Genomic DNA, 112,114 nt, shown 5'->3' on the forward strand with positions numbered 1-112,114 from the left:
GATGCCAACGCCGGGCGCGCAGCGTCGTACAGCGAGTCCTGGGAGCTTCACCGCGCCGCCGAGATGATCCACCAGGTTGCCGAATGCGTGGACCGGGCGCACGAGGTCGAGGCGACGATCGCCTACAGCATCGACGATTACCCGTCGCTCGCACCGGTCCAGCGCTCAAAGGGTCAGCCCGGGTTGTCGCTGTGACTGGGTGGCAGGACGGGCGCATGCATTCAGCTGTCCTTGTCTCGCCGGGCCGGGAGCGGCGGCACGATCGGAAGCTGCGCAAGGCAGCCGCGCGAGGGCTCTTGTCCGCCGACCGGGAGGCCCGGCGTACAGAGGCGAAGCGCAAGGCCGAGCAGCTCTCCGCTGAGAAGCGGGCCGCCGTGACGCTCCCCCGCGCCGGCGAATCGGGTCCGGCCGCCCTCCGGACTCCCGGGCGATTCCGCATCCCGCGCCATCAGGACACCTCGGCGACCCTGGCGGGCGCGTACCCGTTCCTTGCCGAGGGCGGCCTGGGCAGTGAGGGCGTCTTCGTCGGCCAAGATCTGTACTCGGGCAGCTCATTCGTCTACGACCCCTGGATCCTCTACGCCCGCGGTCTCATCACGGCACCGAACCTCGTCCTCGCCGGCATCGTCGGCTCCGGAAAGTCCTGCCTCGCCAAGAGTCTCTACACCCGATCCATCCCGTTTGGTCGCCGGGTATACGTGCCCGGCGACCCCAAGGGCGAACACACCGCGGTCGCCGAGGCCGTGGGTGGCCGGGCGATCGCGCTCGGACACGGGATGTCCAACCGGCTCAACCCGCTCGACGAGGGCCACCGTCCATCGGGTCTCGACGACGTGCAATGGGCCAGCCAGATCGCCTCTCGCCGCCGCGACCTCGTCGGCGCACTGGCCGAGACCGTGCTCGACCGGCGCCTCAGCCCGCTGGAACACACTGCGGTCGACATCGCTATCGACCGCACGGTGGGGAGCGCCGACGTGCCGGTCCTCCCGATGGTCGTCGACAGGCTGCTCTCACCCGACCGCACCGATGATCAGGATGGACGACTCGCCGAGGACGGGCGACTCGTCGGGCACGCCCTCCGTCGGCTCGTCGCCGGCGACCTCGCGGGACTCTTCGACGGGCCGTCCACGGTCACCTTCGACCCGACGCTCCCGATGATCTCCCTCGACCTCTCCCGCGTCACCGAGAATGCGACCCTCGTCTCGGTCCTCATGACCTGCGCCTCGGCATGGATGGAATCAGCACTCCTCGACCCCGCCGGGGGCCAGCGCTGGGTCGTGTACGACGAGGCCTGGCGGCTCATGTCGCACCCCGCCCTGCTGCGACGAATGGACGCACACTGGCGACTCGCGCGCCACTACGGCATTGCCAACATACTGATCTTCCACAAGCTCACCGACCTCGACAACGTCGGCGACCAAGGCTCCGCGATGCGTGCGCTCGCCTCCTCCCTGCTGGCCAACGCCGAGACACGCATCGTTTACCGCCAGGAGTCCGACCAGCTCGGCGCCACCTCAGCCGCGCTCGGTCTCACCGGCACCGAACAGTCCCTCATCCCCACGCTCGGCACGGGCCAAGGCCTGTGGCGGATCAAGCACCGATCGTTCGTCGTACAGCACCAGATGCATCCCGCCGAGCTCGAGCTCTTCGACACGACCGGACGAATGACAGGAGGGCCGTCGTCGTGACCACGCAGGCCGGCGCCCGAGCAACCCGGGAGGCCAAGCTCGAGGCGCTCCAACAGCAGTTGTCGGAATCGGTTGCCGCATTGGTCACCGGCGAAGACTGGAAGCGAGCGCTCACCTTCGCCGCGCAGTTCCGGTCTCGCAGCTTCAACAACACCATGCTGATCTACGCCCAGCACTTCTCGGCTTTCAACGAGGGGCGCGTTCCGGAACCGACCCCGACGTACGTCGCCGGGTTCCACCAGTGGCTCTCCCTCGGGCGCCACGTCCTGAAGGGCCAGCAGGGGTACGGGATCCTCGCGCCCGTAACGACAAGGTTCGCCTCGACGAACCCAGCCGATGCCACTTCGTGGCGCCGGCTTGCCCGCGGCGAGAAGCCCGGACACGGCGAGATCGCGAAGTCGAAACTCGTCGGTCTGAAGCCCGCTCATGTCTGGGACGTGTCTCAAACCGCAGGAGACCCGGTGCCGGAACTCCCGCGCCCGGACCTGCTCCAGGGCGAGGCTCCAGCAGGTCTGTGGGACGGCCTCGCCGATCAGATCACCGCGCTTGGGTTCGAGCTTCGATTGGTCTCGTTTGCTGCGGTGATCGGCGGTGCGAACGGCGTGACCGACTTCCTCGCCCGCGAGGTCTCGGTGCGAATGGACATGGACGACGCCGCCCAGGTCAAAACCCTCGCCCACGAGCTCGGACACGTTCTTCTCCACACTCCGCGGGACAACGTGATCTCGACGGACCTGGCCGCCGACGCAACCTTGCACCGCGGCATCGCGGAGGTGGAAGCGGAGTCGATCGCCCTGATGGTTGGCGCGGCGCACGGGCTCGACACCTCCTCCTACACCGTTCCCTACGTCTCGACGTGGGCGGCGAGCGTCCCCGGCAAGACGCCGATCGAGGTCGTCCAGTCGACGGCCGAGCGGGTGAGGACCACTGCACTCGGGATCCTCGACAAGCTCGACACCCAGAAGGTCGGCGACGGCAACCCGTCCGGTCTCGATCGAGAGGCACTCAGCCACCGAGCTGGCGTGGCGCCTGTCATCACCGGCACGCGTCGCGACGGACCGGTCATCGGGCTATGAAGGTCCCAGTCTTCCTCACCACCGTCCGATTCGATGTCGGCACGGATGGCCGACTCAAGGTCAGCGTCGACGGGCAGCCCTTTGCCAGGGATCGGAACCTGTCTCGCGATGAGCTCCGCTCGGTCCTCAACGAGATAACTGCGAACCTCGGCACCGCCGTACGTGTCGAAGTCCATGAGGCTGACGGCACGACGTACTCAGACATCGAGACTCCCACGGAGAACGCGGCTCCCGAAGCCGCGGTGCCCGAGCCGGAGACAGCAACACCGGCACTTGCCGGCGCCGGCTTCCGCCCAGGCGAACAGGTCGCTCTCGCCTACGTCGTGGCACGCCAGGAAGCCGATGGCAACGGGAATGCCGCGATCAACCTCCCACCGGCGCTGTTGACGGCAACACGCCACGGGCTGGTTCTCCTCGGTCTGACCTCGCTAACGGTCGCGCCAGTCGTGGCGCAGACATGAACCCGAGTCCTCGCAGCGCGAACGACGAGCTGGTCAACCTTGCTCTGATGGGCCTTATCGCGCTCTTCGGCTTCGGGCTTGCCCTCGGAGTCGCCGGAGAGATCGCCGCGTTCCTGGCCGGTGAGCCGGCCCCCCACGGAGGGATGGCCAGCGGGGTTCGAGTTCTCAGTGACCCGGGGCACCCCGGTACGGCGCTCGGCACGCCCGGCCTGTCGGCCTCGACATACTGGCTCGTCGTCGCAGCCATGCTCACGCTGGTCACGATCGCTGTTTGGATCGCATGGACCGTGGTTGCCCGACTGCGTCACCACAGCAAGCACGATCCCCACAAGATCGAGGGCATCGCCACCCGCCGCGACATCGACCTGGTGGCGTCGAAGGGGGCACTCGTCCGTAGAGGCGAGACCCTCCGCCCCTCGATCAGCCGCGCGCGGCCCGAGGATGTCGGCTACCTGCTCGGGCGCAGCTGCGGCCGGGAGATCTGGGCCTCGGTTGAGGACTCGATCCTGGTGATCGGACCGCCCCGGTCCGGCAAGGGCTTGCACCTCGTCATTAACGCGATCCTCGACGCGCCCGGTGCAGTGGTCACTACGTCTACCCGACCGGACAACATCGCCGCCACGATCCTCGCCCGGCAGGAACGCGGACCCGTAGCGGTGTTCGACCCGCAGCATCTGACGGCAGGACTCCCCACCATCGAGGGGAACGGGGTTCGTTGGTCCCCAATCCGAGGATGCGAACAACCGCTCACCGCGATGATCCGAGCAGCCGCCTTGGCATCGACGACCGGGCTCTCTTCCGGCGGGGTGGAGTCCGGTGGCTTCTGGGAGGGCAAAGCCCGGTCAGCACTCCAGTCGCTGCTCCACGCGGCCGCGATCGAACGGTTACCCACCCGCGTACTCTTCGAGTGGTCACTGTCGCCTTCGGCCGCGACCGATGCGGTCGGCATCCTTGCCAGTCGCCCACAAGCAGCCGCCGGCTGGGCCGACGCGCTCGACGGCATGATCAACTCCGATCCCAGGACGCGTGATTCCATCTGGATGGCGGTCAGCCAAGCCCTCGCGTCGCTCGCCGATCCAGCCGTTCTTGAAGCTGTGAGTCCGCAGGCAGGCGAGTCGTTCGACCCCGCCGCGTTTCTGTCGGAAAGCGGCACCCTCTACCTTCTCGCCACCGGCGCCGGAGCGGGCGCCTCCTGGCCCTTGGTCGCGGCCTTCCTTGAGGACCTGACCGAGGTCGCGCGCCATCAGGCGGCATCATCTATCGGTGCGCGCCTGGACCCGCCGATCCTCTTGGCACTCGACGAGATCGGGAACCTGGCACCCCTCCCCTCACTGCCAGTGCTTATGGCCGAGGGCGGCGGTACCGGGATCACCACGATGCCCGTCCTCCAGTCGCTCTCGCAGGCACGGAACAAGTGGGGAGACCACGCAGCCAGCACGATCTGGGACGCCTCGATTGTCAAGGTCATCCTCGGTGGAGCGTCGGCTTCCAAGGACCTCCAGGAACTCTCCGTACTCATCGGCGAGCGCGACGAGCGCTCCGACACTGTCACGATCAGCGACTACGGCGCACGCTCCCTCCAGCGGTCGGTCCGGCGCACGCGCGTGATGCCTCCAGAGCGAATCCGCACGCTGCCGTTCGGCACCGGTCTGGTCCTGTTGCGGAACGCACCGCCCATCGTGACCGAACTCCGCCGGTGGACGAGTCGGCATCGGGCCGCATGCCCCGCCCCGTTCCGTCCAGTACCACGCAGTTGTGGGGATCGCGAGATCGCGAGGCGACCGGGCGATCACATCAGTGGCACGCGTCCATGGAGGGGGTCTGCTGCAATTTCGGCGCCCGATGAGTGACGGCGTAGGCATCTTCGACATCTTCTGGCAAGATGATTCCGAAGTTACAGATGCGGGGGGCGGCCAGCGCCGTAGGAAGCCGAAGCCGCCCCCGCCCAGATCTCCCAGAAGGAGACCCGTCCCATGATGGCAGTCAGTCTGCGGCGCTCGATGCCCCGCTTACTCGACCAGGTGCGGCTCGGCATCCCCGACGACGTGTTGCTGGAGCAGATTCAGCGCGACACGGCGGGCGAGTGGAGCGGCATCAGCAGCGCGGCGTTCGAGAAGTTCGGCCAGTTCGTGGTCGGCGTCCACGGCGGCCGCATCGCCTCGATGTACGACATCACCGGCTACGGCCCCGGAGAGGAGGCCGGCCGGATCAGGTTCGACGTGACCCCCGCGTACGGCTTCGAGGACCTCATCGGCCAGCCCGTCCCCGGTGGCGCCTGGAAGCGCGGCGAGGCGCGGCCGGTCCGCTACGTCGACACGTCGGCGTTCCTTCAGCACTTCCACGAGCGCGGGCTGCTCGACGGCGGTGCCAGTCCCGAGGACGAGATCGAGCGCAAGATCGTCGAGTTCGTCCGTGCCGAGGCGGCCGTCGACGCCGGGATGCCCAGCGCGGCGGCGAGCGGCGCCGCCTTGCTGGCCGACGTCGAGGTCGCCCCCGACACGCGCGGCGGCATCCGGGTCACCGTCCCGATGGGCACCCGGGTGACGATCGTGCAGCGCACGAGCTGACCGGCCGCACGTCCGACGAGGGCCCGCACCGAAACGGTGCGGGCCCTGGTCGTTCCGGAACTGGCTTGACGACGGGGAGACGATTTGTGGGTGAGTTCAACCCCGGCACACGAGCCGCCGTTCGCCCTGGACGGCGCTGTCACCGACGCCAAGGTCATGGAGCTCATCGCCGTGCAGACCGAGCTCAAGTGGCTCGACTACAAGCGCGAGTGCAACCTCGGCGAGACCTACGAGCACGTCGAGTTCGCCAAAGACTCCGGAGCGATGGCCCTCGCCGGCGGCTACCGCCTGATCGGCGTCGACAACGACGGCACCGTCGTCGGCCTCGCTGCCAGCGCGGAGAAGCACTTCGACGAGGCGCAGCTCCGCGGCAAGCTCGACAAGTACCTGGGCCAGGGGTACGACGTCCGGTCCGCGGTGCACACCATCGACGTTGGCAACGGCCCGGTCAAGGTGGCGATCGTCTGGATCGCCCCGCACCCCGACGGCTTCAATGTGTTCCGCACCAGCGGCGACTACTCCGACGCCAACGGCAAGCAGAAGCAGGCCTTCCGCGCCGGCGACGTGTACGCCCGGCACGGCAGCAAGAGCGAGCCGTGGAACCAGGCCGACCTCGCCGAGGCCAACCGCAACCGCGACGCCCGGGCGCGCGAGCAGTGGCGCGCCGAGAACGCCGAGGAGTTCCGCAAGGCGCTCCACGCCGCGACAACCGCCAGCTCGGTCATCTCGGACCCAGCCGGCACGTACAACTGGCAGCTCGACGCTGCCGGCTTCGACGCCGCGACCGTCGAACTGATGCGGCGCAACGACGACATCCCCATTCGGACGATGCTGCGCTCCGCGCAGGCCGAGGTCCGGCGCCTGGTCAGCGACCCGCTCGGACGGGTTGGTGTCGTGGTCGCCGACCCGTCCTCGGCTGTCGCGGCGGCGGACGACGACCTGAAGGTCGTGCTGGACCGGCTCACCGCGGTCGCAGCGCTCGCCCTCGACCTCGAGCGGCCGCAGTACTTCACGATGACCTGCAAGGTGTTCGCCGAGCTATACGCCTGGACCGTTCAGGACTTGACCGTCCAGACATCAGACCACGGCCTCGTCCCGATCCTGTGGCTCCGGATCGCCGAGCGCCTCTACGCGCTCGGCGGGCTCGCCGTGCGGCTTCGGCGGTGGGACGTCGTACGCGAGCTCGCTCTCCTCGAGGTCCCGGGGCTCGACGAGCGCAGCCGGCGTACCTGGCACCGCGACGCTCTCACCCAGTCCAGCCGTGCTGGCCTGTTCAACCTCATCCGGCCCGACGGGACCAAGTACGAGGCGTCCTTGCCGATGCTTGCCCGCGGCATCACCGCAGCCCTGCCGGTGCTCCACCCGGACCTGCCGGACCCCGCCGACCAGGTGACCGAGCACGACCCGCTCCTGGTCAGCATCTGCTCTTTCGACCTCCTCATCGCCCTGGTCGCCGCGACGAATCTCAACGCGATCTCCGAGCGCGACGTGCTTGACGTCAGCTACCCGAACTTCTCGCGGTTCAGCGGTCGCAGCGACGTCGTCGTCACCCGCATGCTGGATGACCCCCAGATGCGCAAGACCCTGGTGAACGACGCCTCCAACGCCACGGTGGCTCGCGTCCTCAACCTGATCGACGGCATCGCCGCGAAGGAAGGCCAGCGCTTTTGGGGCTGGGAGGGTTTCCGCGACCAGGCGGTCAAGACCTTCATCTCCAACCATCAGCCCTGAGCCGGCCAGTCGGAGTTGAGCGAGCCTCCGAATCTGTATGGGCATACACACGATCGACTGACTGCATGCCGAGCCTGATCGCCGCGGAGAACTTCCGCCGACATGGCTGTCGGCCGGGTTCAAGACGGCCCTGGCCAAAGGAGGTCAAGCGGGTCGAGGGGGCTGGCTGACCCTACAGCCACCGCCGGAGTGGTCGGCGAACTGATTGACCCCCTGAACGATCAGGTGGACGCCGCTGCTTCGAGGGGGGCGATGACCGACCGGGCACGTGAAGCGCTCCCAGCCGCCATCACGGCGATGCGCAACCAGGGCATGTCCTACGCCGCGAACAGAGGCAACCGGTCTAAGCGAGCCAATCGTCGCCCAGTTGGCCAGGCTGGCCAACCGGGTCGCCGCCGGGCACGACGGCGAGCCCCTTCCTCCTGAGCCGGAAGAGGCTCGCCATCGGCTTCGCGCCCTCCGCTAGTCGGTTCAGGCGGTTGCGGGTACCAAGCCCCACTGCCGCGCGGACCTGCCGTCAACGAAGCGCCACTCTGCGCGGCACTTGTCGCAGTCGAGCCACACGTTGTGCTCTCGGAAGCCCGGGACGTTCTCGTGCTCCTCGATGATGGCGCCATCGCCACAGGGGCACCGGAACTCGTCCCGCTCGACCGTACCTGCGCCAGCGCCCCATCCGGCGACATCGTGCGAGTCGCTCCGGAGGCGGTCCGTCCGGATCGGGGCCGCCAGCGGCGACGTGCTCATCCAGTCAGCGATCGCTCTGACCGCGGCGTCGTAAGCCTCAGGCGAATGTGAGACGTCGTAGAGGATGGACAGCAGCTCGTCCGGGGTGCGGGCGGCGCGGTGGTCGCTGTCGTGTACGCCAGCCGTGTAGTCGACAGCGAAGTCACCAATGGGGTCGTTGCGCGAGGACTGCAGGACCAGCCAGTCGTGGAAGTGTGCAGCCTCCCGAACCGGGGTCCGTTGGACCCAGCGGCTGTCGATGAACTCGCCCGCCGCCGCGCAGTCGAGCGCCGAAGTGAGGTAGATGAACGCTTCGGGCCGGAAGTGGTGTGCTTGCGGCCTCCGGTGCCCGTCTCGGACCGTCCGGCTGACGTAGTCGTGCTCCCGCTCGGCGACGCCGATGAGCAGGTTCAGGCTGCCGCCGTCCGGCTCGACCATCGGGAGGTCCAGTGCGGCTGCTGCCCAGATCATGCGACCGTTGGACACGTAGGTGCAGTGCGGAGCGAGGAAGCTCTCCGCGGTGTGCTTCAGGGTGTAGCTGCTCACCTCCGGCTCCTCGCCGGGTGGTGTGGGTGTGAACATGCGCAGCATGTCGATGATCATGGCCAGCTCGATGTAATCGGTCTTGCCGTTGAAGACCCAAGGCTCGTCCGCGTAGAAGCCGTTATCGCTGAGAAGAGGCCCGTCATCGTCGGCCCCGACCAGCGGGTGGTCCTCGAGCACGGCAATCAGGTCCCGTGCGCCGACCCGGGCGCCGAGAAACCCCTGAGCGAGCGGGGAGGTCATCTGCCGCAGCGCGGCGGTGTAGTTGGTGTCGGTGAAGCGCGCCCAGGCGCGGGCATCTTGCTGGAGGTCGCGGCGGTACTCGTGGTTGTTGGTGGACATCTCATCTCTTGTTCCGGGCTTCGCAACCCACGCCTGCCAGCCCTGACTTGAGACGGGTCTCCTCCAGGTACTGCGCTACTGGATCGGCATCCGTTGTCCTCGGCGTCTTCGTCGCGTGGGGACTCAGACTTGGAGAGAGGCAGTCCAGCCCGCCTCGCGACAATGATAGCCGCGGTGACCCCGAGGTCCGGCGCGCCCGAACGACGGCCAGCTGGGCGAGGGGCGGACTCTGGCGTCGGCCGGAAAGCCCAATCTCACCGGAAGCACGCCAAAGTCCGTGGTGATTGCCTCTTATCCGAAGGACACAACGGCAGTCTGCTGTCGCGGCCAGCACACCTATCTCCTGAACGCGGCGCGATCGGCGCCGCCGGCATCAGGAGTCCCCATGTCCATCCCGACCCAGATGAGCCTGGTCGGCTTCATCGCCTCAGCACCCGAGCTGCACTTCACCAAGGCCGGCGCCGAGTGCTGCCGCATGCGCGTCGGCATCGAGCAGTGGCGCAAGGAGGTCGACGGCAGCTTCACGAAGCTCGACCCGACCTTCCACGACATGGTCGCCTTCGAGAGCACAGCCCGCGAGACCTACGCCCGCTTCCGCAAGGGCGACTCGTTCGTGGCCAGCGGCTACGTCCACGAGTACGAGGTGGACGGCCGCGAGGGCAGTGTCATCAAGGAAGAGTTCGTCGCACGCAAGATCGGCCACAACGTCAACAAGACCGACTACGTTGTCCAGCGCGGCCGGCACGCCGCGGAGCGGTCGCTGACCGCGGTCCCGCAGCCTCCCGCCGTCGGCCTCTGATGGCTTGCGGCGATGAGTCCGTATCCGGACCAGCCCGACGACCCTGACGGCTACCGCAGCGTGACTGAACTCCTGGAACGACCGCCAGTTCCGATCAACTGGAACCTTTTGGACGCGGAGCAGGCCGAGATCGAGTGGCACGACCTCGACTTGTGGGTCAAGTGGCTCAAGAACACGTTCGGGCTCCCGCCAAACATCGTGCCCCCGTACTGGCACCGCCACGACGAACTCGTCTGGGAACTCTCGGCGCTGCACTGCCACTGGCTCAGCTGCTACCACGAGTCCGCCTCTCCCTCTGCACCGATCAGCTGGACGCGGGAGTTCGCCGAAGCCCGAAGCCGGCTGCGGGACTGGGTCTCGATCTGCGGTACCCGGCTCGACCGCGACCGCCCAACCAGGCAGACCACCTGGCCCGGCGAACTCCCCGTTGACGCCGGCGGAGAGATCGAGATCCGAGACCGCAACAAGGACTTCGCCGACTTCGTCCGCGAAGACGTTATGCGCCGACGCCGGATCGAGGCAATCGCGAACCAGCAGCTCATTGGGTGAGCCGGATGCGGGCCATGGCCGAGTCGCACGAACTGTCGTCCACAGCATCCGCGACGCCACAGGCCGGACCGCAATCACCGGCGCACGGTCGATACCCGACCCCCGAAGGAGGGAACATGCTTCTCCCCCACGCACAGACGCTCGCGCAAGCCAGGTCGTACGTCGCCGCCCTCGCCGACCGCGCGCTGACCATCGATGCGTCGTCCGCGTACGAGCGGGTGCTGCTAGAACTCGACCGCGTACACGGCGACGATTGCCCGGCACTCGACACCGAGGACCTCACAGGCGACCGCGACATCCTGCTCGCAGCCGCGAGCAACGCCGTGGAGCAACTCGAGAACTACGAAGTCGACCCCCTGTCGGTCGAGCTCATCCTGGCGATGCTCGTCGACGCGCACGATCTGGACATCGGCTGATGTACGGCGAGAACGGTGCCCAGATGCGCACGGAGTTGGCTGCGCTCCTGCGCCAACACCGGGTGATGCACCGTCTCGCCGCAGACTCGTCACCCGAGCGGGCCAAGGTCGGGCAACAGATCCTTCGCTTCAGGCGCACGCTCGTCGTCTGGTGCGCGCAAGCCATTCGTGTGGCACAGCCGCTCACATTCCCGAACATCCCGCAGAAGCCGGCGGACCCCTTCCGCGCCACGAACGAGCATGGCGCAGCAGTGAGCGAGCTGGCCCGCGCCCTGGAACTCGCACGCGATCAGGCAACGACGCCGACCGCGTCCAGCAGGGAGATCGCGACGCCGAACTTGAACGACGTTGTCGAACACTGGCGCTTGGCGGCACGGGCTGCGGCACTGGCCGAGCACGACACCGCGCCCGACCTGGCCGTTCACCTCACGGCAGCCCAGGCCCGAACCATCGCAGGCGACGTCGCGGCGATCAGTCAAGCACTGGTCGTGCTCGATCGTCGCTACCGGAACACACCCGACTGGGAACCGCTCGCCGGCTGCGATCGACTCGGGTGGGCGGCACTCGCTACGGCGCTCGACGTCAGTCTCGGGCAGCCCGACTACAGCGTCGACCAAACCGGATGGCGCCCGCGCACCAAGCCCATCCGTGGCCCGGCCAAGCCTGGAGTCCTCGGAGTGCTCCAGGCCGAGCACAACCTCCTGGTCCGACTGAAGTCGATCCCGAACGCCATGAACCTGCGCCTTATCGTCGACTCTCAGCGCCTGCTCACCTCTCAACTCATTCCGTACGCAGAGCGGGTCGATCCCGAGCTGGCCGAGCAATGGCGAACCCGCACCGCGACGTACTCACGGATCCAGCGCGAGCTCCGCAACGTCGGGGGAAGACTCGGCAATGGCGCCGGCGCCACAGCAGAGGCCGCGAACGCGGTCAGCCGAATGAAGGTATTGCCGTCCGCGACCGTGATCGAGCCGCGGATGCTCGGCGGCTTCCAGACACTCTTCCGCCGCATCGACGAACGCATCAGCGATGTCCTCGAATCCGGTGTCGAGCGCCGGGCATTCGTCCAGCGCGTAAGGGTCCCCCGACCGGTGAGCGGCGAGGGACGGATGGTCCACCCGGTTCGCGAGCGCTTCGTGCCAGTCGCCCGCGCGGCCGACCTCGAGGTCATCAGGACCGCACGTGAGCATCTGCGGCCTCGGGCAGAGCCTGCCGCGGCGTCGCCGGGCGCGAGCCGGGTCGATCTTCATGCCGCCCTCATCCACCGTCCGCCCGAGAAGGGAGCACAGTTCGATGTCCCAGGTCTCTAGCGCGAAGGCGTCCGTTCCGCGGCCACGGCAGAACATCCTTCTCAGGTCGCCCATTCGGGGATCGGTCCGCGCGGTCCTTCGACGCACCGTCGACCAGCAGCTATTCGCGACTCCAAGCCACTTCGACGCGATCATGCCTCGCCCACCTGTCGTGGGGCCAGCGCCTCGAGGATCTCGGCGGTAACCGGATCCACCGTCTCGTCCGGCTCGATGTAGTGCTGCTTGGTGATCTTTGACGAGGTGTGGCCGAGCATCTCGGCAGCCAGGTCTGCTCCACCGGCCCGATCAAGAACGGTCGCGACCGTGCGGCGGAACGAGTGCGGGGTGACGCCTTCGATGCCCGCTTCGTGAAAGACCGCGCGTAGCCGTCGGCGGATGTTATTGGTCGTCAACGGGGTGCCGTTGCGAGTGAAGAAGATCAGATGGTCCGGCTCCTCGGACGCGATCATCACCAGCCGCGCCCGGAGCACCTCGGCCGTGAAAGACGGCACCGACACCGTCCTGGTCGACTTCATCGACTTGGGATGGGGCTGCCGATGTGTCGGCTTCCCGGCCGGCGACACGATCGTCCCGCAGAGCCGGGCCGTGGCCGGGGTCGTGGTGACGTCGACGTCGCACTTGCGGATCGCGAGCACCTCGCCGATCCGGGCCGACGTGCCGAGCATGACCTCGATGATCTGCTCGAGCTGCCCGTCCGGTGGCGGGCCCGGCACGCCGGGGCCGCGGCGCCAACCGCGGACCGCTCTACGGATCTGTTCGACCTGCTCGACGGTGAGCGACATCGCCTGCGCGGTCGGCTTGCGGAGACGAGCGGTGTCGCGGACGGGGTTCTCCCGGATCGCGTCGTAGCGGACGGCGAGCGCGAAGGCGAGGCTCAGGACGGTGCGGGCCTGCTTCGCCATGCTGTAGCTCTTGGTCTTGGCGAGCGTCTTGATGAATTGGTCGACCTTGCGGACGCTGATCTCGCGCAGTGCGTAGTGCTCGAAGGCGGGCACGACGAGCTGGCGCATGTTGCGCTCGTAGAGAGCTCGGGTGCTGGGCGCGAGTGCATCCTCGAGGTCGAGGTCGGCGAGCCACACGTCGACGAGATGTAGGAAGGAGCTGCCCGCGGTGAGCTCGCCATGTCCGACGTTCTGTTCGTTGCGCTCGGCGAGCATCTCCTTGAGCTTGCGCTCGGCGGCCTTCGGGGAGTCCGCTGTCGCCTGGACGCGGCGCAGTTGGCCGTCGAAGTCCCGGAATCGGGTCAGCGCGCGTGCTCGGCCGCCGTGGGTCTTCTCGAAGTAGATCTCGCCGAAGGTGCCGATCGGCGTGCGCGGCCTAGCCACGGTCGTTCACCCGCCGCTCGGCCCATGCCCCGGCTCGGTCTCCCGCTGGCGGAGCAGCCAGGCCATGACGTCGGAGGTGGCGAAGCGGACGCGACCGCCGACCTTGATCGCGCACGGCCCCTTGCCGTCGGTGCGCCAGTCGCGGATCGTCGTGACCGGCACGTCGAGGTACTCGGCGAGATCCTCGATGCTCAGCAGCGGCTCGAGGGCGCTCAGCGTGCTGTTGTTGGTCTCCATGACCGTGAGGTGAGCGTCGAGTCCCAGATGGTCCCGCGAGGCTCCATGACATCCCATGCCGATGCTGGCGGATGCGGCTCGGAGGGGTCTCGCGACAGGGTTTCTGGCTGGTTTCTGGCTGTCGGATCAAATCTCAAATGCTTTCAGGCTCGGAGATCGGCGATCTCCGAGCCTGAAACTCGTAGCGGGGGCAGGATTTGAACCTGCGACCTCTGGGTTATGAGCCCAGCGAGCTACCGAGCTGCTCCACCCCGCGTCGGTGAGCGCAACGTTACTCGCTGGGCCGTATCGACCCAAATCGAGGTCGGGCCGTCAGCCGATGGCCTTGACGACCTCGTAGAGGGTGGGCTCGCTCGGGAACTCGGCCCATCCCGGTGCGGTGACGACGCGGCGGAACTCGTCGGTGCTGTGCGCCCGGCGGTAGTCCTCCTCCCGCTCCCAGACGGCGACGTTGACGAAGCGGTACGGCGCGTCCTCGCTCACCGCGCGATGTAGGCGCAGGGAGACGAAGCCCGGCTGGGCGATGAAGTACCGGCTCGTCGTCTCCCACAGGGCGCGGAACTCATCGTCGCGGCCGGCGGGCACGGCGAACCGGTTGATGAGGGTCACTCCCCCTTCGACGAGGCCGACGGTGGCGGGTGCGGTGCGGTCCTCGGGCGTGATATCCGTGGTCATGGTTACCTCCTAAGTGCACAGGTGTGTAGTTACTACACACATGGTTACTCCGTCCAGCCGCCGTTGTCAAGGATCAGGCGAGAGCGGCCCGGACGAGGGTGCGCGCGGTGCGGATCGTGAGGTCGCGCGCGTCGGCCGGCGCGAGGCCGCGGACGTCGGCCAGCGCGATGAACGACTCCCAGCCGATGACCAGCGCCAGCGCCGACACCAGGTCGTCGAACGCCGCGGTCGACAGGGTCGCCTGGCAGGGCTGGACCGCCCACTCGATCCAGCGGATCCGGCGGTGACCACGTCGTGGCTCACCCGGCGCCGGCGGTTCCGCGTCGACGGTGAGCTTGATCAGCTTGCGTCCCAGGGGAAGTGACTGTTCGACCGTCCCGTAGAGCGCGTCGACCAGCGCCTCGATGCGCACCTCGGGGTCGGTCGAGGTGACCGCGTCCAACGCGGCGTCCACGTCGGCGTTCAGGGTGCCGAGGGTGGCGTCGAGGACCAGCTGGTCGAGGGTCGGGTAGTGCAGGTACACCGTGCGCCGCGACACCTCGGCCGCCGCCGCGATCTCGTTGATGGTCGGGTCGACGCCGCGCTGCAGCAGGTCCGCCGTCGCCTCGAGGATCGCCCGTCGGGTACGTCGTCGCTGGGCGCTCCGGGGTTGGGTCATGCCCCGAGGCTAGGGGAATCCGCGCCGCGTTGCACGGGTGTGCACCGAACGGCGTGCCGTCACCCGCTCGGGGTGATGGTGGGTTCGTCGGTGGGTGACTCGGTCGGCGAGGTGGTCGGCGAGTCCGTCGGGGTGTCCGTCGGGGTGTCCGTCGGGGTGTCGCTCGGCTGCCCGCCGCTGCCCTTCTCGTTGAGGATCGCGATGGCTTGGTCGACCTTCTTGCGGCCGGCCTCGATGAGCGTCGCCCACTTGCCGACCTCACCGGCCTTGAAGGCCTCGTCGGCGGCGTCGAAGTCCTGCTGGGCCTGGGCCAGCAGCGCGCGGACGCGGGCGGGGATCTTGCCGTTGTCGGTCGGCGGGTTGTCGGTGCCTCCGTCGCCGGGCTCGGTCGGGGTCGCGGTGCCGCCGAGGACGTCGATGATGGCGCTCTCGAGCGTGCTGCCGATGCCGACCTTGTCGCCGTAGGAGACCAGGACGTACCGCAGGATCGGGTAGCTGGCCGTCGAGTTGGTCCGCGTGGCGTAGACGGGCTGGACGTACATCAGGCCACCGGTGACCGGCAGGGTCAGCAGGTTGCCGTACCTGATCTGGGACGCGCCCTGGGTCAGCGAGAACAGGCGCGTAGTGACCTTGTCGTCGGACTGCATCTCGTTGGCGATGTTGCCGGGGCCGGGCGTGTTCTCGTTGGGCAGCTGGAGCACCTGGATCTGCCCGTAGGTCTTCGAGTTCGCGTCGGAGTCCACCGACACGAAGGCCGCCAGGTTGTTCTTCTTGTACGGCACGTACACCGACGTCAGGGAGAACTGGTCCTGGCCGCTGTCGGCGTCCTGGACGAACATCCGGTACGGCGGCTGCAGCTTGCCCCGCTGCTCGGGGTCCGGCGGGACCTCCCAGCGGGCGCTGTTGTTGTAGAACGCGCTGGCGTCGGTCACGTGGTACCGCGCGAACTGGTAGCGCTGCACCTTGAAGAGGTCCTCGGGGTACCTCACGTGGTCGAGCAGCTCCTGCGGCATCTCGGTCCTCGGCAGGACGGTGCCGGGGAACGCGCTGCTCCACGCCTTGAGCATCGGGTCGGTGTCGTCCCAGGCGTACAGCCTGACCGTGCCGTCGTAGGCGTCGACCGTGGCCTTGACCGCGTTGCGCATGTAGTTGATCTGGTCGGTCGGCACGATCGGCAGGTTGTTGGCCTGGGTGAGGGAGTCGTCGGTCATCGTCTGGATCGACTCCTTCTCCGCCAGCGGGTAGCGGTCGGTGGTCGTGTAGCCGTCGACGATCCAGAGGATGCGACCGTCCACCACGGCGGGGTACGGGTCGGAGTCGACGGTCAGCCAGGGCGCGACCTTCTGCACGCGCTGCCGCGGGTTGCGGATGTAGAGGACCTTGCTGTTCTCGTTCACCCGCTCCGACAGCAGGAAGTTCGGGTCACCGAACTTGATGGCGTACAGCAGCTTGCGGAACGTGCTGCCGACCTGGACGCCGCCCTTGCCGTCGTATGTCGTGGTGTCGCTGCTGTCGGTCTCCCCGCCGAGGTTGAGCTCGACGTCGGGCGCGCCCTGCAGCTTGCCGACGATCGAGTAGTCGGGGCTCTGCTCGCCGTAGTAGACGCGGCTCTCGTAGCCGCCGGTCGCCTCGGACAGGGCGTTCTGGTTGACCTGCTGGCCCTCGGCCCACTCGATCTCGGTGGCCTCCGTGGAGTCGTCGACCGGCCGCTGGTTGGCGAAGGCCGCGATGATCCCGTTGCCGTGGGTGTAGACGGTGTGGATGTTCGACCAGTTCTTGGCGTCGTCGGAGAGGCCGCTCTGGTCCAGCTCGCGCACGCCGAGCACGAGCGCCCGGTCGGTGCCGTCGATGTCGTAGCGGTCGACGTCGAGGACGTCGGCGACCGAGTAGTAGGACCGCACCTGCTGGATCTGCTCGAACGCCGAGTGCACCAGCTGCGGGTCGACCAGCGGCACCGAGGCGGTGTCGTCGAGCACGGCCTGCTCGTTCTCGGTGCCCGACAGGGACTGGTCGGTGAAGTCCTCCACCGCGACGTCCTGGATCTGGTAGGCCATCCGGGTCGCGGCGATGTTGGCCGAGATGTACGTCGCCTCCTTGTCCGGCTCCGTCGGCCGGACCTGGAAGGCCTGCACGATGCCGGGCCAGATCATCCCGAGCAGGATCGCCGACAGCACCAGCAGCGCGAGGCCGACCGACGGCAGCGTCCAGGTGCGGCGCCAGATGTTGAGGAAGAACAGCACCGCACAGATGACCGCGATGCCGAGCAGGATGTTCTTGGCCGGCAGCACGGCGTGGTCGTCGGTGTAGGTGATGCCGTCGATGAGCTTGCCGGACGCGCTGACCAGGTCGTAGCGGTCGAGCCAGTAGTCGGCGGCCTTCGCCAGCACGAACAGTCCGAGCAGCACGGAGAACTGCACCTGGGCGGCGCCGGTGAGCCGGTCGCCCGGCGTCTGCAGCCGGATGCCGCCGTACAGGTAGTGCACGGTGGCGGCGGCCAGCAGCGAGATCACCAGCGCGGCCATGGTGAAGTTCACGAGGTAGTGCAGCCACGGCAGCTCGAAGACGTACCAGCCGATGTCCTTACCGAAGAACGAGTCGGCCCGGCCGAACGACGTGCGGTTGGCCCACAGCAGGTAGGAGCGCCACTCCCCCGCGCCCGCGGTGCCGGCGAACAGGCCGATCACGACCGAGACGCCGGCGACCAGCCAGCCGCGCACGGGCAGCACGGCGTCGCGGTACCGCTCGAGGCCGGCCTGCTCCGGGGAGTCCGGCCGGAAGAAGGGGCGGAAGCGGTGCGCGAGGTACATGTTCGCGCCCACCGACGCCGCCATCAGCAGCCCGAACACCAGGAAGAGCCCGGTGCGCGTCCAGAACAGCTTGGAGAAGACCTCGCCGTAGCCCTCGGCGCTGTACCAGAGCCGGTCGGTGTAGATGGAGGCGAACGTCGTCAGGGCGAAGAACGCCAGCACCAGCACCAGGCCGGTGATCAGCAGGGCGCGCGAGCGGCTCGGCGGCCGCGCAGCGGGGGCCGCCTCCTCGGGCAGGTCGTCGTCGAACCGGTCGCTCACGGGAGGTCCTCTCCGGGGGCATGCTCGTCGTCCTCGAGAGTCTCGCGCAGCAGCGCGAGCAGGCCGGGCACCAGGTCGGCGCCGGTCAGCACGGACTGGTCGTCGTCGGCGCCCCGCAGCCGCAGGGCGCAGTACGTCGCGCCGGCGCGCGTCGCGCCGGCGACGATGCGCACGTCCTGCCGGTCCGGGTGCTGACGGGCGTACGCCGCGGCGCTGTCCGGGTCGTCGAGGACGGCCTGCTCCGCCTCGGGCGGCAGCACGAGCCGCTCCACCACCGCGGCGCAGCCGGCGACGCCGGGCGGCCAGGCGATGGTGGCGAGCTGGCGCTCGAGGTCGGCGTCGGCGATGGAGTCCTGCTCGACCGGGGTGAAGGAGCCCTCCTCGGCCGCCTCGTCGAGCCCCATGGCGTGGGCCAGCGCGGGCTCGCGCTCGACCAGCTCGGCGGTGGGCACCAGCGCGTAGAGACGCGCCGGCTGGTCCCAGCCGCCGGTGGCGATGTGGCTCTCGATCTCGAGCACGGCGGCGGCGAGCGCAGGGTCGACGCCGTCGAGGGACTCCTCCAGGTGTCCAGCGCTGCTCATCCCTCGGCCTTCCGGTCGGTGGTCGCACGGCACGTCGGCAGGTCGGCGTCCGGGTTCTTCACCCACGACTCGATCGCCTTGACCGCTGCATGCATGGTGACGGCCTTCACCAAACGCATGTCGCCGTTGCGGGCCTGGAGGGCCTCGTCGCAGTTGTCGGGAGGGACCAGGAACAGCTGCGCGCCGTCGTTCCGGGCCCCCACGATCTTCTGCATGATGCCGCCGATCGGGCCCACGGTGCCGCCCTCGTCCATCGTCCCCGTGCCGGCGATCGCGTGGTCGCCGGTCAGCGAGCCGGGCGTCAGGGTGTCGTAGATCCCCAGCGAGAACATCAGCCCCGCGCTCGGGCCGCCGATGTTCGGGTTGATCCGTACCTTGACGTCGAACGGGTGGTCGAAGTCCACGCCGATCTTGATGCCGACGACCTGGTTGCCGTCGAGGATGGTCGGGGTGATGGACGTCGTGACGTCCTGGCCGCCGCGCCGCACCACGAAGTCCAGCGGCTGGTCGGCCGGAGCGCCCGTGATCGCGTTCTGCACGTCGGCGCGGGAGTGGACCGGCTGCCCGCCGATGCTGACCAGCTCGTCACCCTTCTCCAGGTGCCCCTGCGCCGGCATCCCCCGTGTGACGCTGCGGACCATCACGTGCACGACGTCGTAGCCGAGCTCCTCCTCGGCCACGGCGGTGGCCGCCTGCTGGGAGTCGACCATCTCGGCCTGGCCCTGCTGGCGGTGCTCGTCGTCGGACTCGTTCGGCGCGTACACCGCGGCGTACGGGTAGAGGTCGTCCTCGGGGTCGAACCAGTCGTACATCAGCGTGAACAGGTCCAGCCGCGCGCCGGGCGTGGACACGAGCACCGTGGTCATCCGCAGCTGGCCGTCGTCGCGATAGCTCTTGTGCCCGGTGACCTGGATGATCTCCTTGCCGTCGGACTTCCCGAGCACGTCGATCGAGCCGCCCGGCTCGTAGGTGACGTACGGCATCGGGCGGAAGACCACGAAGGCCGCGAGCGCGCCCAGGAGCACCACGGCCACCAGGCCGGCCAGGGTGCGCTGCGTCATGCGGAGAAGCCTCTCACCCCCACGTCAGGAGGCGCGGCGGGTGGTGCTCCGCTCGGAGGACGGCTCCGAGGACGGGCGCGAGGACGGGCGTACGGCGATCCCGGTGCTGCGGTCGCGGACCATGACCGGTCGCGCGTACCTGGCCCCGGGATGGTCCTTGCCCAGGGCCGTGCCCATCCGGCGCACGGCCTCGTCGCGGTCGACCTCGCCGCGTCCCTCCCGGCCGAGCCACGAGACCCACGCCATCGCGAGCAGCGTCACGACCGCGGGCGGCACCAGCCAGAGGAGGATCTCCACCGCCTCAGGGTAGGGACGCTCCCCCGGTGGTCGAGGAAGGCGCGCTACGGCGAGCCGACCCACTCCTCGGTGCCGTCGGCGAAGGTCTGGTGCTTCCAGATCGGCACCTCGGCCTTCAGCGTGTCGATCAGCGCGCGGGTCGCGTCGAACGCCTCGCCGCGGTGCCCGGTCGCCGTCGCGCAGATGACGGCGATGTCGCCGATGGCCAGCGTGCCGGTGCGGTGCACGGCGGCGAGCGCGGTGACGTCGTACGCCGACGCGACCTGCGCGCAGACGTCGCGCAGCGTGTCGAGGGCGCTGGGGTGGGCGGAGTACTCGAGTCCGGTGACACCCTGACCGCCGTCGTGGTCACGCACGCGGCCGACGAACACGGTGACGCCGCCCGAGGAGTCGTCGTCGAGCGCCGCCATCACCTCGTCGACGTCGAGCGGGGTGTCCCGGATGTCGACCAGGCGCAGCACGTCCACGGGTCCACCCTAGGAGGTTCCGCTCTCGGCGAACGTTGGTCCCGACGCCGTACCGTTGGGGGCATGACGAACACCCCGGGTGACGACGGCTCTGGCGACGACCAGGGCCGCGACGAGAACCCGTTCAAGGGCACGCCCTTCGAGCAGTTCTTCCAGAACATGCAGGGCGGGTTCGGCGCGCTCTTCGGGCCCGGCGGACAGCTGGGCGGGGCCGGCGGCGGCATGCCCGACCTCAGCGCCCTGTTCGGCCAGATCCAGGCGATGATGCAGCCGTACGACGGCCCGCTGAACTGGGACGCCGCCACCGACATGGCGCGGCGTGCGGTCGCCGTCGGCAAGGACCCCTCCCCGAGCGACAAGCAGCAGTCGCAGGTCGCCGACGCCGTCCGGCTGGCCGACCTCTGGCTCGACGAGACCACCGAGTTCCCCTCGGGCGTGCACTCGACCGCGGCCTGGAGCCGCGCCGAGTGGATCGTCGGCACCCTCGAGCGCTGGAAGCGGCTCGTCGAGCCGATCGCCGAGTCCTCGGTGTCCTCGCTGGGCAGCGCGCTGCCGGCCGAGGCGCAGGCGATGACCGGCCCGATCGTCGGCATGCTCGGCAAGGCGGTCGGCGCGATGCTGGCCAGCCAGGTCGGCGAGGGACTCGGCGCGCTCGCGGGTGAGGTGCTCAGTGCCTCCGACGTCGGGCTGCCGCTGGGCGAGCCCGGGAAGGCCGCGCTGGTCGTCGAGAACGTCAAGGAGTTCGCCTCCGGACTCGACGTGAGCGAGGAGGACGTCGTCCTGTACCTCGCGCTCCGCGAGGCCGCGCACCAGCGCCTCTTCGCGCACGTGCCGTGGCTGCGAGAGCACCTGCTCGGCGCCGTCGCCGACTACGCGAAGGGCATCGAGGTCAACACCGCGAACCTCCAGAGCTCCATCGAGGAGAAGATGCGGGGCATCGACATGACGAACCCCGACTCCATGCGCGAGCTCATGGAGGGCGGCATGTTCGAGATGGAGAAGTCGCCGGGCCAGCAGGCCGCTCTCGAACGGCTCGAGGTCACCCTCGCCCTCGTCGAGGGGTGGGTGGACGAGGTCGTCGGCCAGGCCACCGCCGAGCGGATGCCCAACGCGACCAAGCTCCAGGAGGCCGTACGCCGCCGCCGCGCGGCCGGCGGTCCGGCCGAGGAGACCTTCGCCGCCCTCGTCGGTCTCGAGCTGCGGCCGCGCCGGCTGCGCGACGCCTCGACCCTGTGGGGCTCGCTGCGCACGCGCCAGGGCACCGAGGCCCGCGACGGCGTCTGGATGAGCCCGGCCCTGCTGCCGACCGCCGCCGACCTCGACGACCCGCTCGGCTTCCGCGAGGGCGCGTCCGCGCCCGGCGAGATGTCCGAGGAGGACTTCGACGCCGCGCTGCAGAAGATGCTCGACGGCGGGACCGACGAGGGCACCGGCGACGACGGGGACGGCGGGCACGTCGGCTCCGACGAGTGACGCTCCACGCCGACGCGCTGGCGACGCTGCGCGGCTGGAGCGCGCCGTCGGCCGACCAGGAGGCGTTGCGGGCCAGGTACGTCGCCCACCTCGAGGCCCACGACGACGGCGTGTGGCGCGACTGCTTCCCCGACCACCTGACCGCCGGGACGCTGGTGGTGTCCGCCGACGGCGACGCCGTCCTCCTGAACCTGCACAGGAAGGCGCGGCGCTGGTTCGCCTTCGGCGGTCACTGCGAGCCGGGCGACGCGACCCTGGCCGGCGCCGCGCTGCGCGAGGCGTCGGAGGAGTCGGGCCTGTCGGAGCTCGCGCTGCACCCCGAGCCCGTCCACCTCGACGAGCACGCGGTCGGGTTCTGCGACACCCGCGGGACGGTGCACCACCTCGACGTGCGGTACGCCGCCGTCGCACCGAGCGGCGCTCGGCACCAGGTCAGCGACGAGTCGCTCGACGTCCGCTGGTGGCCGGTCGACGCGCTGCCCGACGACCTCGAGGACGAGATGCGCGTGCTCGTCAGCCGCGCCCGGGCCCTGCTGCTCTGAGGGCTCCTCGTCAGTCGACGTCCCCGCCGGGCAGGTCCTCGACCCGCGCCGCAGCGGACCAGCCGAGCAGGTAGCCCTTGGCCTTCTCGGCGTGGGGGTACCGGTCGACCCAGGCCCAGAACGCCGCGTCGTGGCCGGGCGCCAGCAGGTGGGCGAGCTCGTGGACGAGCACGTAGTCGACGACCCACGACGGCATGCCCTGCAGCCGCGCGGACAGCCGAATGGTCTTGTCGCCGGGAGTGCACGAGCCCCACCGCGACCGCTGGTTGTCGACCCACCGGACGGACACCGGCTGGGCCAGGCCGCCGAGGTACTCGTCGCTGAGCGCCACCGCGCGTTCGTGGAGGTCGTCGTCGGTCGGTCGCTTGCGGCGCTCGGACTTCTCGATGCGCGCGACCATCGTCTCGACCCACTCCGCTTCCTGACGCCTCGTCAGCGATGCGGGGATCAGCACGATGATCCGGTCCCCTTCGCGGTACGCCGAGACGGTGCGGCGGCGGCGCTTGGAGCGGCGTACCTCCACCTCGGAGTCCGGGGGCATGGGGCTCACGTTATCCCCGTCGGCCCAACCTCGTCAGCGACCTGGGTTGGCCCATTCGAGGAGCTTCTCCTTGGGCCAGGTGTTGACGATCCGGGCGGGGTCGATGCCCGCGTCGTGGGCGCGCTCGGCGCCGTACTGCAGGAAGTCGAGCTGACCCGGCGCGTGCGCATCGCTGTCGATGGAGAAGAGGCACCCCATGTCGCGGGCGAGCTCGAGGAGCTTGGTCGGCGGATCGCGGCGCTCGGGGCGCGAGTTGATCTCGACGGCGACGTCGTGCGCGACGCAGGCCGCGAACACCGCCTTGGCGTCGAACTCCGACGGTGGCCGGGTGCCGCGGTTGCCCATCACCATCCGGCCGGTGCAGTGGCCGAGCACGTTCGTCCGCGGGTTCTCGATCGCGCCGATCATCCGCTTGGTCATCGGCGCCCTGTCCATGCGCAGCTTGCTGTGCACGCTGGCCACCCGGACGTCGAGCTGCGCCAGCAGCTCGTCGGTCTGGTCGAGCGAACCGTCGTCGAGGATGTCGACCTCGATGCCCTTGAGCAGCGTGAAGTCCCGGCCCGCGCCCGTGTCGTCGAGGTGCTCGTTGATCGCGTCGACGACGCCGAGCTGGCGACGCAGCCGTTCGACGCTCAGTCCGTTGGCGACGGTCAGCCGGGGCGAGTGGTCGGTGAGCACCTGGTACTCGTGGCCGAGCTCGATCGCGGTGAACGCCATCTCCTCGATCGGCGAGCCGCCGTCGGACCAGTCGGAGTGGGAGTGCAGGTCGCCGCGCAGGAGCGCACGGACCTCGTCGCCGCCCTTCACCAGCGGCCCGAACGCCGCTTCGAGCTTGACCAGCCGCTCGGGCATGACGCCCCGGACGGCGTCGGTGATGACGGCCGCGGTGCTGGGCCCGATGCCGGCGAGGTCGGTCAGGGTGCCGGCCTCGGCCCGGGCCGCCACCTCGTCGTGCGACAGCGGCAGGATGACCGCGGCGGCGTTGCGGAACGCCTGGATGCGCCGGGTCTCCTCACGGCCGCGCTCCATGAGGAAGGCGATGCGGCGCAGCGCGGTGACCGGGCTCCCGTCGTACGACCCGTCGTGCGTCTGGCCCATTCCCCTCGAACTTTCTTCTGTCCACACCCGGTGGACGAACGCCTCCGGCATCGCCGCTGGTCAGCGGGCCGTACGCCGCCCGGTCGCCACCCGCTGTCCACAAGCGAGGGCGTTCCGAGGCTACCTGTCCACCGCTCCTGCACCGCCGGGCCCGGTTGTCCCCAGGGTTGTCCACAGCCTGTCCACAGGGCGACACGCCCCCGCGTTGACCGTGTGCGGACCCCGCACCTAGCGTGGTCGGCAGATGGGGCTCCCGCTCCGAGAGACGACGTTCGCAAGGGGAAGGCAAGCGTCGTGGATCGTTCGGGGGCCCCTTCTTCGTGCCCGGCGGGCCACGCGGACGGTGGTCAGCGTCCCGTGAACTCGGGCGTGCGCCGTTCGCGGGCCGCGCGGATGCCCTCCTGGAGGTCGTCGGTCGCCAAGGTGAGCGGCTGGGCGAGCGCCTCCCACTGGAGGGCGGACTCGTACGACGCGTGGCCGCCGTCGGCCAGCGCCAGCTTGGTCAGCCGGCTGGCGATCGGCGCCGTGCCGGCGATCTGCGCGGCGGTGGCCAGCACCTCGTCGAGCAGCTCGGCGTCGGGGACGACCCGGGACACCAACCCCAGACGAAGGGCCTCGTCGGCGTCGACCGTGCGGCCGGTGAGCAGCAGGTCGCGGGCCGCGGCGGGGCCGACCACCTCGGGCAGCAGCCACGTGGCGGCCATCCCCGGGTGCATGCCCAGCCGGACGAACGGCGCAGCCAGGCGGGCCGACCCGGCGGCGTACCGGATGTCGCACGCGAGCGCCAGGCACAGCCCGGCGCCGATGGCCGGACCGTTGACGGCCGCGATCGTGGGCACCTCGAGGGACCGCAGCGAGAGCCAGGCGCGGTAGAACGGCAGCATCCGGCCGCGCAGCTCGTCGACCGTCGCGTCCGGCTCACCGGCGATCCACGAGGTGTTGCCGCCGGAGCAGAACGCCGCCCCCGCGCCGGTCACCACGACCGCACGGACCGTCGGGTCCGTGGCCACCGCCGCGACCGCTGCGGACCACTCGGTTGTCATGGTGTCCGACATCGCGTTGCGCTGGTCGGGGTTGTCGAGGGTGAGCAGCACGACCCCCTCGGAGGGGCGCTCGAACCGGAGATGCGTCATGGACGCAGGCTACTGAGCGTGAAATCCGGCCCGGACGACACCGATACGACACCGGACGACGCTCCGGTGCGCCTGTTTCACGCTCAGACGAGCGTGCCGTAGGGTCGAGAACGGCTTGGCGGCACCGACGCCGGGCACCGACGGGCTTCCCCCGAGAAACCCCGTCGCGACGACCGAGATACAGATAGGCAAGGAGGCCGTCATGGCGGAGACCTGGAGCGGCGAGTTCTACTGCGTGAAGTGCAAGGAGAAGCGAGAGGCCGAGGGCGAGGTCCACGTCAACGACAAGGGCACCCGCATGGCCAAGGCCAAGTGCCCCGTCTGCGGCATCAACCTCAACCGCATCCTCGGCAAGGCCTGATCAAGTCTTCCGAGCCCTCGATCGGCGAGCGTGCGAGCCGGTCGAGTGAGGCGAGGAGATTGAGGAGGCTCGCACAGGCCCGAAGCGACGCGAGGGACTGAGCCAGCCGTCTCGAAATCTAGGAGCGGCGCCTCCCGGCCACGGCCGGGCGGCGCCGCTGTCGTCTGTGGAGAGGCCGCCCCGGAGCCCGGCCGTCCGTGGCAACGTGCGGGCCGTGGCGTCACGGGTGCGGAGCCGACCGGTCCTCCGGCCCGGCCTGCGCGTCTACCGTCGTGACGACACCCACCTCCAGGTGGGCCTCGACGAGCCGCGCGTGGTGCTGCCCGACTCCCCCGGCGTCCGTCGCCTGCTCCGCGACCTCGAGGCCGCCGCCGGTCTGGACGCGCTGACACCGGACGCCGGGCTGGCCTACCAACGGCTCGTCGAGCGTGGGCTCGTGGTCGACCAGCGCGACCTCACGTCGCGCCGTGCCGGCGTCGTCCCCGTGTTCGCCAGCCACGGCCCGGAGGCACCCGCGCGCCTGGCGTCGCGGGCGTCCTGCACCGTGGACGTCCGGGCGCCCCAGCGCTGGCAGACCGTGATCGGCCAGTGGCTCTCCGAGGCAGGCGTGGCCGTCGCCGGTCCTGGGCGCCCGTCGGTGACGCTCCTCGTCACCGCCGGCGAGCCGCCACGCTCCCTGGTCGACGCGCTGGTGACCGACGACCGTCCGCACCTGCTGCTCGCGCTGCTGCCCGACCGCGCCCGGCTCGGACCCTTCGTGGCGCCCGGGACGACCGCCTGCCTGCGCTGCCTGGACGCCCACCTCGGCGAGGACGACCCGCGCCGGGCCCTCGTGCTCGAGCAGCTCGAGGACGTCGACCAGCCGCCCCCGCCGTACGACGCGGTGCTGGCGCACGCCGCGGCCGCGCTCGCGGTCCGCGACCTGACGACGTACGCCGAGGGCGACGCACCCGCGACCTGGTCGGCGACCCTGACCGTCGGCGCCGACCTGGCGTGCCCCTCGCGTTTCTGGCCCCGGCACCCGCACTGCGGCTGCTCGTGGGGCTGAGTGCCCGGCTACGCCTGGACCGGCACCTCGTAGATCTGGTCGGCGGGGTGCCCGGCCCGCTCGTGGATCCGCTGGACCGCCTCGGCGCTCGGCCCCTCCGACAGGCAGAAGACCATGCCCGACTCGGGGTCGGCCCACGCGTGCTTGAAGTTGACGCCTTCGTCGCCCTGGATCGCGAGGTCGGCGTTGTGCGCTTCGAGGAGCGCCTCGCTGGTCACGCCCTTCATCGAGGTGTGGACGTCCATGAACTCCGGCATGTTGCTCGCTGCCCCCTTCGCCGCAGGAACTTCCCGCTCATCGCAGCGTCCTCCCGCGCGAGGTCGACCACAAGAGGCAGCGGCCCGCTGTCACCACCACTCGGAGTCGAGCTTGGACTCCATGGCGCGGAGGTGCTCACGCGAGCAGGTGTCGCAGTACGTGCGCGGCCGCTTGTTCTCCACCGACGTGGTCCAGGTGAGGGTCTCCTCGTCGGGCGCCTGCTTGCCGCAGAAGTCGCAGGTCTTCACGTGTCGGAATGTACGCCGCCCCTCCTCGACCGGCGCGGACATGGCTGAGGCCGGGGACGACGGTTGTCGTCCCCGGCCTCGGTTGCACCGCGATCAGGTCAATCGGGGTGGTTCTTGCTCACAGCGCGCGAGCGAGCGCGAGTCGCGCCTGCTGGGCGGCCTGCTCGGCCTTGCGGCTCAAGCGACGGGCGAGGGCCATCTGGTGGCCACGCCGCAGCTGGTGCGCCTCTCCCAGGCGCGCGCGCATCTGTGCGCGAGCGAGATCTTCGTGCATGAGATTCATCTTCGTGCTCCGGTTCTGGTGGGTCGACATGGTGGTTGGTTGGTCCTTCGTGATGGTCAGATGACGCGAGCGAGGGCGAGGGTCGCCTGCTGCGATGCCTGCTCGGCCTTCTTGCCGAGTCGGCGGGCCATGGTCAGCTGGTGGCCACGGCGAAGCTGCTGCGCCTCTCCCAGGCGCGCGGTCATCTGTGCGCGCGCGAGGGCTTCGTGCATGGTGTGCATCTCGGTGCTCCGGTTCTGGTTGGTCCTCATGGTGGGTTTCTTCTTCAGATCCTTCGATCGTGGTGGTGGTCCGAGCTGCCTGACTTTCGAAGGCTCAGGCGGCGGGCCACGCCGGCTCGTTCTTCCGGGGACGGCCGCGCGGACGCTTCCGGGGGATCACCACTCCTTGCAGGAACAGCTCACCTCCCCAGACACCCCAGGGCTCACGGCGCTCCAGGGCTGAGTCCAGGCACAGCGCGCGGACCGGGCAGTCCCTGCACAGCGCCTTGGCGAACTCGACGTCCTGGGGCGACTCGGCGAACCACAGGTCCGAGTCGTTGACTCGGCAGGGCAGCAGCTCGTCGTCCACCTGGTCGGCCGCGTCGTGCAGCTGGCCCAACGAGATCCCTTGCGAGACCTCCTCGGCAGCTCCATCCCTGCGGTCGAGAACAGTGATGGTCATGTTTCTCACCTCCTTCGTGACCTGATCGCTGGTGGCTTTCGGTACGTGGGTCGTGCTCTCGGATGCATGTGTGGGCCTGAGAAACACGAAGGCCGCGGATCCCGGTTTTCGGGTTCCGCGGCCTGGAGGCTGCCGAGTGGTGATGAATCACCTGCTCGGTGGTCTCCAGGCAGAGGTCCCCGGGAAGTCGCCCTTGATCCGGCCCGTGGTGGCGCCGAGGACGACCGCGGTCGTCTGCACGCACACGTCAGCGCCGACAACAGCACCGAAGGCGCGGCCGTAGGCGGACATGCCGATACGCGACGGGATGAGCTCCATCGTCGCGGTGTGCATCGTGTTCATCTGGGCCACCTCCTTCGGGTCATCGGGCGCGGGCGTTGTCAGGGCCTGAGTGCGCGTGCTCTTGTGTCGGAGCAGCAAGGTACCCCGCCCCCGTAGGGGTGGGCAATTCTTTTTCCGGGTGTCTTGGAGATTTCTTGGAATCTCTAGCCCACCAAGGCCAGAACGGCGTCGCCGTACCTGTCCAGCTTGGCCCGACCGATGCCGTTGATGCGCAGCAGGGCCTCCTCGGAGCGGGGTTTGTGCTCGGCGATCAGCTGCAAAGTGGCGTCGGTGAACACGACGTAGGCCGGCACCGACTCCTCCGCCGCCTGCCCGCTGCGCCAGGTGCGCAGCTGCTCGAACAGCTCCTCGTCGTACGACGCGGGACAGTCGGCGCACCGGCCGCGCTTCTTCTCCGCCGCGGTGGCCAGCGGCTTGCCGCACTCGCGGCAGCTGACCACCTTGCGGCTGCGCGCCCCGCCCGGCTGGGCCCTGGCGGCGTCGGGCAGCAGGGCGTCGAGGAAGCGGGACGGCTTGCGGGTCGCGCGGCCGCCGGGGTTGCGCGCCCAGGCCCAGGAGACGGCCAGCGCCTTGCGGGCGCGGGTGACGCCGACGTACAGCAGACGGCGCTCCTCCTCCACCGCGGTCGGTGACTCGGCGTAGGTGATCGGCAGCGTGCCCTCGCACACGCCGACCACGAAGACGCAGTCCCACTCGAGGCCCTTGGCGGCGTGCAGGGTCGCCAGGGTGACGCCGCCGGCGACCGGGGCGTGCTGCTCGGACGCGCGGCGGTCCAGGTCGTCGACGAACACGCCGAGGTCGTCGACGCCGGTGGACGCGAGCTCGGCTGCCTGGTCGACCAGCGCCTGGAGCGACTCCCAGCGGTCGCGGGTCTGGCCGCGCGCGGCAGGGGCCTCGGGCGTCCAGCCCATCACGCTGAGCACGCCGCGAACGGCGTCGACGAGCCCGTCGCCCTCCTCGGTGCCGCTGCGAGCGGCTCCGCGCAGGCGGGTGACGGCCTCACGTACCTCGGCCCGGTCGAAGAAGCGGGCCGCGCCGCGCACGACGTAGGGGATGCCCCGGGCCGCCAGCGCCTCCTCGTAGGCCTCGGACTGGGCGTTGATCCGGAACAGCACCGCGACCTCGCCGGGCGGGGTGCCCTGCGCGACGGCCTGGGCGATGGTGGCGGCGACGGCCTCGGCCTCGGCGACCTCGTCGGCGTACGGGGTGTAGGTGACGGCACCGCCCGCGGTGCCCGAGGAAGGGACCTGCGCCTGGAGCCGCACGCCGGCGCTGGGCGTGCCGGCGAGCAGGTCGTTGGCGGCCGCGATGACCTCGGGCGTGGAGCGGTAGTTGCGCACCAGGTCGATGGACGTGGTGCCGTCGTGCTTGCGGGGGAAGTCGCGGAGGTACGACGCGTCGGCGCCGGCGAACGAGTAGATCGTCTGGGCCGGGTCGCCGACGACGCAGATCTCGTCGCGGCCGCCGAGCCACAGGTCGAGCAGCGCGGACTGGAGGGGCGAGACGTCCTGGTACTCGTCGACGACGAACCACTTGTACTGACGGCGAACCTGGGCCGCCACGCGCTCGTCGTCGGCGAGCATCCCGGCGGTGAGGAGCAGGACGTCCTCCATGTCCATCCGCGCCTGGGCGCGCTTGACGTCCTCGTAGGTGCCGAAGATGCGCGCGACCGTCTCGGGGTCGACGTTGTTGACCGAGCGCCCGGTGCGCAGCGCGAGACGGGCGTAGTCGTCGGGCCGGACGTTGCTGACCTTCGCCCACTCGACCTCGGAGGCCAGGTCGCGCAGCGTCGCCTGGTCGGCGCGGACGCGCTGGCGCGAGGCGGCCGTGGCCATCATCCCGAGCTTGGACTCGGTCAGCGTGGGCAGCTCGGTGCCGTGGACGTGCGGCCAGAAGTACCGCAGCTGACGCAGGGCGGCGGAGTGGAAGGTGCGTGCCTGGACGCCCTGGGTGCCCAGCATCCGCAGCCGCTGCCGCATCTCGCCGGCCGCGCGGGTCGTGAACGTGACCGCGAGCACCTCGGTCGGCTGGTAGACCCCCGTCGCGACGCCGTGCGCGATGCGGTGCGTGATGGCGCGGGTCTTGCCCGTGCCGGCGCCGGCGAGCACCCGCACCGGTCCGCGCAGCGCCTCGGCGACCCGGCGCTGCTCGGGGTCGAGGCCGTCCAAGACAGTGGCCGGGTCGAGCACGGAACAACTCCTGGGTGATGATGGTTGAGGTTTCTACGAGCCCGATCTCGGGCCATGATCCATCCGTTGGCTCAATCTAGACGCCGGAGGCGACACCCCTCGATGACCAGCACCGCGACTGGGACCACCACGACCGCAACCTTCACCATGTACAGCACCCCGTGGTGTGGTTACTGCCACCGGCTGAAGAGCCAGCTGGACCGCGAGGGCGTCGAGTACGACGTCGTCGACATCGAGCAGCACCCCGAGGCGGCTTCCCTGGTGGAGACGGTCAACCACGGCAACCAGACCGTGCCCACCCTCGTCTACTCCGACGGCACGGCGCAGACCAACCCCTCACTCAAGCAGGTCCAGGAGAAGCTGGCGTCGCTGGCGGGCTGATCGCCGGGTCGTGATACCCGCTCGAGCGGGTATCACGGACGTTCGGCGTCGTTGCAACGACGCCACACCGGCAGGAACGACGCCACAGGTGGGTCTCAGGACGACGTACGGCGGTCGTCCTCGGCCAGCAGCCCGGCCACCGCGGACTGGGTCCACTCGTCGGTCGGCCCGTGGCCGGTGACGATGTGCACGAACGCGTCGTGGCCGATGGCCACCAACGTGCTGCGCGACTGGGCGACGACAGTGGCGGTCCGGGCCACGGCGTGCAGCAGCGCCACCTCGCCGAAGGAGTCTCCCGGGCCGAGCCGGCGTACCTCACCGCCGTCGCGGCTCACGACCAGGTCGCCCTCGACCACGACGTAGAACTCCTCGCCGATGTCACCCTCGCGGACCACGGCCTCGCCGGCTTCGACCGACCGGGACTCCGCGATGACCGCGAGGCGCGCCAGGAAGAGGTCGGGCAGGGCCGCGAGCGCGTGCGTGCCGGCCAGCAGGGCCACGACGTCCGGCGGCGGCGTGATGCGGGTCTCGAGGGTGCCGAGCGCCCGGACGAAGAGCAGCGGCGCGGCAGCCGCGACTGCCCCGACGAGCACCAGCGCACCGCCGGGCCCCAGCCAGGCCGACAGGTGCGGCGCGACCAGGGAGCCGGCCGCCACGGCCAGGGCGCCGAGCCCGATGAGGATGCCCCACGCCCGGGCCGCCACGTGGTCGGGCAGCCAGCGGTTGAGGAACGCCGAGGCGAAGATGCCGAACAGCGCCGCGCCGCCACCGCTCACGGCCAGGCCCGCTGCGGCCACCCACGGCTCGTCGGTCAGCCCCACCACGACGAGCGGCAGGGCCGTCACGGCCGCCGCCACGGCGTACCACGTCCGGATCCGCCCGAACGTGACCAGCGCCGCGAAGGCGCCCACCAGCCCGCCGAGACCGATCGCCGCGAGCAGCGCGCCCGAGAGGGCGTCGCCGTTGCTCACCAGGTCCTGGGCGTCGATGACGACCAGCGCGGTCAGCAGCCCGCTCACCAGCTTCTGGACGAGGTAGAGCGACAGGAAGGACCGACCGCCGTGGACGCCGAACGGCGTGAGCCCGGCGGCCCAGTGCCGCCACGACGTCCAGACACCCGTGCCCGTGGGCGCTCGGGCCGGCTGGAACGGCGTCCGGATGCTGGCCACCACGAGGGCCGTCAGCACGTACCACGCGGCCAGCGCGCCGAACACCGTCCCGGCGTCGGCGACGACCAGCAGCAGTCCCACCGCGGCCGGGCCGATGAATGAACCGAGGCCGTTGAGGAAGCTCCACATCGTCGCCGACGGGAGCAGCCGGTCCGGCGACCGCACGAGCTGGGGCACCAGCGCCTGCAGGCTCGGCTTGGCCCAGCCCGTCGCCAGCGACCCGACGGCCTGCACCGCCACCAGCAGGGCGAGCCCGGCTCCGAGCTCGACCGCGACCGCCATCGCCACGCAGGCCGTCGCGGCGCCGAGGCTGACCGCGGCGACCAGGCGCGTGCGCGGCACGCGGTCCGCGACCAGCGTCGCCGCGCTCGAGGTGACGGCAGCCGGCAGCACCCGGACGGCCCCGACGAGTCCGACCGCCGTGGGTCCGCCGAGGCGGTACGCCGTGACGGTCGTCGCCAGCAGGAACCCCGCGTCCGCGGTGGCCCAGAGCCCGACCGTCACGTGCAGCCGGCCGAGGTCACGCTCGGCGAGCACCTCCCGAAGGGTCCGCCACCTGGTGGCGACGAGCGCGAGCCTGGACACCCCTCACCGGGCCCGGAGCTCGTCCTCGGCCAGCAGACCGGCGACCTGGCCGTCCGCCCAGTCCTCCGTGGGCGCGTGACCGGTCACGGTCGCCACGAAGGTCTCGTGGTCCAGCGACAGCAACGCGCTCGGCTCCATCGCGCTGACGGTGGCCGTCCTCGGGATCGCGTGCAGCAGCGCGACCTCGCCGAAGGAGTCACCCGGACCGAGGCGGCGTACGTCGAGCCCGTCCTGCGTCACCTGCAGCTCGCCGCGCTCGACCATGAAGAACTCGTCGCCGACGTCGCCCTGGGCGACCACCACCTCCCCGGTGCCCACCTCGCGCGGTTGCGCGGCGGCGGCGAGCCGCACCAGGCACACCTCGGGGAGGTTGGACAGGACCTCGGTCCGCGAGATGACGGCGAGCGCCTCCGGGCGCGGGGTCACGCTGGACTCCAGGAACCGCAGCCCGGGCGAGCAGAGGATCGGGACGAGGGCGGCGGCCAGGCCGAGCGGCACCATCGCCTCGTGGATGCCCAGCCAGTTCGCCAGTGCGGGAGCGGCCAGCGAGCCGAGCGCAGCCGTGGCCGCGCCGACGCCGAACAGGGCTCCCCACGCACGGCCGGCGACGTGGTCGGGCAGCCAGCGGTTGAGCAGGGTCGCCCCGTGCGTCCCGGCGAGCGCGGCGCCGGCGCCGCTGACCAGCAGCAGCGCGAACGCGACCGGGATCTGGTCGGTGAGACCCACGAGGGCCAGCGGCAGGCTGGTCAGCACCGACCCGGTGACGAACCAGAACCGGCCGTGCCCGTGCGTGACCATCGCCGCGGCCGAGCCCGCGAAGGCACCGACCCCCAGCGCCGCGAGGAGGGTGCCCGACGCGGAGTCGCCGTCGGTCGCGACGTCGTGGGCGTAGAGGATGACGAAGGCCGTGACCAGGCCGCTCAGCAGGCGCTGGGTGAGGAACACGGTGAAGTGGGCCCGGCCGCCACGGCGCATGAACAGCGCGACGCCGCCCACCGAGTCCTTCCAGAACGACTGGCGGTGATGGGGGTGCGTGGGCGGCTGGAACGGCGTCCGGATGCTCAGGGCGAGCGCCGCGGTCGCGGCGTACACGACGGCGAGGGCCACCAGCACACCCTCGGGTCCGACCGCGAAGAGCAGGCCGGTCGCCGCAGCCGGACCGGTCACGCCACCGATGGCGTCGACCAGTCCCCACGCGGAGTTGGCCGGGAGCAGCTTGCGCGGCTCGCCGACCAGCTGGGGCAGCAGCGCCTGCATGCTCGGCTTGATGAGGCCCGAGACGACCGACCCGACACCCTGCACGAGCACCAGGTAGACCAGGCCGAGGTCGAGCGCGACCCCGAGCGCGAGCGCCAGCGCCACCACGACGAAACAGGCGTTGACGCCGGCGATGACCAGCGGACGGCGCACCCGGTCGGCGACCAGCGCCGCCGAGCCGGCCGTCACCATCGACGGCAGCACGCGTACGGCGCCGACCACGCCCACCGCGGTCGCGCCGCCGAGGTCGAAGGCCACCACCGAGGTCGCGAGGAAGAGCGCCACGTCGGTCCCCGAGCGCGCTCCGACGATCAGCAGCAGCCGGCTGATGTCACGGTCGACCATGCACTCGAGCAGCGCCCGCCACCGGCCGGAGGACGTCTGGGTCACGCTCACCAGCTCCCGGGGAGCGGCCCGCCGAACCAGTGCTCGACCAGCGACCGGCTGATCGAGACGCCGCCCGGCAGCACCAGGTCGCCGGCCTCGGCTCCGGTGCGCATCTCGGCGCGGGTGAACCAGCGGGCGTCCTCGATCTCCTTGCCGTCGACGACGATCTCGCTGCTCTCGGCCCGGCCCACGAACCCCAGCATCAGCGAGGCCGGCAGCGGCCAGGGCTGGTTGCCGAAGTACGTGACCTCGCCGACCCGCACGCCGACCTCCTCCCAGACCTCCCGCCGCACGGCGTCCTCGAGGGTCTCGCCGGGTTCGAGGAACCCGGCCAGCGTCGAGTAGCGCCCTGCCGGCCACGACTCCTGGCGCCCCAGGAGCAGCTGCTCGTCATCGGCACCTGGGTCGCCGTACGTGATCGCCATGATGACTGCCGGATCGGTCCGAGGGAACTGCGCCTTGCCGCACTCCGTGCACACGAGCTCCGCGCCGGCGTACCTCGACTCCAGCGTCCCGCCGCAGCGCGGGCAGTGGCGGGTGGCGTAGTGCCACTCGGCCATCCCGATGGCGTGGAACACCAAGGGCGCGTCGACGGTGTCGCGGGCGAGGTACGGGAGGACCTCGCGGATCCCGACGTACTCGCCCCGCTCACCGGGGGCGTCCGCGGGGTCGACGAGCAGCGCGAACCAGGTCCGCCCGTCGCGCTCGCCCAGCAGGACCCGCGTCCCCGCGGGAGGTACGTCGGCGGATGCCGACCAGGGCACGGTGCCGTCGACCGGGCGGATCCGGGTCCCCGACACGACCAGCACACGGGTCTCCGGGTCGGCCCAGCGCTCGTCGAGCCACGCGTCGTCGACGCGTCGTTCCCCGGCTCGGTCGTGCGCGTTGGCCGCCAGGTCCAGGTGCGGGAAGCTCACGGAATGGCAGGCTAGCCATCGTGAGCACCCACATCGGCGCCCAGCCCGGCGAGATCGCCCCCGTCGTCCTGCTGCCCGGCGACCCGAAGCGAGCGCAGTGGATCGCCGAGGCGTTCCTCGAGGACGCCACGTGCTACTCGGAGGTCCGCGGCATGCTCGGCTTCACCGGCACCTGGCAGGGGCAGCGTGTCTCGGTGCAGGGGTCGGGGATGGGACAACCGTCGATGGCGATCTACGTCAACGAGCTGTTCGACGAGTACGACGTCCGCTCGATCGTGCGGGTCGGCTCGTGCGGCGCGCTCTCGGAGAAGGTGGCGGTGCGCGACGTGATCATCGCCTCCGGCGCGTGCACGGACTCGGCGATGAACCGGATCACCTTCGAGGGCCTGGACTACGCCCCGGTGGCCGACTTCGGCCTGCTGCGGGCGGCGGTCGACGCGGCCGAGGCCCGGGACGTCACCGCGCACGTCGGGCTCATCTTCTCCGCCGACTCCTCGTTCTACGCCAGCCGACCCGAGCTGATGACACGGATGGTGTCCTACGGCGTGCTCGGCGTGGAGATGGAGGCCAGCGCGCTCTACACGATCGCCGCGCACTGGGAGCGGAAGGCGCTGGCCGTGTGCACGGTCTCCGACCACGTCGTCACCGGCGAGGAGACGTCGGCCGAGGAACGCGAACGCACCTTCGCCGACATGGTCGAGATCGCGCTGACGGCCGCCTTTGATCTCGAGACGGGTCACGCAGCCCCTCGCGAGCTCGGGTCCACGTCGAGCCCTCCTCGACCTGGCGTCTGACCAGGACCTCGCAAGCTCGGTCCTGCGACGCTCACGGCATGAGCAGGCCCTCGAGCTCCTCGCGGCCCGGGAGCGACTCCGGCTCCACGACCCGGCCGCTGCGCACGAAGTAGAACGCCGCGCGCACCTGCTCGAGCGGCACGCCGGACAGCTCGGCCCAGGCCAGGCGGTACAGCGCGAGCTGGAGCTCGTCGGCCTCGTCCTTGCGCGAGGTCTTCCAGTCGACGACGAGGAACCCGTCGGACTGGGCGTACACCGCGTCGATCCGTCCGCGCACGACCTGGCCGTCGAGGACCAGCGCGAACGGCGCCTCGACAGCGTGCGGGGCCCAGTCGGCGAACGGCCCGCGCTCGAAGGTCTCGATCAGGTCGGCGAGGTCGTCGTCGGAGTCGATGCCGGCGTCGCCCTGGCCGGGGAGCTCGTCGGGGTCGAAGAGGTCCTGCTGGCCGAAGCGTGCCTCGACCCACGCGTGGAAGCGGGTGCCGAAGCGCGCGGCCGGGGACGGCTGGCGCGGCATCGGACGGGCCAGCTCGCGGGCGAACGCCTCGGGCTCGGTGCGCAGACGCGACAGCGCGGTCGCGGACAGCGAGGTCGGCAACGGCACGTCGACGACCCGGTCGCGGTCGGCGCGGGCCTCGGCGACCAGCCGGTCGAGCTCGACGTCCCAGTCGGCCACCTGCGCGGACTCGATCATGTCCAGCCCCTCGTCGGGAGCGCTCGCGTCGGCCTCGGCGACCACCCGAGCGGCCGCGATGCGCAGCGCCGCCTCGCGACCCGGACCCGGCTCGGGCCAGGGGCGCGAGGGGTCGACCGCGTCGTAGGGGTTGGGGTCGCCCTTCACCGGCTTGTCGAGCCAGGCGTCACCGACCGGCTCGCCCCACGCCTCGAGCTGGTCGCGGACCACGGCCTGGTAGGCCGACGGGCCGAAGGGCGTGGCGCGCGCGCTCCAGAGGTACGACGTGACGCTGAGGCGGTGCGCGGCACGGGTGAACGCGACGTAACCGAGCCGGAGCTCCTCCTCCTGGTCGTGGGCGCGGGTGTCGGCGCGGTAGGCGTCGAGCGCCGCCTTGTCGTGGCCGGCCAGCTGCGGCAGGTCGCGCGCATCCCCGCGCAGCGGTGCCGGCAGCACCGCCGGCGAGGAGGTCCACAGCGTCCGCGAGCGGTTGGACGGGAACCTGGTGTCGCAGACGCCGACCAGGAACACGTGGTCCCACTCGAGGCCCTTCGCGCGGTGGACGGTGAGCAGCTTGACAGAGTCGGCGGCGGTCGGGGTCGCCAGGTCGAGGCCGTTGCCCTGGTCGTCCTCGGCGGTGAGGTAGGCCAGCAGGGCGGACAGCGACACGTCGCCGTCGACGGCCTGGAACTCCGCGACCGCCTTCACGAAGAGGTCGAGGTTGTCGCGACGCGCGGCCGCGGCCGGCGACACCGCCGACGCGAGCTCGATGTCGACGCCCGAGGTGTCGATGATGCGCCGGACGATGTCGAGCAGCGGCTCGCCCACACCGGCGCGCAGCATGCGCAGCTCGGACGCGAGCAGGCGGAAGCGGTCAAGGGCCTCCGGAGAGTACGGCGCGTCGCCGGGGTCCTCGAGGGCGTCGCCGAGCGAGGCGATCTCGGCCGGGTCGATGCCGTCGGCGATCCCGATGAGCTGGTCGGCCAGCGTCGCGGCCGTCCGCGGGCCGTGGCCGGCGAGCACCCCGGCCCGCCGCGCGAGCAGGCTGAGGTCCCGGGGCCCGATCGCCCAGCGCGGCCCGGTGAGCAGCGTCAGCAGCGAGGCGTTCGCGGTGACGTCGTTGAGCAGGTGGAGGGTGGCCACCACCTCGGCCACCTCCGGGAGCCGGATCAGACCGGACAGGCCGACGATCTCGACCGGGACGTCGCGCGCGGTCAGCGCGTCGAAGACGTCGGCCGCGTGGGCGTTGTCGCGGGTGAGCACGCCGATGCCGGACCACGCGGTGCCCGCGTCGTGCGCGGCCGTCACCTCGTCGGCCAGCCACCCCAGCTCCTCGGCGTGCGTGGGCAGCACCCGCACGCCCACCACGCCCTCCCCCGCGTCGTCCTTGGGTGCCAGCCGGACGACCTGGCCGGCGTACTTGTCGTAGAGCGGCTGCGCGAGCCGGTTGGCCACCTCGAGGATGCGGCGGTCCGAGCGGCGGCTGACCGTGAGCGGGAAGACCTCCGACGCCCCGAAGGTGTCGGCGAAGTGCAGGATGTTGGACACCGACGCGCCGCGCCAGCCGTAGATCGCCTGGTTGGGGTCGCCCACGGCGGTGACGGCGTGCCCGCCGCCGAACAGCCGGGACAGCATGGTGGCCTGCGCGACCGACGTGTCCTGGTACTCGTCCAGGAGCACGATCCGGAACCGCGCGCGCTCCAGCGCGCCGACGTCCGGCTGCTCGACCGCCAGCCGGGCCGCGAGCTCGATCTGGTCGGAGAAGTCCATCAGGCCGAGGTCGCGCTTGAGGCGGCGGTAGCCGACGACGAGCTCCATCAGCTCGCGCCGCCGCTCGATCGCGTTGATGGCCGAGGCGGGCGGCTCGAGGTAGGTCTTGCGGCCCCTGCCCGCCTCCTCCTCGTCGAACGCCCGCTGGAACGCCGCCTCGGCCTCCCGGTCGAGGCCCAGCACGTCGTCCGGCGACACGAGGTGCTCGCTCATCGCACCATCGAGGGCGAGGAGGTTCTGGATCGCGGTCGGCGGGTGGTCGGTGAGGAACCGGACCTCGGCGGTGTGCCGCTCGACGACCCGCGCGCCGAGCTGGTACCTCGACGCGTCGCTGAGCACCCGGGTGTCCGGCTCGTGGCCGATGCGCAGGCCGTGGTCGGTGAGCAGGCTCGCGGCGTAGGCGTTGTAGGTCGCGACGGTCGGCTCGAGGGTGTCGTCGGTGTCGGTGGACGGCTCCGGCAGCAGGCCGGCCGCCAGCAGGGCCTCGCGGACCTTCGCGCGCAGCTGGCTGGCCGCCTTGGTGGTGAACGTCAGGCCGAGCACCTGGTCGGGCGTCACCTGGCCGGTCGCCACGAGGTAGACGACGCGGGCGGCCATCAACGTGGTCTTGCCGGACCCGGCGCCGGCGATGACGACGGCCGGTGCCAGCGGGGCGCGGATGGCGTCCCACTGCTCGGAGCTGGGCACGAAGTCCCAGCCCATCAAGGCGGCGAGCTCCTCAGGAGTCTTCATCGGGCGGTCACCGACCCGGCCCCCTGGATCGGGCAGACGGCCGTGAAGTCGCAGTCGCGACAGTGGGCGCCGGCCACCGCGGGGAAGGTCTCGGCCCGGACCAGGGCCGCGGCGCGCTCCACCTGCGACCGCAGGGTGGCGCGCTCGGGGCCGTCGTCGGCGTACAGCGGCTGCCGCTGGACGAGGGCGGAGTCGCTGTCGGGCAGGCCGAGCTGCACGAGCTCGGCGCCGCCCGACTCCGGGTGACCGTCGACGGCGCCGTGGTCGACGGCGTACTGGTAGAGGCCGAGCTGCACGTGCCGCAGCACCTCCGGTCCGGAGGGCTTGCCCTTGTTGGTCTTGAGGTCGACCACGACGACCCGGCCGTCGGCGTCCAGCTCGAGGCGGTCGGCGTAACCGTTGAGGCGGACCTGCTCGCCGCCGTCGAGCTCGACCACGGTCTCGAACTTCTCCTCGGTGCCGATCAGCTTGCGCGGGTTGTGCTCGTGCCACTCGAGGAACCGCGCCAGCGCGACCTCGATGCGGTCGTGCTCGCGTGCGGCCGACCAGGGAGTGCGGAAGTGCAGCCGGCCCCAGACCTCGTCGACGTGTCGCATGAGCAGGTCGAGGTCGGGCGCGACCTCGCCGGCGGCGACCCGCTGGGCGAGGGCGTGGACGAGCTGGCCGATGTTCGCGGACTGGTGGGCCGGCCCCGCTCCGCCGGCCTCGGCCATCAGGAACCACTGGGTCGGGCACGTCATGACGTGCTCGAGCATCGACGCCGAGACCGGCACCGGCTGGTCGGGGTCGCGGACCGGCCGTACCGACCGGGTGGCGGCGCGGGTGCCCCACCAGGCCGACGGGTCCGCCTGCGGGACCAGCGCCCGGTCGTTGATCGTCTCCCCCGCCAGTCGGGCGAGCCGTCGGGCGGCGGCGGACCGGAGGGCCGGGGTGGTGTCGGGGTCGGCGACGGTGCGCCGCAGCTCGCTCACCAGCCCGGCGAGCGACAGCGGCCGGGCCGGGCGCCCGTCGACCTTCTCGACCGTCACGCCGAGCTCGGCGAGGAACCGGGAGGGCTGCTCGCCGTCGTCCTCGGCGGACGCGACGGCGGTGACGACCAGCCGGGAGCGGGCGCGGGTGCAGGCGACGTAGAACAACCGGCGCTCCTCCTGGAGCAGCTCACGCGCGCTCAGCGCAGGCACCAGCTCGCCGCGCCCGATGCGGTCGGCCTGGAGCATCGTCGAGCGCCGGCGCAGGTCCGGCCAGCCGTCCTGCTGGACGTGCGCGACGACGACCAGGTCCCACTCCAGGCCCTTGGACCGGTGGGCGGTGAGCAGCCGGACGGCCGCGCCCCGGACCCCCTGCTCGGCGAGCGTGTCGGCGGGGATCTGCTGGGCGACCAGGCGCGAGAGGAAGTCACGGACGCCGGCGGGTCCGGTGACCGCGGCCGCGTCGCGCTTCTCGGCCTCGCGTGCGGCGACGTCGAACAGCGCCACGACCGAGTCGAGGTCGCGGTGGGCCCGCCGCGCCGTGCCGCCGCCGAGCTCGACCCCACGTCGGAGCCGGCCGGGCCAGTCGGTGCCGGACCAGAGCGCCCACAGGGCGTCCTCGGCGGTGCCGCCCTCGGCCAGCCCGTCGGAGGTACGGCGCAGCAGCGCGTGCAGCGCCCGGGCTGCGGCCGCCTCGGGGCCGGGGAGGTCGTCGAGGAAGCCGTCGCGCAGCACCGCGAGCCGCAGCAGCTCCTTGGACGTCGACGGGAGCCGGGACTCGGCGTGCGCGGCGTCCTTCTCACGCGTGCGCAGCAGCCGCGACAGGCGACGGGTGTCGCCCGCATCGAGACCGCCGAGCGGGCCCAGGAGCAGGGACTCGGCGCGCGAGTGGTCGACGTACTCGGCTGCCTCGTCGTCCTCGTTGTCGATGTTGACCGCGGCCCGCAGCGCCTCGAGGAGCGGCAGCACCGACGGGTCCTGCACGAGGGGCAGGTCGTCGCGCGCGACCTCGACCGGGACGCCGGCGGCGCCGAGCGCGCGGCGGAGAGGCGGGATGCTCGCGCGGCCCGAGCGCACGAGCACGGCCATCCGGTCCCACGGCACGCCGTCCTCGAGGTGCGCGCGGCGCAGCAGGTCGGCGAGGTGCTCGGCCTCGGCGCGCTCGGTGTCGAAGGTCAGCACGCGGGCCAGGCCCTCGTCGCCGGTCTCGGCGGCGACGGGGTGCAGGAACTCCTCGCGCGCTGCCGGGTCGATCGCCCCCGGCAGGCCGATCCGGCCGGCGACCCGCTGGGTGGCGACGAGCAGCCGCAGCCCGAACCGCCGGGTCGTGCGCAGCGGCGCCACCGGCGCGGGCGTGCCGTCGGCGCGCGGGAAGTCGGCCGGGAAGTCGAGGATGCCGCGCACCTCCGCGCCGCGGAAGCCGTAGATCGACTGGTGCGGGTCGCCGACGACCACCAGGTCGCCGCCGTCGCCCGCGATCGCGCGCAGAAGGGCGACCTGGCCGGGGTCGGTGTCCTGGTACTCGTCGACGAACACGTGCCGGAACTGCTGGCGCAGCTCGGGCCGATGGGCGTTGGCCTCGATCACCGCCCGCCGGATCAGGTCGGCGTAGTCGGTCGCGGACTGGTCGTCGAGGTTGTCGAGGTAGCTCCTGAGGAAGAGCCCCGCGGCGACGTACACCGGCATCTGCTCGCGCTCCCCCAGCGCGACCAGGTCATCGGCCTCCATCCCCTTCTCGCGTGCGCGGGACAGCACCATCTGCACCTCGCGCGCGAAGCCGCGGGTCTCCAGCGCGCGGTCGAGCTCCTCGGGCCAGGCCACGGACTCGGGCGTGCGGCGCAGCAGCTCGCGGACGACGACGTCCTGCTCGGGCGCCGACAGCAGCCGCAGCGGGGCGCGGTAGAGCTCGCGCGGCGCGTAGCGGCGGATCAGGCCGTAGGCGAAGGAGTGGATGGTCGAGCACATCGCCGACCCGGTCGTGCGGCCGAGCCGGGCGGTGACCCGGTCGCGCAGCTGCTCGGCGGCCTTGCGCGAGAACGTCAGCGCCAGCACCTGCGCGGGGTCCGCCCCGCGCCTCTCGACGCGGTCGACGATCGCCTCCACCAGCGTGGTGGTCTTGCCGGTGCCGGGCCCGGCCAGCACGAGGAGCGGCCCGCCCTCGTGGTCGACGACGCGCTGCTGGTCGTCGTCGAGCACGGGCGCCGCCGCCGGCGCCCCATGAGCACCGTCGCGCACCAGGCGGTATCTCGTCCCAGTCCCCGAGCTCATGCGGCACACCTTGCCATCGAGGGCCGACACCTGGGCCGCCGATGATGGCGTTTGGTCCCAAACGCCAACGAAACGGGGGCCAGGACTGGCGTTTGTGCCCAATGGCGGGCGAATCGGGGGCCACTAGGTTCGAGTCATGAGTGCGTACGACGCCCCGCTGGCCGACCTCGTGGTCCTCGACCTGACCCGCGCGCTGGCCGGGCCCCAGGCCGCGATGATGCTCGGCGACATGGGCGCCCGCGTCATCAAGGTGGAGTCCGCCGCCGGCGACGACACCCGCGCCTGGGGGCCGCCGTGGGCGGGCGACCCGGGCCCGGACGACCCGCACGACTCGACGTACTTCATGAGCGCCAACCGCAACAAGGAGTCGGTGGTGCTCGACCTCAAGGCACCCGACGACGTGCTGGTGCTCGAGAAGCTGGTCGCCAGGTCCGACGTGCTGCTGGAGAACTTCCGCACCGGCGTCCTCGACCGGCTCGGGTTCCCGGTCGAGCGGCTGCACGAGCTCAACCCGGGACTGGTGATCGGCTCGATCAGCGGGTTCGGGCACGACGGGCCGGAGGCTGGTCGGGCGGGCTACGACCAGATCGCGCAGGGCGAGGGCGGACTGATGAGCGTCACCGGCGTGTCCGAGCCGACCAAGGTGGGCGTGCCGATCGCGGACCTGCTGGCCGGGATGAACCTCGCGTACGGCGTGCTGGCCGCGCTCCACGAACGCATGCGCACCGGCCGCGGGCGCGTGGTCCGCACGTCGCTGCTGGCGGGCATCGTCGGGGTGCACGCGTTCCAGGGCACGCGCTGGACGATCGCCGGTGAGGTGCCGGGCCTGAGCGGGTCGCACCACCCGGCCATCGCGCCGTACGGCATCTTCGCGACCGGGACCTCTCCGGTGCAGGTGGCGGTGGGGTCGGAGAACCTCTGGCACAAGTTCGCGCCCGCCGTCGCGCTGGATCCGGCCGACCCGCGCTTCGCGACGAACCGCGACCGGGTCGCGCACCGCGACGACCTGGTCGCCGCCATCGAGGGGGTGTTCGCGGGGGAAGGTGCCGAGCACTGGCTGGACCTGCTGCTCGGCGCCGGCATCCCGGCCGGCAAGGTGCGCTCGCTCGACGACGTCTACTCCTGGGAGCAGACCCGGTCGCAGGGACTCGTGCTGGAGGTCGACCACCCGGCGTACGGCGCGCTGACGCTGCCCGGGTCACCGATCCGGTTCGAGGACAACCCGTTCTCCGGCGGGCGCGCCGAGCACCTCCCGCCACCGCTGCTCGACGAGCACGGCGCCGCGGTCCGGGAGTGGCTCGACTCCTGACCGGCACCCGCGGGGGCGCCACCTCAGCCCTTGGTCGCCCCGAGGGTGAGGCCGGAGACGAACTGCTTCTGCAGCACGAAGAACACGATGAGGACCGGCAGGGCCACCATCACCGAGCCGGCGGCCACGAGGTTGGTGTCGGTGAAGAACTGGCCCCGGAGGTTGTTCAGCGCGCTGGTGATCGGGAACTTGTCGCCGCGCGAGACCAGCACGGTGGCCCAGAAGAACTCGTTGTAGATCCAGGTCACCTCGAGGACCGCGAGCGCGGCGAGCGCGGGACGCACCAGCGGCAGCGTGAGCTGCCAGTACTGGCGCCACACGCCGGCGCCGTCGATCTCGGCCGACTCGTAGATCTCGCGGGGGATGGTCTTCATGTAGTTGCTCAGCACGAAGGCGCAGAAGCCCAGCTGGAAGGCGACGTTGACCAGGATGAGCGCCCAGAAGCTGTTCAGCAGGGTCCCGCTGTCGCTCATCCACAGCGGGAGGTGGACCTCGCGGAACATGCGGAACACGGGGATCAGCAGCGCCTGCGGCGGCAGCATGTTGGCGGCCAGGAAGAAGCCCAGCAGGGCGAGGTTGAACTTGAACGTGAACCTGGCCAGCACGAACGCCACCGTGGAGGCGAGGAACAGCGTGAGCAGCACCGCCGGGGCGGTGATGATCAGCGAGTTCTTGAAGTGCAGCCCGAACTGACCCTGCTCCCAGGCCTGCCGGTAGTTGTCGAAGGTCCAGCCGCCGAAGGAGAGGTAGCCGTGGGCCTGGGTGTAGGCGTACTCGCGGAACGAGTTGATCACCGCCCACAGCAGGGGAAAGAGCCAGATCACGGACAGCGTGAACATGATGACCATCGCCACGGTGCCGCGCGGCTTGCTCATCAGGCCGCCGCCACCCTTGGCCGGCGTCGTCGTGGCGGCCGGGGTTGGAACCGGGGCCGGGGCCGGAGACACCACGGTCACCGCTGCTCCTCCCGGAAGACGATGCGCAGGTAGATGGCGATGAACACCGAGGAGATGGCCATCATGATCACGGCCAGGGCGGAGCCGAAGCCGTAGCGGGTGGCCTCGCCGATGACGTTCTGGCTCACCAGCGCCGCGATGATCTCCAGCCCGTTGCGGCCCTTGTTGATCACCCACACGAGGTCGAAGGCCCGCAGCGACTCGATGACCACGATGACCAGCACGATCACGTTGATCGGGCGCATCACCGGGAACACGACCTTGAAGAAGGTCTGCCACTGGTTGGCGCCGTCGACCGCGGCCGCCTCGCGCAGCGAGGCGTCCACGCTCTTGAGGCCGGCGAGGTAGAGCAGCATGACGTAGCCGGTGTGTCGCCAGGCCGTGGCGACCAGGACCGCCCACAGGTTGATCTTGGGGTCGCCGTACCAGTCCACCTGGGTGTGGAAGACGTCGTTGATGAGGCCTTGGTCGCGGGAGTAGAAGAGCTGCCAGATGAAGCCGATCAGCGCCAGGGACAGCACGACCGGGAGGTAGAACGCCGTCTGGTAGAAGCGGCTGAACTTCATCTCGTGGTCGAGGATCACGGCCAGGAAGATCCCCAGCATCGTCGGGAAGACGAACAGGAAGACCAGCCAGACCAGGTTGTGCCGCATGGCGGGCCAGAACGGCGGGTAGATGGTGGCGATGTCGTGGTAGTTCTGGAACCCGACCCACTGGATGCGGTCCAGTCCGCCGATGCCGTTCCAGGTGCCGAACGACAGGGCCACCGACCCGAACGCCGGCAGCCACACCAGCAGGAGCACGAGGGCGGCCGGGACGACGACCATGAGCACCACCACGATGCGGTCGACGACTCCGAGGCGCCGTCGCACCCGCGTCGGGCCGGTCGAGGACGAGGCCCGGCTCGTGGTCGTGCTCGGTGTGGTCGTCGTCATCCGCGGCTCCCTCTCGTCTCTCCCCTCAGCTCCCGAAGATCGAGACCTTCTGCTCCTGGATGCTCTTGGTGAGCCCGTCGATGTCGTCGGGGTTCTTCAGGAAGTCCTGGATCGACGGGATCATCACGGTGGAGGCGAAGTCGGTGTCGGTGTCGCGGTCGAGGAACTGCGCGATGTGGCCGGCTGCGCCGACCACCTCGGCCGACTTGAGCTGGAGAGCGGAGTAGGAGTCCTGGCTGGCGTTCTCGTTGGCCGCGATCATCGGGGCGTCCGCAGCGGCGTTGGCGGCGTCCTGGGCCTCGGCCGTGCCGAGGAACTTGAGGAACTCCTTGCCGGCGTCCTGGTTCTGGCCGGCGGACGCGAGGGCGAAGCCGTCGATCGGGGCGTCCAGCGAGTCGGCCGGGATGCTCGGGTCGATCTGCGGGTAGATGAAGAAGTCGAGGTCGTCGATGGCGTCGGGGATGGCGTCGCCGATGAACGTGCCGAACATCATCATCCCGGCCTCGCCCTTGGCCAGCGAGGTCGCGGTCTCCTGCCACGTGCGGCCGAGCGGGTCCTCCTGGTGGTAGGGCAGCAGGTTGCGCCAGGTCTCGAAGACCTTCTTGACCTCGTTGCTGTCCCAGGCCTCGTCGCCGCCGAGCAGGCTCATGTGGAAGTCGAAGCCGTTGATCCGCATGTTGAGGATGTCGAAGGTGCCCATGGCGGGCCACCCGTCCTTGTCGCCGAAGGCGAACGGCGCGATGCCCTTGCCCTTCATCTCGTCGGCGAGGGAGACCATGTCGTCGTAGTTGGTCGGCGGCTGCCAGTTGTTCTTGTCGAACAGCGACTTGGTGTAGAAGACCGCCCACGGGTAGTAGTCGTAGGGGACGAGGTACTGCTTGCCGTCGGAGGAGGTCGAGGCCTCCTTGAACGCGTCACCCATGCCGTCGATCGGCCACAGGTCGCTGAGGTCGGTGAGCAGGCCGTCCTCGGCGAACTGCTGCATGCGGTAACCGGCGAACCAGGCGAACACGTCGTCGGGCGAGCCCTGGAGGTAGGTGTTGATGCTCTCCTGGAAGGTGTTGTGGTCGACGTAGTTGGCGCTGACCTTCACGCCGGACTTCTTGGTGTAGGCGTCGGCGAAGCCCTTCATGCGCTGGTAGGCCGGTCCGGAGTCCTTGGCCTCGTTGACGCCGAACTTCACCGTCTTGGTGCTCCCGCCGCCGCCTCCGCCGGAGTCGTCGCCCCCGCACGCGGCCAGCAGCGCCGGCGAGCCCAGGAGGGCACCGCCCAGCACGGCGGAGCGCAGGAAGCTGCGTCTCGACGCCGCGGCGGTCGCCAGCGCAGACGGGGGCACGAGCAGCGAGGGACGTTGCTGGCGGTTCATCACAAGACCTCCGTTAAGGCACAGAATCAAACAACTGTCCGCATCCTCGAACGTCGACTCCTCCCGTGTCAATGGACGAAAGTCCTCAACTATTCGGACTTAATTCAACAGGGCCTTCCGCGCGATCCTGACGGGATCTGTTGACTCCCTGTCGGAGGTTGGACACAGTTGGGGCATGCCCAGCGCGCTGCCCACCCTCGCCTTCGGCGGCGACTACAACCCCGAGCAGTGGCCGCGGTCGGTCTGGGAGGACGACGTCCGGCTGATGCGCGAGGCGGGCGTCAACCTGGTCACCGTGGGGGTCTTCTCATGGGCCCTGCTGGAGCGCAGCCCCGGCACGTTCACCTTCGACTGGCTCGACGACGTCGTCGACCTGCTGCACGCCCACGAGGTCAAGGTGGACCTCGCGACGGCGACGGCGTCGCCGCCGGCCTGGTTGGCCCGCGCCCACCCCGAGATGCTCCCCGTGCGTGCCGACGGGACGGTGCTGTGGCCCGGCGGACGGCAGGGCTTCTGCCCGAGCTCGCCGGTCTACCGCGAGCACGCGCTGCGGCTGTGCCGGGCGATGGCCGAGCGGTACGGCGACCACGACGCCCTCGCCCTGTGGCACGTCGGCAACGAGCTCGGCTGCCACAACGCCCTCTGCTACTGCGACGTCAGCGCCGAGGCGTTCCGCGGGTGGCTGGCGGCCCGCTACGGCGACGTCGACCGGCTCAACGACGCGTGGGGCACCGCGTTCTGGTCCCAGCACTACGAGTCCTTCGACCAGGTGCTCCCGCCGCGCGTCGCGCCCGCCTTCCCCAACCCCACCCAGCAGCTGGACTTCCGCCGCTTCTCCTCCGACCAGCTGCTGGCCAACTTCGTCGCCGAGCGCGACGTGCTCCGCGAGCTCTCCCCCGGCGTACCCGTCACCACCAACTTCATGGTGATGCCGACCGTGCGCGAGATGGACTACTTCTCCTGGGCCCCCGAGGTCGACCTGGTCTCCAACGACCACTACGTCACCGCGGCCGACCCCGAGGGCCACCGCGGGCTGGCGTTCAGCTCCGACCTGGTGCGGGGCGTGGCCGGCGGCCGGCCGTGGCTGCTGATGGAGCAGTCGGTGTCCGCGGTCAACTGGCAGCCGCGCAACGTCGCCAAGCGGCCCGGCGAGCTGCTGCGCAACTGCGTGCAGCACCTCGCCCACGGAGCCGACGGACTGCTCTTCTTCCAGTGGCGGGCCTCCCGCGCCGGGGCGGAGAAGTTCCACGCCGGGCTCGTCCCCCACGCCGGCACCGACAGCCGGGTCTGGCGCGAGGTGGTCGAGCTGGGGGCCACGCTCGGCCGGCTCGAGGAGATCGCGGGCAGCCGCGCCGACAACGACGTGGCCATCTTGTTCGACTGGCAGGCGTGGTGGGCCTGCGAGCTCGACTCGCACCCGAGCGAGGACGTGCACTACCTCGACATGGCGCACGCCCTGCACCGCGCGCTGCTCGACCACGGCGTCGGCGTCGACGTCGTGCACCCGGACAGCGACCTGGGCGGCTACCGCCTGGTCCTGGTGCCGACGCTCTACACCGTCACCGACGCCGCGGCCGCGCGCCTCGAGGCTGCCGTGGCCTCGGGGGCGACGGCCCTGGTGACCTACTTCAGCGGCATCGTCGACGAGGACGACCACATCCGGCTCGGCGGCTACCCCGGCGCCTTCCGCGAGCTGCTCGGCGTCCGCGTCCAGGAGTTCACCCCCCTGCGGGAGGGCGAGCGGGTGCACCTCGACGACGGCTCGGTCGGCGACGTGTGGTCCGAGGACCTGCGGCTGGCCGGCGCGGAAGCGGTGGCGAGCTACGTCGACGGGCCGGTGCCCGGCGTCCCGGCCCTCACCCGCCACGCCCACGGCCAGGGCACCGCGTGGTACCTCGCCACGAGGCTGGAGCAGCCCGCCCTCGACGCCCTCGTGGGACGGCTCCTGGCGGAGGCGGACGTCGTCCCCGTCGTCCCGCCGGCCCCGGGGCTGGAGGCCTCGCGCCGACGCGGCGACGACGGCTCGTGGGTCTTCCTGGTCAACCACGGCCGGGACCCGCTCGAGGTCCCGGTGGCCGGCGTCGACCTCGTGGCCGGTGGCCACACCGACGGCGTGCTGAGCCTGGGCCCGGGCGCCGTAGCGGTGGTGCGGGAGGACTGATGCTCGCCGCACAGCGCCGATCGCTCATCCTGACCGAGCTGGGTCGCGATGGCACCGTCCGCGTGTCCGACCTGGTCTCCCGCCTCGGGGTGTCCGACATGACCGTGCGGCGCGACCTCCAGACGCTGCACCGTCAGGGGCTGCTGGAGAAGGTGCACGGCGGCGCGATGGCGGTGGCGGAGCCCTCCACCTCCGAGCCCGGGTTCGAGGCGAACTCCGCCCGGCGCCAGCTGGAGAAGCAGGCGATCGGCGCGCAGGCCGCCTCGCTGGTGCGTCCCGGCTCGGCCATCGCGGTCTCGGCCGGGACCACCACCCACGCGTTCGCCCGCCACCTCGTGGACGTCCCGGACCTCACCGTGGTCACGAACTCGGTGTGGGTCGCGGACCTGCTCCACCGGTCGGGCGCCGAGTCGGTCTCCGTCCTGGTGACCGGCGGGCTGCGCACCCCCTCCGACGCGCTCGTCGGCCCGGTGGCCATCACCGCGCTCAGCTCGCTCCACGTGGACGCGGTCTTCCTGGGCGTGCACGGCATGGAGGAGCGCGCGGGCTTCAGCACGCCCAACCTCCTCGAGGCCGAGACCAACCGGGCGATGATCCGCAGCGGACGCCGTCTGGTCGTGCTGACCGACTCCTCCAAGTGGGGAGTGGTCGGGCTGAGCTCGATGGCGCACCTCTCCGACGCCGACGTGCTCATCAGCGACACCGGGCTGTCCGCGCAGGCCAGCGCCATCCTGGCCGAGCGGGTCGGGCAGCTCGTCCTCGTCGACCCCGCGTCCCCGACACCCTCGGGAGAGGCGTAGCGACAGGACGCGGACCGGACCGTCTCAGCCCAGGTCGACGATGGCCGCGACCGGACCGCCGCCATCGGGGCCCTGGTGGGCGGCCGACACCGAGACGAACACGGCCGGGTCGCCGGTGACGGCAGCGGTCACGCCGCCGACGCAGGACTTGATCTGGCGGTGCCAGTGGACGTCGGAGTCGTCGAGCATGGCGTTGCGGCGGCCACGTACCTGGCCGTCCGCGGAGGCCTCGCACTTGAGGAAGACGTTGACCAGCCTGCCCTCCAGGTCGGAGGTGCGCGGGCGCTCCGGGAGGTCGAGGCCGGCGGCGCGGATGGCCTCCCAGATGCCGTCCTGGTCGAGGGCGTCCTTCATCACCGAGTGGCCGATCCGGTACCGCCCTCCGACGCCCGTCGCGTTGCCGACCACGACCACCTGCGCCTGGTCGAGCTCGACGCCCGAGGAGCACGAGGCGACCGACGAGAACAGCGAGCGGTCGTGCATCACGTCCTCGTCGCGGGGCATCTCGATCTCGCCGAGCGCGACGGCGATCCCGAGCGCCGTACAACCGTTCGACAGGTCCATGGACTGGTGCGTCTCCTCGGTCCACACCGTCTTGCCGCGGGACTTGGCGTCGCGGATGGTGTGGATCGTCAGCAGCGGGGTCTTGGTCTGCACGTAGTGGACGTCCGCGGGGTCCTCGATGCCCGCACGGGACATGGCCACGCGGACCGCGTCGGCGACCTTCTCGATCATCGGCGTGCGGCCAATGTCCTCGGGGAGCAGCTGCTCGCTCATCGCGAAGCCGACGGTCAGCCGCGGCTCGTCGCTCGGCTCGGCGTCGGTCGTCGCGAAGATCGTGGCGTGCGGGCTGATCACGCCGTCGGTGCCGCCCGACCACACGATCGGGATCTCCTTGACCTGGTCGGCCGGCGCCCCGGCCGCGACCAGCGCCTCGCGGAACGCCCGGTCGGCGATGATCCGCGTGTAGTCGTTGACGCCGCCGTTGCCCTCGGTCTTGCCGATGATGGCGATGACGCGGCCGGCGTCCATCACGCCGGACTCGATGAGCTTGGTGAGCTCCGAGGCGTCGGCGACGGAGTGGATCGGTACCTTGCGGACCTCGATGGCGGCAGGCATGGGGGTTCCTTTCGGTCGAGACGTCAGTCGGGAAGGACGACGGTGCCGGTGCGGCCCTCGACCGCGCCGACGATGCTGTCCAGGTCGGTGATCACGGCGGGCTTGCCGGTGGTGCGGACGAACCGGCAGGCGGCCTCCACCTTCGGGCCCATCGAGCCGGAGGCGAAGTGCCCCTCGGCGGCGTACGCCTCCATCTGCGACACCTCGACCCGGCCGATCTCCTCGGCCTCCGGAGTGCCGTAGCGGAGCACGGCGTGCGGCACGTCGGTGGCGACGACGAGCACGTCGGCCGACAGCCGGTCCCCGAGCAGGGCCGCACCGAGGTCCTTGTCGATCACGGCCTCGATGCCGCGCAACCGGCCGTCGGCCTCGCGGACGACCGGGATGCCGCCGCCGCCGTTGGCGACGACCACGAACCCGGCGTCGACGAGCGCCTGCACCGCGGGAGCGTCGAGGATCTCCAGGGGCTCGGGCGAGGCGACCACGCGCCGCCAGCCCTTCTCGCCGCGGTCCTCCCAGGTCTCGCCGTGCTCGACGAGGAGGGCGGCCTCGTCGGCCGGCAGGTACCGGCCGATCGGCTTGGTCGGCTTGGTGAAGCCGGGGTCGTCCAGCGACACCAGCGCCCGGGTCACGAGCGCGGCGGTACGACGGTCGACGCCGCGCCGGGCCAGCTCGGCGTCGAGCGCGTCCATCAGGACGAACCCGAGCGTCGCCTGGGTCTGCGCCCCGCACCAGTCGAGCGGGACGGGCGGGACGACGGCGGCCGCCAGCTCGTTCTTGACGAGCAGGTTGCCGACCTGCGGGCCGTTGCCGTGGGTCACCACGACCTCGGCGCCGGTCTCGAGCAGCGACGCCACGGCCGCCATCGCGACCTCGGCGGCCGCGATCTGGTCCTCGGGGCGCGCACGCCCCTCGGCGTTGGTCATGGCGTTGCCGCCCAGCGCCAGGAGGACCCTCATGCGTCCGACGCTAGTAGTGCGCGGTGAGCGCCCCCACGGCACCTTCCGCCAACACCCGCGCGGGGCGCTGGCAACGGTTGCCCAACGTCACGGTTGCGCTCAGGGCGACCGGGACCGCGTCCACAGCACGCCCAGCAGGCCGATGCCCATTGGCACCAGCACCCGCCACCCCGTCACCGCGACCAGCCCCGCCGAGGCGAGGACCGACACCACCCCGGCCACCCGCCCCCAGCCCTCGAGCAGCCGCACCGCGGCCGCCGTGGCCGCGAGGTAGGTCAGCCCGAACGTCGCCGTCGCCACCAGCAGGGTCGCGTCGGTGTCGAGCCCGACGACGGCCATCACCGCGATGGTGACGAGTCCGAGGACGGGGACGACGGCCAGGGCCCGCCGGGGTACGCCGCCGGGGCCCGACCGCACGGCCAGCCACGCCGGCAGCGACCCGTCGCGCGCGAGCGACGCCCCCAGCTCGGCCGCGCCGGCGAAGTAGGTGTTGATGGTCGCCACCGTGAGCAGCACCGCGACCACCGACATCGCCGGCCGAGCCGACTCCCCCAACGCCACCACCAGGAGGTCCGAGAGAGGCGCCGGCCCGGGGTCGGGACCGAGCACGGCGACGGTGCAGAAGGCGATGCCGACGTACAGCACGGACACCACGACCAGCGCGGTCGCCGCCGCGCGGGCGATGTCGCGACCGGGCGAGTGGTACCTCCCGGACAGCGACGCCATGATCTCCCACCCCACGAACGCCCACAGCAGGATGCCGGCCGCCTCGGCCACGCCGCCGGTACCGTGCGGCGCGAACGGCGTCAGGTTTCCCGACCGGGCGTGTGGCAGCGCCAGCACGATCACCAGCACGAGCAGCGCCGCCAGCACCGCCGCGATCACCAGCTGGCTGCGGGCCGAGGCCTCGATGCCGAACCAGTTGACGGCCGCCACCAGGGCGATGATGAGCGCGGCGACGAGGAGGGCCGTGCCCCTGCCCCGGCCGAGCGCGTCCGACACGTAGTGGGCCGCGAACCCGGCCGCGGTCGGCGCCCCGAGCGGGATGGTCAGGTAGAACGCCCACCCGACCGCGGTCGAGGCGGAGTCGCCGAACGCGCGGCGGACGTACGTCGTCACGCCACCGCCGTCGGGGAACCTCGAGCCCAGCGCCGTGAAGGCCGCCGCGAACGCCACCGAGACGAGCAGCATCGCGCCCCACGCGACCAGGCTGGCCGGCCCCGCCGCCTCGGCCGCGAGCGCCGGCAGGGAGATGATCCCCGTGCCGATCAGGGCGCCCAGCGTCAGCGCCGCGCCCTGGAGCGCGCCGATCCCACCCTGCGTGGGAGCGACGACGCCAGGGTCCCGCCCGATGCTCACGGACGGGATCCTGGCGGTTGCCACCGACAGCCGGCCGCCCGAGGGCAGGTAACGCGGTCCCCGACCCTCAGGCCGCGTCGGCCAGCACGACCTCCTCGACGTCGTCCGGCTCGGGCACGGCGACCGGTCGCCGCCGCAGGGTCAGCACGGCGAGGGCGACCAGGGCGGCGATCGCGGAGAACACCGCCGAGGTGAGGAACGCCTCGTGCGCACCCGGGAGGAACTCGCCGGGCACCGCGTGCGCGGCGTACACCGACACGATCACGGCCACGCCGACGGCGCTGCCGAGCTGCTGCGTGGTCTGCAGCATCCCCGAGGCCGCGCCCGCGTGCTCCGGCTCGACGCCGGACAGCACCGTCGCGGTGATCGGCATGAAGCAGAGCGCACCGCCGAGGCCGCCGAGCAGCATCGGCACGAACACCGCGCCGAGGTACGTGCTGTCGGCTCCCGCGTTGCTCAGCATGATGTAGCCCGCCGTCAGCGCGGTGGCCCCCGTGACCACGAGCAGCAGCGGGCCGAAGCGGGCGATCAGCCGCGGTGTGAACCGCGACATCGTGAAGATGCCCAGGCTGAACGGCAGGAAGGCGAAGCCGGACGCCAGCGGCCCGAAGCCCAGGACGCGCTGGACGTACTGCACGACCAGGAAGAACATCGACAGCTGGGCGCCCACGACGAGGGCCATCATCGCCAGCGCGGCGACGCGGGTGCGGTTGCGCAGCAGGCTCGGCTGGATCATCGGGTGCGCCACGCGCCGCTCGGTGACCGTCAGCGCGACCAGGGCGAGCACGCCGACGACGAGGCCGCCGATCGTGCGCACGGAGGTCCAGCCGTGGTCGGGGGTGCCGATGAGCGCCCAGACGATCGAGACCGCGCCGACGGTGGCGCTGACCGCGCCGACCAGGTCGAAGCGCCCCGGACGACGAGCGGTCTCGGTCACGAACATCGGGGCCAGGACGAGCACCGCGATGCCGATCGGCACGTTGATGAAGAGCGTCCAGCGCCACGAGGCGACGTCGGTGAGCAAGCCGCCGAGCAGCAGCCCGATGGAGGCGCCGCCGGAGGACACCGCGCCGAACAGCGCCAGGGCGCGGTTGCGCTCCGCGTCGTCGCGGGCGCTCGTGGTCAGCAGCGCGAGCACGCTGGGCGCGGCGAGCGCGGCGCCGACGCCCTGGGCCGCACGGGCCACGACGAGGAGCTCCGGCGTCGGCGCGAGCCCGCCGAGGAGGGAGGCCAGGACGAAGAGGGCGAGGCCGGCCTCGAACGTGCGCAGGCGACCCCGGACGTCGCCGAGCCGGCCCCCGAGGAGCAGCAGCCCGCCGAAGGCGAGGGTGTAGGCGTTGAGGACCCAGCTCAGCGACGCCGGGCCGAAGCCCAGGTCGGCGTCGATGCGCGGGAGGGCGACGTTCACGACCGTCGCGTCGAGCACCAGCATGAGCTGGGCCATCAGCACGATCAGCACGCCGAGACGGGCGCGGTCAGTGGCCCGGTCGGCCGGCCGGAACCGGCGCGGGCGGGCGGACGTTGTGTCAGGTGATGGAGCGGGGAGAGTCACGAGAGTTCCGTTCTGGTCCGCGGCAGCGGGCCGTCGTACACTTAGTGGAGAATGACTCCGGTTACCGGGCAACCATACGGAGAGTGTCTCCGTTTAGCAAGGGAGCACGCGTGCGAGCCGATGCACAGCGCAACCGCGACCGCATCGTCGAGGTCGCCCGCGTGGTGTTCCGCGAGCGCGGGTACGACGCGTCGCTGGACGACATCGCCAAGAAGGCCGGCGTCGGACCGGGCACGCTGTACCGCCACTTCCCCACCCGCGACGCCCTGCTGGACGCCGTCATGCAGGCCTGGGTCGACGGTGTCACCGAGACCACGGACAAGGCCCTCACCTTCGAAGGCCCGGCCCGCGAGTTCCTGATCGGCTGGTTCGAGGCGTACGTCGCCCTCATCAGCATGCACAAGGGCGGCCCGGCCAAGCTCACCTCGGCGATGGGCGACGAGCAGTCCCCCATCTCCCACAAGACGCGGGTCCTGGTCGCGGCCACCCAGCGCGTGGTCGACCACCTCCAAGCCCGCGGCGCGCTGCGGGAGGACGTCGAGGCGCTCCAGATGTGCCGCATGGTCGGGGGCGTGGCCGTCATCGCCGACCAGAGCGACCTGTCGGCCGACGAGGTGCGGCCGATGCTTGCCGTGCTCGCCGACGGCATGCTCCGCCCGACCGGCGGCTGAGCGCTGCTTGTCCTAGTTGTCCTGGTGGGTCCGGAACACGATCGAGTCGACCACGGCCGACTGCTCGGCCAGGATCTCGGGCGGCACCTCACCGGTGGCGCCCTTCATCACGGTCAGCGGCACACCGTCCACGTCGACGACCCAGAGCTCGAGGTGCTCCTCGCCACCGATGTCACCGTTCGCCGACGTCAGGAACACGCCGGCCTCGTGCACGCAGGTGTCGACCACGTCCCTCGGCCGTAGGACCAGGTGGGTGGCGCGTCGCCCGAACGCCATCTCCTCACGAGGAGCCGCCACCATCCGGTAGCCGGGCAGATCGGAGAAGGCGGCCACGCTCTCGGCGTAGGTCTCCACGAAGCGGTAGTGGCCCGGCGTGGTGAGGCAGGCGTCCTCGCTGATGCCCAGCACCTTGACCACGAGCACGCCGACGTACCAGGTGAGGCTCGCCAGCGGCACGTCGTTGTACCTCCCGGCGGTGGGGTCGTCCGACTGGTGCCCGTCGAAGCGGTTGGGGCCCTCCCAGCTGTTCCAGCCCGTCGGCAGGGTGATGAGGGCGGTCGGGTCACCGCGGACCGACGACGGCGTGAGCTCGTAGGTGCCCGCCGCGAGGTCATGCATCTGGTTGCCGGGGTACGGCACGACCGGTCGCCCTGGGGTGTCCACCTTGTCCGGCTCGTCGGCGCGCTGGAAGCGCTCCTGGACGGCGACCGTGCCGCCGATGGCGACGAGCAGCGCGACCGCGGCGGTCGTCGTACGACGACGGGCGCGGACGTCGCTCCCGCGCCGCTCCAGCGCCTCGACGTCGGGGAGGTCGACCAGCAGCTCGGCCCGCTCGGCGAACGCGCGGAGCCTCGACTCGCTCATGACCGCTCCTCCTGGCCGAGCTCGGCTGCCAGGGCGTCCCGCCCGCGGGACAGCCGCGACTTCACGGTGCCCTCCGCGACCCCGAGCTCCTCGGCGATCTGGTGGACCTGGCGGTCGGCCAGGTAGTGCAGCACGAGCACGACGCGCAGGTTCTCGGGCAGCCGGCGCAGGGCGTCGACGACCTCCCAGTGCTCCTCGAGGCCGGGCAGGTCCGGCGGCCCGGTGATCCGGTCCTTGATGCGCGCGAAGTTCCGCATCTTGCGCCAGCGGGTGCGGTGCAGGTTGATGGCGGTGACCCTCAACCAGGCCTCGGGGTTGTCGACGCGGCGGAAGCGCGCGCCCGCGGCGTACGCCCGGACGAACGCCTCCTGCACGAGGTCCTCGGCCTCCCCGGCGTTGCCGGTGACGCCGTACAGCTGCACGACCAGCCGTCGGTACGACGCGGCGAACACGGCGGCCACGTCCACCCCGGTCGCGACCGGACCGCGGGCGAGGACCTCTCCCTCCGCCATGCCGGTCCCTCCTTCGCCGTTCCCTGTGGGGAGGACGACCCGCGAGGACACCCGAGGGTTCCATCGTGCCCCCGGAACTCTTCGGCCGGAACTTCTCGGCCGGAACTGCCGGGAGCTAGCCGACCGGGAGCTCGACCTCGAACGCCGCGCCACCCTCCGGCGCCCGGCCCAGCCGGATCGTGCCGCCGAGCCGGGTCACGACGCCGTGCGCGATGGCCAGCCCGAGGCCGTGCCCCCCGCCGGGCCCCCCGCGGTGCTCCCCGCCGGGCCCTGTCCCCGCGTACCGGTCGTGCAGCACCCCCGGCTCGAACGCGTCCGCCGCGTCCGCCTCCGCCAGCCCGGGGCCGGAGTCACGTACCTCAAGGCGTACGCCGCCGGGCCGGGCCGTCAGCGACCACACGACGCGCGACCCGGCCGGGCAGACGCGCACGGCGTTGTCGGTGAGCACGTCCAGCACCTGCCGCACCCGCCCCGCGTCGGTCCGCAGCCGGACCGGGTACGGCGGGGCCTCCACGTCGAGGGTCAGCCCGGCGCGTGCGACGCGGTCGGCCCACGCGGCCTGACCATCGGTCAGCAGCCGCACCAGGTCCACGTCGCCCACCGCGAGCGTGAAGTCGTCGGCCTCCAGCCGGGCCAGGGCGAGCAGGTCGGCGACGTACCTCTCCATCCGCTCCGACTCCCCGACCAGTGTCCGCGCGACGCCGGGCACCTCGTCGGGGGTGACGGCGCCGTCGAGCAGCGCCTCGGCGTACCCGCGGATCGAGGTCAGCGGCGTGCGCAGCTCGTGGGACACCGACATCAGGAACCGGCGCTGCCGCTCCTCGCTGGCGGCCAGGGCCAGGTCGAGCCGGCGCAGCGCCTCGGCGACCTCGGCGACCTCGCGTGGCCCACCCGGCGGTACCTCGGCGGTGACGCCGCGCTCGCCCGCGCTGAGCCGACGGGCGGTCGCCGCCAGCCCGGCCAGCGGGCGGCCGAGCCGGCGGGCCACCAGTGCGCCGGCCGCGAGCGCGACCAGGAGTCCCAGCCCGAGGGCGAGCAGCAACCGGCGCCGTTGCTGGTCGACCGTCGCGTCCACGTCGGCCCGGCGGCTGGCCAGCACCACGGCCGCCCCGTTGGGCAGGGGCCTCGCCTCCAGCAGCACCGGCTCACCGGAGAGCTCGCCCGACGTCGACACCACGCGCGCCAGAGCCTGCTGGCGTTCGGCCTCGCTCAGGGCCAACGCTGCCCCCCGGGCCTCCCCCGACGCGGCGACGATGCCGACCGCGATGCCCCGGCGGGTGACCACCGGCCGGGTGAGGACGGCGTCCGGGCGCTCGCTGAGCCGCTCCGCGAGCGGCAGCCGGGCGAGCAGGTCGGCGTCACGGGCCAGTGACTCCCGCGCCGAGCGCTCGGCCGACGACCGCACCAGCGGCGAGGTGAGCACGGCCGCGAACGCCAGCGCCAGCACGGCCACGCCCACGGTCGCCGCAGTGAGCAGACCGCGGATGCCCCAGCGGCTCATGACGGGACCCGGTAGCCGACGCCGCGCACGGTCTCGATCGGGCACGCGTCGCCGAGCTTCGCGCGCAGCTGCGCCACGTGCACGTCCACGGTGCGGCTCGCCCCGTAGTCGGCCTGGCCCCACGCCTGGGCGAGCAGCTCGGTGCGGCCCAGCACCCGGCCACGGGTCCGCATCAGGGCCGCCAGCAGGTTGAACTCCGTCAGCGTCAGCGCCACCGGGTCGCCGCCGACCGTCACCGACCGCGCCCGCGCATCCAGCCGGACGGACCCGCTCACCAGCACGTCGGAGCGGGCCGCGTCCTGCGCGCGGCGCAGCACCGCCTTGACGCGCGCCACCATCTCCCGCGGGGAGAACGGCTTGGTCAGGTAGTCGTCGCCGCCGATCTCCAGCCCGATGATCCGGTCCACCTCGTCGTCGCGGGCGGTCACGAAGAGCACCGGCGTCCAGTCCCCGGCCTCGCGCAGCCGGCGGCAGAGCTCGACGCCGTCGAGGTCCGGCAGCCCCACGTCCAGCACCACGAGGACGGGCCTGAGGCGGCGTACGGCGTCCAGCCCGGCCCGTCCGCGGTCCTCGACGTGCACGCCGTACCCGGCCTGCGCGAGGTAGCGGCGCTGCAGCTCGGCGATCGCCGGCTCGTCCTCCACGACGAGCACCAGCCCCTGGCTCACGAGGGAACGCTAGTGGCGACCCTCCCGTCCGGCGGGCCTGCCGCGCACGCCTTACCGGACCCGAACATGTGCCTGACCTGCCCGCCACCCCGCACCGGGAGCCTCGTCCTCATGACACCCCACCCCAAGAGAATGGCGTCGATCGCCCGGCTGCTCGCCGGTGCCCTGCTCACCGCCACCACCCTCGTCGGCACGTCCACCGGCTCCGCGCAGGCGGCTGACGACGAGCCCACGGCCTGCGAGCAGGTCTGGGACGCCCTCCCCGCCGCCATGAAGGACGACATCCGCGCCGCCCTCCCGCTCCCGCTCCGCCAGCGCCGCGCCGCCCTCCTCGAGGTCCGGCACCAGGCGATCACCGGCGGGTACGGCGAGCAGGTGCAGGAGTGGGCCGAGAAGGTCCGCGCCAAGCGCCTGGAGGTCTGGCAGACGTTGCCCGACGACCTGAAGGCCGACATCGTCGCCGCCCGCTCGCTCCCGCTGCGCGAGCAGCGCCGGGCGATGCTGGCGATCCGGTACGCCGCCCTCCACGGTCGGTACGGCGCGGACGTCCAGGCCCTCGCCGAGAAGCGCCGCGAGTTCCGCCAGGGCTGCCCCGGCGTGGCCTCGCGCACGTTCGTCGGCGGCGCGGACCAGGCCGTCGCCTAGTCGGGTGCGGGTCAGCGTCCGCCCGCGACCCGCAGGGTCGTGCCGGTCACGTACGACGCCTCGTCGCTCATCAGCCAGCCGATCGCGTCCGCCACCTCGGCCGGCCGGCCCGCGCGACCCAGGGGCACCAGCGGGCCGACCCGGTCGATGCGGCCGGGCTCGCCGGCGTCGGCGTGGATCGTCGTCTCGACGATGCCCGGCGCCACGCCGACCACGCGGATGCCCTCGCCGGCGACCTCACTCGCCAGGCCGGTCGTCAGCGCGTCGACGCCGGCCTTCGCGGCGGCGTACTGGACGTACTCGTTCGGCGCCCCGAGGGTCGCCGCACCCGACGAGACGTTCACGACCACGCCGCCCTGTCCACCACGGGACCGCGCCATGAGGCGGACCGCCGCACGTGCGCAGAGGATGGCGGCGGTGAGGTTCAGGTCGACGGTGCGGCGGACGACGTCGGCGGACGTCTCGGCGAGCGGCGCGATGTTCAGCGTCGCGCCCGCGTTGTTGACCAGCCCGGTCACGGTGCCGAGCTCGGCGGCTCGCGCGAACAGCAGCGCGACGCCGTCGTCGGTGGTGATGTCCGCGGCGACGACGTGCACCTGGTGGCCGTGCTCGCGGACGTCGCCGGCCGTGGCCTCGGCCGCCTCGCCGTCGGCCGCGTAGCCGAGCACGAGGTCGTGCCCGTCAGCGGCCAGGCGGTGCGCCGTCGCGGCCCCGATCCCCCGGGTGCCGCCGGTGATGACGGTGAGCATGCACCCAACCTATGACCGGCCTAGGGACGACCCAGGAGTGCGCGCAGCACGAGGGTGCCGGCCGGCAGCCCGTACGCGTCGTAGTACGCGAACATCGTGCGCAGACCCTCGGGGACGTCCGGGCCCACCTCGACCCGCTCGGCCGACGTGCCGGCCCCGGCGGCCAGGTCGGCGACGCTCCCGGTGCGGCTGGCCAGCTCGTACGTCGCACCCTCGTGCCGGTCCTCGGTCAGCACCGTGGCCGCCGCCTCGCCGAGGTCGGCGAGGTCGAGGAAGCCGAACGGCGCGTGGACGTCGTACGGGACGAGGAGCGGTCGCGTGAGGTCGAAGTTCTGCAGGTACACGGCCGGCTGGACGATCGTCCAGCCCAGCCCCGAGCGTCGCACCAGGTCCTCGGAGCGGGCCTTGCCCAGGTGGTGGGGCATCGCCGGGAGGTACGGGCTGGCGACCGAGTGGTAGACGACCCGGCCGACCCCGTGGCGCTCGCAGGCGGCCAGGGCGGACGCGACGTACGCCGGCTCGTCCGGGTGGAAGTTCGGCGCGACGAGGTACGCCGCGTCGCAGCCGGCCAGCGCGGCGAGGTCCGGCTGGTCGGACCGTCCGAGGGCCACGCTCTCGACGCCGCGAACGGCGAGAGCCGCGGCGACGGCCCGGCCGGTCTTGCCGTGCCCGCCGACGATCCCGACCCTCATGGGTCTTCAACCTAGGCCGTGCGAACGTCATGCTCGGCGCCATGAGGATCGAGAAGTCGGTGACGGCGGTGACGTGGATCCCCTCGGAGGCGATCGAGGGCATGCCCAAGCTGCCGTTCGAGCTCGGGGTCACCCACTACGACGCGCCGCCACCGGACCGGTTCGCGGACGGGGACCTCGAGGCGTGGCGCGAGGCCAACAGGTTCCGGGAGGCCAACCGGCTGCGCGCCTGGATCGAGGTGGACGGCGGGCGGATCGTCGCCACCGGCTACTCCGGAGGTGCGCTGATCGGCGCCACCCGCGTCACCATCGGCCCGAAGACGGTCGCCTTCCCCGGCGTGACGTACCCGTTGATCCAGCAGGAGCCCGAGATCGGGCCCGGATGGGTCAGGTTCGCGCAGACCGCCGGCGGCCGGATGGGCCTGCCGGCGCCCCGGCGGGTGCGAGGCAAACCGTTCTTCCAGGTGGCCTCGGCCTCGGCGTGGACGACGCTCCAGCTGACGATCTACTCGGACGGGCGTTCCGAGCACCGGCTCACCGGCGCCAGCCCCTTCCCCCGGCACTGGATCTACGACGACGACGGCGTGCTCGTGGAGAAGAGCGGGGCGATCGACTTCGAGCGCTGGTGGCGCGAGTCGCACGCGGCCAACAGCCCGTGGGGCGGCGAGGACTCGCCGGCGGTCATCGCCGCCGCGGAGTCGGAGCTCGAGCGCGAGCTGTCCGGGCTGCTCATCCACGGCTCCCAGGGCATCCGGCGCCGCGACCTGGCGGCGGGAGAGGCCCTCGTCCAGCAGCACGAGACGGGCGACGAGCTGTTCCTCGTGCTCGACGGAATGCTGGACGTCGAGGTGGACGGCGAGGTCGTCGCCGAGGTCGGGCCGGGAGCGGTCCTGGGCGTCCACGCGGCGCTCGAGGGCGGGCGCCGGACCGCGACGCTGCGGGCCGCGACCCGCTGCCGGGTGGTCGTGGTGGCGCAGCACGACCTGGACCCGGCGGCGCTGGCCGCCATCGCGTCCGGCCAGCGCCGAGAGGCGACCTCCTAGGGTCAGGCGGCCCCGGCGATCCGGGACAGCAGCACCTGGCGCGAGACCGTGCCGGTCTTGGCCAGCACCGCCTTCACGTGGTCGTGGACGGTGTGCTCGGAGACGAACAGCCGTCCGGCGATGGCGTGCGAGTCCGACCCGCGGGAGACCTCGGCCAGCACCTCGCGCTCGCGCGGCGTCAGCCCGTGCGCCAGCGCGAAGACCTCGCGCCGCTCGGCGGGCGTGCTCACCTCGATGGTCACCACCACGTCGCCTTCCTCGACGCCGGTCGGGGTCATGCGGTCGGCGCGCAGGGTGACCCATCGTCCCGAGCCGAGGTGCACCCGCGCCCGCGGCTCGCCGACCGGCGCGCCCGCCTCCTGCGCGACGAGGGCCGCCGCGACGTTGTACGCCGCCGCCGGCACCGTCGACACCGGGTCGTCGGGCGGGTTCAGCGCGAAGAGTGCCTCGGCCGCCCACGCCGTCTGGCTGCGCACGACCAGGGCAGGGCTCAGGACGACGACCGCCGGCCCACTGAGGTCGAGCGCCTCGGCGTCGTCCACGAACGTGCGCGCGACGGCCTCGCGCAGTCCCGTGGCCAGCACCGGCGCCAGCTCGGCGAGGAACGCCGCGTCCGCGGCGGCGTACGCCGCCCCGCCCGTGCGCCACAGGTCCAGCCAGGCCCAGCAGCCGAACCGGTCGGCGCACACGACCGTCGCCACGTCGCTGACGCCGAAGCCGCTGAGGCACTCGCGCCAGAGCAGCGAGGCGGACAGGTCGCCGCCGGTCGCGGCGAGCAGCGTCGCGGCCGCGCGGCCCTCGTCGAGCAGCCGGTCCCAGCGGTTGACGGTCGTGAGGTACCGCAGCCGGCCCAAGCGCGGCAGGTCCGGGAAGGCGAGGCCGGGGACGTCGGCGAGCGGTGAGGTGCCCACGCGGGTCGCCGGGTCGGTCAGCAGCCAGACGTGGCCGTCGTACGGGAGCACGGTCCGCACCTCGGCGAGCACCCGTTCGCGGTAGGCCTTCGCGGTCAGGCCCGCGGCGCCGATGCGCTCGACGCGGTCGAGCACGCTCGTCCGGGAGACCACGTCTCCGAGCGTAGGGCCGCGTCGCGGACGCGAGGATCCCCAGCACGGGGGATGTCCCGACCCTGCGCGGTGGGCGCACAGTCCTCGCCATGTACGCACTCCAGATCCAGAACACCGTCCGCGACTACGACAGCTGGAGGGCCGCCTTCGACAAGTTCGAGCGGTTCCGCGAGGAGCACGCCGTCCGGTCCTACCGCGTGCTGCGCAGCGCCGGCGACCCGCACGACGTCCAGGTGATCCTCGACTTCGACGACGAGACGGCGGCGACCGAGTTCCGGGGACGCCTCGAGCAGATCCTCCGGACGCCGCAGTCCCGGGAGCAGCTGAGCAGCCATCGTGGGCCCGACCTGCTCGAGGTCGTGGGCCGCCAGTCCTGGTGAGGCACTCGTCGGGCCAGGACTAAATGCGCGACAACGAGCGTCCGAGACGGCATCCTGATCGCGCACACGTCCGACCAAGGGGGTCTCATGATCAAGGCGTACCGGATTCTGGCCGTCATCATCGCGGCGGAGGTGGTCATCCAGGCGATGATGATCGTCTTCGCGGTGGCGGGCCTCGGGAAGTACATCGACGACGGCAACGTCGTCGACAAGGCCGCCATGGAGGACGAGGACCTCAGCTTCACCGGGGTCGTCGGCTTCATGGTCCACGGCATCAACGGGATGATGATCATCCCGCTGCTGGGCATCGCCCTCCTGGTCATCTCCTTCTTCGCGAAGTTCGACGGCGCGGTCAAGTGGGCAGGCATCGTGCTCGCCTCGATCGTGGTCCAGGTGTTCGCCGGGATCCTCGCCCACGACGCGCCGTACATCGGCCTGATCCACGGGCTCAACGCCTTCATCCTCGCCGGTTCCGCCGGGTTCGCCTCCCGGCAGGCCAAGGCCGCCGAGGTCGGCGCGCCGGCCACCACCGTGGCGGCGTGAGCCAGGAAGCACCGCAGCAGAACCCTCGGCCTCGGGTCGCGACGTACCTGCGCACCCACCTGCGCACGATCGTCGCGACCGCGGCCACGCTCGCCGTCCTCGTGCCGCTCGCGGTGATGTGGTGGGGCAGCCGGATGCCGGGGTCCTACTCCGTCATGGACATGGGGTACGTCGACCTCGGCGGCGGGCCCGACACGATGGGGCTCGCCGATCGGTCCGGCCACGACATGTCCGGGATGCCGGGCATGGTCAGCGTCGCCGACCTCGTCGCCGACCCCGGCCGGCCCGCGGACGTCACCGTCGACCTCACCGCGTCGCAAGGCACCGTGACACTGGCGTCGGGGCGCACGGTCGAGGGGTACATGTTCAACGGCACCTCGCCCGGCCCCCTGATCGAGGCGACCGAGGGCGACCTGGTCGAGGTGCGGGTGCACAACGACGACGTCGAGGACGGCATCTCGGTCCACTGGCACGGCGTCGACGTCCCGAACGCCGAGGACGGCGTCGCCGGCGTCACCCAGGACGCGATCGGGGCGGGCGAGGACCACGTCTACCGCTTCGTCGTCGACGACCCGGGCACCTACTGGTACCACTCGCACCAGGTCTCGCACACCCAGGTGCTCCGCGGGTTGTACGGGCCGCTCGTGGTGCACCCCCGCGGGCGGCCGAGCGCGGTGGACGTGATGGCGGTGACGCACACGTACGCCGGGACGCGGACGCTCAACGGGGACGAGGGTGTCGTCACGTTCGGCGCCTCCCCCGGCGCGGTCGCCCGCGTGCGGGTCGTGAACACGGACAACGGCGCCGTGCAGGCCTGGTCGTCCGCGCCGTACCGCGTCCTGGCCGTCGACGGCCGCGAGGTGAACGAGCCGACGGCCGTGGAGGGCAAGCGCGTCTCCGTGCCGGCCGGTGGCCGCTACGACCTCGAGGTCACCGCGCCGGCCCGCATCCAGATCGGCTCGACGGCGCTCGTCGTCGGGGACGACGACCCCGGCCGGGCGCCGCAGCCGCGCGACGAGCTGGACATGCTGTCCTACGGCTCGCCGACCGCGCTCCCGTTCGACGCCTCGGCGCCCGACCGGACGTTCCGGTACTCCATCGGCCGCCGCCCCGGCTTCCTCGACGGCAAGCCCGGCTTCTGGTGGTCCATCAACGGGCACCTGTGGCCGGACATCCCGATGTACGTCGTCGACGAGGGCGACGTGGTCGTGTTCGAGATCGAGAACCACAGCGGCGAGGTGCACCCGATGCACCTCCACGGCCACCACGCGGTGGTGCTCTCCCGCGACGGCGAGGAGGCCACCGGGAGCCCGTGGTGGGTCGACTCCCTCGACGTCGACGACGGCGAGACGCTGCGGGTGGCGTTCGTCGCCGACAACCCGGGCATCTGGATGGACCACTGCCACAACCTCAAGCACGCGGCGCAGGGCTTGGTGGCGCACCTGATGTACAGCAACGTCACCGAGCCCTACCGCGCGGGCGACGACACCGGCAACACGCCGGAGTGAGCTATCGACTCCGCTCTGCTTGGGCCCGGTGCAGCTCGCGCAGCTCGTCCTCGAGCTCGGTGAAGGGCCCGCGCACCTCGATGCCGGGCGCGACCTCCTGGACGGGCAACGGCAGGACGGCCGAGGGCGGGAGGCCCCAGGCGGCCCGCCAGACGACCAGCTGCGCCGTCGACCCGGCGTACACGATCGGCCCCAGGCCGACCCACGCGTGCGCCGCCGAGCACATCGCGCAGTGCTCGCCCGAGGTGTAGACCGTCGACCCGGCACGCTCCTCGGGCGTCAGGTTGGTCGCGGCCCAGCGTGCGGCCTCCAGCTCCGGGTGACGGGTCTGGTCGCCGTCCTTCGTGCGGTTGCGGTCCTCGAAGCGGACCTCGCCGCTCGCGTCGACCAGCACCGAGCCGAAGGGCTCGTCGCCGTCGTCGTACGCCTCGCGAGCCAGGTCGACGGCCCGCCGCAGGTAGGTGAGATCGTCCTCGTGCTGGTCGTCGGGCCGGGTCATGCCAGCACGTCCACGGGTGCGTGGGCGGCCCCGTCGGCCAGCCGGGCGTACCCGGGGCCGCGGTCGAAGAAGGCGTCGCTCGCCGCCGGCCGGGCGGCCCTCGCGGCGGCCGTCGCGTCGGCGTCGTACCCGAGGTCGTCCGCCTCCACGGAGCCGGTGAGCACCACGCCGTACGACGCCAGCGCGGCGTCCGCGGACACCTTGCGCCAGACGACGTCGCGCACCACGAGCTCGGGGTCGCGCGCGAGCGGGTCGCCCCAGCCGCCACCACCCGTCGTGCGGATGCGGATCACCTCGCCGGCCTCGACCGGCTCGGCGTCGGCAAGTGCGTCGACCTCCCGCTCGCGCGGTCCGCCGGGGTCGATGGTGACCTGGAACGGCTGGCCGGCCAGTCCGCCCTTCACGCCCCAGCAGGCGAGGATCGACCGGTCCGCGATCGACATGAAGTGGGCGTCCTTGAGCATCCGGATGTGCTTCTCGTACCCCAGCCCGCCGCGGTACTCCCCCGCGCCGCCGGAGTCCATCGCGAGGCCGAGCGACTCCACGCGGAACGGGAAGCGGGCCTCGGTGAACTCGGTCGGCAGGTTCCGCGAGTCCGGCACGACGTGGATGGTGTCCTCCCCGTCGGCGTAGTAGCGGCCGCCGGAGCCGCCGCCGAGCACCTCGCGCATGAGGTACGAGCGGCCGTCGAGGTCCTCGCCGTACACGCCGGTGTAGCGGATCGTCTCCTGGTCCGCCGGCATCCGCCCGTCGACCGCCTTGGCCACCACACCCGCGAGGACGCCCAGCAGCCGCAGGATCACGAACGTGCGGGCGTTGGTCGGCGCCGGGAAGACCGGTGTCAGCAGCGTGCCGGGCTCGGGGAACCGCATCTCGATGAGCGGCACGATGCCCTCGTTGACGTCGAGCTCGGCCATCCGCTCGGGGGTGTCGGCGAGGTTGCGCAGGATCGGCGCCAGCCACTTCTTGAGGAACACGCCGTCGCTGTAGTCGCCGCAGTGGTTGATCGGTCCCTTCGCCTGCGCCGACGTGCCGTCGAAGTCGAGGATGATCCGCTCGCCATCGGGGTCGTCCGGGCCGGTGCGGGTGAGCGTGATGCGTTGGGTGTGCAGCATCGGCTCGTCGACGCCGTCGTGCTCGGCGTAGTCCTCCCACACCCACGACCCGACCGGGATCTTGCTCAGGATCTCGCGGCGGTACGTCGTGGTGGTGCGGTCGATGATCGCGTCGAAGCAGGACTCCACGACGTCCACGCCGTAGCGGTCGAAGAGCTCGCCCAGCCGGCGCGCACCCATCAGGCAGGCCGAGCACTCGGCGTCGAGGTCGGCGGCCAGGCTCTCGGGCATCCGGGAGTTGCGGGTCATGATCGACAGCGCCGCCTTGTTGGGCCTGCCTGCGTCCCACAGCCGGATCGGCGGGACCATCAGGCCCTCCTCGAAGACGCTGGTCGCGTGGCTCGGCATCGAGCCCGGGACCGCGCCGCCGATGTCGTCGTGGTGGCCGAAGGCCTGCACGAACGCGACCACCTTCCCGTGCGAGAAGACGGGGACGGTCACGCAGAGATCGGGCAGGTGGCCGATGCCGCCCTCGGAGCGGTAGACGTCGTTGTGGAAGAACACGTCGCCCTCGCGCATCTCCTCGATCGGGAAGTCGCGGGCGACGGGGTGGACGAGGGCGGAGTACGAGCGGCCGGTGAGCTTGCGCAGCAGCCGGTCGTGGATGCCCGCGCGGAAGTCGTGGGCGTCCCGGATCATCGGGCTGCGGGAGGTGCGCGCGATGGCGGTCTCGACCTCCATCTCCACGCTGGCCAGCGATCCCTGGACGATCTCGACCAGCACCGGGTCGGCGCTCGCGCCGGCGTCGTCGGTGAGGGAGCCGAACGGGAACTGGGTGGGGGCACGCCGGCTCACGAGTCACTCCTGGTCACGATGAGGTTGAGGTACTCGTCGACGCGGACGTCGAAGCCGGGATGGATCGGCACCGTCGACCCGAACTCCTCGACGATCACCGGCCCGGTCAGCGTCGAGCCCGGCGGCAGGTCGGACCGCGGCACGACCGGGGTCTCGACGTACCCGGTGTCGGCGTCGAAGCACACGGGCCGGGTGGTTTCGAGGCTCGTCGCTGACGCTCCTCGCACCTCAACCACCGAACGGATCTCCGGCCGCGTGATCGGCCCGATGCCCGACACCCGCAGGTTCACCCACTCGACGTGTTGCGAGGCGTCGCCGGAGAAGTCGTAGCCGTACAGCGCACGGTGCTCGGCGTGGAAGGCGTCCGCGACGGCGGCCAGCGACCGGGCGTCGAGCGCACCCTCCGGCACCGGCACCCGGACCTCGAACGCCTGCCCGAAGTACCGCAGGTCCGCGGTCCGCTGGAACACGTGCTGCTGGGGTGTGAAGCCCTCCTTGGACAGCGCCTCGGCCGCCTGCGCGGCGAGGGCGTCGTACGCCGCCGTCACGACGCCCGCGTCCAGCCGCTCGGCCAGCGAGACGTGCGTCTGCACGTAGTCGTTCTTCACGTCGACGGTGAGCAGGCCGAACGCCGAGACGTTGCCGGGGTTCGGCGGCACCAGCACCGTCGGGATGCCGAGGATGTCCATCAGCCGGCACAGCAGCAGCGAGCCGGAGCCGCCGAAGGTGGTGAGCGTGAAGTCACGGACGTCGAGGCCCCGCTTGACGGTGACCTGACGCAGGGCGTTGGCCTGGTTCCACGCCGAGATCTCCAGGATGCCGGTGGCGCAGGCCTCGGGCGTCAGGCCCAGCTTCGAGGCGAGCGCCTCGAGGCCGTCGCACGCCGCGACCACGTCGAGCGGGATCTCGCCGCCGAGCAGGTGCGGCGGGATCCGGCCCAGCACGACGTGGGCGTCGGTGATCGTGACCTCGGTGCCGCCCTTGGCGTAGCAGAGCGGGCCGGGGTCGGCGCCCGCCGACTGCGGGCCCACCTTGAGCGTGCCCTCGGGGGAGAGCCACGCGATCGAGCCGCCGCCCGCCCCGACGGTGACGACGTCGATCATCGGGATCTTGGACGGGTACGCGCCGACCGAGCCCTCGGTCGTCAGCGTCGGCTCGCCGTCGATCACGACACTCACGTCGGTCGACGTCCCTCCCCCGTCACTGGTGAGCACCCGGTCGAAGCCGGCCACCTGCGCGATGAGTGCGGCGCCGAGCGCGCCGGCGGCCGGCCCGCTGAGCACGGTGGTGATCGGCTGGTGCACGACCTCGTCGGCCGACAGCACGCCGCCGTTCGACTTCATCACGTAGAACGGGACGCGCCGCTCGCCGGCGTACTCGGCAAGGCGTCCCTTGATGTTGTTGACGTACGCCGACAGCCGGGGCTTCACGGCCGCGTCGACGAGGGTCGTCATGGCGCGTTCGTACTCGCGGTACTCGCGCAGCACCTCGCTGGACAGCGACACCACGGCGTCCGGGTGCTCCTCGGCGAGGACCGCCCGCATCCGCTCCTCGTGCTCCGGGTTCGCGTAGGCGTGCAGGAAGCAGACACCCAGCGTGGTGATCCCCTGCGCCTTGAACCACCGCGCCACCGATCGCGCGCCGTCCTCGTCGAACGGCCGCACCTCGGCGCCGGTGAAGTCGAGCCGGCCGCCGACACCCTTGACCAGGTGGCGCGGGACGATCCGGTCGGGCTTGACCCAGAAGTACGAGTTGCCGTAGCCGTCGGGCACCGACTGCCGGGCGATCTCGAGCATCGCCTCGTAGCCCTCGGTGGTGATGTAGCCGAGCCGGTCGACCTTGCCCTCGAGGAGCTGGTTGGTGGCGACCGTGGTCCCGTGGCTGACCGCGCTGATCGGGTCGCCGTCGCCCTGCGGGAGTCCCAGCAGGTCGAGCACCTTGTCGATGCCCGACATGAACCCGTCGGCCGGGTTGCTGGGCGTCGACGGCGTCTTGGTGGTGACCAGCTCGCCGGAGTCCTCGTCGAAGGCGACGACGTCGGTGAAGGTGCCGCCGGTGTCGATGCCGATGCGGATCCTGCGCGTCATGGCCACCAGTGTGCTGGGGCGTGCGCAGCACGAGCGACGGCAACCATTGCCGAGTCTTCCGGCCTCGGGTGGTGGACCGGGTCGGTCGCGGCGACCTAGACCTCGGGGGCGCGGTCGTTGTAGACGCCGGCCGGCTCCTGGCCGGAGAGCGCCTGGATGGCGGCCATGATCTCGTCGGTGACCTCGCGCCGCGCCCGGCCGAGCGGCACGCCATCGGCGCGACCGGTGAAGTCGAGCGGCCGGCCGAACTTCACCGTCACCTTGGCCAGCTTGGGGAACCTCGAACCGACCGGCTGGATCTTGTCGGTGCCCTGGAGCCCGACCGGTACGACGGGAACGCCGGCGGTCAGGGCGAGATGTGCGACGCCCGTGCGGCCGCGGTACAGGCGACCGTCGCGCGAGCGCGTCCCCTCGGGGTAGATGCCGAAAGCCTCGCCCTTGCCGAGCACCTCGAGCGCGGTGTCGAGACTGTCGATGGCCGCCTGGGTGTCGTCGCGGTCGACCGGCAGCATCCCGAGCGCCTCGAACCACGCCCGCTGCGCAGCCCCCTTGATGCCGGTGCCGTTGAAGTAGTCGGACTTGGCGAGGAACGCGACGGGCCGTGGCGCCACCGACGGGATCACGACGCTGTCGACGAAGCTCAGGTGGTTGCTGGCGAGCAGCACGCCGCCGTGCTTGGGCACGTTGCCCACCCCGAGCACCGTCGGTCGCCAGATCGCCTTGAGGAGCGGCGGGACCGCCGAGTGCACCACCTCGTAGAACACCCGGCCATTGTGTCGCGGCACTCGGCCGGGACATCACCCGGTCCGCAACAAGCCGCTCCGGGCCGCTCCGGGCCGCTCCAGGCCGCTCCAGGCCGCAACCACAGAATTCGTCCGGCGCGCGCCCCCGGTCTGCACGACGAGCGAAGCGAGCGCAGCGAGCGAGTCGAGGAGGAAGACCGGGGGTGACGAGCGCGCCGGACATGCCGAGCGAAGCGAGGCGAAGACGACAAAGGTGAAGGGCCCTCGCGAGTATGAGTCGCAAGGGCCCTTCAGGTGACCGGTACCGGTGACGCTTCCGATCGACCAGCCATCCGTCTCCAGTCCCAGCAGCTTCGTCACCCTGCTGCCGCCGCCGGTCTTGCGACCGCGGTGTGGACCTTCGCCTTCCGGCCGATCCCGCTCTCCCCGGAGGGATCGCGTAGGGAGAGTTCTATGGCCTCCGGGAACCCACGCGCAAGAGGAATCCCCAAGAAAAATGGGGGAATTCTCGGTTCCGGCCGGTCCTCCACAGCGAGCCCTCACTCGTCCACAGGTCCGCCGCCGTCCTCCACAGAGGCGGGGTCGGCGCTGTGGACGATCAGCTGACGGTGACCACGTCGCCGACCTCGAGGTGTCCGGGCGTCGCGACGTCGACGAGCATCGCCAGGCACACCTCGCGGGCCCGTCCGAGCGCCTTGAGCATCGGCGTCGTGGTGGCCACGCCGTCCTGGGCCAGGTCCACCATCCGACACCGCTCGAGACGGCGGTCGACCACGAGCTCGACGGACCCGACCAGGAGCTTCCGACCGGCCCAGCTCTCCTCCACGAACGGCTCCGTCGTCTCCAGCACCAGGTTCGTGCGGGTGCGTCGCGGGTCGGCGTCGACGCCGAGCTCGCGCCGGCACCACTCGAGGGAGGCGCTGCCGACCAGCGACACCGGCCCGTCGTCGAAGTACGGCGTCTCCGCCTCCGCCAGCACCCGCACGGGGTCGCCGAACGTGTGGCTCAGCTCGGCGTCGAGGGCGTCGTCGCCGACCAGCCAGGAGTGGTCGTCGCGGCGGACCTCGACCCTCCCGTCGGGCGTGGTGGCGGCGACGTACGAGAAGACCTGGTCGCGTCGCCGGAACCGCCGGCTGTCCTTGCCCGACGACAGCTTCCCGTCACCGTCCACGACGGCGTACCGCCGGTCCCCGACCAGCCCTCGCGCGTCCAGCTCGGCCCGCCGCAACGCCTCGCCGCCCATCGACTTCACGGGGTACCGGCGGATCGCGGCGACGGTGATGGGCACGTCGGCCAGCCTAGAGGCGCTCCACAGATCGCCGGCCGAGGCTGTGGACGAAGGTGGGCCACCTGTGGAGGAAGTGGGTGTGCTTGTGGACGACACGCCGAAGGTTGTGGACGGACAGGATTTCCCTGAAATAGTTGGGGATTCCCTCTTGCGCACCCCTCCTCGGACCGCATAGAACTCTCCTCACGAACTTCCTCCGGGAGGTTCGGGTCTCACAGAAGTGAGGACCTGTACGGCGGCTTCGGTCGTCGCGGACCGCGGGTGACGGCGGGACGGGGTCGGAGCGGACGTGGGGCGATCGCTGGGTCACCACGGCGGTCACCGAAGGGCCCTGGCACTCATACTGCCGGGGCCCTTCACCTATTTGAGGAGCGTCCGGCTGCGACCGGAGCGTCAGCGACGGGCGCCGCGGCGCGTCTCGAAATCCAGGCTCTCGTAGGCCGCGGCCACCTCGAGCAGCCTCCGGTCGGTGCCGTGCGCGGTGACCAGCTGCACCCCGATCGGCAGTCCGTCGCGCGTCGTGGCCCCCGGCATGGAGATGGCCGGGCACCCGGTGACCGTGATGAGGTAGGCCGACCGCATCCAGTCGAGGTACGTCGTCATCGGCCGGCCGTTGATGTCGGCGGGGTACTCCTGGTCGGCCGGGAACGGCGGCACCTGCGAGGTGGGCAGCAGCAGGACGTCGTACCGCTCGAAGAACAACCGGGCCGTCTCGCCGACGGCGGTGAGCTGCTCGTACGCGCGGGCGACGTCGGCGCCGGTCAGGCCCTCGCCGGCGCGGATGTTGTCGGCCAGCGAGGGCTTGAACTCGTCGGGGTGGTCGGCGAGCAGGTCCTTGAAGCCGGCCTGGAAGACCCAGGCGCGCAAGGTGCGGAAGGTGTCCTCGGCCAGCGTCAGGTCGGGCTGGTCGGCCTCGACGTGGGAACCGGCCGCGGCCATCGTCCGGCCGGCGGCCTCGACCGCGGCGGCCACCTCGGCGTCGACCTCGATCAAGCCACCGAGGTCCGGCGAGACCGCGACCCGGAGGCCCTTGAGGCTGCCCGCGATCGGCGGCGCGAAGGCCGACCCGGGGTCGCCGAGCGCCAGCGGCACGCGGGGGTCGGGCCCGGCGATCACCGAGAGCAGGAGGGCCAGGTCGCCGACGTTGCGGGCGAGCGGCCCGGAGATCCCCAGGGCCTCCCACTGGTTGGCGCTCGGCCAGGCGGGGACCCTCCCGCGGCTCGGCCTCAGCCCGACCACGCCGCAGAACGACGCCGGGTTGCGCAGCGAGCCACCCATGTCGGACCCGTCGGCCAGCGGCACCATGCCGGCCGCCAGCGCGCAGGCCGCTCCCCCGCTCGAGCCGCCCGCCGACCTCGTCGGGTCGACCGGGTTGAGGGTCGTCCCGAAGACGGTGTTGAACGTGTGGCTGCCCGCCGCGAACTCGGGGACGTTGGTCTTGCCGATCGGCACCGCCCCCGCCTTCCGGATCCGCTCGACGACCAGCTCGTCGCGGTCCGGGACGTTGTCGCGCAGCAGCGGCGAGCCGTACGTCGTCAGCCACCCGGCGACGTCGTGGGTGTCCTTGAACGCCCATGGCAGCCCGTGCAGCGGCCCGCGCTCGTCGTACGGCGTCCGGTCGGCCTCGCTGGCCCCGTCGCGCGCCCGCTCCTCGTCGAGGCTGACGATGGCGTTGAGCTGGGGGTTGCGCTCGGCGATCCGCTCGAGGTGCAGGTCCATCAGCTCCGAGCAGGTGATCTCCCGGCTCGCGATCGCCCTGACCATCTCGCGCGCTGTGGAGTGGACGCCGAGGTCGGTCATGCGGCCGTGCTTTGGCGTCGTTCCTGCCCCTTTGGCGTCGTTGCAACGACGCCAAACGTCCGGGATACCCGCTCGAGCGGGTATCCCGACCTCACGATCACCGCCGCCGCCCGAAGACCGACCCCACGACCACGCCGAGGACGACCAGGCCGGCGCCGACGGCGATGCCCTTGAGGAAGTCCGACTGCGAGCCGATGGCCGAGGTCGACGGCGGCGCGGTGAAGACCTGGCCGGCGACGGGAGCCCCGACGGGTGCCCCGGCAGCAGGAGCGGCGGCTGGAGCGGCAGCGGGCAGGCCGCCGGAGAGCGCCTTGTCGACGTTGCCGAAGAACTCCCCCGCCATCCGCTTGGAGACCGAGGTGAGCATCCGCTGGCCGACGCCGCCGATCATCCCGCCGACGACGGCGTCGGCGTCCCAGGTCACGGTGGTGGCGTCGTCACCGGCCGAGGCGAAGGAGACGTTCACGGTCGCCCCGATCGTCCCGGGCGCGCCGGCCCCGTCGAGCTTCATGACCAGGGAGCTCGGCTCGGACAGGTCGGAGAGCACGCAGGTGCCGGCGTAGGTCCCCTTGATCGCGGCAACGCCGGCAGTGACCGTCATGTCGTAGGTGTTCTCCCCCGTCGACACCAGCCGCTCGCAGCCGGGGATGGTCGCCACCAGCACGGCAGGGTCGAGCAGGGCGTCCCAGGCGCGGGCGACCGGGGCGTGCAGGGTGTTCTCTCCGGCGATCCTCATGACGTCTCCTTCGTGTCTCGAGATGCTCGCTGCGCTCGCTCGTCGACCACCGAGTTCTGAAGCCGCAGGGCGTACAGCTCCGACGGCGAGATCGGCATCGACGTGATCGGGAAGCCCTCGGCGTCCGAGATGGCGGACGCGAACACGGCGGCCGACGGGATCACCCCGGCCTCGCCGGCGCCCTTGATGCCCAGGGGGTTCAGCGGGGACGGGGTCTCCAAGTGGTCGATCTCGATCGAGGTCGGCACCTCGGTGACGTACGGCATCAGGAAGTCCATGAACGACGCGTTCAGCAGCTGGCCGGACTCGTCGTAGGCCATCCGCTCGTACAGCGCCCCGCCGACGCCCTGCGCGACCCCGCCGTGGATCTGGCCCTCCACGATCATCGGGTTGATCAGGTGCCCGCAGTCGTGCACGACGGCGTACTTCAGGATCCGGATCTCCGCCGTCAGCGGATCGGTCTCCACGATCACCGCGTGCATGCCGGACGCGAACGTCGACCGCTCGGGCGAGTAGAAGTCCTTGCCCTCCAGCCCCGGCTCGTCGTCCTCGGCGACCGGCGGCTTGCCCGGGTCGCCGACCGAGAACTGGGTGGCCAGCTTGGACTGCTCGTCGAAGGCGTACCGGAGCGGGTTCGACAGCACCGCCACCGTGCCGAGGGCGATGGACGACGAGGGCGCCCCGCGCACCGACACCACGCCGTCGACGATCTCCAGGTCGTCCTCGTTGGCCTCGAGCGCGTCGGCAGCGATGCGGAGCACCTTCTCCTTCGCCCGCGTTGCCGCCAGGTGGATCGCGGACCCGCTCATCACCGCCGCGCGAGAGGCGAACGTGCCCACGGCGTACGGCATCCGACGCGTGTCACCGGTGACCACCTCGACGTCCGAGAGGGGTACGCCGAGCACGTCCGCGACGATCTGCGCGAACACCGTCGCGTGGCCCTGCCCCTGCGTCGTCAGGCCGGTCGCGACCTTCACCTTGCCGGAGGTCTCGATGTGCACGTGGGCGCCTTCGTAGGGCCCGACGCCGGTGCCCTCGACGTAGCAGGCCAGCCCGATACCGACGTGGCGCCCCTGGGCCGCCATCTCCGCCTTGTAGGCCGGGAACTCGTCCCAGCCGACCAGCGCCTTGATCTTCTCCAGCGACGCCGGGTAGTCGCCGGAGTCGTACTCGAGCTCGCGGCCGTCCTGGAAGATCAGCCCGTGGTCGTAGGGGAACTCGTCGGGCTGGATGAAGTTCGTCGCCCGCACCTCGGCACGGTCCTTGCCCAGCGCCTCGGCGATCGCGTCCATCGTCCGCTCCATCACGAAGCAGCCCTGCGGCCGGCCCGCGCCCCGGTAGGGCGTGACCATCACGGTGTTCGTGTAGAGCGACTCGAACCGCACCCGGTAGGCGCCGGGCTTGTAGGGCCCCAGCAGCTGCGTCGAGGTGATGATCGGGACGATCAGGCCGTACGGCGTGTAGGCGCCGTGGTCGTGCCAGAACTGGACGTCGAGGCCCAGCACGCGACCGTCGTCGTCGTACCCGACCTCGACGTGGTGCACCTGGCCGCGCTCGTGGGCCGAGGAGATGAAGTGCTCGCGGCGGTCCTCGATGAACTTCACCGGCCGGCCCAGGGCCCTGGCGGCGAGCGGGACGAGCAGCTCCTCGGGCCAGGGGTGGTTGATCTTCACGCCGAACCCGCCGCCGACGTCGGGGGTCACCACGTCGACCTGGCCGAGGTCGAGGCCGAGCTTCACCGCGATCGCGGCCCGGACACCCGTGGAGGTCTGGGTCGAGGACCAGACCGTCATCCGGTTGATGTCGGGGTCCCAGCGCGCGACGGTGCCGCGGCCCTCCATCGGCTGGCAGGAGCTGCGCTCCACGAGCAGGTCGAGGCTCAGGGTGTGCGGGGCGGCCGCGATCGCGGCGGGCGCGTCGCCGTTGCTCTGCTCCATGCGCGCGCCGACGTTGCCGGGCACGTCCTCGTGCACGAGGTTCGTCGCGGCGCGTGCGGCCGCGATGCCGACCACCGGCGGCAGCACCTCGTAGTCGACGCGGATCCGGCCGACGGCGTCCTCCGCGACGTACCGGTCGTCGGCGACCACGAACGCGATCGCCTCGCCCACGTAGTTGACCTCGCCGTCGGCCAGCGCGTGCTGGGTGCGGCCGTGGGTCAGCGTCGGGTGCGGGATGAGGAGCGGCAACGGGTCGGCCATCGGTGCGGACAGCTCGGCGAGGTCCTCGTAGGTCCAGACCGCGTGCACGCCGTCGACGTCCAGCACGTCCTCGACGTGGACCTCGAGGACGCGAGCGTGCGCGTGCGGCGAGCGGAGCACCGCGGCGTGCAGCACCCGTTGGCCGGACAGCACGTCGTCGACGTACCTCCCCCGGCCGCGCAGGAACCGCTGGTCCTCGACCCGCTGGACGCGCGTCCCGAAGAGCTTGGTGGTCATGAGCGGAGCTCCGCCGCCCGGAGGACCGCCTTGACGATGTTCTGGTATCCGGTACAGCGGCACAGGTTGCCGGCGATCATGTCGCGCGCCTCGTCCTCGGTCGGCGACGGGTTCTCCTCGAGGCCGGCGGTGATCGTGGTCATGAAGCCCGGTGTGCAGAACCCGCACTGGAGGCCGTGGCACTCGAGGAACGCCTGCTGGACCGGGCCGAGCGAGTCGTCGGCGTTGGTCAGGCCCTCGACCGTCGTGATCTCGCAGTCCACCGCGGACACGGCGAACATCAGGCAGGACCGCATGGGCCGTCCGTCGACGAGGACCGTGCAGGCGCCGCAGACGCCGTGCTCGCAGCCGACGTGGGTGCCCGTGAGACCGATGTCGTGACGCAGCGCGTCGGAGAGGAGACGACGGGCGGGCACGTCGACGTCGTGCGCGACGCCGTTCACGTGCAGGCGAACGACGTGGAGCTCCTCGGTCATGCGGCCATCTTCCTCGCGGCACCCACGACCCGGGCCGTCAGCACCCGGACCAGCTGCGCGCGGTAGTCGGCCGAGGCGTGGATGTCGTCGCCCGGGTCGAGGTGCTCCAGCGCCGCGTCGCCGAGGTCGGCGTCGGCCACGCCGCTGAGGTCGACCACGGTCGGTACGTCGCACACCGACAGGTAGCCGGCCACCACGGTGTCACCGGTCACGACGGCGCCCACGCCGCACAGCGCGTAGTCGCCGTGACGGCGGGCGATCTCCTCGAACCCGACACCCGCGCCGGGGTTCAGCGCCGGGAAGTACGCCGACAGCGCGATCTCGTCGTGGTGCAGCGAGGACTCCAGGGGCCCGACGTACAGCTCGTCGGCCGGGATCGTGCGACGGCCCGCGGGCCCGGCCACGTCGACCGACCCGCCCAGCAGGCACAGCACCATCGGCATCTCCGCGGCTGCGTCGGCGTGCACGATCGAGCCCACCGTGGTGCCGCGGTTGCGGATCGTGGCGTGCGCGACGTTGGCCAGCGCGAGGGAGACCAGGGGCTGGACGCGGCGTACGTCCTCGGACGCCAGCACGTCCGCGTGCCGCGCGAGCGCGCCGACCCGCACGCCGTCGTCGTTCGCCTCGATGCCCGAGAGCTCGGGGAGCCCGTTGATGTCGACGAGCCGCGACGGTGCCGCCAGCCGCATCGACAGCAGCGGCACGAGGCTCTGCCCGCCGGCCAGGACCTTCGCGCCCGGGTCGCCCGCCAGCGCCGCGAGGGCGTCGTCGAGCGACCCGGGCCGGACGTAATCGAAGGGGGCCGGCTTCACCGGTCGATCATCTCAGCGGCTTGTCGTCCGTCTCTGGGTGGGACAGGTTGCGCGTCACTCCACCGGCGCCCGCACCCTCGCGGCCGTTGACCATGTGGAAGAAGACGATCACCAGGATCGTGCCGAGCGCGATGCCCGACAGGGAGAAGTCGTTGGTGATCTTCAGCGTGACGCCGCCGATGCCGGCGATGAGGCCGGCGGCGAGGCCGACCATGTTGACGGGGTTGCCGAAGTCGACCTGGTTCTCGACCCAGATCTTCGCGCCGACCAGGCCGATCATGCCGTAGAGCACGACCGTGATCCCGCCCAGCACGCCTCCCGGGGTCGCGTTGACGATGGCGCCGAACTTGGGGCACAGACCCAGCAGGATCGCGACGCCCGCGGCGACGTAGTAGGCCGCGGTCGAGTAGACCTTCGTGGCCCCCATGACGCCGATGTTCTCGGCGTAGGTCGTGGTCGGCGAGCCGCCGAACGCGCTCGCGAGAGCCGTCGCGACGCCGTCGGCCCCGATCGCTCGGCCCATGTAGGGGTCGAGGTCGGTCTTGGTCATCTCGGCGACGGCCTTGACGTGACCGGTGTTCTCGGCGATCAGCGCGATCACGCCGGGAAGCACCAGCAGGATGAAGGTCGTCGAGAAGCTCGGGCCGTGCACGACGCTGACGCCGTCGCCGAGCGTGCCGCTCGGGAAGCCGATCCAGTCGGCGGCCTTCACGCCCGCCCAGCTGATCCGGTCGTGCTCGACCGCGTCGGGCCCGGTCGGCAGCACCGAGTTGATCGAGCCGAACAGCGCGTCGGCGATCCAGGACAGCAGGTAGCCGAAGATCAGCGCGAGGAACACCGCGATGCGCGACCAGAAGCCGGGCAGCATCACGGCCGCGAACACCATGAACGCCGCTGTGATCAGCGCGATCCACTGGTCCTGCGGCCAGTAGATGCCGGCCACGACCGGGGCCAGGTTGAAGCCGATGAGCATGACGACCGCGCCGGTCACCGCGGGCGGCAGGATCCGGTGGATCCAGTGCGCGCCGGCGAAGTGCACGACCAGGCCGACGAGAGCCAGCACGATGCCGCCGACCATGATCGCGCCGGTGACGTCGGCGGAGTCGCCGCCCTGGGCCCGGATCGCCGCCACGCTGGCCACGAACGAGGCGCTGGTGCCCAGGTAGCTGGGCACCCGGTTGCTGCAGATCAGCAGGAAGATGACCGTGCAGATGCCGGAGAACATGATGGCGAGGTTGGGGTCCAGCCCCATCACCAGCGGGAACACGAACGTCGCGCCGAACATGGCGACGACGTGCTGCGCCCCGAGCCCGACGGTCTTGCCCCACGCGAGCCGCTGGTGCGGCGCGACCGGCTCACCCGGGGCCGGATCGACTACTTCCCACTTGAACATCGACGACATGGCCGACCCCTCTCTTGGGTCTCGATCCCTCCAGATCAGCCCCGAGATCCCACAACGTAGTGAGGGCCATCACACACCCTCGACGGCGGAAACTGCCGAAGGAACGCCGACGCCGTCGGCAGGACATGCGAGCGCGTCGAGTGGAGAGCGAAGGGATGGTCCCCGCGCCGAGCGTCAACCCGCGATGTCGAGGACCCGGAGGGCCACGGCGACGTCCAGGCGGAGGTGGGGGTCGGAGGAGAGCGGGCCGAGGAGGCGCTCGAGCTTGGAGACGCGGTACCTCATGGTGTTGTAGTGGAAGAACTGGAGGCGGGCGGCCTCGGCGACGTTGAAGTTGGTGTCGAGCAGCACCTGCAGCGTCTCGCGCAGGTTGGCGGCCTCCGTGGTGCCGTCGGCCAGCGGGCCGAGCACGTCGCGGGCGAAGGCGCGCAGCTCGCCGGTGTCGGGGATCAGCGCGATCAGGCGGTGCAGGCCGAGCTCGTCGAACGACGTCGTGGAGCCGGTGCCGTGCACCCGGCGGCCGATCTCGACGGCCCGCCGCGCCTGGGCGTAGGCCTCCGGCAGGTCGGCCAGGCTCGGCGCGACCCGGCTGACCCCGACCGTGAAGCTGCGCCGGCCACCGCCCTTGTCGCCGGCGACGCCGGTGACCACCCGGCGTACGACGTCATGTCCTGCCCAGGGCTCGCCCGGCCCGACCCCGGCGTCGACCGGCAGCAGGGTGACCACCTCGGAGCTGAAGTCGACGGTCGGGACACCCGGGTCGAGGCTGTTGGTGACCTGGCGCCAGGCGGAGGCGAAGCGTTCCTGCCACGCGCGCTTCTGCTCGCGGGTCGCCGGCTCCTCCTCGCGCGGCTGCGGGTCGATCTCGGCGACCACGACGACGGACGGCCGGTCCAGCGACCAGCCGAAGGCCTGCGCGTGCTCGGCGGCGTACGCCTCCTCGACCACACCCCGCACGAGCAGGTCGCGGAGGAAGTCGCCCTGGTACTTGTTCTCGACCGCGCCGATGGCGCTCTGCTGGGTGATCAGCAGCGCCGCGACGATGGCCACCCGCTCGAGAGCGTGCACGTCCTCCTCGTCGACCCGGCCCTCGAGACGCACGCACACCAGCCGCGCGAGGTCGGCGCCACCCGCGGCCACGCGCAGCGCGCGCACCTCCCCACCGTCGAGGGGCACCCCGGCCTCCCCGACGCGCTCCACGCGGATCCGTCCGGTCTCGTCGAGCAGGAGCGCGTGCTCGAGGGCCGACCGGGCCGCGGGGTCGAGCACCGAGGCCCGCTCGCGCCCGTCGGTCGAGGTGAACGCGACGCGGACATCGAGCACGTTGGCCGCCTCGGCGGCGATCCGCTCGAGGTCCCCGCCCTCCAGCACCAGGTGCGTCAGAGCGGTGTGCAGTGCGTCGACGCGGGCCAGGGAGTTGGCGAGCGCGTCCGCGGCGGCGTCGCCGGTTATCAACACTTGGGGCCCTTCGTCCGAGATCGTTGGCACAACCTCACAGCGGCCAAATGTAACGGTGGCCGATAGCGTCGGGAAGCGTGGCTCCCGTTCCGGCCAGCGCACCCGGCCGGGTCGCGCAGCTCCTGCGCGACGCGCCGGACGGGCCGGTGCGCGTCCTGCACCACGTGCCGACCGCCCTGTACCTCGACGTCGCCGGCCGCTGCGTGGGTGTCGTGGCCCCCGGGGCGGCACAGGTCCCCTGCGCGCTCCGGTTGTCGGGGCGCGTGTCGCAGCGTCCGGTGCTGGCAGAGCCCATCGCGAACCCCTACGTTGAGCGCGGAACCCTGTATCTGACCGACGACCCCCTCGTGGTCGGACGATTCGTGGATGTTCGCGTTCCCCGGATCGACCCCGACAGGGTTCTGCGTCGGGCGGCGAGCCCGGCAGCGGTACGAATGGTGCCCCCCCGGACGGCCGCGCACGGGCTCGCCGCCTACAACTCCCTCTCGCCCATGGTCGACGCGACCACGACCAGCACGCTCGTCGGCCACGGCGGCGGCCTCACGCCCCTCGGCGACGACGTCCTCTGCGGCTGGCTCGCCGTGCTGCACGCGACCGGCCGCCTGACCGACGACGTCGCCGACCGGGTCCGCGCGGCCGCACCCCGCACCACGCTGCTGTCGGCCACCCTGCTGGACTGTGCCCTGCACGGCGAGGTGCTGCCGGAGTTCGCGGCGTACGTCGCGGCGCTCGGCACCCCCGCGGAGCCGGCCGCCGCACGGACGCTGATGGCGATCGGCCACACCTCCGGCGCGGGACTGTGGTTCGGCGCCGAGCACGCCCTGACGACGATCGCCCTGGAGGCTGCGGCATGACCACCCACGTGGAGCTGAGGTCGGGTGCGTACGCCGACTCGGTCACCCTGCTCCAAGTCAGCCGTGACGTCGCCGCGACCGAGGGCGTCGAGGCCGCGCAGGTCGCGATGGCCACCGCCCTCAACGTCGAGGTCCTCGGCGGCATGGGCTTCGACGTACCCCCCGCCAGTCCGAACGACATGGTGGTCGCGATCCGCGCGGCCGACGACGACGCCGTGCGCCGCGGACTGACCGCCGTCGACCAGGCACTGGCCGGCGCAGTGCGCCGCCCTTCCGGCCCGGCCGAGCTGGCCGCCCACCGCACCACCGCGGCCGCCCTGCGCGACACCCCGGGCGCCCTGGTGCTCGTCTCCACCCCTGGCGCCAGCGCGGCGGTCGAGGCGATGGACGCGCTGGACGCCGGCTGCGACGTGATGCTCTTCAGCGACAACGTGCCGGTCGAGCAGGAGATCGCGATCAAGCGGGTCGCGCACGAGCGCGGGTTGCTCGTCATGGGCCCCGACTGCGGCACGGCCGTCGTCGGCGGCCTCGGCCTGGGCTTCGCGAACGTCGTGCGACCCGGGCCGGTCGGCATCGTCGCGGCGTCCGGCACCGGCTGCCAGCAGCTGCTCGCGCTCCTGGACCACGCGGGCGTCGGTGTCACGTCCGCACTCGGCGTCGGCGGCCGCGACCTGTCGGCCGAGGTCGGCGGGCTCGCCACCCGCGAGGCCCTCCGCCGCCTCGACGCCGACGAGTCGGTCGAGCTGGTGGTGGTGGTCTCGAAGCCCCCCGCACCCGAGGTCGCCGCCGAGATCGAGGCGTACGCCGCCTCGCTCGGCACCCCCGTCGAGCTGGCCCTGCTCGGGGCCGGGCTGCCGGACCTCACGGTCGCCGCGGAGTCCGTGCTGGCCCGGCTCGGCCACGAGGTGCCGACCTGGCCGGTCCGCGTGCCCGGCGCGGCGCACATGGGCGGGCGGGGCGACCTCCTGCACGGGCTCTTCGTGGGCGGCACCAACTGCTCGGAGGCCAGGTTCGTGGTCGAGTCCGCGCTCGCGATGGACGGCCGGTCCACGGACGGACACACGTTCACCGACTTCGGCGACGACGAGTACACCTCCGGCCGTGCCCACCCGATGATCGACCCCACGATCCGCCTCGAGCACCTGGAGCGGGTGGGCGCCGACGACCGCACCGGCGTCGTGCTGCTCGACGTCGTGCTCGGCCACGGCGCCGAGCCCGACCCGGCCACGGCCCTCGCCCCCGTCATCGCCCAGGTGCCGCAGCCGGTCGTGGTCACGCTGGTCGGCACCGACCACGACCCGCAGGACCGGCACCGCCAGTCCGAGGCGCTCGCCGAGGCCGGCGCCGAGGTGCACCTGTCGAACGCCGGCGCGGCACGACGAGCCGTGGAGTTGCTGACCGACAAGATGGGAGGCGGTTCCTGATGGACACCCCCACCACCGTCGTCAACGTCGGGACCGACCTGCTCGCCGCCGCCGTCGAGGCCCAGGCCGCTGCGGTGACCCGCGTCGACTGGCGACCGCCGATGCCCGGCACAGAGGACGACCTCGTCGCCGTCGCCACCGACCCGCTGCGTGCGGACGCCAACGTCCGTGCGCTCACCGCGATGCTCGAGGTCCAGGCCACCCTCGTCGACGTCGCACCGGCGTCGGAGGTGCTCGGCCTGGAGCGCGGCCAGTTCCTGCACGCGGGTCCGCCGATCGGCTGGGACCGCGCGGCCGGTCCGCTCCGCGGCGCGCTGATGGGCGGCGCCGCGCTCGAGGGTCTGGTCGACGACCCCGAGGACGCCGTGGCCCTGTTCGAGTCCGGCTCCTCGGTCTCCCTCGAGCCCTGCCACCACCGCGGCACCGTCGGCCCGATGGCCGGCGTCGTCACCCCGTCGATGTGGATGTGGGTGCTGGAGGACCAGCGCACCGGCCGGCGTACGTTCTGCTCCCTCAACGAGGGCCTGGGCAAGGTCCTCCGGTACGGCGCGTACTCGCCGGAGGTGCTGACCCGGCTCCGCTGGATGGGCGACGTGCTCGGTCCGCTGCTGCAGCGCGCCGTCCGGGCCACGACCGAGAGCCAGGGGCCGGTCGACGTCACCGGGATCCTCACCCAGATGCTGCAGATGGGCGACGAGGCCCACAACCGCAACCGCGCGGGTACGTTGATGCTGCTGCGCGACCTCTCCCCCGCCATGGTGGCCGCCGGCGATCCGGCCGACGTCGCCGAGGCGCTGCGCTTCGTGGGCGGCAACGACCACTTCTTCCTCAACCTCGCGATGCCGGCCTGCAAGCTGGCGCTGGACGCCGCGCGCGGCATCGAGGGCTCGACGATGGTCGTCGCGATGGCCCGCAACGGCACCGACTTCGGCATCCAGGTCGCGGGCACCGGCGAGGAGTGGTTCACCGGGCCGGCGCAGCTGGCCGACGGCCTGTACCTCGGCGACTTCGGCCCCGACGACGCCAACCCCGACATCGGCGACTCGGCGATCACCGAGACCGCGGGCATCGGCGGGTTCGCGATGGCGACCGCGCCCGCGATCGTCCGGTTCGTCGGCGGCTCCGTGCCCGACGCCCTGGCCACCACCCGCCGGATGCACGAGATCACCCTGGGCGAGAACCCTCGCTGGTCGGTGCCGGTGCTGGAGTTCCAGGGCACGCCGACCGGGATCGACGTGGCTCGGGTCTGCCGCACGGGGATCCTCCCGCAGATCAACACCGGCATGGCCGGCAAGGTCGCCGGCGTCGGCCAGGTCGGAGCCGGCCTGGTGACCCCGCCGGCCGAGATCTTCCCCGCGGCACTGGCCCGTCTCGCCGAGCTGGCCCGGGCGCGCGGCTGAGAGGTCCCCCTGCTAGACATGCGGCATGGCCACCACTCAGCTCGGTGAGAACACCGTCCACACCGTCGGCGAGCTGCCGGCACTCGGCACCAAGGCTCCTGACTTCACGCTGACCAACGGGGACTTCGCCGACGTGTCCAAGACCGCGGGCAAGCGCACGATCCTCGACATCTTCCCGACCATCGCGACCGGCGTGTGCCAGGCGGGCGTCAAGGCCTTCGCCGGGCTCGCCCCCGGCCTGGAGAACACCGAGATCATCGCGGTCTCCCAGGACCTCCCGCTCGCGGTCGCCAACTTCTGCGGCGCTGAGGGCATCGACGCTCTCGTCATCGGCTCGGCGTTCCGCTCCGGCTTCGGCACCGACTACGGCGTGACCATGGCCGACGGCAAGTGGCGTGGCCTGCTCGCCCGCGCCGTCGTGGTGCTCGACACCGACGGCACCGTCCTGCACACCCAGCTCACCCCTGCCATCGGCGTCGAGCCCGACTACGAGGCCGCGGTGGCCGTCCTCCAGTAGCCGTCACACCACGACCCCCTCGCAAGCTCGGGGCCTCGTCTCGCTCCTTCATCGCGGCCTTCGCAAGCTCAGTCCGCGCGGAGCTCGGGCCGGAAGAACGCCGCCTTGATGTCGACGTTCCCCGAGGCCCGGACCGGCGTGCCCTCCTCGAGGTAGCGCAGCCGCGCCTCGCCCTGGTGGCTGGACGGCAGCGAGCCGTCGGCCCGGACCACCCGCCACCAGGGCACCGGTCCGCCGTACGCCGCCATCACCGAGCCGACCAGCCGCGGGCCGCCCCCGCCCAGCCTCTCGCCGACGACCTCGGCGATCGCGCCGTACGTCGTCGCCCGGCCACGCGGCACCTGCTCCACGCACTGGAGCACGCGCTCGGCGTACTCGTCCCAGTCGATCCCGCTCCCGCTCACCGGTCCTCCTGGGGGGAGGCCACCTGGATCGCGCCGGCGGCCACCACCACGACCGACAGCGCGACCACCAGGCCGAGGATCCAGATGGTCGGTGAGTCCGGCAGGTCGGCCACGGCGCGGGCCACCAGCCAGACGGCCGCGGCAGTCCCGGACAGACCCGCTCCGCGCAGCGCCCAGAGGCGGGTGACACCGGGGTCGACCGGGAGGCGCGGAGGTCCGTACGACGCCACGAGGGCCGCCAGGTGTGCCGCGAGCAGTCCCGACGCCGCGACCAGCACCCAGACCGACACCTCGGTCGTGTCGCTCGAGGCCCACGAGAAGCCGACCGCGAGCAGCGCGACGGCGCCGACCACCGACTCCGGCAGCAGCGTCCAGCCGACGCCGAGCACGAGCACGATGAGCACGCCCCACGCCGGCGGGGCTCCCAGGGACGGGGTGCGGGCGAACAGGGCGACGAGGGGACCGGCCACCATCACCACCCGGAGCACCCACTGCCCCGCGGTCCAGCTCCGCCAGATCGAGATCATCGGACCCGTACCTGCGGCAGCTGGGCGCGCCGGGCCAGCCGGTGCAGCACGTCGTCCAGCGTGCCCGGGCCGCGCCACTGGACGACCGGACAGCCCTGCCGCGCCAGCGCGGTCAGCAGGTGCTCGCGCTCGGTGCGGCGCAGCCGCCAGGCCAGGTCGGCGACCTGTCCGTCCGTGTCTTCCGGCGCCAGCGCCGCGGCCTCGTCCGGGAGGGTGTCCACCGCGATGAGCGGCAGGCCGCGCCGGTGCAGCGAGGCGGCCGCCGTCACCACCGCGTCGGCCAGCAACGGCGACAGCACGATCACGACCGTGCCGGCGGTGGCGCCGAAGCGCAGCCGCTCGGTGGCGTCGTCGCGCAGCCGGGCGGGGCGTACGCCGGCCAGCCGGCCCAGGATCTGCCGCAGGTGGCGCTGACCCGCGCCGTAGCCGACCGTCTCCCACGCGCCGCCGATCACGCGCAGGGCGACCCGGTCGCCGTTGCGCGTGAAGTGCTCGGCGAGCGCACTGGCCGCCCGCATGGTGACGTCGAGGCTGCTGGCTCCAGCGCCGACGCCGCCCGAGCGGCCGAAGTCCGAGAGCGCGTCCACGACCAGCAGCACGCCGCTGTCCTCCTCGCCGCGCGAGGTGACGACGTGCAGGTCGCCGGTCCGCAGCGAGACCCGCCAGTTGATCCGGCGCAGCCGGTCACCGGACTGGAAGGGCCGGATGCCCGCGAACTCGGTGCCGTCGCCGACCCGCCGCGACCGGTTCGAGCCGACCAGCCCCAGGGGCTGCGGCGCCTCCGCGGCACTGTCGAACGGTGCGGACGCCGGCAGCACGGTCATCTCGATGCCGTGCTCGAGGACCGGCCCCCAGCGGTACCCCGCCCACGGGCTGGTCAGCGCCACCTTCTCCTCGCCCAGCGTGCGGCGGCCCCACCGGCGTGGGCTCACCTCCAGCGCGGGGACACCCGCGCTCAGCAGGCCACTGACCCGCCCGGAGGCCGGATGGAGGGCGATGTACGGCGCCTGGGCGCTGATCCGGGTCACGTGCTCGACCCCGTCGGCCTCGGTGACCTGGAGCCGCGAGCGAGTGCCCTGCCCCTCGTAGAGCGACACGTGGTCGAGCACGCCGCGCACGACGGGCGCGCTGGTCGGCCGCGAGATCAGCGCGAACGCCGCCAGCACCACGAACGGCGCGGCCAGCACCACCAGCGCAGGCTGCCCGAGCAGCACGGCGCCGCCGACGAGCAGCCCGCTCACCAGCAGGGCCCGGCTCAGCGCCGGCGTGATCTCCCAGCGGTTCATGAGCCGCCCGAGGCCCGCGAGAAGGACTCCAGCGTCCCGGGCGTGGGGACCGAGCCCAGCACCGCGTCGACGACGCGCCGGCCGCTGGCCTGGGTCATCCAGAGCTCGGGCTTGACCGTGATCCGGTGCGCCATCACGGAGCGGGCCACGGCCTTCACGTCCTCGGGGATGACGTAGTCGCGACCCCGGATCACCGCCCAGGCGCGGGCGGCGAGCACCAGGCCGAGCGAGCCGCGCGGCGAGGAACCGGTCAGCACGTCCGGGTGGTCGCGGGTCGCGATCGCCAGGTCCACGCAGTAGCGGCCGACGCTCTCGTCGACGTTCACCGTCTCGGTCGCGGCCTGCATCTCCAGCACGCCGGCCGCGTTGGTGACCTGCTCGAGGTCGACCTCCTCCTGACGCCGGTCCAGCCGCCGCACGAGGACGTCGTACTCCTCGTCACGCTTCGGGTACCCGAAGCTCACCCGCAGCAGGAACCGGTCGAGCTGCGCCTCCGGCAGCGGGTAGGTGCCTTCGTACTCGATCGGGTTCGCGGTGGCGAGCACGTGGAACGGCGCCTCGAGCGGGAAGGTCTCGCCCTCGACCGTCACCTGGCGCTCCTGCATCGCCTCCAGCAGCGCCGACTGCGTCTTCGGCGGCGTGCGGTTGATCTCGTCGGCCAGCAGCAGGCCGGTGAACAGCGGACCCCGGCGGAACTCGAACGTGCGCTCGCGCTGGTCGTAGAGGAAGGAGCCGGTGAGGTCCGCGGGCAGCAGGTCGGGGGTGAACTGCGCGCGGGCGAAGTCCAGGCCGAGCGCCGTCGCCATCGACCGCGCCGCGAGCGTCTTGCCCAGGCCCGGGAAGTCCTCCAGCAGGACGTGCCCCTTGGCGAGCACGGCAGCGAGCACCAGCGTCAGCGCGTCACGCTTGCCGACGACGGCCTTCTCGACCTCGTCGAGCACCTGGCCCGCCAGCCGCGACGCTTCGGACACACGGGGGTCAGTGGGCATCTACAGCTCCTCGATCGTGGTGACACATCGGTCGATCTCGGCCCGGGACAGTCGACGCGGCGGTCCCGTGAGGATCGCGGCCACCTCCTCGCCGAGCAGGTGGGTCGCACCCGGGTCGTGCAGCCCGATGCCGTGCCGCTGGTGCAGCAGCCGGTCGGCCAGGTCGGCGAACCGGTCGCGCAGCGCGGGGTCGAGCTGCCGGGCGTCCAGGTGGCCCGAGATGACGCGCGTGTACATGCCCAGCCGGGTGTCCTGGCCCGGCGGTGTCACCGACTGGATGGAGTCGACGCTCCAGTCCGGGCCGTCACCGATCACCGAGATGTTGGCCAGTGCGAGCACGGCCATCACCACCGCGATGAGCAGCAGCAGGCGGCCGGGCCGCACGCCCACGTCGAAGGCCGCCATCAGGACCCAGGTGCCGCCGAAGGCCAGGCCGGTCACCGTCAGCCAGCGCCACCAGTAGCCGCTGATGCTCCTCATGGGGCGCTCACCCGGCCCACGGACAGGTGGACGGCGTCCAGGGCCTCCACGGCACGCGCGCGGTTGTCCTCGGTGACGTCGTGGGCGGAGTACCGCGCGTCGCGGTAGAGCTCGGCCAGCACGGCCACCGCCGCGCTGTCGGCGCAGACCCGGTCGAGGAGGCGGAGCGTGAACTCCGAGGAGGTCTCCCAAGGGTGGCGGCGTACGCCGGCCCGCTCGGCCACCCGCTCGAAGCGGTGCCAGCACTCGACGATGGCGTTGCGGGGCTCACCTTCCTCCAGCGCGGCGCGCTGGGCGCGCGCCCCGGCTGCGAGTGCCTCGGCCAGCAGGGCGGGCGAGTCCAGCGGGTCGAACTCCACCTCGTCCGGCTCGGGCTCGCGGCGCCGTCGCCAGTCACGGGTGAGCAGCCACCGCACCACCGTCAGCAGCACCGCCAGCATGACGATGGTCGCGAGGAGGGTGGCGACGATCGTGACGACCGTGAACAGCACGTCGCGGTCACCCTTGCCCTCCGGGAGGGCCGTGCCGCCCTGGTCGGGCGTCGAGGTCGCGGTCGTGGGCGGGATCGAGACGTTGGTCGGCGGGTTGCCCGGGTCGGTGACGACCTCCTGGGGCCCGATCGACGCGGCCCAGGTGACGAGCAGCAGCAGCAGCGCCACGGCCCCGAGCACGCCGACGACCGCCGTCACCGACGCACGAGCGGCGCTCGTGCCGGTGCCGGGGATGTCGTCCGCGTCGGGCATGCGCCTGAACCTACCGAGCGCCGCCCCCGGCGTCGCCCGGAGAGCAAGATCACAAGTGCGTCACGATCGAGATTTCCCTTGTGGAGAAGGGCTTTCGAGGCAGGGGCATTGTCGGTGGTCGGTGCTTGGGTTGGTACATGAGCACAACGGTGGTGGAGTCGTTCGAGGTCGACGACCTCGGCGGTCTCGACGCCGCTGGTGTGCTCGACGCGCTCTCCGAGACCGAGCACCAGGAGCGTCGCGCGTCTGCACGGAAGCTGGCGCTGGCCTACCAGTGGGCCGTGCTGCACCCCGCGATCGACCGCTCGAACTTCCTGGAGTCCCCCGAGGTGCTGGGCGGGGACGGCACCCCGATGGTGGCGGCGTTCACCGCCGAACCCCTCGCCGTGCGGCTGCGGATCACCCCCGGCGCGGCCGCCGCCCTGATCGGCGACGCCCTCGACCTGGTCCACCGCCACCCGCGGCTGTGGGACAAGGTCCAGACCCTGCGGGTGCCGGCCTGGCAGGCCCGCCGCGTCGCCCAACAGACCCGCCGCCTCCCGCTGCCCAGCGCCCGCTGGGTCGACCAGCAGCTCGCCGCCCGGTCCGATGACGCCTGCGGGCCGGTGATCGTGGACCGGCTCGTCGCCCACATCACCGCGACCGCCGAACCCGAGACCCACCAGCAACGCGAACAGGCCGCCCAGGCGTCGTGGGACGTGACCCTCACCCACCCCGACCCCACCCTGTTCGCCGGCACCAGCCACCTCGACATCACCGGCGACACCCTGGTCCTGCACGAGCTGAGCGACCTGGTCGACCAGGTCGCCCACCAGCTCCTCCTCGACGGCGACCACAAGCTCCGCCAATGGGTCGGCCACCACCAGGTCACCTTCGTCCCCGTCCTCAACACCGCCCGCGGCGACGCCGTCGACGTCCACGACCCCCCACCGTGGATGCGGGAGCAGGTCATCCTCCGCGACCAGCACTGCGTCTTCCCCGGCTGCACCCGCGACGCCCGCACCTGCGACCTCGACCACACCACCCCCTACCAGCCCGACGACCCACCCCATTCATTGGCCGGCCAAACCCACCCCGACAACCTCGCCTGCCTGTGCAGGAGACACCACCGCGCCAAGACCCACGGACCCTGGCGCTACACCCGCACGCCCGACGGCAGGTACGTCTGGACCGGGCCCCAGGCGTTCTCGAAGTCGTAGTAGGCCTGCCGGTGCTCGCTGGCGTTCCAGTCACGCTGGGTGAACCACAGCGTCCAGTACACGAGGTCGAGGACGATCGCGACGACGCGCATGACCTCGATGGTGCGGCGCATGCCCGCAGTATCGCGGGACCGGAGCAGCCATGGCGCCCACTCACATCGGCTTGCGAGGCACCTTCAGGCGGTTGCTGACCAGGCCGGCGTAGCGACTGCCGCCGCCGGTCTCGAAGGCAGGTACTTTCACCCGCACCTTGCGGAACCGGTACGGCACGCGGAACCGCAGGACGACCGGCTTGCGGTACGTCGATCGGGCGATCGTCCGCCAGGAGCCGTCGGCCAGGCGGCCTTGGAGCTTGACCGGCCGCCGCGGGCTGGCGCACGACGAGCAGACGTAGTGGAGCACGAGCCTGGCCTCGAGTCGCGCCGCGCCGGATCCCCGGGTCCAGGTGGCGGACTTCAGCCTCGCGGAACCGTGGTAGGCGCCGGGCTGCGGTGTGGGGCCAGGTGTGATCGGTGTGTCGGCTCCGAGCACGAGGTACCAGTTCCCGTCGCCGTGGGAGTTCGGGCCCGGGGTCGAGTACGACACCCCCGACCCCGTCGCCGCAACGACGGCTCCGGAGTACGGGTCGACCCAGTTCGCCCGGAAGCCGGCTGCCAGCTTCGTGGTGTCCACGCTGATGGTGCGGGCGACCGGCGTGTACAGCACGGCGAGGGTGCCGTCCGGAGCCACCGCACCGGTGAGGTAGTCGTTCTGCGGGTCGGTGGCGTCGTACCCGCCACCATTGCCGCCCGAGGGGATCGCCGCGAGCTTGGTGCCTCGCGCTGAGGTGATGAACGACGAGCCGAAGTCGGGCACGAGCTTCCACCAGCCGTCGAGCGAGGTGAACCAACGGATCGTCGCCGGCCATGGACCATTCGGGAACGTGAGCTGGGACAGGGCGGCGTGCGCGCCCGACCCCCATTCCCAGGTGGCCTCGGAGCCGTAGTAGGAGCCCTGGGAGCCCGAGGTCAGGGCCCATCCGAGGTTGTCGGCCAGCACGTGCCAGTCGTAGTCGTCGTTCGTGGCCGACTGGTCGTAGTGCCCGTTCGCGAAGAGCGTCGGCCGCGTCGGGCCGCTCAACTGGTAGTCGCGCTGGGTCTCGAGGTACGACGCGTTGTAGGAGTAGACCTCGTCGTGGTCGACGTCCGCGTCGGCGCCGAACGTCCCGATGGGGCTCGAGGCGGAGTCGGTGCGGCTGTTGGACTCCGCCATGTGCTGCACCGTGATCAGGTGGGTGTCCCCGGTCGCGCGGATCGCGTCGGCGATGGCTTGGTAGCTGGCGTCGGCGTAGCCGAAGTCGTCCACCCCGAACTCGTAGACAATGTTGGGACGGCCCTGGTAGCGCGCGCCGATCGCGGTCCCGTAGGCCGCGCCGTTGGTCGGGTTCAGCCCGCTCAGCGCGCCACCGCTGGCCTCGGCGTACGACGACGCCAGGTTGAGGATCACGGTGATGCCCTGGGCCGCCATCGCGTCGATGAACTGGTCGACCCGCGTCCAGTAGGCGTTGTTGAGGTTGCCGATCGCGCCGGAGACGAACGGTGCGATGCCGTCCCAGGTGGTGCCGTTCTGGTGCGAGCCGGCGGCGCCGCTGACGGCCAGGGTCAGCACCCCGTTGAAGCCGTTCGCCGCCTGCTCGGCGGCGTACGACGCGAACACCGCCCGGGGAGTGGTGCCCGCCCCGAGCTCCTTCCACTCTCCGGCGTTGGCGATGAGGTTCCACTGGTGGTCCCAGAAGAGGGCGACCGGAGCGCCGTTCTGGTCCAGGAAGTAGCGGCCAGTGGCGCTCACGGCACGGATCCAGTGGGCCGTGGTGGCGCCGCCCGCAGCCCGGCTCGAGCCGGCCCCGGTCTCGACGACCGGCGCGGCGACGGCGGCCACCGCCACGGCCAGGGCGGCGACGGCCACCGAGATCGAGCGCTTCACACTCCCAGTGTCATCTCTCGCACCCGGCCGTTCAGCCCACCCCGGTCGTATACCCAAATGCCGCTACCCCGTCCGGGGGGTGTGGACGGGGCAGCGGAAGGGTGGTGGTCCGTGTTGCCTAGAGCACCGGGTCGAAGGGCTCCGTGCCGTTGACGAGCGTCAGGCCCGAGATACCGGAGTGTGCCTGGGCGAACGCCAGCTCCTTGGCGATGTCGCCGATGTTGTTCGACGCCGGCAGCGGGGCCAGGCCGAGGGTCGACAGCACGCCGATGGCCTTGCCGTCGGTGCTCAGGAACGCCGAGCCCGAGTCGCCCGGGATGCCCGGGGACACGGTGTACAGCGGGTGCGACCAGCCGCCGTCGGCGGCGTCGTCACCGAGGCTGATGCCCGTGTGCGGCGAGAGCTGGGAGATGCCGAAGCGCAGGCTGGAGTTGCCGTAGGTCCACACCCGGTCGCCGGCGGCCGTGCCGTCGGTGTCGATGCCGGTCGGGCCGCCCCAGAACGGGACGCTGGGGTTGACCTTCGAGACGTCGGCCGCGTCGACCTTGACCAGGGCCAGGTCGTTGTAGGCGCAGGTGTTCGCGTCGGTCGTGCCGAGCCGGTGCATGGTCACCCAGGAGCTGTAGACCAGCGTGCCGCTGCCGACCACGGTGCCCTCGTCGATGAGCGAGCCGCCCTCGTTGAACGTCACGCGGGTGCCGAGCGGCAGGGAGCCCGCCTGGCAGCCGTCGGTGTCCGTCGCGGTGCCCGTGCCCGCGCAGTGCGCGGCGTACCCGACGTAGGCGTTGCCCGAGCCGTCGGTGTAGACGAAGTTCGCGGTGCACTGGGCACCCTCGGTGTACATCATCGTGCCCGGGTGGATCTTGGCCGTGGCCGCCGGTGCCCAGGTGTTGGCGGCCGTGGCCTGCGGTGCGGCCAGGAACGCCGTCGCCAGCAGGGCCGCTCCGGCCAGAGCGGTCAGGAGTCGATTCGTGCGCATGAAGGGGTGCCTTCCGTCCAGCGCGGCCGACGGGGGTGCGGCCACGTCGTTACGGAAGGGCTCAACTACGACGTCGCGCTGAGGTTACGGACGGGTAACCGCCGCCCATGGTGGTCGAGCCGGGCGAGCCCCTGGGCGAGCCCGTGTCGAGACCGCATGCGTGGGTCTCGACACGCCTCGGCCGTGGCCGGCCTCACGGCTCGACTAGCATGGACGTCAGTAAGAAGGCTGCGACGGGTCGATCTGGTTGACCCAGGCGACGACCCCGCCGCCGACGTGGACGGCGTCGGAGTACCCCGCGCCCTTCACGACCGCGAGGGCCTCGGCGCTGCGGATGCCGGTCTTGCAGTAGATGACGAGCTGCTTGCCGGAGTCGACGCCGGGCAGCTCGCCGAGGGCGTGGCCGTTGAGGAACTCGCCCTTCGGGATCAGCACCGAGCCGGGGATCTTGTTGATCTCGTACTCGTTCGGCTCGCGCACGTCGACCAGCACCAGGTCGCGGCTGCCCTCGGCCTGCTCCTTGAGCATGTGCTCGAGCGTGGTGACCGAGATGGTCGAGCCCGAGGCGGCGTCCAGGGCCTCCTCGGAGACCGCGCCGCAGAAGTTGTCGTAGTCGATCAGCCCGGTGACCGTCGGGTTCTCCCCGCAGAGCGCGCAGTTGGGGTCCTTGCGCACCCGCAGCTTGCGCCACTCCAGCTCGAGGGCGTCGTAGATGACCAGCTTGCCGACGGCCGGGTCGCCGATGCCGGTGATCAGCTTGATCGCCTCGTTGACCTGGATCGAGCCGATGCTCGCGCAGAGCACGCCCAGCACGCCGCCCTCGGCGCAGCTCGGCACCATGCCCGGCGGGGGCGGCTCGGGGTAGAGGCAGCGGTAGCACGGCGCGTCCTCGGCGAGAGTCGGCGCGAACACCGAGGCCTGGCCGTCGAACCGGTAGATCGAGCCCCAGACGTAGGGGATCCCCAGGAAGTACGCCGCGTCGTTGACCATGTAGCGGGTCGCGAAGTTGTCGGTGCCGTCGACGATCAGGTCGTAGCCCTCGAACACCTGCATGACGTTGTCGTTGTCGAGGCGCTCCTCGTGGAGCACGACGTCCACGTAGGGGTTGGTCTCGAGGACCGACTCCTTGGCCGACTGGGCCTTCGACCTGCCAACGTCGGACTGACCGTGGATGATCTGGCGCTGCAGGTTGGACTCGTCGACCTCGTCGAACTCGGCGATGCCGAGCGTGCCGACGCCGGCCGCGGCCAGGTACAGCAGGGCCGGGCTGCCCAGGCCGCCGGCGCCGATGACGAGCACCTTGGCGTTCTTCAGCCGCTTCTGCCCGGTCATGCCGACGTCGGGGATGATCAGGTGCCGGCTGTAGCGGCGTACCTCGTCGATCGTCAGCTCGGGGGCGGGCTCCACCAGGGGTGGGAAGGACACGGTTGCTCCTGGACCTGAGAAATGGGATCTGTGGGGACGTCCCGGGGAGAACGCCTCGGCGGGTGTCCATGTTCCCCGGCCCCGTCGCGCCCACCGGACCGCGTCCCGTCATCCGGACCCGACGTACTCCCGAGTAGGGTCCCCCACGTGAACGACGTGGCCGGCTCGGGCGCGACCGCCCGCCCTCGCGGGGGCCGCCTGCCGCGCCAGGAACGACGGGCCCAGCTGCTGGACTCCGCGCTCGAGGTGTTCGTCGCCCAGGGCTACCACGCCGCCGCGATGGACGACATCGCCGAGCGGGCCGGGGTGTCCAAGCCGGTGCTGTACCAGCACTTCCCGGGCAAGCTCGAGCTGTACCTCGCCCTCCTCGACGCCTCCTGCGACGCCGTGGTCGACAACTGCCGGGTCGCGCTCGAGTCCACGCACGACAACAAGCAGCGCGTCGCGGCGACGATGGACGTGTTCTTCGAGTACGTCGCGGGCGACACCGGCGCGTTCCGGCTGGTGTTCGAGAGCGACCTGACCAACGAGCCGGCGGTCCGCGAGCGGGTGGACAAGGTGACCACCGACTGCGCCGAGATGATCGCGTCCGTCATCCACGAGGACACCGGGCTGCCGGACATCGAGGCCAAGCTGCTGGCCGTCTCGCTGGTGGGAATGGCCCAGGTCAGCGCGAGGTTCTGGCTGTCCGAGACGTCCGGGATCAAGCAGTCCGCCGCCGCGGCCCTGGTGGCCGGCCTGGCGTGGCGTGGGATCCGCGGCTACCCCCTGACCGATGACCCCGTCACCGGCCACCACTGAACGAGCCACGAGAAGGAGCAACACCCATGGAGGTCAAGATCGGCGTGCAGCACGCGCCGCGCGAGGTCGTGCTGGAGACGCACGAGACGCTGGACGACGTGCAGAAGCGCGTCACCGAAGCGGTGAAGAGCAACGGCACGTTGGCCATCGACGACGTCAAGGGCCGCCGGATCCTGGTGCCCGGCGACAAGATCGCGTACGTCGAGATCGGTGGCGGCGTGGCGGGGCAGGTCGGCTTCCGCTCCTGACCCGCGGCGGGCCGACCCTGAATCAACCCTGGTTCGGGGCTCCGGCCCGTGATTTCGGCGGTTCTGCCGGGCACGATCGAGAGAGCAACACCCCTCTCGCGAAAGGACTGAGGTCATGATCGACCTCCTGCTGATGATCATCGGCGGCGCCATCATCGGCTGGGTCGGCAAGAAGCTGGCCCGCGGCGACGTGCGCATCCCGACCTGGCTGACGGTCGCCTGCGGCATCGGCGGCGTGCTGATCGGCAACTTCCTCTACACGCTGTTCTTCAAGGACAACACGCCCGGCTTCGACTGGTGGCGGCACACCTGGCAGGTCGTGGTCGCCGCGGTGCTGGTGACCTTCGCCGCCGGCTACCGCACCAAGCCGCGCGTCCGGGTCTGACGCATTCGCTCAGGAGGCGAGGCCGAGCTCGGCCATCCGTTCCTCGTGGCGCTCGGTGATCCGGGTGAACATCCGCCCGATCGCCGCGAGGTCCAGGCCGGGCCGGTCGACGCCTCCGGCGAGCAGCGCCGACAGCGCGTCCCGCTCGGCCGCGACGCGTTGGGCCTGGGTCAGCGCCTCGCCCATCAGCCGGCGACCCCACAACGCGAGCCGGCCGCCGAGCGCGGGCTGCGCGGCGATGGCGTTCCGGATCCGCTCGACCACGAACTCCGACTGGCCCGAGTCGTCGAGCGACGCGATCACCAGGTCGCGAGTGGCCGCATCCAGGTACGCCGCGATCTCGCGGTAGAAGTCGGCGGCCATCCCGTCGCCGACGTAGGCCTTCACCAGCCCCTCGTACCAGTCCGACGGCGCGGTGTGACGGTGGAACTTCTCGATCGGCTCGATGAACCCGGCCATCGCCTCGAACGGGTCGGCCCCGAGCTCGGTGAGCCGGTCGTGCAGCCGGCCGACGTGCCCGAGCTCGGCGGCCGCCATGCTCGCCAGGGCGACCTTGTCGCGGATGGTCGGCGCCATCTTGGCGTCCTCCGCGAGCCGCTCGAAGGCGGAGATCTCGCCGTAGGAGATCGCGCCCAGCAGGTCGACGACGGCCTCGCGGTACGCCGGGTCCTGGAAGTCCGCCGGGTCACCCGACACGTGACCCGCCACGTCGTCGGACTCCTGAGATGCGGGCATGCTGCCAACCTACCGATAGGATGTGGGGGAACACCCCGCCTGACCTGCGCCCCGATCCGGGTGCGCGGACGTGTGACAGAGGCGGATGCATGTGCGCGGCAGACCGCGTGAGCTCTCTTCGGCTCGAATCCTGGTCCGCCGTACGGACCCCATCGAGGAAGAGAACTCCACATCGTGACCACGTTCCGTGAGCTCGGGGTCGACCCCGAGATCTGCGACGCGCTCGAGCGCGCCGGCATCACCACCCCGTTCGCCATCCAGGAGATGACCCTGTCGGTCGCCCTCATGGGCACCGACCTGATCGGCCAGGCCCGCACGGGCACCGGCAAGACGCTGGCCTTCGGCATCCCGGTGCTCCAGCGCAGCGTGTCCCCCAAGGACCCCGACTACGCCGAGATGCCCCAGGGCAAGCCGCAGGCGCTGATCGTCGCCCCGACCCGCGAGCTCGCGCTCCAGGTCTCCGGCGACCTCCACCTCGCCAGCAAGGACCGCGGCCTGCGGGTCCTGACCGTGTACGGCGGCGTCCCCTACGAGGGCCAGCTCGACGCGCTGACCGCCGGCGTGGACATCGTGGTCGGCACGCCCGGCCGGCTCATCGACCTGGCCAACCGGCGTGCCCTCGACCTCTCCCACGTGCACGCGCTCGTGCTCGACGAGGCCGACGAGATGCTCGACCTCGGCTTCCTGCCCGACGTCGAGCGCATCCTCAAGCTGACGCCCGAGACCCGGCAGACCATGCTCTTCTCGGCCACCATGCCGGCGGCCATCGTCTCCCTGGCGCGCACCCACATGCGGCACCCGATGAACATCCGCGCCGAGTCGTCCTACGACACCCAGCTGGTGCCGGCGACCGCCCAGTTCATCTTCCAGGCCCACGACCTCGACAAGCCGGAGATCATCGGCCGGATCCTGCAGGCCGAGGACTCCGACAAGATCATCGTCTTCACCCGCACCAAGCGGCAGTCCCAGCGCATCGCCGACGACCTGGCCGAGCGCGGGTTCAAGGCCTCGCCGCTGCACGGCGACATGGCCCAGGTCGCGCGCGAGAAGGCCCTGACCAAGTTCCGCGAGGACAAGATCCGCGTGCTGGTCGCGACCGACGTGGCTGCCCGCGGCATCGACGTGCAGGGCGTCTCCCACGTCATCAACTACACCTGCCCCGAGGACGAGAAGACCTACATCCACCGGATCGGGCGCACCGGCCGCGCCGGCGCCTCCGGCATCGCGGTGACCTTCGTCGACTGGGCGGACCTGCACCGCTGGAAGATGATCAACAAGGCCCTCGACCTGCCGTTCGACGAGCCGCAGGAGACCTACTCGACCTCCGAGCACCTCTACCACGACCTCGGCATCGCGCCGGGCACCAAGGGGCGCATCGTGGACCCGGCTCCCGTCGAGCGGACCGAGCGCCCTGGGCGCACGGAGCGTCCGGCCCGCGAGCGGTCCGAGCGGCCGGCTCGCGACCGCAACCGCCGGCGTACACGTGGCGGCCAGACCGACGCGACCGCGACCGCGACGGGGGGCGACGGTGCCCCGTCGACGCCCGCCGCCGACGGCGAGCGCCCCGCGGGCGGCCGCAACCGCCGACGTCGGCGTCGTCCCTCCGCGGGCGGCGCGAAGGCGGCGACCGAGTCCGCCTGAGGGCTTCTTGTCACCCGCGAGGCTGCGGGGTGCGTCAGTCTCTGCATGAGCCTGTCGAAGGTGGTCGCGGCGACCTTGCTGGTCGCCGCGCTCACCGCCTGTGAGGACGCTTCCCCGCTCGTGGAGCAGCCGGCCACCGTGCCGGTCGTGCTCGACTACAGCACGACCCCGTCCGACATCGGGGCGCTGCTGTACCTCGCCTCCGACCCCGGCGTGGACCTGCTCGCCGTCACGCTGCCGGGCACCGGCGAGGCGGACTGCGCCCCGGGCACCCGGAACACCCGCCAGCTGCTGGCCATCGCGGGCCGGCCCGACGTGCCCGTCGGCTGCGGGCGGGACCGGCCGCTGAGCGGTCACCGGGACTGGCCCGACGAGTGGCGGAGGGCGGCCAACGCGCTGCCGCGGATCCCCGTGCAGCGCCTCGGGCAGGGTCCGGTCGTCGACGCCGAGGCGATGCTCCCGGACGTGCTCGAGCGAGCCGGTCGCCCGGTGACCGTGGTGGCCGTCGGACCCCTGACGAACATCGCCGTGACCCTGGCGGCCCACCCCGAGCTGGCCTCGACGATCGAGCGCATCGTGGTCATGGGCGGCGCGGTCGACGTCGCGGGGAACGTGCCGGACGCCCCGAGCGCCGAGTGGAACCTGTACATCGACCCGGAGGCGGCCCGGATCGTCCTGGGATCCGGCGTGCCGGTCCTGCTCGTGCCCCTCGACGCCACCAACGACGTCCCGTTCGGTCGCACCGAGCTGCTGCGCCTCGGCCTGCTCGAGACGCCCGCCGGTGTGGCCGAGTACCAGCGGATGTCGGCGCAGACCTTCTTCGACGGGGCCTTCATGTGGGACGAGCTCGCCGCGGTCGCCACGATGAGACCGGAGACGGTCACGGTCGAGAGGCGGCGCCTCGTCGTCGACGCCGACGGCGCGACCCTGGCCCGCGACGACGGGTCGCCCGTCGACGTCGCGGTGGCCGCTGACCCGGCGGCGTTCGACCACGAGTTCCGCCGGGTGCTGAACGGCGGCAGCCTGCCGCCGATCCCACCGCTGACGTCGGAGGAGCTCGGCTACCTGACGGCGCTGTCCGCCGGCCTACGGCGTGCCGAGGCCCAGGCACAGGCGTCGTTCGAGGCGCTCGCCGACGCCGACGTGCACGCCCAGGCCGCGGCGTTCATCTCCGGCACCGTCGACGCCGTCGCCGGCCTGGAGGCCGACCTCCGCCACCGGGAGACGCCCCCGGGGCTCACCGACGCCATGACGCGGCTCTGGGCGACGACGGATGCGATCCGGGCCGCCGAGGGAGACCTGCTGGCGGCGGTACCAGGGGTCGACGGAGCCGACGTCTGGGCGGTGATCGAGACCGTCTTCGAGCAGGTGCGGCCCGACGCGACGATCGAGGACCTGTTCGCGGTCACCGAGGAGCTCGAGGACTACTCGTTGCTGCGGGGTGGTCCCGACCTCGGCCTCACGCAGTGACGACGACGGGCGTACCGAGCGGCGCGAAGTTCCACAACGCGATCGCGTCGGCCCGGCGCTGACGGATGCAGCCGTGGCTCATCGGCGTGCCCAGCTGGGCCTCGGTCTGGATGAGCCGACCGTCCTTGACCGGGATGTCGTGGAAGCCGATGGCGGCCCCGGAGTCGCCCTGGGTGAACCGCACGAAGTACTTCATGCTGCCCGAGTCGTCGACGCCCCAGGCGTCCTCGGACTTCGAGTACACGTTGAACGTGCCGGGGTGCAGGTTGTCGTAGGTGCTGCCCGAGACCTGGTAGGTGCGCACGACCGTGTCGTGGTCGGCGGACACCAGCCACACGCGCTGGCGGCTCTGGCTGAAGACGATGCGCTTGCCGGTGCCGGAGTCGGCCGGCAGCGCGGTCTCGAGCTTGGGGTCGATTCGGCTCTCGGAGGAGTCCGCCGACGCGCCGACGCCGGTGCCCTTGGTCTTCGGCGTCTGGCCCGGCGTGCCGCCCTGGGGCTGCTGTGCCGTGTCGGTCGTCCGGGCCTGTGCGGACAAGTCGTTCGAGGCCTGGGCAGGGGCCCCGCCGGAGCTGATGGGGAGCACACCGGTGCCACCGAGGAGCGCGATCGCGGTCACGGCCACCGACGCGCCCGCGCTGGCCAGCCGGCCGTACCGCGGCCGGACCGTGGTCTGCCGGTGCTTGCTCATCGCCGCTTGCCCGAGGCCCGCCGGCTCCGCTCCACCAGGTTGGCCGCGGCCTCCCGATAGGCGCGTGCGCCCTTGCTGGTGCGCGACGTCGCCAGGATGGACCGGCCCGCGGCCGGCGCCTCGGCGAACTTGATGGTCTTCGGGATCGGCGGCTCGATGACGTCGAGCTCGTAGGTGTCCGAGATGGTCTCCAGCACGGTGCGCGCGTGGTTGGTGCGGCCGTCGTACAGCGTCGGCAGCACGCCCCAGACCTCGAGGTCGCGGTTGGTGAAGCGGCGTACGTCGTGCACGGTGTCCAGCAGCTGCCCGACGCCACGGTGCGAGAGCGTCTCGCACTGCAGCGGGATCAGCACGCCGTCGGCCGCGGTGAGGGCGGCGACCGTGAGCACGCCGAGCGAGGGCGGGCAGTCCAGGAGCACCCAGTCGTACTCGACCTGCTCGGCGAGGTCGGCCAGCGCGGCCTTGAGGACGTGCTCGCGGCCGGTTCGGGTGAGCAGGTCGGCCTCGGCACGGGCCAGCTCGATGGTCGCCGGCAGCAGGTCCACGCCGTCGTCGGTCTCGATGATGACCTCGGAGGCGTGCGTGCCCTTGGTGAGGACGTGGTGGATCGAGATCTCGATGTCCTCGGGGTCGATGCCGAGCGAGAACGTGAGGCACGCCTGGGGGTCCAGGTCGACGAGGAGCACCGAGTGACCGAGCTCGGCGAGGGCCGCGCCGAGGGAGGCGACACTGGTCGTCTTGGCGACGCCACCCTTCTGGTTGGCGACGGCCAACGTGGTGGGCCTCGAAGCGGTCTGCGGGGTCGGGGAAGTCATCGCCGACCATCATGCCGGACCCGGGAGGCGAAACGCGGCAGCAACCTGCTTCGATCGATGCATGCCTACCGCTCTCGTGACCGGCGCCACGGCCGGCATCGGCCTGGAGTTCGCCCGCCAGCTCGCCGCCCGGGGCGACGACCTGGTGCTCGTCGCCCGCGACACCGAGCGCCTGGAGGCCCTCGCGGCCGACCTGCGCACCGTGCACGGGGTCGACGTGGAAGTGCTGTCGGCCGACCTCGTCGACCGCGCGCAGCTGGCGACGGTCGAGCAACGGCTCGCCTCCGCCGAGCGCCCGGTCGACCTGCTCGTCAACAACGCCGGCTTCGGCCTGAAGCGCCGCTTCGGCGACAACGACGTCGAAGAGGAGCAGGCGATGCTCGACGTGCTCGTCGTCGCGGTGATGCGCCTGTCGCACGCGGCCCTCCGCGCGATGTCGGCCCGCGGCCGCGGCGGCATCATCAACGTGTCGAGCGTGGCGGCGTTCCTCCCCCGAGGCTCCTACTCGGCCGCCAAGGCCTACGTGAACAGCTTCGGCGCCTGGGCCGCCAACGAGTACCGCTCGAAGGGCGTCACCGTCACCACCCTGTGCCCCGGGTTCACCAAGACCGAGTTCCACGAGCGGATGGACGTACGCCGCGGCTCCGGCTTCCTCTGGCTCGACGCCGACTTCCTCGTCTCCGAGGCCCTCAAGGACTTCGACAAGGGCAAGTCCCTGTCAGTCCCCGGCGCCCAGTACAAGGTCATCACCACCGCCACCCGGCTGGTACCGACCCGCATCAGCCAGCGGTTCCAGAGCCTGGGGAGGAAGTAGGTCTGGGGTCGCGGTAATCGCGCGATCGCAGCCGAACTGCAGACTTTGGCCACGAAAAGCTGTCATACGGCTGCGATCGCGCGGTTATCGGCACCCCAGACACCGCCGGACCAGCTCACCCCTTGCCGGCGATGAAGGCGCGCACGGCGTCGGCGACCAGCTGGACCGCGATGGCAGACAGCAGCAGGCCCGCGATGCGGGTGACGAGCAGGACGCCGGACTCGCGGATCAGCCGCAGGATGGGCAGGGAGTAGCGCATCGCCACCCAGATGCAGATGTGGACCAGCACCACGGCGAGCGCGACGGCCGTGAAGTCGGCGAAGTCGTGGACCCGGCGCGAGTAGAGCATCGTCGCGACGATCGCGCCGGGGCCGGCCAGCAGCGGCGTACCGAGCGGGACCATCGCGATGTTCGTGCCGACCTGGGCCGTGGGCTCCTTCTCGTTGCCGGTCAGCAGCTCGAGCGCGACCAGCAGGAGCAGCAGGCCGCCGGCGGCCTGGAGGGCGGGCAGGGAGATGTGGAGGTAGTCGAGGATCCGCTGCCCGAAGAACGCGAACGCCGAGATCACCACGAACGACACCGCCACGGCCTGCCACGCGGCCCGGCGGGCCGTCGCCTTGGACCGCCCGCTGGTCAGCGACAGGAAGATCGGCACCGTACCGACGGGGTCCATGATCACGAACAGCGTCACGAAGGCGCTCGTCAGCAGCGTGGTGTCCAGCAGGTCGCTCATCGACCGGCCCGTGCCTTCGCCGCCAGCTCGACGATCCGGCCGTACTCGGCCGGGTCGGTCGTGTTGCACCCCAGGTCGTGGTCGACCTTGCCCGTGCCGTGGTAGTCGCTGGACCCGGTGACGATGAGCCCCAGGTTGCCCGCGATCGCCCGCAGCCGGGCTCTCCGTGAGGCGTCGTGCCCCTGGTGGTCGACCTCGATCCCGGCCAGCCCCAGCTCCTGCAGCGAGGCGAACGCTCCTTCGGTCAGCACGGTCCCGGCCGTCCGCGCCCACGGGTGTGCGATGACGGGCACACCGCCCGCGGCGACGACCAGCGGGACCATGTCCTCGAGGTTCGCGGCGTACCGCGTCGCGTAGCCGGGCCGGCCCGGGCTCAGGTACCGCTCGAACGCCTCGGCCCGGTCGGCCACGACACCGGCGGCCACGAGTGCGTCGGCGACGTGCGGGCGGCCGGTCGCGGGCGTGCCCGCGGCCACCCGGCGTACGTCGTCCTCGCTCAGGTCGACGCCCACCTCACGCAGCTTGTCCAGGATGGCCGGCACCCGTGAGTTGCGGCCGTCGAGCACCCGGTCCAGCGCATGGAGCAGCGAGGGGTCCTCGCCGTCCGGCAGGTAGGCGAGCAGGTGCACACCTGCGTGCTGGAACCGCGTGCTGATCTCGATCCCGGTGACCAGCTCGATGCCGCACTCGGCGGCCGCGGCTGCGGCCTCGGACCAGCCCTGCGCGGTGTCGTGGTCGGTCAGCGCCACCACGTCCAGGCCCGCGTCGGCCGCCGCGCGCACCATCTCGGCCGGGCTCTGCGTGCCGTCGCTGGCGCGCGAGTGGGTGTGGAGGTCGATGCGCACCAGCCCACCCTCTCACCACGAAACCTCACCAGACCGGCCGCGGACCTCCGAACGCCATCTCCACCAGCGGCGGCCCGATGGCCGAGACGTCGCGCAGGATCCAGTCGTCGCGCAGCAAGAGCATCGCGGACGCCGGACGCAGCACGAGCCACAGCCAGCGCCCGTCGGCCTCGCCGGCGAACACCGAGCGGTCGAACCGCTCGTCGGCCGCCGACGTCGACACCGCCCACAGCGGCACGGCCTGGCTGCCGATCCGTACCCGGACCGCCGGCTGCCCGTCCCCGACCTCGCGTCCCGGGTCGCTGCGGTCGATCGCCGCACACCGCGAGCCCAGGCCCGTGCCCGGCTCCTCCGCCACCACGAACACGTCGACCGGGCCGTCCAGCTCGCTGGTGCCCGAGACGCAGGTGACCGTCGCCCACGCGCGGGCCGGGGAGTCGTCGGTCCCCGCTTCGCCGACGACGGCGAAGTCGGTCACCGACCAGCCCGGGGACATCGGCCACGGCAGGTACGTCGGGAAGTCGGCCGCCGCGCCGAGGTGCTCGGCGAACTGGGTGTAGGTGACGTCGTCGCCCGTTGCGGGCGTCCAGAGGGTGCGGACGTCCCCGTGCACGGGGCAGGAGGTGTGGCCGTCGTGGACGACCTCGGCACGGCAGCGGGGACACCCCGCAACCAGGGACATGGGTCCACCGTCGTGAGCCGGAGCGGGCCCGTCAAGGGACGGGTCAGGAGTTCCAGGCCAGGATCACGGCGTTCTCCCGCTCGTACCCCAGCTTGGAGAGCGTCGCCGTGTCCAGCCGGAACAGCCGCCCGTCGGTCACCGGCAGGTCCAGCCAGCGCGCGGTCAGTGCCCGCAGCGAGTGGCCGTGCCCGAACACGAGAACGCGGTCCCCTTCTCCTCGGCTCGCGTCGCGGAGCCGCTCGACGACCCGGTCCAGCCGCTCGCCGACCTGCTCCGGGGTCTCGCCACCCGGGACCGGGTCGGTCCAGATCGTCCAGCCCGGTACCTCCTCGCGGATCTCGGCGCTGGTGCGGCCCTCGTACGCGCCGTACGACCACTCCCCCAGGTCCGGGTCCACCTCGGCGTCACCGTGCCCGACCAGCGACGCGGTCTCCCGCGCGCGGCGCATCGGGCTGGTCAGCACCAGGCCGAAGGACACGCCGGCCAACCGGTCCCGCAGCGCCAGCGCCACCCGCTCGCCCTCGGCCGTCAGCGGCAGGTCGGTCGTCGAGGTGTGCCGGCCGTCCCGGCTCCACTCGGTCTCGCCGTGCCGGACCAGCCACACCTCGCCGTCGGGGTCGCTCATGACTCGGCGAGCACCACGACGCGGTCGCCGGGCTCGACGACCAGCGTCTCGGACTTGGGCGGGTTGACCCGCACCCCGAACGTCGCCGCCTCGTCGCCGGACTGGCTGGCCTTCCGGTAGCCGACCGCGGTCTCGCCGCGGCGGCCGGCCCCGGCGACCACGGTCGCGAAGCTGACCTCGCGGCCCGGCTGCACGTACCACTCCGCGGGCCGCAGGTAGATCTCCGCACCGGTCGCGGCCAACAGCTCGCCGAACACGGCCTCCAGCCGCTGGTCCTCCGACAGCTGCGTGACCAGCAGGCTCACGAACTCACCGCTGACCACCACGTCGTCCACGTGCGCGACCTCGGCCAGCACCCGGTTGCGGTCGTCGAGCATCTCCGAGACCACCGGCGTCGTCTCGTCGAGCTTGCCGAGGATGTCGCGCACGTGCAGGAGGGTGACCAGCGTCCGCGCGTCCGCGGCCTGGGTGTCCAGGTAGTCGGAGTAGCAGAGCACCAGCACCTGGTCGAGGCCCGGCACCACGTGCTCGTCGAGCACGGCGCGCTTGGTGGTCGAGGCCTGCACGACCGTGACGGCCAGGTTGGTCATGGTCGGGATCTCGGGAGCGCCGTACGCCGTCACGACGGTCAGCGTCGAGCCCGGCATCGCGTAGTGGTCGAGCTCGGCGACGATGATCGGGGCGCGTTCGTTCCAGCCCAGCAGCAGCGCCTGGGTCGGCCCCTCGTCGGTGGCCGTCTCCTCGCCGAGCAGCGAGGGGTCGGGCTCGACCAGAGGGGCGGTCTGGCCGGTCAGCACCGAGTCGTCCTCCGCGATCACGATGAGGGTCTGTCCGTCGATGGGCGTGCCGGGCGGCGGGTTGAGCTTGGATACGCCGCGGTCGATCACCCCGATGACCGTCGCGGCCTCGAAGGCGAGCTGCGCGGCGCCGTACGTCGACCCCTCGAGGCCGTGGTCCTCCAGGAAGTAGATCTCGTCGCCCTCGAAGTCGAAGAGCTCGGTGTAGACCGCGGCCGCCCCGGACTGGCGGGAGGTCTGCACGACCAGCTTGGCGACCGTCTCACGGATGTCGAGGAGCACGGTCCGCTCGGCGCCGACGAGCCGGGCGGCCTCGAGGTTGGAGGGGTTGCGGATCTCGGCGACGATGCGCGGACCGCTGCCGTCGGAGCTGCTGTGGGTCAGCGCCAGCAGCGTCTTGATGACCTCGCTGTCGGGGTCGTCGGAGTCGGGAGCCAGCAGGATCACCGAGCGTGCCGACTGGTGGCTGCTCAGCGCGAGGTCGTCGACGTCCATCGGCGAGCCGGACCGGCACACCACACGGGTGCCACGCATGTCGGGCACCTTGGCCCGGATCTCCTCCTCCATCTCGACCTTGTCCTTGTCCGCCAGGACGACGACCACGGGCCGGCGCCGGCTCTCGTTGGCCAGCGTCAGCTCGGAGATGATGGTGAAGATCGAGTCGGACCAGCCGAGGATCACGGTGTGCCCGTCCTCGAGGACGAGCGACCGGCCGCGCCGCAGGTCGGCGAGCTTGGTGTCGATGCCCGCCGCGATCACGCCGATCAGCGCGCTCACGATGAAGAGCCCGGCCAGCGTGAGCACCAGCATGGTGAGCAGGAACCGCCAGGTGCTGCCCACGTCGCCGCCGATCGTGCCGGGGTCGAGCGCGTGCAGCAGGTTGCCGAACAGCCGGTCCCAGAAGTCCTGCTCCTGCCCGGCCGGACCCAGCCCGAACACGGTCGCGAACAGTGCGAACACGAAGATCAGCACCAGCGTGGCCACCGTCAGCCAGCCGATGAGGGCGGGGGTGCCGCGCGACATCGAGTTGTCGAACCAGTACCTCAGCCGGTCCCCGAACCGGGGCTCGGTACGGGCCGGCTTGCCTGTCTTGCTGCTCAACGCTCCCTGGGCGACGGCGTTCGCCGTCCGCCGGCGCAGCTGTTGTCCTGTGCGTGCCACCGGGGCATGGTGACGCACCGCCGGGCGCGGCGCATCAGTTTCCCGGCCCCTTCTCGGCGGACGATCTGCCACGATGCGACCCGTGCCGCCCCAGGAAGCATTGGCCCGCAACCGCCTCGCCGTGGCCGGCGGGTTCGCCACCCAGGGCTTCGTCTTCATCAGCCTGACCACCCGGCTGCCCGAGTTCTCCGACAAGTGGGACCTCTCGGAGATCGAGCTGTCGCTGCTCCTGCTCGGGCTCGTGCTGCTCGCCGGGGTCGGCACCCTGGCCGCCGAGCGACTGGCCCCGCGCACCGGGTCGTCGGCACCACTGCGCTGGGCGTTCGCCGGCACCGCCGTCACGGTCACCGCCGCGACGCTCGCGCCGTCGGCGCCGGTGTTCTTCGTGTCCACCAGCCTGTACGGCGTGTTCCTCGGCGTCATCGACGCCTGCGTGAACATGCAGGCGGTGGCGCTCGAGCACCGGTACGGCCGGCCGATCCTGCCGTCGTTCCACGGCTCCTGGACCGTCGGCGGGCTGCTCGGCTCGGCACTGACCCTGGCCACCGCGGACGCCGACCTGCGGTGGATGGCGCTGCTGGCGATCGTCCCCGTCGCGGCCCTCGCCGCGCCGTACCTGCCCCACGAGCGGTCCGGTGTCCCGGACGCCGACGTGTCCGTGCCGTGGCGGCCGATCCTGCTGGTCGGGGCCGCCCTCGTCCTCTTCTACATGGTCGACACCGCGGCGTTCACGTGGGGACCGACGTTCCTGGACCGGGCGGTCGACGCGCCCTCGCGGTTGGTCGCGCTGGCCACCTTCCCGTACCTCCTGGCCAGCGGCGCGGTCCGGCTGGCGGGGGACGACCTGGTACGCCGCCACGGCGCGGTCCGCGTGCTGCGCGCCGGAACGCTGGTGGCGTCTCTCGGCCTGGCGATCGTGGTCTTCGCGCCGGCCTGGCCGGTCGCCGTGCTCGGCTTCCTGGTGATGGGCGCCGGGGTGGCGGTCGTCGCGCCACTCAGCTTCTCCGCGGCGGCGCGGCTGGCGGGCGGGGACACGTCCGACGACGGCGAACGGCGTGCCCGGGTCGACGCGGTCATCGCGCGGTTCAACCAGTTCAACTACGTGGGCGCGCTGCTCGGCGCGGTGATGACCGGTGTCGTCGGTGCCGGGTCGCTGCGCGTCGGCTTCGCGGTGCCGATGGTGCTCGTGCTGGGACTCCTCCCGCTGGCCACCGCGTTCGACCCCGCCCGCCGGTTGGCAGACTGACGCCATGCGTGCTGCCGTGCTGGGGACCGGGATCATGGGGGCCGCGATGGCCCGTTCGCTCGCCCGCGAAGGACACGACGTCGCGGTCTGGAACCGCACCCGGGCCCGGGCCGACGCCGTGGTGGCGGACCGGATAGTCGCGTACGACACCCCCGGGGAGGCCGTCGCGGACGCCGACGTGGTGGTCTCCGTGCTGTTCGACGAGGCCGCCGTGCTCGGCGTGGCCGAGGACATCGCCGGCGCGCTCGGCCCGGACGCGGTCTGGCTGCAGGCCGGCACCGTCGGGCCGGACGGGATGAGGCGCATCGCTGCAGCGGTCCCCGGCGTCGCGGACCGCCTCGTGGACGCTCCGGTGCTGGGCACGCGCAAGCCCGCCGAGGACGGACTGCTGGTCGTGCTGCTGGCCGGCCCCGAGGCCGCCCGGGAGCGGGCGAAGCCGGCCCTGGAGGCCATCGGGTCGCGGACCGTGGTGGTGGGCGACGAGGTCGGCCCGGCCAGCGCCCTCAAGCTCGTCTGCAACTCGTGGGTCGCCTCGATCTGCGCGGCCATCGGCCAGGCGAACGCCATGGCCGCGGCTCTCGGGCTCGACCCCGCGCTGTTCCTCGAGGCGATCGGCGGCGGCCCGGTCGACACGCCGTACGCCCACGTGAAGAGCGGCCTCATGGTGTCGGGTGCCTACGACCCGCCGGCGTTCTCGGTCGAGGGCGTGGTCAAGGACGTCGAGCTGATGGTCTCGGCGGTCGAGGGCACCGGGTTCCGCGACGACCTGCTGCGCGCGCTGCTGGGGCTGTACGAGGACGCCGAGCGCGGCGGGCACGGCGACCACGACATGGCCGCCGTGCGCACGGTCTTCTAGTCCTGCGGGCCCGGCCAGTTCTTGTCGGGCACCGGCGTCGGGCGGCCGGGCTGCTCGCCACCGCGCGCGTCGAGGTAGCTCTGCTTGGGCACCATCACCTTGCGCCGGAAGATGCAGACGACGGTGCCGTCCTGGTTGTAGCCGATGGTCTCGACGTGCACGACGCCGCGGTCGTCCTTGGAGGTCGACTCGCGCTTGTCGAGCACCCGCGACTCGGCGTAGATCGTGTCGCCGTGGAAGGTCGGCGCCACGTGCCGCAGCGACTCCACCTCGAGGTTGGCGATCGCCTTGCCCGAGATGTCGGGCACCGACATGCCGAGCACCAGCGAGTACACGTAGTTGCCGACCACGACGTTCTTGCCGAACTGCGTGGTCTCCCCGGCGTAGTGGCTGTCCAGGTGGAGCGGGTGGTGGTTCATGGTGATCAGGCAGAACAGGTGGTCGTCGTACTCGGTCACCGTCTTGCCCGGCCAGTGCTGGTAGGTCGCCCCGACCTCGAACTCCTCGTAGCTGCGTCCGAACTGCATGCCGCCATCGTGCCGGTGGGGGCGCGGCGTGGGAACGTGGGAAAACTCACCGCCGACCGCACCGCCGACCTCCGGAGGACCGATGACGACTCGCTGGAGCCTCACGTTCGACTGCCACGACGCCGAGGCGATGGCGCGCTTCTGGACCGTGGCGCTGGGCTACCAGGACTCCCCACCGCCCGAGGGCTGGGTCACCTGGGAGGCGTGGCTCGAGCACTTCGGCGTGCCCGAGGAGGAGTGGGGCGACGGCGCGTCCCTCCAGGACCCCCACGGCGTGCTGCCCAAGATCAGCTTCCTGAAGGTCCCTGAGCCGAAGACCGCCAAGAACCGCCTCCACATCGACCTCCAGGTCAGCGGCGGCCGGCACCTCGACGCCGACAAGCGCACCGAGCGCATCGAGGAGTTCGCCGCCCTCCTCGTCGAAGCCGGCGGTTCCGTCGCCTACCGCTCCATGCAGGACGACCACCTCGACCACATCACCATGGCCGACCCGGAAGGTAACGAGTTCTGCGTGGTGTGAGGCGGGGTGGGGTGGCGTTTGGTCCCAAACGCCAACGAACGGGCGCTTCAGGCTGGCGTTTCTGCCCAACGGCGGCTGGACGCGGGTGATTCAGGCGGCTGTCCACAGCCTCCGAAGTCACCGGATTGGGCGGCTCGGCATCGGGCAGGCATCGGGGATGCAGAACACGCTGGAGCCGCGACGCGGCCGCTACCGATCACCCTCCGACCGTCGGGTCAGCCACGGTCTGATGGTCCGCAAGATGGGCTTGGCAGCCAGGGAGGAGCGACTTCGAGACCTCGCGGCCTGGCTGCTGGTCCTCCCACCCGACGCCGTCTTCACCCACGTGACGGCGGCGTGGCTGTACGGCTGGTGGCTGCCCCAGCTGCCCGACGAGGTCCCGGTGTTCGCCGCCACGACCGCAGCCACCCGCCCGCGTCGAGCGGGGATGATCTGTTCGAGGCTCCGATCGGTGGCCGAAGGCCTCACCCTGAGCGGCCTGCCGGTGGATGCGCCTGGGGCGGTTCTCCTCCGGGCAGCACGCGACCTGGCCATCCTCGACCTCGTCCCCATGATCGACTCCGCGCTCCGGCTCGGCGACGTCGACATGGCCGAGCTCGCGGAGCTGGCTCACTCGGGCAAGGCCGGCTCGCGCCGGCTCCGCGAGGCCCTGGCACGGTGCGATCGCCGCTCGGAGT

The 112,114-nt window shown here is 71.7% G+C and carries 111 protein-coding genes and 1 tRNA gene (2 of these 112 cut by a window edge); 41 read left to right on the plus strand and 71 right to left on the minus strand.

Features of this window, described 5'->3' with window-relative positions; all coding sequences use genetic code 11:
- The 7 genes from ISU07_RS06565 to ISU07_RS06595 all read left to right on the plus strand — a co-directional run.
- Window positions 1-195: the 3' end of a hypothetical protein gene (locus tag ISU07_RS06565; RefSeq protein ID WP_194705960.1), read on the plus strand. It extends 213 nt beyond the left edge of the window; only the last 195 of its 408 coding nucleotides appear in the window; its start codon lies off the left edge, out of view; its stop codon occupies window positions 193-195.
- Window positions 84-1,688 carry an ATP-binding protein gene (locus tag ISU07_RS06570; protein ID WP_456093962.1) on the plus strand — a complete coding sequence of 535 codons (1,605 nt, stop codon included), beginning with the start codon at window positions 84-86 and terminating at the stop codon, window positions 1,686-1,688. The genes ISU07_RS06565 and ISU07_RS06570 overlap by 112 nt, the downstream gene beginning before the upstream one ends.
- Window positions 1,685-2,764, plus strand: coding sequence for an ArdC-like ssDNA-binding domain-containing protein (locus tag ISU07_RS06575; RefSeq protein WP_194705961.1), 1,080 nt, complete (start codon window positions 1,685-1,687; stop codon window positions 2,762-2,764). The genes ISU07_RS06570 and ISU07_RS06575 overlap by 4 nt, the downstream gene beginning before the upstream one ends.
- Complete coding sequence (locus tag ISU07_RS06580; RefSeq protein ID WP_194705962.1) at window positions 2,761-3,225, plus strand: hypothetical protein; 465 nt, start codon at window positions 2,761-2,763, stop codon at window positions 3,223-3,225. Before ISU07_RS06575 ends, ISU07_RS06580 begins: the two co-directional genes overlap by 4 nt.
- Entirely contained in the window at window positions 3,222-5,075 is a 1,854-nt protein-coding gene (locus ISU07_RS06585; protein WP_194705963.1) for a type IV secretory system conjugative DNA transfer family protein, read from the plus strand. Before ISU07_RS06580 ends, ISU07_RS06585 begins: the two co-directional genes overlap by 4 nt.
- 150 nt (window positions 5,076-5,225) lie before the next feature.
- The gene (locus tag ISU07_RS06590; RefSeq protein WP_194705964.1) at window positions 5,226-5,792 is read left to right on the plus strand and encodes a hypothetical protein; all 567 of its coding nucleotides are present in this window, start codon (window positions 5,226-5,228) and stop codon (window positions 5,790-5,792) included.
- A 90-nt stretch (window positions 5,793-5,882) separates the two neighbouring features.
- Window positions 5,883-7,523, plus strand: a complete 1,641-nt coding sequence (locus ISU07_RS06595) for an AlbA family DNA-binding domain-containing protein (RefSeq protein ID WP_194705965.1) — start codon at window positions 5,883-5,885, stop codon at window positions 7,521-7,523.
- A gap of 471 nt (window positions 7,524-7,994) precedes the next feature.
- Here ISU07_RS06595 and ISU07_RS23870 read toward each other — a convergent pair whose 3' ends face one another.
- Window positions 7,995-9,131, minus strand: a complete 1,137-nt coding sequence (locus ISU07_RS23870) for a hypothetical protein (protein ID WP_228521391.1) — start codon at window positions 9,129-9,131, stop codon at window positions 7,995-7,997.
- A 385-nt stretch (window positions 9,132-9,516) separates the two neighbouring features.
- On the opposite strand from ISU07_RS23870, the gene ISU07_RS06605 reads away from it, so the two are divergent.
- The 4 genes from ISU07_RS06605 to ISU07_RS06620 all read left to right on the plus strand — a co-directional run bounded on the left by ISU07_RS06605 (window position 9,517) and on the right by ISU07_RS06620 (window position 12,205).
- Complete coding sequence (locus ISU07_RS06605) at window positions 9,517-9,930, plus strand: single-stranded DNA-binding protein (RefSeq protein ID WP_194705966.1); 414 nt, start codon at window positions 9,517-9,519, stop codon at window positions 9,928-9,930.
- 12 nt (window positions 9,931-9,942) lie between these two features.
- On the plus strand, window positions 9,943-10,479 hold the full coding sequence (locus ISU07_RS06610) for a hypothetical protein (RefSeq protein WP_194705967.1): 537 nt from the start codon (window positions 9,943-9,945) through the stop codon (window positions 10,477-10,479).
- A 116-nt stretch (window positions 10,480-10,595) separates the two neighbouring features.
- A complete protein-coding gene (locus ISU07_RS06615) occupies window positions 10,596-10,895 on the plus strand; it encodes a hypothetical protein (protein ID WP_194705968.1) in 300 nt (99 codons plus the stop codon).
- Between the two features lie 23 nt (window positions 10,896-10,918).
- Window positions 10,919-12,205, plus strand: a complete 1,287-nt coding sequence (locus ISU07_RS06620) for a hypothetical protein (protein WP_194705969.1) — start codon at window positions 10,919-10,921, stop codon at window positions 12,203-12,205.
- A gap of 131 nt (window positions 12,206-12,336) precedes the next feature.
- On the opposite strand, the gene ISU07_RS24715 is transcribed toward ISU07_RS06620, so the two are convergent.
- The 10 genes from ISU07_RS24715 to ISU07_RS06670 form a co-directional block, all read right to left on the minus strand.
- Window positions 12,337-13,530 carry a tyrosine-type recombinase/integrase gene (locus ISU07_RS24715; RefSeq protein WP_194705970.1) on the minus strand — a complete coding sequence of 398 codons (1,194 nt, stop codon included), beginning with the start codon at window positions 13,528-13,530 and terminating at the stop codon, window positions 12,337-12,339.
- 6 nt (window positions 13,531-13,536) lie between these two features.
- Window positions 13,537-13,767, minus strand: a complete 231-nt coding sequence (locus ISU07_RS06630) for a helix-turn-helix domain-containing protein (RefSeq protein WP_194705971.1) — start codon at window positions 13,765-13,767, stop codon at window positions 13,537-13,539.
- Between the two features lie 182 nt (window positions 13,768-13,949).
- Window positions 13,950-14,023, minus strand: a tRNA-Met gene (locus ISU07_RS06635).
- A 56-nt stretch (window positions 14,024-14,079) separates the two neighbouring features.
- Window positions 14,080-14,442: an antibiotic biosynthesis monooxygenase family protein gene (locus ISU07_RS06640; protein ID WP_194705972.1), complete on the minus strand. Its 363-nt coding sequence runs from the start codon at window positions 14,440-14,442 to the stop codon at window positions 14,080-14,082.
- A 73-nt stretch (window positions 14,443-14,515) separates the two neighbouring features.
- The gene (locus tag ISU07_RS06645; RefSeq protein ID WP_194705973.1) at window positions 14,516-15,100 is read right to left on the minus strand and encodes a TetR/AcrR family transcriptional regulator; all 585 of its coding nucleotides are present in this window, start codon (window positions 15,098-15,100) and stop codon (window positions 14,516-14,518) included.
- Window positions 15,101-15,159: 59 nt separating this feature from the next.
- On the minus strand, window positions 15,160-18,168 hold the full coding sequence (locus ISU07_RS06650; protein WP_194705974.1) for a UPF0182 family membrane protein: 3,009 nt from the start codon (window positions 18,166-18,168) through the stop codon (window positions 15,160-15,162).
- Window positions 18,165-18,749: a PPA1309 family protein gene (locus tag ISU07_RS06655; protein WP_194705975.1), complete on the minus strand. Its 585-nt coding sequence runs from the start codon at window positions 18,747-18,749 to the stop codon at window positions 18,165-18,167. The genes ISU07_RS06650 and ISU07_RS06655 overlap by 4 nt, the downstream gene beginning before the upstream one ends.
- A complete protein-coding gene (locus tag ISU07_RS06660) occupies window positions 18,746-19,810 on the minus strand; it encodes a YlbL family protein (RefSeq protein ID WP_194705976.1) in 1,065 nt (354 codons plus the stop codon). The genes ISU07_RS06655 and ISU07_RS06660 overlap by 4 nt, the downstream gene beginning before the upstream one ends.
- A gap of 24 nt (window positions 19,811-19,834) precedes the next feature.
- Window positions 19,835-20,107, minus strand: coding sequence for a hypothetical protein (locus tag ISU07_RS06665; protein ID WP_194705977.1), 273 nt, complete (start codon window positions 20,105-20,107; stop codon window positions 19,835-19,837).
- 44 nt (window positions 20,108-20,151) lie between these two features.
- The gene (locus tag ISU07_RS06670) at window positions 20,152-20,574 is read right to left on the minus strand and encodes a molybdenum cofactor biosynthesis protein MoaE (RefSeq protein ID WP_194705978.1); all 423 of its coding nucleotides are present in this window, start codon (window positions 20,572-20,574) and stop codon (window positions 20,152-20,154) included.
- A gap of 63 nt (window positions 20,575-20,637) precedes the next feature.
- Here ISU07_RS06670 and ISU07_RS06675 point away from each other — a divergent pair, with 63 nt between their 5' ends.
- Both ISU07_RS06675 and ISU07_RS06680 read left to right on the plus strand, forming a co-directional pair.
- Window positions 20,638-22,047: a zinc-dependent metalloprotease gene (locus tag ISU07_RS06675; protein ID WP_194705979.1), complete on the plus strand. Its 1,410-nt coding sequence runs from the start codon at window positions 20,638-20,640 to the stop codon at window positions 22,045-22,047.
- Window positions 22,044-22,589, plus strand: coding sequence for an NUDIX hydrolase (locus tag ISU07_RS06680; RefSeq protein ID WP_194705980.1), 546 nt, complete (start codon window positions 22,044-22,046; stop codon window positions 22,587-22,589). Before ISU07_RS06675 ends, ISU07_RS06680 begins: the two co-directional genes overlap by 4 nt.
- A 10-nt stretch (window positions 22,590-22,599) precedes the next feature.
- Here ISU07_RS06680 and ISU07_RS06685 read toward each other — a convergent pair whose 3' ends face one another.
- From ISU07_RS06685 to ISU07_RS06695, 3 genes are all read right to left on the minus strand, one after another.
- Window positions 22,600-23,130, minus strand: a complete 531-nt coding sequence (locus ISU07_RS06685; RefSeq protein ID WP_194705981.1) for a M48 metallopeptidase family protein — start codon at window positions 23,128-23,130, stop codon at window positions 22,600-22,602.
- Between the two features lie 33 nt (window positions 23,131-23,163).
- Window positions 23,164-24,228: a PHP domain-containing protein gene (locus ISU07_RS06690; protein ID WP_194705982.1), complete on the minus strand. Its 1,065-nt coding sequence runs from the start codon at window positions 24,226-24,228 to the stop codon at window positions 23,164-23,166.
- A gap of 347 nt (window positions 24,229-24,575) precedes the next feature.
- Window positions 24,576-25,361, minus strand: coding sequence for an enoyl-CoA hydratase/isomerase family protein (locus tag ISU07_RS06695; RefSeq protein WP_194705983.1), 786 nt, complete (start codon window positions 25,359-25,361; stop codon window positions 24,576-24,578).
- A gap of 202 nt (window positions 25,362-25,563) precedes the next feature.
- On the opposite strand from ISU07_RS06695, the gene ISU07_RS06700 reads away from it, so the two are divergent.
- Window positions 25,564-25,722 (plus strand): DUF5679 domain-containing protein, encoded by a 159-nt coding sequence (locus ISU07_RS06700; protein ID WP_194694460.1) that lies wholly within the window; start codon window positions 25,564-25,566, stop codon window positions 25,720-25,722.
- Window positions 25,723-25,936: 214 nt separating this feature from the next.
- Window positions 25,937-26,770 carry a hypothetical protein gene (locus ISU07_RS06705; protein ID WP_194705984.1) on the plus strand — a complete coding sequence of 278 codons (834 nt, stop codon included), beginning with the start codon at window positions 25,937-25,939 and terminating at the stop codon, window positions 26,768-26,770.
- Between the two features lie 8 nt (window positions 26,771-26,778).
- On the opposite strand, the gene ISU07_RS06710 is transcribed toward ISU07_RS06705, so the two are convergent.
- The 7 genes from ISU07_RS06710 to ISU07_RS06740 all read right to left on the minus strand — a co-directional run bounded on the left by ISU07_RS06710 (window position 26,779) and on the right by ISU07_RS06740 (window position 30,753).
- Window positions 26,779-27,027, minus strand: a complete 249-nt coding sequence (locus ISU07_RS06710; protein WP_194705985.1) for an SCO4226 family nickel-binding protein — start codon at window positions 27,025-27,027, stop codon at window positions 26,779-26,781.
- Window positions 27,028-27,117: 90 nt separating this feature from the next.
- Window positions 27,118-27,276, minus strand: coding sequence for a hypothetical protein (locus tag ISU07_RS06715; RefSeq protein ID WP_194705986.1), 159 nt, complete (start codon window positions 27,274-27,276; stop codon window positions 27,118-27,120).
- A 118-nt stretch (window positions 27,277-27,394) separates the two neighbouring features.
- On the minus strand, window positions 27,395-27,550 hold the full coding sequence (locus tag ISU07_RS06720; RefSeq protein ID WP_228521394.1) for a hypothetical protein: 156 nt from the start codon (window positions 27,548-27,550) through the stop codon (window positions 27,395-27,397).
- Window positions 27,551-27,615: 65 nt separating this feature from the next.
- Window positions 27,616-27,810 (minus strand): hypothetical protein, encoded by a 195-nt coding sequence (locus tag ISU07_RS06725; RefSeq protein ID WP_194705988.1) that lies wholly within the window; start codon window positions 27,808-27,810, stop codon window positions 27,616-27,618.
- Window positions 27,811-27,874: 64 nt separating this feature from the next.
- Window positions 27,875-28,222 carry a WhiB family transcriptional regulator gene (locus tag ISU07_RS06730; protein ID WP_194705989.1) on the minus strand — a complete coding sequence of 116 codons (348 nt, stop codon included), beginning with the start codon at window positions 28,220-28,222 and terminating at the stop codon, window positions 27,875-27,877.
- 147 nt (window positions 28,223-28,369) lie between these two features.
- The gene (locus ISU07_RS06735) at window positions 28,370-28,564 is read right to left on the minus strand and encodes a hypothetical protein (RefSeq protein WP_194705990.1); all 195 of its coding nucleotides are present in this window, start codon (window positions 28,562-28,564) and stop codon (window positions 28,370-28,372) included.
- A gap of 143 nt (window positions 28,565-28,707) precedes the next feature.
- Window positions 28,708-30,753 carry an ATP-dependent DNA helicase UvrD2 gene (locus tag ISU07_RS06740; RefSeq protein WP_194705991.1) on the minus strand — a complete coding sequence of 682 codons (2,046 nt, stop codon included), beginning with the start codon at window positions 30,751-30,753 and terminating at the stop codon, window positions 28,708-28,710.
- A gap of 147 nt (window positions 30,754-30,900) precedes the next feature.
- Between ISU07_RS06740 and ISU07_RS06745 the strand changes: the two genes are divergently transcribed.
- Window positions 30,901-31,134: a mycoredoxin gene (locus ISU07_RS06745; RefSeq protein WP_194705992.1), complete on the plus strand. Its 234-nt coding sequence runs from the start codon at window positions 30,901-30,903 to the stop codon at window positions 31,132-31,134.
- A 95-nt stretch (window positions 31,135-31,229) separates the two neighbouring features.
- Here ISU07_RS06745 and ISU07_RS06750 read toward each other — a convergent pair whose 3' ends face one another.
- From ISU07_RS06750 to nudC, 3 genes are read right to left on the minus strand one after another with little or no spacing between them, the layout of a single operon-like run.
- Window positions 31,230-32,840 (minus strand): cyclic nucleotide-binding domain-containing protein, encoded by a 1,611-nt coding sequence (locus ISU07_RS06750; RefSeq protein WP_194705993.1) that lies wholly within the window; start codon window positions 32,838-32,840, stop codon window positions 31,230-31,232.
- A 51-nt stretch (window positions 32,841-32,891) separates the two neighbouring features.
- The gene (locus ISU07_RS06755; RefSeq protein WP_194705994.1) at window positions 32,892-34,535 is read right to left on the minus strand and encodes an MFS transporter; all 1,644 of its coding nucleotides are present in this window, start codon (window positions 34,533-34,535) and stop codon (window positions 32,892-32,894) included.
- A gap of 2 nt (window positions 34,536-34,537) precedes the next feature.
- On the minus strand, window positions 34,538-35,449 hold the full coding sequence (nudC, locus tag ISU07_RS06760; protein WP_194705995.1) for an NAD(+) diphosphatase: 912 nt from the start codon (window positions 35,447-35,449) through the stop codon (window positions 34,538-34,540).
- A gap of 20 nt (window positions 35,450-35,469) precedes the next feature.
- On the opposite strand from nudC, the gene deoD reads away from it, so the two are divergent.
- Window positions 35,470-36,243 (plus strand): purine-nucleoside phosphorylase, encoded by a 774-nt coding sequence (gene deoD / locus ISU07_RS06765; RefSeq protein WP_194705996.1) that lies wholly within the window; start codon window positions 35,470-35,472, stop codon window positions 36,241-36,243.
- Window positions 36,244-36,274: 31 nt separating this feature from the next.
- Here deoD and ISU07_RS06770 read toward each other — a convergent pair whose 3' ends face one another.
- On the minus strand, window positions 36,275-39,418 hold the full coding sequence (locus ISU07_RS06770; protein WP_194705997.1) for an ATP-dependent DNA helicase: 3,144 nt from the start codon (window positions 39,416-39,418) through the stop codon (window positions 36,275-36,277).
- Window positions 39,415-42,654 (minus strand): ATP-dependent helicase, encoded by a 3,240-nt coding sequence (locus tag ISU07_RS06775; RefSeq protein WP_194705998.1) that lies wholly within the window; start codon window positions 42,652-42,654, stop codon window positions 39,415-39,417. The genes ISU07_RS06770 and ISU07_RS06775 overlap by 4 nt, the downstream gene beginning before the upstream one ends.
- Window positions 42,655-42,790: 136 nt before the next feature.
- On the opposite strand from ISU07_RS06775, the gene ISU07_RS06780 reads away from it, so the two are divergent.
- Window positions 42,791-43,963, plus strand: coding sequence for a CaiB/BaiF CoA transferase family protein (locus ISU07_RS06780; protein WP_194705999.1), 1,173 nt, complete (start codon window positions 42,791-42,793; stop codon window positions 43,961-43,963).
- Window positions 43,964-43,986: 23 nt separating this feature from the next.
- Here the strand turns inward: ISU07_RS06780 and ISU07_RS06785 are convergent, their stop codons facing one another.
- Genes ISU07_RS06785 through ISU07_RS06795 form a run of 3 tightly spaced genes read right to left on the minus strand, consistent with a single transcriptional unit; the run spans window position 43,987 to window position 47,220 of the window.
- Window positions 43,987-44,919, minus strand: coding sequence for a carbohydrate ABC transporter permease (locus ISU07_RS06785; RefSeq protein ID WP_323742467.1), 933 nt, complete (start codon window positions 44,917-44,919; stop codon window positions 43,987-43,989).
- Window positions 44,916-45,854: a carbohydrate ABC transporter permease gene (locus ISU07_RS06790; protein WP_194706000.1), complete on the minus strand. Its 939-nt coding sequence runs from the start codon at window positions 45,852-45,854 to the stop codon at window positions 44,916-44,918. The genes ISU07_RS06785 and ISU07_RS06790 overlap by 4 nt, the downstream gene beginning before the upstream one ends.
- 25 nt (window positions 45,855-45,879) lie before the next feature.
- A complete protein-coding gene (locus ISU07_RS06795) occupies window positions 45,880-47,220 on the minus strand; it encodes an ABC transporter substrate-binding protein (protein WP_194706001.1) in 1,341 nt (446 codons plus the stop codon).
- Between the two features lie 175 nt (window positions 47,221-47,395).
- On the opposite strand from ISU07_RS06795, the gene ISU07_RS06800 reads away from it, so the two are divergent.
- Window positions 47,396-49,381: a beta-galactosidase gene (locus ISU07_RS06800; RefSeq protein WP_194706002.1), complete on the plus strand. Its 1,986-nt coding sequence runs from the start codon at window positions 47,396-47,398 to the stop codon at window positions 49,379-49,381.
- Window positions 49,381-50,181 (plus strand): DeoR/GlpR family DNA-binding transcription regulator, encoded by an 801-nt coding sequence (locus tag ISU07_RS06805; protein WP_194706003.1) that lies wholly within the window; start codon window positions 49,381-49,383, stop codon window positions 50,179-50,181. Before ISU07_RS06800 ends, ISU07_RS06805 begins: the two co-directional genes overlap by 1 nt.
- Window positions 50,182-50,205: 24 nt before the next feature.
- On the opposite strand, the gene bar is transcribed toward ISU07_RS06805, so the two are convergent.
- The 4 genes from bar to ISU07_RS06825 form a co-directional block, all read right to left on the minus strand.
- Complete coding sequence (gene bar / locus ISU07_RS06810) at window positions 50,206-51,300, minus strand: barbiturase (protein WP_194706004.1); 1,095 nt, start codon at window positions 51,298-51,300, stop codon at window positions 50,206-50,208.
- Between the two features lie 23 nt (window positions 51,301-51,323).
- The gene (locus ISU07_RS06815) at window positions 51,324-52,259 is read right to left on the minus strand and encodes a carbamate kinase (protein WP_194706005.1); all 936 of its coding nucleotides are present in this window, start codon (window positions 52,257-52,259) and stop codon (window positions 51,324-51,326) included.
- A 99-nt stretch (window positions 52,260-52,358) separates the two neighbouring features.
- Window positions 52,359-53,618, minus strand: a complete 1,260-nt coding sequence (locus tag ISU07_RS06820; RefSeq protein ID WP_323742468.1) for an APC family permease — start codon at window positions 53,616-53,618, stop codon at window positions 52,359-52,361.
- Window positions 53,619-53,685: 67 nt separating this feature from the next.
- Entirely contained in the window at window positions 53,686-55,077 is a 1,392-nt protein-coding gene (locus tag ISU07_RS06825; protein ID WP_323742469.1) for an MFS transporter, read from the minus strand.
- Window positions 55,078-55,280: 203 nt separating this feature from the next.
- On the opposite strand from ISU07_RS06825, the gene ISU07_RS06830 reads away from it, so the two are divergent.
- On the plus strand, window positions 55,281-55,841 hold the full coding sequence (locus ISU07_RS06830) for a TetR/AcrR family transcriptional regulator (protein ID WP_194706006.1): 561 nt from the start codon (window positions 55,281-55,283) through the stop codon (window positions 55,839-55,841).
- Between the two features lie 12 nt (window positions 55,842-55,853).
- Here the strand turns inward: ISU07_RS06830 and ISU07_RS06835 are convergent, their stop codons facing one another.
- The 4 genes from ISU07_RS06835 to ISU07_RS06850 all read right to left on the minus strand — a co-directional run bounded on the left by ISU07_RS06835 (window position 55,854) and on the right by ISU07_RS06850 (window position 59,386).
- The gene (locus tag ISU07_RS06835; protein WP_194706007.1) at window positions 55,854-56,705 is read right to left on the minus strand and encodes a hypothetical protein; all 852 of its coding nucleotides are present in this window, start codon (window positions 56,703-56,705) and stop codon (window positions 55,854-55,856) included.
- The gene (locus ISU07_RS06840) at window positions 56,702-57,217 is read right to left on the minus strand and encodes a SigE family RNA polymerase sigma factor (RefSeq protein WP_194706008.1); all 516 of its coding nucleotides are present in this window, start codon (window positions 57,215-57,217) and stop codon (window positions 56,702-56,704) included. Before ISU07_RS06840 ends, ISU07_RS06835 begins: the two co-directional genes overlap by 4 nt.
- Before the next feature lie 115 nt (window positions 57,218-57,332).
- Window positions 57,333-58,718: a sensor histidine kinase gene (locus ISU07_RS06845; protein WP_194706009.1), complete on the minus strand. Its 1,386-nt coding sequence runs from the start codon at window positions 58,716-58,718 to the stop codon at window positions 57,333-57,335.
- A complete protein-coding gene (locus ISU07_RS06850; protein ID WP_323742470.1) occupies window positions 58,715-59,386 on the minus strand; it encodes a response regulator transcription factor in 672 nt (223 codons plus the stop codon). Before ISU07_RS06850 ends, ISU07_RS06845 begins: the two co-directional genes overlap by 4 nt.
- A gap of 111 nt (window positions 59,387-59,497) precedes the next feature.
- Here ISU07_RS06850 and ISU07_RS06855 point away from each other — a divergent pair, with 111 nt between their 5' ends.
- On the plus strand, window positions 59,498-60,031 hold the full coding sequence (locus ISU07_RS06855; RefSeq protein ID WP_194706010.1) for a hypothetical protein: 534 nt from the start codon (window positions 59,498-59,500) through the stop codon (window positions 60,029-60,031).
- 11 nt (window positions 60,032-60,042) lie between these two features.
- Here the strand turns inward: ISU07_RS06855 and ISU07_RS06860 are convergent, their stop codons facing one another.
- Both ISU07_RS06860 and ISU07_RS06865 read right to left on the minus strand, forming a co-directional pair.
- Entirely contained in the window at window positions 60,043-60,780 is a 738-nt protein-coding gene (locus tag ISU07_RS06860) for an SDR family oxidoreductase (RefSeq protein WP_194706011.1), read from the minus strand.
- Window positions 60,781-60,800: 20 nt separating this feature from the next.
- The gene (locus ISU07_RS06865; protein ID WP_194706012.1) at window positions 60,801-61,472 is read right to left on the minus strand and encodes an SDR family oxidoreductase; all 672 of its coding nucleotides are present in this window, start codon (window positions 61,470-61,472) and stop codon (window positions 60,801-60,803) included.
- 41 nt (window positions 61,473-61,513) lie between these two features.
- On the opposite strand from ISU07_RS06865, the gene ISU07_RS06870 reads away from it, so the two are divergent.
- Window positions 61,514-62,515 (plus strand): cyclic nucleotide-binding domain-containing protein, encoded by a 1,002-nt coding sequence (locus ISU07_RS06870; protein ID WP_194706013.1) that lies wholly within the window; start codon window positions 61,514-61,516, stop codon window positions 62,513-62,515.
- Between the two features lie 2 nt (window positions 62,516-62,517).
- On the opposite strand, the gene ISU07_RS24720 is transcribed toward ISU07_RS06870, so the two are convergent.
- Complete coding sequence (locus ISU07_RS24720; RefSeq protein ID WP_323742471.1) at window positions 62,518-63,579, minus strand: helix-turn-helix transcriptional regulator; 1,062 nt, start codon at window positions 63,577-63,579, stop codon at window positions 62,518-62,520.
- Between the two features lie 89 nt (window positions 63,580-63,668).
- Between ISU07_RS24720 and ISU07_RS06880 the strand changes: the two genes are divergently transcribed.
- From ISU07_RS06880 to ISU07_RS06890, 3 genes are all read left to right on the plus strand, one after another.
- Window positions 63,669-63,959: a hypothetical protein gene (locus ISU07_RS06880; protein WP_194706014.1), complete on the plus strand. Its 291-nt coding sequence runs from the start codon at window positions 63,669-63,671 to the stop codon at window positions 63,957-63,959.
- Between the two features lie 87 nt (window positions 63,960-64,046).
- Window positions 64,047-64,502, plus strand: a complete 456-nt coding sequence (locus tag ISU07_RS06885) for a hypothetical protein (protein ID WP_194706015.1) — start codon at window positions 64,047-64,049, stop codon at window positions 64,500-64,502.
- Window positions 64,499-66,010, plus strand: coding sequence for a multicopper oxidase family protein (locus ISU07_RS06890; RefSeq protein ID WP_323742472.1), 1,512 nt, complete (start codon window positions 64,499-64,501; stop codon window positions 66,008-66,010). Before ISU07_RS06885 ends, ISU07_RS06890 begins: the two co-directional genes overlap by 4 nt.
- Before the next feature lies 1 nt (window position 66,011).
- Here the strand turns inward: ISU07_RS06890 and ISU07_RS06895 are convergent, their stop codons facing one another.
- The 12 genes from ISU07_RS06895 to ISU07_RS06950 form a co-directional block, all read right to left on the minus strand.
- Window positions 66,012-66,509, minus strand: coding sequence for a nucleoside deaminase (locus ISU07_RS06895; protein WP_194706016.1), 498 nt, complete (start codon window positions 66,507-66,509; stop codon window positions 66,012-66,014).
- Window positions 66,506-68,419, minus strand: a complete 1,914-nt coding sequence (locus tag ISU07_RS06900; RefSeq protein ID WP_194706017.1) for a hydantoinase B/oxoprolinase family protein — start codon at window positions 68,417-68,419, stop codon at window positions 66,506-66,508. Before ISU07_RS06900 ends, ISU07_RS06895 begins: the two co-directional genes overlap by 4 nt.
- Window positions 68,416-70,506 (minus strand): hydantoinase/oxoprolinase family protein, encoded by a 2,091-nt coding sequence (locus ISU07_RS06905; RefSeq protein WP_194706018.1) that lies wholly within the window; start codon window positions 70,504-70,506, stop codon window positions 68,416-68,418. The genes ISU07_RS06900 and ISU07_RS06905 overlap by 4 nt, the downstream gene beginning before the upstream one ends.
- Before the next feature lie 95 nt (window positions 70,507-70,601).
- Window positions 70,602-71,270, minus strand: coding sequence for a lysophospholipid acyltransferase family protein (locus tag ISU07_RS06910; RefSeq protein WP_194706019.1), 669 nt, complete (start codon window positions 71,268-71,270; stop codon window positions 70,602-70,604).
- Between the two features lie 577 nt (window positions 71,271-71,847).
- Window positions 71,848-72,537: an MOSC domain-containing protein gene (locus ISU07_RS06915; RefSeq protein ID WP_194706020.1), complete on the minus strand. Its 690-nt coding sequence runs from the start codon at window positions 72,535-72,537 to the stop codon at window positions 71,848-71,850.
- 393 nt (window positions 72,538-72,930) lie between these two features.
- Window positions 72,931-74,337, minus strand: coding sequence for an amidase (locus ISU07_RS06920; protein WP_194706021.1), 1,407 nt, complete (start codon window positions 74,335-74,337; stop codon window positions 72,931-72,933).
- A gap of 97 nt (window positions 74,338-74,434) precedes the next feature.
- Window positions 74,435-75,073: an SRPBCC family protein gene (locus ISU07_RS06925; RefSeq protein WP_194706022.1), complete on the minus strand. Its 639-nt coding sequence runs from the start codon at window positions 75,071-75,073 to the stop codon at window positions 74,435-74,437.
- On the minus strand, window positions 75,070-77,508 hold the full coding sequence (gene cutA, locus ISU07_RS06930; protein WP_194706023.1) for an aerobic carbon-monoxide dehydrogenase large subunit: 2,439 nt from the start codon (window positions 77,506-77,508) through the stop codon (window positions 75,070-75,072). The genes ISU07_RS06925 and cutA overlap by 4 nt, the downstream gene beginning before the upstream one ends.
- Window positions 77,505-77,984, minus strand: a complete 480-nt coding sequence (locus ISU07_RS06935; protein ID WP_194706024.1) for a (2Fe-2S)-binding protein — start codon at window positions 77,982-77,984, stop codon at window positions 77,505-77,507. The genes cutA and ISU07_RS06935 overlap by 4 nt, the downstream gene beginning before the upstream one ends.
- On the minus strand, window positions 77,981-78,796 hold the full coding sequence (locus ISU07_RS06940; protein WP_194706025.1) for an FAD binding domain-containing protein: 816 nt from the start codon (window positions 78,794-78,796) through the stop codon (window positions 77,981-77,983). The genes ISU07_RS06935 and ISU07_RS06940 overlap by 4 nt, the downstream gene beginning before the upstream one ends.
- A gap of 7 nt (window positions 78,797-78,803) precedes the next feature.
- Window positions 78,804-80,189, minus strand: a complete 1,386-nt coding sequence (locus ISU07_RS06945) for a uracil-xanthine permease family protein (protein WP_194706145.1) — start codon at window positions 80,187-80,189, stop codon at window positions 78,804-78,806.
- Window positions 80,190-80,372: 183 nt separating this feature from the next.
- The gene (locus tag ISU07_RS06950) at window positions 80,373-81,656 is read right to left on the minus strand and encodes a PucR family transcriptional regulator (protein WP_194706026.1); all 1,284 of its coding nucleotides are present in this window, start codon (window positions 81,654-81,656) and stop codon (window positions 80,373-80,375) included.
- Window positions 81,657-81,733: 77 nt separating this feature from the next.
- Between ISU07_RS06950 and ISU07_RS24725 the strand changes: the two genes are divergently transcribed.
- The 4 genes from ISU07_RS24725 to tpx are packed head-to-tail and all read left to right on the plus strand — an operon-like array spanning window position 81,734 to window position 85,851.
- Complete coding sequence (locus ISU07_RS24725) at window positions 81,734-82,510, plus strand: DUF2877 domain-containing protein (RefSeq protein ID WP_194706027.1); 777 nt, start codon at window positions 81,734-81,736, stop codon at window positions 82,508-82,510.
- On the plus strand, window positions 82,507-83,934 hold the full coding sequence (locus ISU07_RS06960; protein WP_194706028.1) for an FdrA family protein: 1,428 nt from the start codon (window positions 82,507-82,509) through the stop codon (window positions 83,932-83,934). Before ISU07_RS24725 ends, ISU07_RS06960 begins: the two co-directional genes overlap by 4 nt.
- Window positions 83,934-85,334, plus strand: a complete 1,401-nt coding sequence (locus ISU07_RS06965) for a YlbE family protein (protein WP_194706029.1) — start codon at window positions 83,934-83,936, stop codon at window positions 85,332-85,334. The genes ISU07_RS06960 and ISU07_RS06965 overlap by 1 nt, the downstream gene beginning before the upstream one ends.
- A gap of 25 nt (window positions 85,335-85,359) precedes the next feature.
- Window positions 85,360-85,851: a thiol peroxidase gene (gene tpx, locus ISU07_RS06970; protein WP_194706030.1), complete on the plus strand. Its 492-nt coding sequence runs from the start codon at window positions 85,360-85,362 to the stop codon at window positions 85,849-85,851.
- A gap of 68 nt (window positions 85,852-85,919) precedes the next feature.
- On the opposite strand, the gene ISU07_RS06975 is transcribed toward tpx, so the two are convergent.
- Genes ISU07_RS06975 through ISU07_RS07000 form a run of 6 tightly spaced genes read right to left on the minus strand, consistent with a single transcriptional unit; the run spans window position 85,920 to window position 90,280 of the window.
- Complete coding sequence (locus tag ISU07_RS06975) at window positions 85,920-86,255, minus strand: MGMT family protein (RefSeq protein ID WP_323742473.1); 336 nt, start codon at window positions 86,253-86,255, stop codon at window positions 85,920-85,922.
- Window positions 86,252-86,782, minus strand: coding sequence for a hypothetical protein (locus tag ISU07_RS06980; RefSeq protein ID WP_194706031.1), 531 nt, complete (start codon window positions 86,780-86,782; stop codon window positions 86,252-86,254). The genes ISU07_RS06975 and ISU07_RS06980 overlap by 4 nt, the downstream gene beginning before the upstream one ends.
- On the minus strand, window positions 86,779-88,068 hold the full coding sequence (locus tag ISU07_RS06985) for a DUF58 domain-containing protein (protein ID WP_194706032.1): 1,290 nt from the start codon (window positions 88,066-88,068) through the stop codon (window positions 86,779-86,781). The genes ISU07_RS06980 and ISU07_RS06985 overlap by 4 nt, the downstream gene beginning before the upstream one ends.
- The gene (locus ISU07_RS06990) at window positions 88,065-89,057 is read right to left on the minus strand and encodes an AAA family ATPase (RefSeq protein WP_194706033.1); all 993 of its coding nucleotides are present in this window, start codon (window positions 89,055-89,057) and stop codon (window positions 88,065-88,067) included. Before ISU07_RS06990 ends, ISU07_RS06985 begins: the two co-directional genes overlap by 4 nt.
- Window positions 89,058-89,537 carry a hypothetical protein gene (locus ISU07_RS06995; RefSeq protein ID WP_194706034.1) on the minus strand — a complete coding sequence of 160 codons (480 nt, stop codon included), beginning with the start codon at window positions 89,535-89,537 and terminating at the stop codon, window positions 89,058-89,060. It abuts the gene before it with no gap.
- A complete protein-coding gene (locus ISU07_RS07000; protein ID WP_194706035.1) occupies window positions 89,534-90,280 on the minus strand; it encodes a DUF4129 domain-containing protein in 747 nt (248 codons plus the stop codon). The genes ISU07_RS06995 and ISU07_RS07000 overlap by 4 nt, the downstream gene beginning before the upstream one ends.
- 137 nt (window positions 90,281-90,417) lie before the next feature.
- Between ISU07_RS07000 and ISU07_RS07005 the strand changes: the two genes are divergently transcribed.
- A complete protein-coding gene (locus tag ISU07_RS07005) occupies window positions 90,418-91,479 on the plus strand; it encodes an HNH endonuclease signature motif containing protein (RefSeq protein WP_194706036.1) in 1,062 nt (353 codons plus the stop codon).
- Here ISU07_RS07005 and ISU07_RS07010 read toward each other — a convergent pair.
- The 4 genes from ISU07_RS07010 to moeZ all read right to left on the minus strand — a co-directional run bounded on the left by ISU07_RS07010 (window position 91,416) and on the right by moeZ (window position 95,845).
- On the minus strand, window positions 91,416-91,592 hold the full coding sequence (locus ISU07_RS07010) for a hypothetical protein (protein WP_194706037.1): 177 nt from the start codon (window positions 91,590-91,592) through the stop codon (window positions 91,416-91,418). The genes ISU07_RS07005 and ISU07_RS07010 overlap by 64 nt on opposite strands.
- 40 nt (window positions 91,593-91,632) lie before the next feature.
- On the minus strand, window positions 91,633-93,441 hold the full coding sequence (locus ISU07_RS07015; RefSeq protein WP_194706038.1) for an apiosidase-like domain-containing protein: 1,809 nt from the start codon (window positions 93,439-93,441) through the stop codon (window positions 91,633-91,635).
- 118 nt (window positions 93,442-93,559) lie between these two features.
- The gene (locus tag ISU07_RS07020; protein ID WP_323742474.1) at window positions 93,560-94,465 is read right to left on the minus strand and encodes a hypothetical protein; all 906 of its coding nucleotides are present in this window, start codon (window positions 94,463-94,465) and stop codon (window positions 93,560-93,562) included.
- 171 nt (window positions 94,466-94,636) lie between these two features.
- A complete protein-coding gene (moeZ, locus tag ISU07_RS07025) occupies window positions 94,637-95,845 on the minus strand; it encodes an adenylyltransferase/sulfurtransferase MoeZ (protein WP_194706039.1) in 1,209 nt (402 codons plus the stop codon).
- A gap of 147 nt (window positions 95,846-95,992) precedes the next feature.
- Here moeZ and ISU07_RS07030 point away from each other — a divergent pair, with 147 nt between their 5' ends.
- From ISU07_RS07030 to ISU07_RS07040, 3 genes are all read left to right on the plus strand, one after another.
- Window positions 95,993-96,646 (plus strand): TetR/AcrR family transcriptional regulator, encoded by a 654-nt coding sequence (locus tag ISU07_RS07030; RefSeq protein ID WP_407671377.1) that lies wholly within the window; start codon window positions 95,993-95,995, stop codon window positions 96,644-96,646.
- 26 nt (window positions 96,647-96,672) lie between these two features.
- Window positions 96,673-96,894 carry a DUF3107 domain-containing protein gene (locus tag ISU07_RS07035; RefSeq protein ID WP_194706041.1) on the plus strand — a complete coding sequence of 74 codons (222 nt, stop codon included), beginning with the start codon at window positions 96,673-96,675 and terminating at the stop codon, window positions 96,892-96,894.
- Between the two features lie 115 nt (window positions 96,895-97,009).
- Window positions 97,010-97,279, plus strand: a complete 270-nt coding sequence (locus ISU07_RS07040) for a GlsB/YeaQ/YmgE family stress response membrane protein (protein WP_194706042.1) — start codon at window positions 97,010-97,012, stop codon at window positions 97,277-97,279.
- 9 nt (window positions 97,280-97,288) lie between these two features.
- Here the strand turns inward: ISU07_RS07040 and ISU07_RS07045 are convergent, their stop codons facing one another.
- On the minus strand, window positions 97,289-98,014 hold the full coding sequence (locus tag ISU07_RS07045) for a ferritin-like fold-containing protein (RefSeq protein WP_194706043.1): 726 nt from the start codon (window positions 98,012-98,014) through the stop codon (window positions 97,289-97,291).
- 174 nt (window positions 98,015-98,188) lie between these two features.
- Between ISU07_RS07045 and ISU07_RS07050 the strand changes: the two genes are divergently transcribed.
- Both ISU07_RS07050 and ISU07_RS07055 read left to right on the plus strand, forming a co-directional pair.
- Entirely contained in the window at window positions 98,189-99,655 is a 1,467-nt protein-coding gene (locus ISU07_RS07050; protein ID WP_194706044.1) for a DEAD/DEAH box helicase, read from the plus strand.
- A gap of 45 nt (window positions 99,656-99,700) precedes the next feature.
- Window positions 99,701-101,125 (plus strand): nucleoside hydrolase, encoded by a 1,425-nt coding sequence (locus tag ISU07_RS07055; protein ID WP_194706045.1) that lies wholly within the window; start codon window positions 99,701-99,703, stop codon window positions 101,123-101,125.
- On the opposite strand, the gene ISU07_RS07060 is transcribed toward ISU07_RS07055, so the two are convergent.
- Together ISU07_RS07060 and ISU07_RS07065 are read right to left on the minus strand one after the other, a co-directional pair.
- Window positions 101,115-101,816, minus strand: coding sequence for a L,D-transpeptidase (locus ISU07_RS07060; RefSeq protein ID WP_194706046.1), 702 nt, complete (start codon window positions 101,814-101,816; stop codon window positions 101,115-101,117). The two genes, ISU07_RS07055 and ISU07_RS07060, sit on opposite strands and share 11 nt — an antisense overlap.
- Complete coding sequence (locus ISU07_RS07065; protein WP_194706047.1) at window positions 101,813-102,631, minus strand: ParA family protein; 819 nt, start codon at window positions 102,629-102,631, stop codon at window positions 101,813-101,815. Before ISU07_RS07065 ends, ISU07_RS07060 begins: the two co-directional genes overlap by 4 nt.
- A gap of 61 nt (window positions 102,632-102,692) precedes the next feature.
- Here ISU07_RS07065 and ISU07_RS07070 point away from each other — a divergent pair, with 61 nt between their 5' ends.
- Window positions 102,693-103,445 (plus strand): SDR family NAD(P)-dependent oxidoreductase, encoded by a 753-nt coding sequence (locus ISU07_RS07070; protein WP_194706048.1) that lies wholly within the window; start codon window positions 102,693-102,695, stop codon window positions 103,443-103,445.
- Between the two features lie 115 nt (window positions 103,446-103,560).
- Here the strand turns inward: ISU07_RS07070 and ISU07_RS07075 are convergent, their stop codons facing one another.
- The 5 genes from ISU07_RS07075 to ISU07_RS07095 are packed head-to-tail and all read right to left on the minus strand — an operon-like array spanning window position 103,561 to window position 108,288.
- Window positions 103,561-104,178, minus strand: a complete 618-nt coding sequence (locus tag ISU07_RS07075) for a MarC family protein (protein ID WP_194706049.1) — start codon at window positions 104,176-104,178, stop codon at window positions 103,561-103,563.
- A complete protein-coding gene (locus ISU07_RS07080; protein ID WP_194706050.1) occupies window positions 104,175-105,023 on the minus strand; it encodes a PHP domain-containing protein in 849 nt (282 codons plus the stop codon). Before ISU07_RS07080 ends, ISU07_RS07075 begins: the two co-directional genes overlap by 4 nt.
- A gap of 25 nt (window positions 105,024-105,048) precedes the next feature.
- Complete coding sequence (locus tag ISU07_RS07085) at window positions 105,049-105,705, minus strand: DUF6758 family protein (RefSeq protein WP_194706051.1); 657 nt, start codon at window positions 105,703-105,705, stop codon at window positions 105,049-105,051.
- A 43-nt stretch (window positions 105,706-105,748) separates the two neighbouring features.
- Entirely contained in the window at window positions 105,749-106,330 is a 582-nt protein-coding gene (locus ISU07_RS07090) for a histidine phosphatase family protein (RefSeq protein WP_194706052.1), read from the minus strand.
- Complete coding sequence (locus ISU07_RS07095; protein WP_194706053.1) at window positions 106,327-108,288, minus strand: CASTOR/POLLUX-related putative ion channel; 1,962 nt, start codon at window positions 108,286-108,288, stop codon at window positions 106,327-106,329. The genes ISU07_RS07090 and ISU07_RS07095 overlap by 4 nt, the downstream gene beginning before the upstream one ends.
- Window positions 108,289-108,370: 82 nt before the next feature.
- Here ISU07_RS07095 and ISU07_RS07100 point away from each other — a divergent pair, with 82 nt between their 5' ends.
- Entirely contained in the window at window positions 108,371-109,534 is a 1,164-nt protein-coding gene (locus ISU07_RS07100) for an MFS transporter (protein WP_323742475.1), read from the plus strand.
- A 4-nt stretch (window positions 109,535-109,538) separates the two neighbouring features.
- Complete coding sequence (locus tag ISU07_RS07105) at window positions 109,539-110,390, plus strand: NAD(P)-dependent oxidoreductase (RefSeq protein ID WP_194706055.1); 852 nt, start codon at window positions 109,539-109,541, stop codon at window positions 110,388-110,390.
- Here the strand turns inward: ISU07_RS07105 and ISU07_RS07110 are convergent.
- Window positions 110,387-110,917 (minus strand): MaoC family dehydratase, encoded by a 531-nt coding sequence (locus tag ISU07_RS07110; RefSeq protein WP_194706056.1) that lies wholly within the window; start codon window positions 110,915-110,917, stop codon window positions 110,387-110,389. The two genes, ISU07_RS07105 and ISU07_RS07110, sit on opposite strands and share 4 nt — an antisense overlap.
- An 82-nt stretch (window positions 110,918-110,999) precedes the next feature.
- On the opposite strand from ISU07_RS07110, the gene ISU07_RS07115 reads away from it, so the two are divergent.
- Window positions 111,000-111,437: a VOC family protein gene (locus tag ISU07_RS07115; RefSeq protein ID WP_194706057.1), complete on the plus strand. Its 438-nt coding sequence runs from the start codon at window positions 111,000-111,002 to the stop codon at window positions 111,435-111,437.
- Between the two features lie 451 nt (window positions 111,438-111,888).
- Window positions 111,889-112,114, plus strand: the start of a protein-coding gene (locus ISU07_RS07120; RefSeq protein ID WP_194706058.1) for a hypothetical protein. The gene runs 431 nt beyond the window's last position; the window shows 226 of its 657 coding nt (coding positions 1-226); the start codon lies at window positions 111,889-111,891; its stop codon lies off the right edge, out of view.

The sequence above is a fragment of the Nocardioides islandensis genome, assembly GCF_015352455.1.
Lineage (GTDB): Bacteria > Actinomycetota > Actinomycetes > Propionibacteriales > Nocardioidaceae > Nocardioides > Nocardioides islandensis.

Excerpts from the sequence above, each read along its gene's own strand:
- ISU07_RS07055 (WP_194706045.1), top strand. The coding sequence starts at position 99,701 with ATGAGCCTGTCGAAGGTGGTCGCGGCGACCTTGCTGGTCGCCGCGCTC.
- ISU07_RS06580 (WP_194705962.1), top strand. The coding sequence starts at position 2,761 with ATGAAGGTCCCAGTCTTCCTCACCACCGTCCGATTCGATGTCGGCACG.
- ISU07_RS06690 (WP_194705982.1), bottom strand. The coding sequence starts at position 24,228 with ATGGGCCAGACGCACGACGGGTCGTACGACGGGAGCCCGGTCACCGCG.
- ISU07_RS07090 (WP_194706052.1), bottom strand. The coding sequence starts at position 106,330 with ATGAGCGACCCCGACGGCGAGGTGTGGCTGGTCCGGCACGGCGAGACC.
- ISU07_RS06815 (WP_194706005.1), bottom strand. The coding sequence starts at position 52,259 with ATGAGGGTCCTCCTGGCGCTGGGCGGCAACGCCATGACCAACGCCGAG.
- ISU07_RS06840 (WP_194706008.1), bottom strand. The coding sequence starts at position 57,217 with ATGGCGGAGGGAGAGGTCCTCGCCCGCGGTCCGGTCGCGACCGGGGTG.
- ISU07_RS06795 (WP_194706001.1), bottom strand. The coding sequence starts at position 47,220 with ATGAACCGCCAGCAACGTCCCTCGCTGCTCGTGCCCCCGTCTGCGCTG.
- ISU07_RS06605 (WP_194705966.1), top strand. The coding sequence starts at position 9,517 with ATGTCCATCCCGACCCAGATGAGCCTGGTCGGCTTCATCGCCTCAGCA.
- ISU07_RS06620 (WP_194705969.1), top strand. The coding sequence starts at position 10,919 with ATGCGCACGGAGTTGGCTGCGCTCCTGCGCCAACACCGGGTGATGCAC.
- ISU07_RS23870 (WP_228521391.1), bottom strand. The coding sequence starts at position 9,131 with ATGTCCACCAACAACCACGAGTACCGCCGCGACCTCCAGCAAGATGCC.
- ISU07_RS06945 (WP_194706145.1), bottom strand. The coding sequence starts at position 80,189 with ATGTTCAAGTGGGAAGTAGTCGATCCGGCCCCGGGTGAGCCGGTCGCG.
- ISU07_RS06770 (WP_194705997.1), bottom strand. The coding sequence starts at position 39,418 with ATGAAGACTCCTGAGGAGCTCGCCGCCTTGATGGGCTGGGACTTCGTG.
- ISU07_RS06585 (WP_194705963.1), top strand. The coding sequence starts at position 3,222 with ATGAACCCGAGTCCTCGCAGCGCGAACGACGAGCTGGTCAACCTTGCT.
- ISU07_RS06610 (WP_194705967.1), top strand. The coding sequence starts at position 9,943 with ATGAGTCCGTATCCGGACCAGCCCGACGACCCTGACGGCTACCGCAGC.
- ISU07_RS06725 (WP_194705988.1), bottom strand. The coding sequence starts at position 27,810 with ATGAGGACCAACCAGAACCGGAGCACCGAGATGCACACCATGCACGAA.
- ISU07_RS06965 (WP_194706029.1), top strand. The coding sequence starts at position 83,934 with ATGGACACCCCCACCACCGTCGTCAACGTCGGGACCGACCTGCTCGCC.
- ISU07_RS06645 (WP_194705973.1), bottom strand. The coding sequence starts at position 15,100 with ATGACCCAACCCCGGAGCGCCCAGCGACGACGTACCCGACGGGCGATC.
- ISU07_RS06730 (WP_194705989.1), bottom strand. The coding sequence starts at position 28,222 with ATGACCATCACTGTTCTCGACCGCAGGGATGGAGCTGCCGAGGAGGTC.
- ISU07_RS06870 (WP_194706013.1), top strand. The coding sequence starts at position 61,514 with ATGAGGATCGAGAAGTCGGTGACGGCGGTGACGTGGATCCCCTCGGAG.
- ISU07_RS06990 (WP_194706033.1), bottom strand. The coding sequence starts at position 89,057 with ATGCCCACTGACCCCCGTGTGTCCGAAGCGTCGCGGCTGGCGGGCCAG.
- ISU07_RS06700 (WP_194694460.1), top strand. The coding sequence starts at position 25,564 with ATGGCGGAGACCTGGAGCGGCGAGTTCTACTGCGTGAAGTGCAAGGAG.
- ISU07_RS06710 (WP_194705985.1), bottom strand. The coding sequence starts at position 27,027 with ATGCCGGAGTTCATGGACGTCCACACCTCGATGAAGGGCGTGACCAGC.
- ISU07_RS07115 (WP_194706057.1), top strand. The coding sequence starts at position 111,000 with ATGACGACTCGCTGGAGCCTCACGTTCGACTGCCACGACGCCGAGGCG.
- ISU07_RS07045 (WP_194706043.1), bottom strand. The coding sequence starts at position 98,014 with ATGCCCGCATCTCAGGAGTCCGACGACGTGGCGGGTCACGTGTCGGGT.
- tpx (WP_194706030.1), top strand. The coding sequence starts at position 85,360 with ATGGCCACCACTCAGCTCGGTGAGAACACCGTCCACACCGTCGGCGAG.
- ISU07_RS07035 (WP_194706041.1), top strand. The coding sequence starts at position 96,673 with ATGGAGGTCAAGATCGGCGTGCAGCACGCGCCGCGCGAGGTCGTGCTG.
- ISU07_RS06805 (WP_194706003.1), top strand. The coding sequence starts at position 49,381 with ATGCTCGCCGCACAGCGCCGATCGCTCATCCTGACCGAGCTGGGTCGC.
- ISU07_RS07000 (WP_194706035.1), bottom strand. The coding sequence starts at position 90,280 with ATGCCCGACGCGGACGACATCCCCGGCACCGGCACGAGCGCCGCTCGT.
- ISU07_RS07010 (WP_194706037.1), bottom strand. The coding sequence starts at position 91,592 with ATGCGCCGCACCATCGAGGTCATGCGCGTCGTCGCGATCGTCCTCGAC.
- ISU07_RS06745 (WP_194705992.1), top strand. The coding sequence starts at position 30,901 with ATGTACAGCACCCCGTGGTGTGGTTACTGCCACCGGCTGAAGAGCCAG.
- ISU07_RS07065 (WP_194706047.1), bottom strand. The coding sequence starts at position 102,631 with ATGACTTCCCCGACCCCGCAGACCGCTTCGAGGCCCACCACGTTGGCC.
- ISU07_RS06985 (WP_194706032.1), bottom strand. The coding sequence starts at position 88,068 with ATGAACCGCTGGGAGATCACGCCGGCGCTGAGCCGGGCCCTGCTGGTG.
- ISU07_RS07040 (WP_194706042.1), top strand. The coding sequence starts at position 97,010 with ATGATCGACCTCCTGCTGATGATCATCGGCGGCGCCATCATCGGCTGG.
- ISU07_RS07105 (WP_194706055.1), top strand. The coding sequence starts at position 109,539 with ATGCGTGCTGCCGTGCTGGGGACCGGGATCATGGGGGCCGCGATGGCC.
- ISU07_RS06685 (WP_194705981.1), bottom strand. The coding sequence starts at position 23,130 with ATGCCCCCGGACTCCGAGGTGGAGGTACGCCGCTCCAAGCGCCGCCGC.
- ISU07_RS06615 (WP_194705968.1), top strand. The coding sequence starts at position 10,596 with ATGCTTCTCCCCCACGCACAGACGCTCGCGCAAGCCAGGTCGTACGTC.
- ISU07_RS06860 (WP_194706011.1), bottom strand. The coding sequence starts at position 60,780 with ATGCTCACCGTCATCACCGGCGGCACCCGGGGGATCGGGGCCGCGACG.
- ISU07_RS06660 (WP_194705976.1), bottom strand. The coding sequence starts at position 19,810 with ATGACGCAGCGCACCCTGGCCGGCCTGGTGGCCGTGGTGCTCCTGGGC.
- ISU07_RS06695 (WP_194705983.1), bottom strand. The coding sequence starts at position 25,361 with ATGACGCATCTCCGGTTCGAGCGCCCCTCCGAGGGGGTCGTGCTGCTC.
- ISU07_RS07060 (WP_194706046.1), bottom strand. The coding sequence starts at position 101,816 with ATGAGCAAGCACCGGCAGACCACGGTCCGGCCGCGGTACGGCCGGCTG.
- ISU07_RS06935 (WP_194706024.1), bottom strand. The coding sequence starts at position 77,984 with ATGACCGAGGAGCTCCACGTCGTTCGCCTGCACGTGAACGGCGTCGCG.
- ISU07_RS06980 (WP_194706031.1), bottom strand. The coding sequence starts at position 86,782 with ATGATCTCGATCTGGCGGAGCTGGACCGCGGGGCAGTGGGTGCTCCGG.
- ISU07_RS06590 (WP_194705964.1), top strand. The coding sequence starts at position 5,226 with ATGCCCCGCTTACTCGACCAGGTGCGGCTCGGCATCCCCGACGACGTG.
- ISU07_RS07085 (WP_194706051.1), bottom strand. The coding sequence starts at position 105,705 with ATGTCCCTGGTTGCGGGGTGTCCCCGCTGCCGTGCCGAGGTCGTCCAC.
- ISU07_RS06995 (WP_194706034.1), bottom strand. The coding sequence starts at position 89,537 with ATGAGGAGCATCAGCGGCTACTGGTGGCGCTGGCTGACGGTGACCGGC.
- ISU07_RS06780 (WP_194705999.1), top strand. The coding sequence starts at position 42,791 with ATGAGTGCGTACGACGCCCCGCTGGCCGACCTCGTGGTCCTCGACCTG.
- ISU07_RS06800 (WP_194706002.1), top strand. The coding sequence starts at position 47,396 with ATGCCCAGCGCGCTGCCCACCCTCGCCTTCGGCGGCGACTACAACCCC.
- ISU07_RS07075 (WP_194706049.1), bottom strand. The coding sequence starts at position 104,178 with ATGAGCGACCTGCTGGACACCACGCTGCTGACGAGCGCCTTCGTGACG.
- ISU07_RS06885 (WP_194706015.1), top strand. The coding sequence starts at position 64,047 with ATGATCAAGGCGTACCGGATTCTGGCCGTCATCATCGCGGCGGAGGTG.
- ISU07_RS06630 (WP_194705971.1), bottom strand. The coding sequence starts at position 13,767 with ATGGAGACCAACAACAGCACGCTGAGCGCCCTCGAGCCGCTGCTGAGC.
- ISU07_RS06960 (WP_194706028.1), top strand. The coding sequence starts at position 82,507 with ATGACCACCCACGTGGAGCTGAGGTCGGGTGCGTACGCCGACTCGGTC.
- ISU07_RS06905 (WP_194706018.1), bottom strand. The coding sequence starts at position 70,506 with ATGACGCGCAGGATCCGCATCGGCATCGACACCGGCGGCACCTTCACC.
- cutA (WP_194706023.1), bottom strand. The coding sequence starts at position 77,508 with ATGACCACCAAGCTCTTCGGGACGCGCGTCCAGCGGGTCGAGGACCAG.
- ISU07_RS06855 (WP_194706010.1), top strand. The coding sequence starts at position 59,498 with ATGACACCCCACCCCAAGAGAATGGCGTCGATCGCCCGGCTGCTCGCC.
- ISU07_RS06835 (WP_194706007.1), bottom strand. The coding sequence starts at position 56,705 with ATGAGCGAGTCGAGGCTCCGCGCGTTCGCCGAGCGGGCCGAGCTGCTG.
- ISU07_RS07070 (WP_194706048.1), top strand. The coding sequence starts at position 102,693 with ATGCCTACCGCTCTCGTGACCGGCGCCACGGCCGGCATCGGCCTGGAG.
- bar (WP_194706004.1), bottom strand. The coding sequence starts at position 51,300 with ATGCCTGCCGCCATCGAGGTCCGCAAGGTACCGATCCACTCCGTCGCC.
- ISU07_RS06895 (WP_194706016.1), bottom strand. The coding sequence starts at position 66,509 with ATGACCCGGCCCGACGACCAGCACGAGGACGATCTCACCTACCTGCGG.
- ISU07_RS06735 (WP_194705990.1), bottom strand. The coding sequence starts at position 28,564 with ATGAACACGATGCACACCGCGACGATGGAGCTCATCCCGTCGCGTATC.
- ISU07_RS06880 (WP_194706014.1), top strand. The coding sequence starts at position 63,669 with ATGTACGCACTCCAGATCCAGAACACCGTCCGCGACTACGACAGCTGG.
- ISU07_RS06925 (WP_194706022.1), bottom strand. The coding sequence starts at position 75,073 with ATGAGGATCGCCGGAGAGAACACCCTGCACGCCCCGGTCGCCCGCGCC.
- ISU07_RS06845 (WP_194706009.1), bottom strand. The coding sequence starts at position 58,718 with ATGAGCCGCTGGGGCATCCGCGGTCTGCTCACTGCGGCGACCGTGGGC.
- ISU07_RS06790 (WP_194706000.1), bottom strand. The coding sequence starts at position 45,854 with ATGACGACGACCACACCGAGCACGACCACGAGCCGGGCCTCGTCCTCG.
- ISU07_RS06775 (WP_194705998.1), bottom strand. The coding sequence starts at position 42,654 with ATGAGCTCGGGGACTGGGACGAGATACCGCCTGGTGCGCGACGGTGCT.
- ISU07_RS06720 (WP_228521394.1), bottom strand. The coding sequence starts at position 27,550 with ATGCACGAAGATCTCGCTCGCGCACAGATGCGCGCGCGCCTGGGAGAG.
- ISU07_RS06865 (WP_194706012.1), bottom strand. The coding sequence starts at position 61,472 with ATGAGGGTCGGGATCGTCGGCGGGCACGGCAAGACCGGCCGGGCCGTC.
- ISU07_RS06570 (WP_456093962.1), top strand. The coding sequence starts at position 84 with ATGCGTGGACCGGGCGCACGAGGTCGAGGCGACGATCGCCTACAGCAT.
- ISU07_RS07005 (WP_194706036.1), top strand. The coding sequence starts at position 90,418 with ATGAGCACAACGGTGGTGGAGTCGTTCGAGGTCGACGACCTCGGCGGT.
- ISU07_RS06920 (WP_194706021.1), bottom strand. The coding sequence starts at position 74,337 with ATGACCGACCTCGGCGTCCACTCCACAGCGCGCGAGATGGTCAGGGCG.
- ISU07_RS06655 (WP_194705975.1), bottom strand. The coding sequence starts at position 18,749 with ATGAGCAGCGCTGGACACCTGGAGGAGTCCCTCGACGGCGTCGACCCT.
- ISU07_RS06675 (WP_194705979.1), top strand. The coding sequence starts at position 20,638 with ATGACGAACACCCCGGGTGACGACGGCTCTGGCGACGACCAGGGCCGC.
- ISU07_RS07110 (WP_194706056.1), bottom strand. The coding sequence starts at position 110,917 with ATGCAGTTCGGACGCAGCTACGAGGAGTTCGAGGTCGGGGCGACCTAC.
- ISU07_RS06640 (WP_194705972.1), bottom strand. The coding sequence starts at position 14,442 with ATGACCACGGATATCACGCCCGAGGACCGCACCGCACCCGCCACCGTC.